Raw genomic sequence first — 113,848 nt, forward strand, 5'->3', positions numbered from 1 at the left:
GATGTAGGTGTACAGGTCGGTGGTCCGTGCCCGGATGGCGCGGCACAGAGCAAGTCCGTCCAGGCCGGGCATCATCCAGTCCGTGACCACCACGTCCGGCTGGTGTTCCAGAAACAGGGCCCAAGCCTCATCGCCGTCACTGGCGGTGAGGCAGCTATGGCCGGAGCGTTCGACGGCGGCCTGGGCCACCAGCAGCGAGCCCGGGTCGTCATCTGCCACCAGGACCATCATGGGGCGACGTCCAGGGCACGATCGAGTTCCATATCCACCTGCTCAAGCTCCGTTTCCAACCTGCGGACCATCTCCGCAGCGTCGTCGTACTGCCCGGCCGATCCCAGAGTTTCCAGGTCGCCGCACAGGGCCGCAGCTGCCGTGGCTCCGATGTTGGCCGCGGCACCCCGGAGGGCGTGTGCGGCCCTGGTCACTGCGGGACCGTCGTGGTCGTTGATTGCTCTGTCCAGCGCGGCAAGCCGGTGCGGGACATCTTTCCGGAACGCTTCTGCCGCGGCGGGCAGCAGCCCCAGCCCGCCCACCGATCCGAGGTCTCGAAGGATGGCCAGACGGCCCTGGTCGAGCCCCGCCCGAGGGGACGCTTGGTCACTGGCTGTCCGGCGGCCGGTGACGGCCAGGGGTTCCCCGGGCACGAACCGTGTTGGCTGATCGGGGACCCACCGGGCCAGGACTGTTTCGAGGTCCGTGGCGGCAACAGGTTTGGAGAGGTAGTCGTCCATGCCGGCGGCGAGGCAGCGTTCCCGGTCCCCGTCGAGGGCCCCGGCGGTCATGGCGATGATGGGCAGCCGGCTGCTCGCGTTCTCGCGGCTCCGGATGATCCTGGTGGCCTCGAACCCGTCCATGACCGGCATATGGCAGTCCATCAGGACGGCGTCATACCGCGTACTTTCGGTGCGGGCCACGGCTTCAACGCCGTTGGCGACGACGTCCGCCGCGTAGCCCAACATCGTCACTGTTGCGCGGGCTACGAGCTGGTTGACTTCGTTGTCCTCGACGATCAGGAGTCGGCCGGGGATATGCCCTGGGCTCGCGGGCCTGGTGGCTGGCCGCTCACGCAAGGCCGCACTTGTCAGGGCCGTGAGCCTCTCGGCGGGGGTGCGTTGTTCGCTGGTGGACATCAGGCGGATCAGGCGGTTGTAGAACTCGGAACTGCGGACAGGTTTCATCAGCCATTCCCGGACCCCGGCTTCGGCAATTGTTGCGCCGCGGATCTGCATGGTGGAGGTGAGCATGATCAGTTCCATGGTTGCCAGGGCGGGGTCGGCCTTGATGGAGCGGGCCAGGTCCAGGCCGTTGGTTTCGGGCATGCAGAGATCCAGTACCGCAAGGTCGAAGGGTTCTCCCCGTTCTGCCGCTTCGCGGGCCCTGGCCAGGGCGGTCCGGGCGTCGGGCGCGGCGTCAGGTTGCAGCCGCCAGCCGCGTAATTGCGATTCCAGTACCAGTCGGTTGGTGGCGTTGTCGTCGACCACCAGTACCCGCAGCCCGGTGAGAATTTCGGCGGTCGGCAGGGGATCGGTCGACGGCGGTGCCACCGGCAGGGGGATACGGAACCAGAAGGTGCTCCCTTGACCGGGGGTGCTTCTCATCCCGATCTCGCCATTCATTGCGTCTGTGATGCGGCTGCAGATTGCCAGACCCAGTCCGGTGCCGCCGTAGCGGCGGGTTGTTGAGGCGTCGGCTTGGGAGAACGATTCGAATAACCGGGCATGGTGTGCGGGTTCGATGCCGATTCCCGTGTCCCGGACTTCGAAGTAGACCATGGCGGCGGACCCGGGCCGGGTATCGCGTGTTTCGGCCTTTATTAGGATGGCCACCTCGCCGGCAGCGGTGAACTTCACAGCATTGGAGGCCAGGTTCAGCAGGACCTGGCGGATCCGACCTGAATCCCCGATCAGTCTGCCGGGCAGGTCAGGCTCGCAATAGGCGATGAGCTCCAACCCTTTGGTTTGTGCCGGCTCTGCCAGCAGCCCCGCGACTTCCTCGACCAGAACCCGGGGATCGAATGGACGCAAGTCCAGATCCACTTTGCCGGCCTCCAGCTTGGAAAAGTCCAGGATGTCATTGATCAAGGCCAACAGGGCGTCACCTGCGCCTTTGACCCCTTGCGCATACTGCTTCTGTGTGTCATCCAGCGGGGTTTCGAGCAAGAGTGCGGTCAATCCCACCACACCGTTCATCGGCGTGCGGATTTCATGGCTCATGGTGGCAAGGAATTCGGATTTGAGCCTGCTGGCTTCCAACGCGGCCGCCCTGGCGGCCTTCAGTTCGTCCTCGGCGGCCCGGCGGAGCGTGACGTCCCGGGCGATGACGGCGATACCGCGAAGGTTCCCGTCTTTATGGATCGGTGAGACGGTCAGGGACACCGGGATGACCGTCCCATCCTTCCTCACATGTTCGGTCTCGAAGTTCACCGCGGCGCCGCTCTCCCTCAGCCGTTCGAATATGTCCTCGGTCCGGTCCACGCTGCCGGGCGCCACGAGGATACGCCCGTCGCGGCCGAGGGCCTCCTCGGCAACGTACCCGTACTGCAGCTGAGCCCCCGGATTCCAACTGGTAATGACGCCCTCCGGGGTAGTGCTGAAGATGGCGTCCGTGGAGGAATTCACGATCGCGCCCAGGCCCTCCAGCTCCGCGGTCCGGACGGCCACTTCCTTTTCGAGGCCGGTGGTCAGGGTGAGGTTCTGAACAACGATCAGCACCTGACGGACCAGGATGAGGACGACCGTTATCCTGGCCACCACCAGCAGGAAGGTATTCATTTCCTGGACGTGCGGGCCGGCCACGACAACCAGCGCGGCCAGGATCGGCGCATAGGGGAGCAATTCCAGGGCCAGGGCGAACGCCTTGCGCTCAGGCTGCGGGTTTTCCGCGTACGGCAGCAATGGTGCAAGCGCGATCAGGAGGAAGGCGCCAATCCACCCCAGGGCAAGGGGCGATCCCGTGACGCCCGTGACGCCGTCGAACGTGAGCCTGACGTAGGTGCTGTCCGTGATGGTCAGGGCGAGCAACCCGCCGCCGAAGCACAACCAGGGAAGCCGTTCGCCCGGTTGCCGGCGCATGGCCAAGACCAAGACCAAGGACGTGATGACCACATCCACGACGGGGTACCCGACGCTGACCAGCACGGTCAGGACGTCGCCTTCAGAGCTCAGGGCCGGCCCGAGCGCCGTGTACCAGCTGATCGCCAAGACCGAGCCGGCAATCACCGAGGCATCGAGTGCCGACCTGACCCAACCCACCTGGGCGGTGTCAGCCGGCCGCTTGAAGCTGAACAACGCTGCGGCGGCAGGGATCGAATACGCAAGGAAGAGTACGTCGGCAACCGAGGGAAACGGATATGTGTTGTTGTTGGTGAGCCCGAAGTAAGTCCAGAGCGCCTGCCCCGCAGCCCAGGTAAACGCTGCCACAGCCAGGAGGGACCACGCCCGTGCATTCTCACCACGCCGGCCTGCCCTGCTGCAACTGATGCCAGCCAACACAGCGGCCGCGAGGATGAGGAAATCGCCGGTCACCCTGGCGGCCGCGGTTCCGTTATTCCAAACGAAATACAATGCCAGCGCAGCCAGCAGTACGACAGCACATCCCGCGAGCCAAGCGAGCCTGGTTCTGCTTCGGCCTACCGGTCGAGGAAGTTCGAGGCGACCGTTCTGAGACACGTTGAGCCCTCCCAATTGGGCGCCTCGCACCCGCAAGAACTCGAGACCCGGGCCGCCCGAACACCCGGACGGAGACGCACACCCAAAATATATCCCTCCGACCTCAACTCCGAGGGCACCATGCCCGTGGCGCGAAGGTAGGGCGGTCTTCTCTTCGGGCAGCGGGTGGCCGCCGCGACGGCCCTGCCAGCCTATGCCTGGGCCGTCCACCACCCTGGGTTATTGGCCGAGCAGGGAGACGGCGTGGGCGATGACCAACGCCAGCAGCACGAAGCCGCCGAAGGCTTCCAACCCCATCAGTCCTTTGGCCCGGGCTGAAAGCGGCATTGTATCCGTGGGGCTGAATGCCATGGAGTTGGACAGCGAAAAGTACAGATAGTCAATGAACGCAGCCGTCCAGCCGGTAGTGACCGAAGATCTGGCCGCAACTTCCTTGACAGCGTCGTGGTCTTCGTCTTGCGGGAAGCGGAAGTCTGCTCTGGGCAGGTGGGGGGCGCGGGGTGTGCCGGCGGGAGACGGGTCCGCCGCGGTCCAGTTCCCAATAGACCAAGGCGAAAGCGATCACGTTCGTTACCCATACCTGAAGTGCGGCGAGCAAAAGGGTGGGTCCGTTGCTGTTGGTTGTCGTCAGGGCAATGACCAGCTGAACCAAGGCAGCCTCGTTGGCCACGACCAGGAGGAGTGCCTGGCCAATGGAAAGAATTCTGGACCAGCGGGTTTCGCGGGTCAGCCGGCGAGGATTCAGGACCACCAGCGGAATCAGCAGACCAAATCCGACCACCACGACGACATAGCGGACGCCCGGCAAGAAAGTCGTCGGCAGCGTCCCGTATAAGCCCAGCGCAGCGAGGAGGCCAATCACGGCCGGCCAGCGATGCTCGGCTCGGCCCTGCATTTCGACTGAGATCATGATCAGGAGTCTAGGCTCGGTTGCCCCGCCAGGGCCGGTCAGGGCATTGAATGTGCGCCGCGTCGGCTTAGCATCAGCACCGCGTCGGGCCATGAACCACCTGTGCTTCAGCCCTCTGCATACGAGTTCCCCGACACAGCGCGGAGGGGCATATCGCGCAGAAAGTCCACGGGTGTGAACCCCCACGAACCTCACGAGGTTGGAGTCGCTCGCTGCGGACTCCACGCTGTCAGCTCGTCCAATTTTTGGCTGACAGCCAGATTCCAGTGGCAGAAGTCGTCACAGGCCCGGCCAGACGCCTTGTACCGTCCACCCTCCACCCTTGGTATAGGCGGCGACAACCGGTCCCAGCCCAACAAGGGAGTGCGGGTAAGTAGTCTGCCGCAACACCGCATGGCTGCACTCCAGACCCCGCAAAGCCTCCACAGCCTTGGCCATGGCGTCCCTGGAGTTCGTGCCCGCAACCGTGAACCAGCCAGCTCCGTGGTCGGTTCCGTACTCAAGAAGGAACGGCATAGACGAAAGCGTTCCGCACCAAAACAGGTTCAGACAGGGCCGATGGTCCCTCTGGGTCGACCGCACGGATACGCTTCCACCAGAGTGGCGAACTGGGGCAGCAGTCCGGCACCTGAAGTAAGCCATCCTGACCCTGGACTTAGTCAACGTTCTCCTGAGAAGCTGGCCGACGTGGCCTGCCTCGGCAGGACGCCGCGAAACCGCCAGTATTGGTGGAATTGCGTGGTCGGTGACGTGCATTCGGTTGTTGGAAGGATAACTATGGCCCACGCAGAAAATCAGATCACCATCGACCGCTCACCTGAGGCGGTGTATGCGTTCCTCGCGGATGGATTGAACAACCCGAAATGGCGCTCGGGTGTTCAGGCCATCAGCCTGCGAAGCGGCGCTGGCGGCAGCGTCGGGGCCATCTACCAGCAGACGCTTACCGGTCCCGGAGGCCGTCCGGTGGCTGGAGACTACGAAATTACGGAAGCCCGGCCTGGGGAATACCTGGCGTTCCATGTCGTAGCCGGCCCGGCGCGTCCCGTCGGGGAATACAGACTGACCCAGGACGCCAGGGGGACCCTCGTGAGATTCACTCTCGATGTGCAGCCCAAGGGCCTCATGAAACTGGCCGGACCCTTGATACAACGCACCATGGGCGCCGAGGTCAGCCAGCTCGCATCGCTCAAAGCCTGCCTTGAATCATCTTGACCGATGCGAAACGGCTGTGCGCCCATGGCTGCCCTGCGCACGCTGACCGTGTTTGTGGCGTCGATGCCTTCCGGACGCGGATCCTTGCCTTTTCTGCGTGCCTAACTTGTCTGACTTCACCCGCGACGGTGGTGGGGAGATAAGGGACCAACGACCCATTGACTGGTGCCTTGGCAGGTCTAGCATGAACCGCGTCAGGACATTTTCAAGGAGGAGATGTGTGATGTCACGCGCTGAAGTTGAGGAGCTTGACGACCGCGGGATGGCGGCCTGGGACCAGCATGACACGGCCGGCTTCGCCGGCCTGCTGGCCGATAATTTTACCTTTTCGGATGTGATGGCCGCGGAGCCCTTCCACACGCGGGATCAGGTCCAGTCCTACATGGACGCGTGGTTCTCGGCCTTCCCGGATATGCACGTGAAGACCACGAGCAGGGTGGTCAGCGATGACGACGTGGCGGCGGAAGTGGAGTTCACCGGAACGAATACCGGTCCGTTGCGGATGGGAGACCAGGAAATTCCCGCGACGGGCAAGTCCGTGGTCGGGACAGGAACCTATTTTGCTTCCATCAGGGACGGCAAGATCGTCTCCTTCCGGGCTCATCCTGACGTCGCGTCGATGATGGGGCAACTGGGCCTGATGCCCGGAATGTAGCGTCAGCCGAAGGTGGCTTGTGGCTGCCAGGGAATAGAATTGCGTACGGCTGGGCCCCGCACCGCGTGGACTCTCCGGCCATAGTTTCCGGGCGTAGAACCTTGGGCTGACAGGGAGTGTCGTAATGCCGCCCAGGGAGGTCGCAGTGGATGAACAACTCCGCTGGATGGATGCAACGGAGCAAGCCGATTTAGTCCGCTCCGGCCAGGTCAGCGCCGGTGAACTGCTTGCGGAAGCGAGGGAACGCATCCGGGTAATGAACCCTGCCCTGAACGCCGTGATCCTCGAGCTGGACCCGGCGCACGACGGTTTGCCCGCCCTGGCCGGAAACACACCTCCTGACAACGGAGATCACTATCCGTTTCCAGGGGTGCCGTTCCTGGTCAAGGATCTCGCCCTGGAAATCGCGGGGACACCGTTTTCGGAAGGTTCGCGTTGGCTTGCGGGGAACGTCTCACGCACGGACCAGGAGCTCGCGCGGCGGTTCCAACGGGCCGGGCTGGCCATCGTCGGGAAGACCAACACCTGTGAGTTCGGACTAAGTCCGCACTGCGAACCAATCCTCCATGGCCCAACGCGCAACCCATGGGACATCGCTCTTTCCACCAGCGGATCAAGCGGCGGGTCGGCGGCCGCCGTTGCGGCCGGCCTCGTCCCGATGGCCCACGGAAACGACCTGGGCGGTTCACTGCGCTATCCAGCAGCGTGGTGCGGACTCTTCGGCCTCAAACCAACCCGCGGCCGGGTTCCGCTCGGACCGGAATATGGCGACATCGCGGGCGGCCTCGCGGCCGAGTTTGCGCTGACCCGCACAGTCCGCGACGCGGCTGCATTGTTGGACGCCGTAGCCGGACCGGCTCCCGGTGACCCATACTGCGCTCCGCCGCAGCAGCGCCCCTACACGGCCGAGATAATGACCGCGCCGGGACGCCTGAGAATCGCGGCCACGGCTTCACCCAACAGGGGCCAGTCAGTCCATCCTGACTACCAGCGGACCTTTGACGCGACGGTGAACTTATTGGTCAGCCTGGGCCACCACGTCGAAGAAGCGCATCCTGAACCGCTGGATCGTGCCGGACACCGAGCTCTCCGCGCCGTATACGCTGCCGCGGCCAGCTGGATCGAAGGGTACTGGACGAACCGGCAAGGGCGCGGGCCCGAACCGGGCGAAATCGAACCCTACACCGAGGTCCTGTTCGAACGCGGCCGCAAGGTCAGTGCCGCGGACTACCTCCAGGGCGTGGAGGAACTGCAGCGCTTTAGCCGGCGGATCGCCGGATTCTTCGATAATTTCGACCTCTGGCTGACGCCGACGGTCGGCTGGCCGCCGTTGCCGCTGGGCGCACTGACGGCGACGGTCGAGGACCCGCTCCGCGGCGAGCGGGAAGCTGGCCGGTTCCTGATGTTTGATGGCGAGTACGCCAACATTACCGGTAACCCGGCCGTGTCGATACCGTCGGGCACCGATTCCGCTGGGCTCCCCGTCGGAATGTCTTTCCTGGCCGCCTTCGGTGCCGAGGCAACCCTTTTCCGGCTTGCCGCGCAGCTGGAACGGGCCAATCCCTGGGCCGCGCGGCGACCAACAACCACGATGCTGTAAATCCGATCCACAGCTATCGAACAAAACAGCGACCCAGCGAGAAACAAGCGAGGCAGAAAAATGTATCTAGGAATGTACATATTCAGGGGGAACCCGGCTGAGCTACTTGCCGGGCACGACCGCATGCTCGCCCTCCTTCCGGAAGGCCAACTGGACCTACACCTCTGCGTGGAAACGAAAGACGGCATCGCTGTCCTCGACACCTGCCCAAACAAGGAAGTCTTTGACCGCTTCAGCAGCGGTCGATCATTCCATGAACTCGTGGCCGCCGCCGGGCTGCCACCGGCGGAAATCCAGCACCTGGGTATCGTTAAGAGCTTCGTCCTGCCATCAGGTCAGAAGGAGGCAGCCAGCGGCACCGACCAACCATAAAAGCACATAAACACACTTTTCCGAGTGGATTGCGCTGTTGCAGGTGCTCATGTGGCCTACGCGCGAACCTAGCTGAATTCCGGCTCTTTGCCAAACATCCAAAGGATGACGTCCATAAGCCGCAACTCCGATATCGCCTGTTCGATTCCGGAGAGCTTATGGATCTCGGCGAGGCGTTCGGGCAGGCCGGTTCCGTCGGTCAAGAGCGCGTGCCAGTCTACCCACTGGGTGTCTGAGCTGCGTTGTCCCGTGACTCTTCCGATGGTGATGTCCCAGACGGGGATGAGGTCGGATCGTTTGCGTGCCATGATTCTGCTGGCCGCGGCGGCTCCGATATCCAACCCGGCTTCCGCATCGCGACGAAGTTCGTCCCGCAAAATCATCGCCGGTCCACTTCCCGTCAGTAGATCGATGGCCTGTTCGCGGGTGAGGCTGCTTAGCGGGACGTGGGTGGGGATCCGTCGCAAGATATCTGTCACGCGAGCTGCTCTGGTGGGTTCTTGCAACGCAATCCATGCTTTCAGAGGGATGGGCGCGCCGAGCATGTTAACAGCGATGGCATCACTGTCCGTGAGGACATCGCGTGTTTCCATGTCGCCCCTGCCGGCCCACCCGTCGAAGTAGCTTCCCGTGCCCGTGCGTCCGTGCTTGTCGGTCCCCGCATAGTAGCGGTGCACCAGTTTCGCTGCCGCGTCGAGGTTCCGTTCGGTGAGGATGGCGGGTACTTCCATTGTCCCTCCCTGTGGCTAATCTGTTTCTTGCCCCAATTGTGCTTGCACCTGGACCAAACACCAGGCCAAGGTGACGAATTGACTGCTTTGTGTCGAGTTTTCCGTGTTAGGAAAAACACGACAATTCTGCAGCTTGGATCAAGGTTCGTACTCCCTCCGCGTCTGCTCGGTGCGATGGGCCAGCTTATTCGCTGGCGGAATGCGGAACACGACTACGGGCCTGGCGAGTCGAGGAGGGTTGCCCCGCCGCCGGTTTCACAAACGTGCAAATCTCTCGGTACTGAGCCGTCGCAGGCGGAGTTCGTTGGTTTCCAGGAGGCTGGACGTCATTCCCAGCTGTGCTTGTATTGGTGGGCCTACAAAGCCCGGCCGCCGGCATGGGAAACAATGGGATTGTAAAGCTGGGTTGTTTGTTTCGGGCAGCTCACGGTCGTGTGGGGGCGAGCAAAGCGCGGAGCGCCTCCAGTGCGACGGTCAGTTCTAGGCCGGGATCCAGGGTGACTTCCCCTTTGGCGACCCACGGCGCCGACCGGACGTAGTCCTCGAGCTCGAAGGAAAGTCGGAGAAGTCCGTCGTGCTAAGCGCACAGCCGGAAATCGCCTTCCACGGAGTCAAACTTCTTTTCACCGTCCCAGCCATGCCTGTTGAGTGCCAGCTCCTCGAAAAACGACAGCAGCCCCGCCCACTTGCTCTGATCATAAACGCTTTTGTTGGCTCGCAGGCCTTTTAATTCCACTGTCACTCTCAGGTATTCTGTCGTCCCGTCGAATTTGCGAGGAGCCCTATCGATGAGAAATAACAGCGTTCCCTGACGCCCCATTCTCGCCTCATTCATGAACACTATTCTCCATCAATCATTGCAACTGAGAACCCTCATCAAAAGCCCACTTGAAGGCGGATCAACGCAGCCCGGGAGGGGGGGCGAAGCGCTGGGCTATGGTGTCCGACGGTGCGAAGTTGAGGCTTCCGGCCCTCCCCGGCCCGTTATGGGGCGGCAGGACGCGCGGAGGCGGTGGCGCCCCGGGTAACCTGCTCCTGCAAGACCACATCAGACCGCGGGCGGCAATGCGCACCAGGGACCCGGATGCGGTTGGTGAACTGTATTTTATTTGGTGACCCTATGGTCACCTGCAAGGTACGATTCCCCGATGCGGGGTGGACAAGGTACTGGTGTCATCGTTCGTGGTGGCAAGGGCGCAGTCGCGTTGCGTCCGGACGGAATTATTCATTTGATGTGGAACCCGAGGGTTCGCATCGAAGTTCAAGACGCACGGGCGGCTATGACGGCGGTCAATACTGTCGCCTGCGGCGCGGAGTACCCCATGCTCGTCGACATGGCGACCACGGAGCACGTTGCCCGAGAAGCGCGCGCCGTGTTCTCCATTCCATGTGCCGCAAACAGGATTGCACTCCTTGGCGCGAGCCCCGTGGACCGTGTGATTGCCAATTTCTTCCTCAACGTCCACATTCCGCCTTGCCCGACCCGGTTCTTCACCTCACGGGATGACGCTCTGACGTGGCTGGCCAGAGATACAGACGGGCCCTCCTAGGGGCCCGGCTGGCAACCGTTGAAAGTAATTCACCTCAGGCCTGTCGTTGGAAGGAGGCCGGACTCCGGGAGGTACATGTCTGAGATCTAATGGACGTCGTCGCGGGCCGCGGTCGCAAGGGTGGCTCTCGGGGGAGCATTCCTACCTGCTGATGGCTGGTTCTTGGTTGTTGCAAGTCGCAGGTGTGCGGCATGTTGTTGGACGGGACTTTATTGGAAGGGGTTGATGGTCAGGCCGGTGGTCAGGGCTGCCAGCCCGAGTTCGAACTGTTCCTGGCCGGCGACCTCTGGAAGTTCGTCGAGGAGGCCGGCGAGAAGGGGAAGGTCGGTTGGAGGCAGGCTGGCAACTTCCCGCCGCCAGCTCGCGGCGTAGGTCGCTGGCGGCTGCCGGTGGGTGCGTGGTACTTCCCATGCCACGAATCCTGTGGCGTAGGTCAGGACCGCGTAGACGGCGTGGACGCTCCGCGAGGGCTGCATTCCGGCGTTGGCCAAGGGCCCGAGGAGGGCTTCGAGTCCGTGCAGGATGCCGGGTCCGATGACCGGGCGGGAGAGGAAGATTAGCGGGAGGCTCGGGTGCTCGAGCAGGTTCAGGCGAAGTGCCCGTCCCCAGGCAAGTAGGATTTCCGCGGCGTCAGCGGGTAGAGGGTGAGGGAGCCGGAGGTCGCGGAGGCCGCGTTGGGCGATGGCTGCGAGCAGCTCATCCTTGCTGACGACGTAGCCGTAGATGGTCATCACCCCGCATTTGAGGCGCTGGGCCAGCATCGGCATGGTGAGGGCCTCGGGGCCTTCTTCGTCGGCTAGCGCCAACGCTGCTTCGACTACCTGCTCCCGGGTCAAAGAACCGCGCGGTCTCCGTTTCCGGGGGGTCTTGACAGATTCCTGCATGGATGTAGCGTACATCTTACGGTAAGACATACGCTCCATGAAGGTGTAAGGATGTCCCCGGATCAGTTTGGGAGCCTCGCGGTCAACGTTGGAATCTACGTGGCTTTGATCGCTTTCGTCCTGTACCGCCAGATGCGTGCCCAACCTCTCAGGGTTCGAAGGCTGGTGCTGTTCCCGGCGGGCCTTGGCCTCATTGGGCTCCAGCAACTGGCGCGCCAACCTCTCGCCATGGACGTGGGAGGCGCAGCCGTTTTTGTGGCCGGTATTGTGATCGGCTTGGCTGCCGGTCTCTGGCGGGGGACAACGTTCCGGGTCTGGGCCGATGCCGGCTACGCGATGGTCAAGGGGACAGCGATGACGCTTGTAGCGTGGGCTGTTCTGATGGGGATGCGGTTGCCGTTCGCACTCTTCGACCCGAGCTCACACCATCCCCAGGGCTTGGTAGTCGGCGAACTGCTCTTGGCCCTGGCCATATCATTTGCCGGGCAGAACGCGGTGGTTTGGGCGCACGCCAAACGGATCCACGTTGACCGGCCGCCGTCTTTCATCCCATCGGGGAGCAGTAGGCCATGAACTCAAAGCACCAGAGCCCGGCAAACCTTGCATTTAACCGGCAACGGGCGAAAACGAAAACCTCTCTAACAGCTCCAGACCCTCTTGGCACGCAGGGAGCGCCGCTCACCCCGATGCCGGCGGCTCGCTTCGGAGCCGCCTGCATCGTGGCCGGATTCCTGCCCGTGGCAGCCGGGTACGTTCCCGGTGATGCCGCTCGCCTCGCCTGCGGCCTGGTCGTCCCGGCGGTGTTGCTTGCCGTCGCCCTTCTGGCGCGGCGCAGTGCCGCCATGCACGCTTACTGGGAAATCCCCCTGGCTTTGTTCGGTATGTCCCTTTTCATCGTGGCCGATCGCTACGTGCCCGGATTCCTTTCAGGCCGGATCCTGCGCAGCCCTCCGGCCGCCGGGAACCCCTTGGCTTCGACGGTTTCGGGCACGGTGATCATCGAGCTCGATGAGCTGCTGCTCACCGTCCTCGCCGTGCTGGTGGTGGTCTGGATCTCAAGGAGTTCGCTGGCCTTAATTTATCTGCGCAGAGGTCGATTCGGGAGGGCGTACGTGATCGGAATCGTCGCGCTCCTTGCGTTCTACGCACTGACTTTCGGCGCCTTGTCGCACTCACGCTTCATGCCCCCTCAAGGCGCCCTCGACGTCGCCCGTTACCTCAGCCTGACGCCCCCGCTTCTGACAACGGCGGCCGCCAATGGATTCCTGGAGGAGCTGATGTTCCGGGGGCTGCTGCTGTCCAAGCTCAACATCGCCTTCGGCCCCTACGGGGCGACCGGTATCCAGGCTGCGATCTTTGCCTCCTGGCACGTCGGCGTGACTTACACGGCCTCCGCACTCATCTTTATTGGGCTGTTCGCATTCCCGCTCGGTCTCATCGGCGGCTACCTCACTCGCAGCTCCGGCAGCATCATCCCCGCACCGCTCTTCCACGCGGGCGCGGAAATACCGATCTACCTGGGATTCCTGTCATACGTCTCCTAGGCTCCCGGAGGCTCTTCATTTGGGGCGTAAGACGCCACGGTGTAATTGCCAAGGATCGCTGACCGTTAGACGGAGCGTCCGTCGCTAAACCCCGCTTCGGGCTGGTCTCCCGTCTTTGTCTGGAAGACAAGATTGGGCAATTCAAGGACTTCGAGGGCGAGCCATCCATCGTCCGCAGATGTGGGCATCCGGTCACGCCCATGTTGTGGTGTGCTCGTTGCGGTTCTGACCAGGGTCGTCGGCAGTCGTCGTTCAGGACGCCACGGCCTGAAGGGATACGGGTGTATACCGCTCTGTTCCAAGCCCCGCGTTTAACCTTTGGCGGTCAGTGTGTGAACCACGTTGCCCGTTCGCCATAGGGTGTTGTCATGACTGAGCGATATTTTTTCTCTGCCGACTCGGACAGGGTTGATCGTGCCCGCGTGCACCTGTGGCTTAGCGAGCAGTCCTACTGGGCGCGAGGTCGGTTTCGTGAAATGCAAGATGCCGCTATTGATGCCTCCCGGAACTATGGAGTGTACGACATCGAGAGTGGAGAGCAAGTAGCGTACGGTCGCGTCGTGACTGATGGAGTTACTTTTGGTTGGCTATGCGACGTGTTCGTTGCGACCGAAGCCCGCGGTCAGGGCATCGGCAAGATGCTCGCCGCAGGTGTAATGGCGGATCTGGAACCCTTGGGCCTGAGGCGGATTTTGCTTTCAACGGCGGATGCTCACGGGCTTTATGCCCAGCATGGCTTCACGGAACTTGCCGAGCCATCAAGAATGATGGCTCGTGTCCGTTCACCTATCACTTACGGGCGGCCCGGCCGCTCTTAGTTCGATCGCGATGTGGCTTGAAACCTCTCGGCCGCGAATCCCCCAAGGGCCGTGAACCGGCCCCTGTTGAAGTCGGGTTGGGTTAGCGGATCTGGTGGTCTGGGTTTTGGTGATCGTAGAGCTCGCGGGATGCGCCGATGGCGTCTTTGTGCTCCGCAGACCAATCCGCGAGTTGTTTGACAAGCATGGTGAGGCTGTTTCCGCGTTCAGTGAGTTCGTAGGTGACCTGGGCCGGCACGGTGGGGTAGACCGTGCGGGAAACCAGCCCGTCGCGTTCAAGACGCCTCACCGTGAGGGTCAGCATGCGCTGCGAAATTCCATCGATAGCCCGCTGGAGCTCTCGAAAACGTCTTACGCCGGAGGCCAGCTCCACGATGACCAGCACCGACCACTTGTCACCGATCCGGTCCAGGACGTCTCGGATCCCGCAATCCGGGTGGGCGGCGTCGCCGCAAGGCTCCAGGACGGGGGTTACTGCCATGTGACTGCCTAACACCAACGTGCCTCCTTGTGGGCCCTTGTTCGGTTCCCGATGATGAGTCTAGTTACCGAAAAGAACCAGTGAAATGAGCCTGCCCATGATTCTCGTTACCGGAGCCTCCGGCCACCTTGCCACAGCTATCCTCGGCCGCCTCAAGAAGGCGGGTGCGCCGGCGACCGGAACAACCCGTAACCCAAACTCCACCAGCCAGCTCCGGGCCCTCGACTTCGACGCTCCCGAAACGATCTCCTTCGAAGGCGTGGAGACACTGGTTTTGGTGTCCGCGGGAGCCCAAGAAGACGACATCGTGATCACCAGGCACAACAACGCCATCACGGCTGCCGAACGAGATGGGGTCAGGCACATCGTTTACACGAGCCTTACTGACGCCGGCGATCACCTGGGATTCGCACTGGCGCACCGCTGGACAGAGCGCCGCCTTTGCAACGGAACGGCGCGGTGGACCATCTTGAGGAACGGTCTTTACGCTGAGCTGATCGGCTAGCTCCTGACTCCGCATGAAGGCGTCATCTCTGCCCCCTTCGGGCAGGGCGGCGTCGCCGCCGTTGCCCGGGACGACCTGGCGGAAGCAGCGGCCATCATCGCCCGGAACCCCGAAAAGCACCAAGACAAGACGTACAACCTCGTTGGGAACGCCGTCATCACGGGCAAGGACTTGGCTTACAGGCTGGGTGCAGAGTATCGGCCGGGTAAACTCACCGAACTGCGGCAGAGCCTAAACTCCGCTGCTCTGCTACCCTTCCAGCCATCTATGCTGCTCTCAATCCATTCCGCCGCAAGTCACGGATTCCTTGCGGGGATAGGCACGGATATTAACGACATCCTTGAACGGGAACCCATAAACGCACTGGAAATCGCGGTTGCTGCCGCGGCCGGGATCTAGCATCCTGGATGGAATTCCAGTTCCTCCCTGCCCGGATTGATTGCTGCGCGGCCTTGACGTCCGACGATACCGGCCATTGTGTTTCCCAGCACTTCTGAGCTCCCGGGCTCTGCCGATCTTCCTATTCCGCAAGCCACCTGCCGCCACGGCGGGGGCTACGGCGTCGTCGAGGTGGGCCCCGAGACTCTTCAGGCTCCGGCTCAGGGTGTCGATGGTGTGCAGCGACAGGGCCCCAGGCAATGCCGGTGCCATACGTCCGGAAACAGAGACGTTGAAAGGCATGGTTGCCCGGTCTGTAGATGTGCGGTTCACCCCGGACCGGGCCGACGGAGCAAGGGCCCCACGGAGTCGGCCGGGCACGGCTTGACGGTTGGCGCGGGTAACTGACGATTCACTTCACCGCCGAGCTGACAGAGCCGCTATGCGTGCAGCGCCAGCCTTCAGGCCTCCGCGCTGGACATCTCAATTGATAGGTTGGTCACGAACGCCCCGAATATCCTTTCGTCCATCCAAGCCCACCCGCATTGTCCTCCTGTCCCCATTTAAGAAGGCCTCTGCGGGAGCGTGTGCAGCGACCATCCTCGGGCCCGGGAACTTCAGGCGACGCAGGGATGGGGGAGGGGCAGAGGGCATTGCAGCGTGATGTTAGCCCTCGATACTGTTGATGGCATTAGTTTGATCACTCCATGCTCCGCCTTGTCACCGTACCTCTGCGCTTCGGTTGCAGGATTTCCTTCGGACACCTATGGTGTCACCACGGACAGGCCGTCACGGCGGCATTTTACTACACGGAGAAGAAGCCATGGGCAAAGCACTCCATGACACAACCGGCAGCGCGGGGAGTCCATCGCCACTGGCTGGCTCCAAAAATTTAGCCCCGCCGCTTGACGGGAGGCTACGAGAACGCGAACTGAACCGCGTTCGTCCCGTTACGGAACTGGCACTTCCAACGAAGGCCGTTAACGCCCTGCTTCGGGTCGGAGTCAATTCCGTCGGCCAGCTAATCAGCCGGTCAAAGGCGGAACTGTTGACCGAGGTCGTTGGGCTCGGAGAGGAAACAGTCAAGGCCATCGAAACAGCTCTTACCAAGGAAAACCTCACGCTCGCCCCGACGGAAGTCCCTTCGTCTGCTTTTACCCAAATATCGATCCGGCAGGCCCTGAGCCGAGGCAAAACCGGCCGCCATATCAAGAACCACGACGCGTGGGCGAATTCCGCCGAGCCGCCCCCTCCTGGTTGACCACACATCGATCAGACATCCCTGCGCCGGAGATTGCGATGATCAGCACAGTGAACAGCTGCCGGACGCTTGTCCTGACAGATGCAGGCAGCTCGGGCAACCCCTGGAACCGGGCCGTCGACCTGACGGTCACCGGCGCCGGCCGGGAAAGGACCGGGGGATTGTTCACCCATCCACGGCCTCTTCATCGTCGTGACCGGGCACTGACAGTCGAGGCCTGACAGGCTGGAGCCCGTCCTGGCTAACGCTTTCCTACTCAGCACGCAACGTTGTCGAATTACCCAAGGACATCCTCCTGGACACCGTCACCTTCGGCGGGATTGAGACCTTTGACCTGCTCGCGGGCCAGAGTCGGCAAACGAACGTCACGCCGCGCCTAAGTATCGCTGTTGAGCTGACGGAGGGCGGCTTGGATGTCTTTCTGCATGGGCAGGCCGCCGACACCGCTGCCGCGGCTATAGAGCCGGCAGGTCAGGGCAGGAGGCGCATTGGAGGGAAACAGGTCACGGCCATCGGCGATGAAGGATGGCGAGCCGTGGAAACCCAGCGCCTGGGCCTGTTCCTCACGAAAAAGTTCGACTACCCGGACTTCTCCATCAATCCCTTCATCCGCCAGCGAGGCACGAAGCAGCGCAAGGGCCGGCGCACTATGTGGGCAATCCGCGATGATCCGTAGTTCAAACTCCATCACGTAATCTTCCTCCTTTTCTTCCCAGGAGCGAACCCGGCCGATCGGCGGCGGCGCGGTGGCTGATGCCGATCCTGCCGGTTTTGGCCTAATGGTCGGTTCCGTCCCATCCCGAGTACGGGTCCTCCTCTTCTTGGGTGTTGATCACACCAGAACGACCGGCTTCGGCCGCCCTGGTCATCGAGTTGGCAAGTAACTCTGCCTGCCCGCGCGGCGATGTGTGGCGCCGTAAAGGATCACAGCCGCGACGGCCCGGCCGACCTCAGCGAGGCCAAGGCAGAGCATCGTCGTACCCGATGTGCTGGAATGACCGCCGAAAAATTCCTGATTGCCGTGTAACGCCGACATCAACCCCTCGCGGTGCCCTCGGAATCCTCGTGCGCCCCGCAACTGAGGGGCCATCGAATTTCATTCTTAGCAAACGGTGGTTTAGACGGGAGTTAGTTGGCGAGCGGACGCCGTGGGCTCCCGGCCTACTTTCGGTTTGCGGAGCATGCGCCGGCGATATGCATGGACCGTGATGTTGCATAGGCTCCGGTAGGCGATGCCTGCGGCGAGGGAGGCCGCTACGGCAAGGGTTGAACTGATGGGGTTCACGAGGGGGTAGATGAGCCAGTGGACGAGATAGATGTGCATGGAGGCGCTGGCCAGGAGGGCGGCTGGTTTGCTGAGGATGCGGGGCACGGGCAGGGTAGGCAGCCAGGTCAGGAGCAGGATCCCGGCGATCATGGTGAGTTCCCGGTTTTGATCGTCGAAGAACCCTGGGATGGTGAGGACCGCGAGCGTTGAGACGAGGATGCGTTGCGGGAGGTGGTGCGACCGCGCGAGTGCCCAGCCCAGTGTGAAAAGCCAAAGGGCGGGGAGGGTATGGGGGATGTCCGGGTTGATGACCTCGTAGCGGGTGAGAAGTCCCGTGCCGAAGAGTGCCAGCGGGAAAAGAAACGGGAACCGGCGTTCGGCCCGGTTGAGCCAGGGGATTGTGAGCAGAGCCGACATCGCTACGAGGATGTAGACGATGACCTCGATGAACCAGAAATGCCATTGTGTGGTGACCTGCTCGGGTCCGATCAGGGCGTTGAGCAGCAATACGTTGGCTACGGTGTACCGGTCCGTGAGGAGGTATGCAACGCCGATGAAGAGCATGCTTGGCACCGCGATGCGGGCCACTGCGGTGAGTTGGCGGCGTAGCCTGGGGAGTCCGTGACCGTTGAGCTGGAATCGGGCGAAGTTGAACCCTGACGCGGCGATCAGGACGTGCGCCATGCCTTGCCATTCGAAGAGGCCGATATGGGTGCTGATGATCAGGATGATGCCTATGGCCCGGAGAACGATGCTGGTATCCATGGCTGAGGTAACGGGTCTACGCTTCTGCCGGGAGGGGCGGGCGCCCTGTCCCGGGTTATTGGGTACAGGATTTTTGGCTTCCAGGTCGGAGACGGTCCTAAGGTGCCAGCCGGGGGGAAGGTTGCCGAGGAGCCGTTCCAACCGGACCGACACCGCTACAAATGACAGGGAGTCGCCGCCGAGTGATACGAAGCTGTCCCCGCCCTTGATTTCTGTGAGCTCAAGCCCCTCTTGGAAGATGCGGCGGATGGTCTCGGTTTCTGCGCCGGGCGGGGCGCCCGGCGCGCGCTGTCCTTCGGGTTGTGCGGTGGTGGGATCGGTGTCGATGCCGTTGCGCCCGGCAAGGGCGGTGATGGCGCTGTAGTCGACTTTCCCGTTGCCCAGGCGCGGCAGTTCGTGGACTGGGCGGAGGTCGACGGCGGCTCGAGGCAGTCCGATGCCTTGGGCCAGAACTTTGGTCAGGAGCTGCATGTCGTGGGTGCCTTCGGCAAGAACGGTCAGGACATCATCGGTGCCTGCGGCTGCCGCTGTGACGCCGAGGCCGGTCAGGAGGCTTTCCACCTGGCCAAGGTCTACCCGGAGGCCGACGATTTTGAGGAACCTGCTGCGCCTCCCGACCACTTCGTAGAGTCCCTTGTCGTTTCTGCGCGCCAGATCACCGGTCCGCAGCTCGGTAACGGTACGGCCCTGGGCCAGATCGTGGGGTGCCTGCGCGTACCCAAGCATGACGTTCGGTCCGCTGTAGATCAGTTCCCCGTCTGCCAAGCCATCGACGGGGTCGATGCGGAAGGTGCCGCCGGGAACAGGTATGCCAATCGCTCCGGGGTTGTCGGCGGCGAGGTGCGGAGGAAGGTATCCCATCCGTGCCGTCGCTTCGGTCTGGCCATACATGATGAAGAGATCCCAGCACTTCTGCTTGCCGATCTCGGCGTAGGCACGGACTTTTTCGGGCGCAAGCCGGCCGCCGGCTTGGGTAATGTAGCGGAGGCTGGGCAGCTCCATTTCCGCGAAACCTACACGTTCGAGCAGTTCGAACGTATAGGGAACCGCGGCGAACGAAGTGGCCTGCGCATTCCGGAACAGGTCCCAGAAGCATGGGTCCACCACCGACAGGCCGGTCAGTACCAGGGTGCCGCCGCGGAGCAGATGGCTGTTGATGACCGAAAGTCCGTAACAGTACGACATCGGAAGCGTGGTGGCGGCGCGGTCGTCCGAGGTGAGGCCTAAATATGTGGCGATGGACTCGGCGTTGGCTTGCAGGTTGCCGTGGGAGAGCCTGACCAGCTTTGGTGAACCTGTGGAACCAGATGTGCTTAGCAGCAGGGCAAGGTCTGGATGAAGTTCGTGTCTGCTTTTCGGCCGTCGTTCGTCGAGGCTGAACCGGCCGTTGGCCGAGCGCAGCACAACGTCAGGATCATAGGCTTCGATCATGGAATCCAGCGCCGCTGGCTTGTCTTCGGGAAGAAGGATCAACGGATTTCCGGACGCAAGAGCGGCGAGATAGGCGACCAAAGATTCGACATCGTTCGATGCGGCCAGTGCAATGAGGCGACGCTCCGTGCCGAGAGCCTTGGCCAGGTCCGCGGTGCGCTCGGCCAGGCCCTGATAGGTCAAGGTGAGCCCGTCGGCGATGATGGCAGGCCTGGTTCCGTAGCTCGAAAGATCGGCAGCGAAAGGTACCCGCGCGAATTCAAGCTGCGTGGTCATCCGAGAAATTTTATTAGCTAAGGCTAGCCTAAGTAAAACCACTGCTTGGACAAACTCATACCCCACGGGCGCGGCGACGCCCCTCCGTACGGGATTGACAGAAAGCAGTGCTTGGCTTGGGCCGGAGCTAGTTGTGCAGGGCCGCTGAGGGCGAGACCTTCACCAGTGCCCTGATGTGGTCCGGCACAGGCGCGGAGCAGCGCGCCTTCTCCACTAGCTGCAATCCTCGGAGAGCCTGCGGAATACTCGCCAAAAGCTTGGATTCGTCACGGGCCCAGGGTGTACCCCGCCGGAGGGTTGGCCCCGCAAATGTCTTTGTCGGAGGCCATAATTGCTGCGACGGGCTCTAGGGTTACCCTTACTGCTTTTGCCTAAACAGGAAGGGTAACGCGTCAAGCGTATATCGCTGCTGGTTTTCAGGTTCGGTTTTGAACGCGGAGATTTCTCAGCGTCGCGAGTGGCGAGGTGGCCGAAGGACGTGCTGTGAATCGTGCTCTCCTGAGAACAAGCCAGGGTCCCGCGCGTAATCGACATTTGCTCTCCTCAGGAGGCCTTGACGTCAGTTCGGGGTGTTGGGCAGCTGACGTCAGCTGGCGGGGATTAGAGGTGTGATTTTCAGCGGTGCATGGCGGCTTTTCGCGCGTATCTGCGATTGGTGTACCCACAAAACGATCCTTCACAGGATGCCGCGGCCGCCGGTGCAGCTGTCGTGTACGACTTGAGATTCGACGCCCAGAAATTGCGGGGGCACAGGTCATGGGGAGGGGCATGCCGCTCATCTTGGAGTGGCATGCCCCTGGGCTTTATGCAGGTGCTCGATTAGGGGGCTGGGGCTTGCTCAGTTGTTGTTGGGCGCAGGAAGAGGGCGACGGCCAGTGCTGTTGCCAGGCAGAGCGCGGCGTTGACCCAGACGGCCAGGGTTACTCCGGTGAGGACTGCCGGGGCGTCTGCTGATCCGATGGCCAGGAGCTGGGAGGTGAAGATGGCGCTCATGATTGGGATGCCCATGGTGATGCCGATTTGTTGGCTCATGGTTGCAAGGCCGGTGGCGAGGCCTGCTTCTTCTTCGGGCAGGCCTGTGGTGGCGGTGACCATGAACCCTACGATGACGACCAGGTTCGCGACGCCCCCGACGAACGTCGCGATCAGCAACAGGATGATCGCTGCGGGGTCGTTGCTGAGTAGAACGAGTGACGCTGTAGCGATGGCCTGGACGATGAACCCGTACACAATGGCGCGTTTGTTGCCAATCTTGCCGATGACCTTTGGTCCCAGGATTCCGCCGAGGACGGTGCCCAAACCCAGGACAGCGAAGGTGAGCCCCGCACCGAGCGGGGTGTAGCCGAGGACCCGCTGCAGGTACAGGGTGAGCAGGAAGACCAACGAGGTTTCGGTAACGAACGCCAGGATCCCGGCCACGTTGCCCCACGCTACGGTGGAGCGTTTCAGGATTGCCAGCGGCACAAGTGGAGCGGTTGCGCGTCGCTCGACGGCGACGAAAGCGACCAGCAGAATGACGGCTGCGGCGAAGGCTCCCACGGTGATGGGATCGGTCCAGGAGGCTTCGGCCGCGTGGGTGAGTCCGAAGACGAGGGCGAGCAGGCCCAGGGTGACCGTGATGGCTCCGGGAACATCCAGCCGGGTCTTTTCTGTGGGGCGGCTTTCGGCTAGAACGATTGGAGCGAGGACCAGCACGGCGGCCGCGACGGGGACGTTGATCAGGAACGCCCACCGCCAGCTGATCAGATCGGTGAGCAGCCCGCCAAGGATGGCCCCGGTGGTGAACCCTGCGGCCATGAGGGCTCCGTTCAGGCCCAGCGCTTTTTCCCGGACCTTTCCTTCCGGGAAGGATGAGAGCAGCAGTGACAGAGCTGCCGGTACGACGATGGCGGTGGCTACACCTTGGGCGACGCGGGCGATGATCAACAGGAGCGGTTCGGTGGCGATGCCGCCGAGGAGGGAGCCGGCGCCGAGCAGGGCCATGCCGATGATGAACATTCGTCGTCGGCCGGCCAGGTCAGCGACCCGGCCGAAGAGCAGTGTCAGCCCGGCCGCGCAGAGGGCGAAGGACGTGGCGATCCACTGCAGGTGTTCGAGGTTGAATTCGACGTCCGCACCAATGGTGGGCAGGGCGACGTTCAGGATGGAGAAGTCCACGGCCAGGGTGAAGCTGGCGGTGAGCAGGACGATCAGGCTGACCCGTTGCCTGCCGCTCATGCCCGGTTCGGGCCGGGCCTGGGCCGCTGTTTGGGGGCGGTCCATGTCATTCGATGTCGTCACGGGTATTCCTTCAAGGGTGATGAGGTCTGAAAAGAGAAGTTGTCGGATTCAGCTTGCGTGGATCGGGGAACGTCAGCCACACCACGTTGTGGGTAGCACTGGCAGGGACAGGACAACCACGTGACCGTCCGGGCAGACTGGGGGGATGAGCAATGGAAGTGAGCTGGGGGAATTCCTGCGAGTCCGGCGTGCAGCGCTGCAGCCCGAGGACGTCGGGCTCCGGAATTATGGTGTCCGCCGGGTCCCCGGGCTGCGCCGTGAAGAGCTGGCGATGCTTGCCGGGGTCAGCAACACCTACTACACCCGCCTCGAGCAGGGTCTAGGCACCAATGCTTCCGAGGCGGTGATAGAGGCGATCGCCCGGGCACTGAACCTGAACAGGGACGAAAGACTGCACCTGTTCAACCTGGCCAGGCCGGTCACCAAGCGCAAGCGCCGCGCTGCTTCACGGCCTGATCGTGCCCGTACAGGGACGGTGCGGCTGATCGACTCCATGGCGAGCACGCCCGCCGTCGTCCTGGGCCGGCGAAGTGAGGTGCTGGCTTGGAACAGTCTTGGGCACAGGCTGGTCGCCGGGCACCTGGCCTTTGATAGCCCTACCGACCCGGTGGAGCGGCCCAACATGACGAAGATGTTGTTCATGGATGAGCACACCCGGGCCCTTTACGTGAACTGGGCGGAAGAAGCCGCCCGGGCAGTGTCCTCACTCCGGCTGCTTGCAGGAGCCGCGTCCAACGACCAGGAGCTGACAGCCCTGGTTGGGGAACTGACAATGAAAAGCCCGGAATTCGCGAAGCTCTGGGCCAAGCACCCCGTGCAGAACTGCATGGCCGGAAAGAAAATGATGCATCACCCTGAGGTCGGCACCCTGGAGCTGAACTTCGAGGTCCTGGCCCAACCCGACGACTCCGGGCACCGGATCCTGATGTACACCGCGGACGCAGGCAGCCCCGCAGCCGCCGCCCTCCTCTTACTAGCCACCACACCTGACCCAGCGACACCGACCATTAAAAACACGGCATCTTTTCCCGTAAACCGATCGGCTAACGCGGTAGCCGCGGATTTTTCGAGCGACCGGGCTGCGGGGCCCTGCAAGTACATCTTTTTGAACTAGAGTTCGCTGCATGATCGTTTGGCTGAACGGCGCCCATGGAGCGGGAAAGACGACTACGAGTGCGCTAGTGGCGGGCATGCTGCCTAGGTCCCGCGTCCTCGATGCCGAAAAGGTCGGCGAGGTGCTCATGGACATTAGGCCGGGACTTCCTGGAACCGACAACTTCCAGCACTGGGCCCTTGGCGGACCCTCGTTGTTGAAACCGCGCGGCGCGTGCTTGAGTTCACCGGAGGCACACTCGTAATGCCAATGACTGTTCTAGTCGAGAGCTACTGGCAGGAAATCAGCGACGGTCTTTCAGAGCACGGCATACCTATCCGGCATTTCGTGCTCCATGCCGATCAAGCCACGCTGCGTGACCGCATACAGAACGACACAGTTCTCGGCCCCTCGACGTTCCGTTTTTCGTATTTGGAACCATACGCCGTCGCAGCCCGCTCCTGGTTGCACAACCAAGCCGAAGTCATCGACACCACCGACCTCACGCCGGACCAGGCTGCGCAACAGGTCGCGGACTCTGTGCTTCGTCGCTGAGATTGCTGAACGCCGAGCCCGGGGTCCGCCGGGGAATCCTTGACGCACTCGCTGCCAGACGGAGTCCAATGCGCTTGCTGAGAGGAACGGGTCTATGGGATCGGTATTCGTGAGTCGAGCAGTCGGAACGGCCACCCTGGCCGATGCGCCGAGCGCGGCTGAAGGCAACTCGCCGTCATTGATCCGGACGCAATTCGAAAGCTGAGGCCGACGCAGGCTTCGGATCGGTTCAACCATGAACTCGAACAGTTTAAGCTCAAATGCCTCGCGGCACCTGCCGGGCAGCGGTGCAAATTGAATCATCGTTGCGAGGCAATCCGGGTGCGCGTCCAGTGGCTCCATGCCGAAACAGCCACCTGACCGATACCGACGGCCTATGGATCTTCGACCCACCGTCGATTGCGGCAAGACCTGGTCCTGGCACTAGATTCTGTGCCCGGGCCCAGCCTTCCTTCCGCCGGAACGCTCCCTCAGTAGGCTGCGGCCAAGGCCGGTGCCAGCCCGGTCAGAGAAGACACCGTGAATTCGGGAGCCGCAAAATAGGCCGGGTAGCTGTCTCCGGTTCTGTTCAGCCACGCGGTTCGGAGCCCGGCCCGGGAGGCGCCGTGGATGTCCCAGGGATGCACGGCCACGAGCAGCATACTGCCTGGATCGGAGCCGGTACTGGCGGCTGCGTAGTCGTAGGAGCTGCGCACCGGCTTCCACGCGGACGCGTTTTCGACCGACAGGACCGCCTCAAATTCATCCCTGATCCCGGCATGACTAAACACTTCCTCGGCGATCTGGGCTGAGCCGTTGCTGAGCGTCACGAGCCGGAACCCTGCGCCCTTGAGAGCTCTGATCCCCGCTGGGACGTCCGGATGCACATCCAGGTCTTTCATACCGCCCATGACGTGCTCGACAACTTCGTCGAGGGGCCGGTCGAGTCTCACATCGCTAAGCAGTCGCCGGAGAACGTCGGCGCCGATGGTGGAAAACGAGCCGTTGTCTCCACTGGCGGCCAGCGCGAACCCGTCCCGCAGCAAGGTCGCGAACCAGGGCTTCGCCATGTCGGCGGGTGCCCCGACCTCGCGGAAGCGATCACTCATAGGGGACATGTCGGACAACGTTTCGTTCACGTCAAAGACTATGACGGAGATGGCGGACGTCATGGTTTCTCCTTGCATCTGCGGTGAATCAGCGGTCCTGCTCTGCAGGGCACTATTCTTCCGGCACCGCGTGGAAGTTCCAGCCATCGAACCGGGTGTCCACAGCTAGGAGCGAACCGTCACCGGATGTGGATCTCGGCAGCAGCGTGCCCTCACGCGGCTCCTGTACAGATAATTCCTGGAAAGGGCGTCCTTCGCGTTGGCTACCGCGTCAGTCACGCTGCGGCCGCCCACCGTGAATCGGCTGGCGCCCTGTTCCGCCACGCATTCAGACAGCAAGGTACAACAAAGATCGGCAAGCGCACGCCAACTGTGGGACGTGCCTATACGCACGCCTGCGAACTTCTGGCCCGGACCGGCCGGGGCGTGGGCTTAGGTGGTGGTGGCCGTTGTTGGGGTGTCGTGGTCGGCGGCTGGGATTGTCAGGGTTGCGGTCGTGCCCTTTCCGGGATTGCTGGAGAGGGTGATGTGGCCGCGGTGGTTTTCGACGATGGATTTGGTGATTGCCAGTCCCAGGCCGGCGCCGGGAATGGTCGAGGAATGTGCGTTCGCGGCGCGGAAGAAGCGGGTGAAGGCCTGGTCGATTTCTTCCTCGTTCATGCCGACACCGGTGTCGGTTACTTCGCAGCGGAGCTCGTGCCCTGTGGCATCGACAGTGACGGTGACCCTGCCACCGCGGGGCGTGTATTTGATGGCGTTGGAGATCAGGTTGTCGATGGCCTGGCGGAGCCGTTCGGGGTCGAAGTAGCCCGTGGCGGTTCCATGGGCGAGTAGGTCCAGGGTGACGTCGTCGGACTTCGCTTTAGGCTCGGCGGCCTCGACGCTCTGACGGACAACTTCGACCAGGTCCGCGTGACGGGGCTCTATGGTCAGGGCTCCGGCAGCAACGGTGAGAAGGTCTCCGACCAGGTGCAGGAGCCGCTGGGCGTTCCGTTTTGCGACGGTCAGGTACATCTCGATGTCGGGGTCAAGATCCTTTTCGTCCAGGGCCAGGTCCATGTAGCCCAGGATCGAGGTCAGTGGGGTCCTCAGTTCGTGGGAGACGCTGGCGACGAACTGGTCTTTGGCCGAGAGCGCGTCGACCAGCGCTGTGACGTCGGTGAACGCCATGACCGCTCCCCGGTGTTCGCCACGGGAGTCACGGATCAGCCGGCACGTTGCGGAGTAGGCCCGCTGGCTGGTTCCGTTGTCTGCCCAGATCAGTTCGTCGGTGAAGGACTCTCCTCGTGCCGCCCGGAACCCGGGGCGTCGCTCCGGCGGAAGCGGTTGCTTCCGGTCGGGACCATAGACGAGGAAGCCCGGTGGTTCATCGGATAGCTGCCTGCCGGTGACGGTGCCGCCGAAATGGCTGCTGAATTGGTGATTGGCAAGTACCGCCTGCCCGTTGGCGTCGACGGCGCACACTCCTACACTCACGGTGTCCATGACGCTGCTCAGCAGCCGCTCACGGTCCTCGCTGGCGACCAGGAGGTCCCTGACCTTGCAGCCCTGGGCTTCCAGCCGTTGCCGCTGCAGCGTGAGGGCGTTGGCGATCGCGTAGGACGTCAGTGCGATCGCTCCGAGGATGACTGGCAGCAGGACGATCCGGATGAAGTCCGGGCCGTCGAAGCCCGTGCCCAGGATGACCGGGGGCAGCACGGCGCTGAGGATGGTGGCGACGACGGCGTAAAGGACGCCGCTGCGGCGCCGGTTCGCTGCCAGCCATACGACGGGAAAGACCAGGAGGAAACCCAAAACGGTGAGGTACTGGTCGGCGGCCTCGCGGGAGATCCCAACGACTATGCAGTCCAGGAAAGGGATGACGAGCACGGCCCGTTCGGGCAATCGACCCCACGGCACCAGGGCGCATGCAGCGAGTAAGAGCACGTGTGCTCCCAGGCTGCGGATGAATGGGCCGGCCACGTCGAGTTGGGGGTGCAGGACCATCGTCAGGAGCACAACCATCAACATGGTCACAGAAAGCGGCAGCTGGAACAGCACCGCCCGGCCCCTGGGCCCCAACGTCCGGTAGTACGCATTTAACGGCTCAAAAAGCATGGTCTCCCCTTGTCCCTGCTCCGAACGCCTTTCACCAAGAACCTACCCCAGAAACCCGCAACCACCACCGCAAAGGTTCCTTGAAACGACATATGGCTGGTGGAGCACGAGACAGCAGACGGTTAGCCGGTGAGTCGGACATTGGCTGCGGCCCGGAGGTGAAGTATCGGGTTGGGCATGGCGGCCCTTGGGACGGGTGAAGACTCGGGCGATCACCACGTAATCCGGTAGGTAATCCACCGGGCCCGGCTACTGGTGACGGGGCGTGTGCCATACCGCATACGTCGACCCCGGGCGGCGTGTTCGCGGCTTGCGGGGCGTCCACCAGCGGACGCCGCTTTGTGTTGATCCGTGTCATATAGTTGCGACTGGCTCGGCGTCTCTTCGTCGACGAAGGAGTCACGTGCCCTGACGGTTTGGGGGATCGGGTGTACCTGGATTGCATCGTACAACATGTGCGATGCCGTGGATCGAGAGTTTGTTCCGGTGCGGGGCCGGGAGAGTTGGCCTGGCGGCGGATCGGTCCGACGTCCGTCGGTTCCGATGGACCCGCCCGCCGCCGGCCAACTCTCCCGTATTGATGGCCTCACCACCCCAGCGGTGTGGCCTCGATCCCGAGGTTAGCGCCTGTGTCTCAATGGAGGCGCAGGCCAACCGCGGGATTTGCTCAAGAAACAGTGAACCGGTGGGCTGCCACCAACTGGACTGATCCTGCCCGTGGGGGTTGTCCTGTGGCGTCGTCAGAGAATCGTTGGGTAGCGGGGTCCGCAAATTGGGTAGCTATGTGAGCCATTGGGGTATCGCGTTCACTGAGCGCACTGGTGGTCGCCGAGTAGATTTAGTCCTGTCGCGGTCCGACTACCGCGACGGACCCAAAGCGTGGGGCTGAATGTGGGCCATTTTTTTACGCCGCCCGCTTTTAGGGCTGGCCAACATATATAGACGTTTCGACAGGAGGCAGCCATGTCTGCACGCCGCGCCTCAGCGGTTGCCGCGCTCTTCCCGGCGCTCTTCCTCACGGCAGGGGCTGCGACAGCCTCTTCCGATACCGACGATAATTCTCTGACCACGTACGTCGACTGCCCGCTCGAACGGATCGGGACCCAGCTCGTGCGGTGCGACAACCTCACAGGTGCGGGGGTGCAGGCACCGGCCTCGATTCCCGAACAGAACTAGCCCCGGTACTGCGCTGGCGCGTTCGGAGGCGTGACCGGCGCGATGAGGTCTCCTTCACCTGGCGCGCGAAAGCATCGAGAAACTTGAAAAACGCGCGCTGAATTGATGAAAATTTGGGCGGCGCGATCTGGGAAACGGGGGCAACGATGCCTCTTTTCCCATTTGGCGGCGACGATGCGGCCGCAGGATCCCGAGGAAGAAAGGCCAGGCCAGAGCCCTTCCGGGGCGGAGAGAGGGTCTCTCCGCCCCTCTCACCGGCAGCCATAAAACGGCATTGGATCGGCCCTGCGTCTTCCTCCGGCAATTGGCCCGAAAAGTCTTGGGCCGGAAACTGCTGCTCCTTGACCGCGTCAACCCGGGGGATCACGCTGGTTGCCTGTTCGTGGTGAGCTCTTGATCGGAAGGCCGACGATGTCCTTGACTAGTTGTGCACCCCACGTCTCGCGTCTCCGATTGCTGTTGGCCGCATCGGCAGCCGCCGTGCTGATGCTCGTTGGTGCTCAAGCGCAGGCAGCCACGACCGCTGGTCCCGGTAACGACGTGTCTTGGCCGCAGTGCGGCCAAACGCTGCCCAAGTCCCAGACTTTCGCCATCGTAGGTGTCAACAATGGTCTGGCGAACAACACCAACCCGTGCTTGGCCGCCGAGCTGTCATGGGCGCGCACTTCGAAGGGCGGGACGGGCCAGCCCTTGGTCGCCTTGTGTGTAAACACCGCCAACCCGGGGGCGGCCGGATCTTGGTGGCCCAGCAGCAACACCTACGGCGGGACGACCGTGCCGAACCCGTACGGGCAGTGCACCAGCGGATCGGTCGGGGCAGTATGCTCCTACATGTACGGGTACGCCAAGGCTTATGACGATGCGAACATCCGTGGGGTTAGCAACCCGGCTTCGTACACCTGGTGGCTGGATGTAGAAACAGGGAACAGCTGGTCGACGGATAGGGTGGCGAACAGGGCTGATCTGGAGGGCATGTCGGCCTACTTCGCGAGCATCGGCGCCGGAGTCGGCCTGTACTCCACGAGCGCCCAGTGGACGCAGATCGTTGGCACCGTGCCTGCCACGAGCAACCTGTTCACCCTGCGCAACTGGCTTCCTGGTGCCAGCTCGTCGGCCGCGGCCAAACGCAGGTGCTCCGACGCCCCCCTCACCGGCGGAGGAAAAGTCGCCCTCACCCAATACACCTCGGGCAGCTTCGACTACGACATTTCCTGCATTTGAAGACAGGCTGGTGGTCAGTCGGCAACCAGCATTCCCCCGCGGGATCCACCCTGGCCTAACGCGGGCGGGGCGATTGTTAGTGTGGCCTGGTGACAACCCTTTCATTTCGTTGGACTACCGAACTCTCCGCGCGTGACTACGCCGATATGGCCGTTCTATTCGATAGTGAATATGAGGACGACTGGGGGCCCTGGAATCCGAAGCGAGGCTACGGTTACGCGCGAGGTGAGCTGCATTGCTTCGCACGTGTCGGTGGAAAACTCGTTGGATACGCTGCCTCAGCACGCCGCTTTGTAGGTGTAGGCAATGATGAGGTTCTCGTCGCAGGCCTGGGTGGTGTCCTGACAGCGGCCGAGGCTCGTGGCCAAGGGGTCGGGCGCGAGGTTCTTTTTGGGCTGCAAGAAGCTATGCGTGGGTTGGCTCCTGCCGATTTCGGTCTGCTCGGATGCCGTGAAGAGGTCGTGCCCTTCTATCAGTCGTGCCGCTTCACGCTTATTGAATGTCGCATTCGAGATGTTTCGCCACGCGATGCCATGAGCGTGATTGAGAGTGCCGGTCCGACCTTGATCTGCGGGGGGACCAAGCCGGTCGAGGCTTGGCCCGACGGAATTGTTGATCTGCGAGGCTTGCCTTGGTAAGCCGTGTGCCAACGACATTGCCGGGCAGTCAGAGTCCTAGTTGATGGTGTTCAAAGGGGCGGTGAGATACTCCGGCAACTGCTGACGCGACACGCCCCGGGGGCTCACTCGGAACCCGCACCCAGCGAATTGTCAGACGCGCTCCAGGATCATCACCTCGCTGGACGGCCCCCGTGGCGCTCACGAGAGTGCGCGGCCGTCGGGCGGATTGGGTGAGGTGACCGCAGCATTGGTCTTCCCCGGTGCGGCGGCGCTTACGACCACTTCTCGAGGTGACGATTCAGATCGGGCGTCAGGATTTGGAGCTGGGTCGACCAGGAATATGGCTAAGAATCGACCTGGAGAAGCCACCGTCGACACAGATGTCTTGGCTGGTGACATAACCGGATAGCGGACTCACAAGGAATTCGATCACGTTGGCGATGTCCATGGGATCGCCAATTCGCCCCAGCGGGATGATATTTTCCCTTGCCTTTTTGATTTGCGGATCAGCGTACATTTTTTCGGTCATCCGCGTGTGAGTCATGCCGGGGGATACCACATTTACTCGGATCCCGTCCGGTGCCCATTCCAACGCGAATGTTTGGGCCAGCATCGTCAATGCAGCCTTGCTCGGGCTGTAGGCCCCGGATCCGGCATGGGGTAGCTGGCCAGACATGGAAGAGGTAAAGCAAGCGGCGCCCTGGCTCTGCTTCAGGTGCGGGTAGCTTGCTTTGGCCAGGAGCCACGGGCCGCGGAGGTTTACGGAGAACATGTTGTCCCAATCCTCAAGGGATACGTCGCAGAGCGCTGCAGGGTTGGCGATTCCGGCGTTTGCTACCAACGCGTCCAGGCCGCCGAATTCAGCTACAGCAGCCTCTACGAGTTGACGTGGCACGTCAGCGTCGCTGAGATCGCCCCCCAGTGCGATGGCAGTACCACCCATGGACTGGATTGAACGAACGACTTCCTCTTGGCTGCTGTTCGATTCGTGTCCAGCCACGGCAATCATCGGCTGCACACCCCGAGCAAGGGCCGCCTCTGCGATTCTCACGCACGTAGCCGCACCTATGCCGCTGCTTCCGCCACTTACCAAAGCTCTCATTGCATACATTCCTTCTACTTGAGGGTTCACATGAATTCGTTTGACTGAAAGAGGGATCTCGGCCTGTACAGCCGGCTGACTTTCCCATAGAAGTGGCAGTGGAATGTCACTATGGATAGACAACATTGACTGGCTGGCCGCAACTTTGGCCTTGGGCTAGGACCCCAGATCCCAGCCTTGATTTTTGAGATCCTGCACGGCCTTATTGAATTCCTGCACGGGGTTTTCTTCGCGAATGATCTCAAGGACGACGTTATTGACGCCGCAGGTTTCTCTTACGGCTTTGCCCAACCCCTTCCAGTCGATCACTCCGGTGCCGATTGGATCGTGACCCCAGGTCTCGGTGCCGGTATCGGAAATGTGCACGAGTCCGATCGATGAATGGTGCGAGAGCAAGCTGTCGACGGGGTCTTCTCCGATGTAGGCGGCGTTGGCGACGTCGTACACAATCTTCACTGCATCGTCGTTGATATTGCTGACAACGCCTGCCAGGTCCTGGATGGTAGGCGTGAAGCAATAGGGCGTATTTTCGAAGAGCAGTCGTGTGCCAGCCTGTCTGGCCAGCGGAATGAGGTTCTCCATACTCTCGTACATCCACCCGTAGGTGTTTTCGAGTGAGGGTGAGATCATGGGGCGTCTTGTGCCGGGGGATATCACGACGTCGGGGACATTCCAGGCCGCAGCGAGGTCAATCACCGATTTGATGTGCTCGATGCTTTTGCGTCGCATGTTGGCGCCCGGGCTGGCCAAGTTGATGTCATATCCACCGGCGTTCAGTGACCTTACCGTTGCGCCGTAGTCATCAAGTCTCGCGCGAGTGGCCGAACGCTCCAGGGCGGTAATTTCATCCGGCCAGCAATGGGGGGAGCTGATCGGAACTTCAAAAGTTCTGTAGCCGTTGTCGGTCAATTCGGCGATGGCATCAATTGCCGTAGCTGACCATAGGTAGGAGAACGTGTTGATGATCATGTGGTTCACGTAAAGGAATCCTCTCTGTTTTTCGCCTGTGGACAACGCGCCGTGAATGTCGAACCCTGCAAAGGGCTCTAAAGCGCGAGCCGGGCGGCTCGACGAGGCTCGGGCGGAAACGCCCCATGTCGCCTCGTCGAGCCGCCATTGCGGCGTGGTACCGGCCTGCTTACCTGGAACGCTTAGCCTCGTGCGTGGCATGAGAAGGAGCCACCAGCAGGTGCTCGCCTTCAAGTACCTCAGCGTCAGCCAGCGCCACGGTGGCACGGCCGGTACGGCTGCCGGTCTCCGGAAGGGTGAAGTAGACGACGAGGCACAGGGCGACGACGACAATCATGTACACCGCGACCAGCATGGGCTGTCCGGCGCCAACGAACGCAGCGGCGATCAGTGGCGCTGTTCCGCCAAAGACGGCGATGACGATCTGGTGTGCAAACCCAATTCCGGATACACGCACTGAAGCCGGAAACAGCTCGGCCTGAATGGTCGGGTAGACTGCCTGCCAGATACCGAGAACCACCCATCCCGAGGCCGATACCAGAACGTAGACACCGAACCCCGGCTGGTTCAGCAGGAGCAGGAGAGGGTAGAAGAGAACGATCATGCCGATGGCACCGACGATCGGGAAGATCTTGCGTCGGCCGAGCCGATCGGACAGCGCGCCGCAGATCGGCACGATAACAACGAGCAATGCAAGCCCAATGACGTTCCCGGTCAGCGTGGAGGCCAGGTCCCGGCCGGTGGTCAGCTTGGCGTAGGTGGGAAGGAAGGTGGCCCAGGTGTAGTAGGCCACGGCCGGAGCAGACAGTGCTGCCGCCTGCAACAGCGCCTTTGGATGTTCCCGAAGCAGGTCCATCAGACGGGCCGCTGCGGACTTCTGATCGACGAGGGCAGTTGCTTCAAACTCGGGAGTCTCTTCGGCCCGGGACCGCAAAATCAGGCCAACGACGCCGAGGATACCGCCTGCAATGAATGGGATGCGCCAACCCCAGGCGGCCAGGTCCGCTGGGGCAAAGGCTGACGTCACCATTGCCGCGGCGCCGGTCGCTGCGAGAGTCGCAAGGCCGCTCGCTGTGTTGGAAAATGAACCGAACAGGCCCCTCCGGTTCGCCGGGGCGTGTTCGACCATGAAGGCAATAGCGCTCTGCGCCTCACTGCCGGCCGAGATGCCCTGGAGGACGCGTGCCACCAGGAAAAGAATCGGTGCGGCATAGCCGATGGTCGCAAATGAAGGTGTGAGGCCGATGATCAGCGCGCCGACCGCCATTCCGGAGATGGACAGAGTCAGGATGCGACGGCGACCGAAACGGTCCGCCAGCGGAGAAATGATGACTCCACTGAGCGGTCGCACAACAAACCCCACGGCATAGGTGAGCAATGCTGCGACCAGCGAGGCGAACGGGGAATCGCCGGGGAATATCTGGGACGAAAACACCGCCGCAAGCAGCCCGTAGATGTACCAGTCGTACCACTCCACGAAGTGGCCAATCGTTCCTGCCACCATATTCACATTGCGGCGAGGACGCTTGGACACTTCGGGAAACTCCGAAGGGGCCGGCCTGCCAACGGCTTCTTTTGAGGTCTTCATTGAACTCTCCATATTTTCACATTTGCTGCGGAGGGGTAATGGGATAAGGGGCGCATGATGCTTGCCCGGCCCTTGCTTTACTGCGGCTCTCCAGCTTGCGACTCGATCATGAGATCGGTTGCTGAGATCGGTTGCAATAACCTTACGAGTGATGAAAGTCGCTTGTCAACGTCTTGCGGAAGGGGTCGTCCGGAAGCTGGGCCCGCCGTCGGCGTCCGGCAGGCGGCCACGCTGCCTGCGCTCTGGAGGCAGGCCTACCGCCTCAGTCGGACAAGAAGTAGGGCAGCAGGCCTGAGGAGGGCCGCTCAGAGGGTCCGTGAAGGCAAGCGGTGCGGTCAGGTCTGGAAGTCACACATCTGCCGGGAGCGGTGTTTCGTTGTTGAAGTCCAGGTACTCCACCCCGGACCACGCACATTCGAGGCTTCCGTAGATGGACCAGTACTCGTCCCAGTGCGAGAGTTTCCATTGGTCTCGTTCCAGGCCGCGGCGGGTAAGCCGTTCCCGCAGAAGATTCTGGGGAACCCTCACCCGCACGACTGTGGTCTGCGAAGGTGGCCAGTGAAATTTCTCTGCCGCGCCGGTCAGGAAGTCGGGTACCTGGAAGTAGGCCCCGAAAGGGGCGTCGATCACTACTGACCGGCCGAGGCGCAGGTTCGCTCCAGCCACGTCCATAAGTGTGTCGTATTCGAGGGGGAGCAGGTGGTCGCGATAGTAGTCGTTGGACTCCCGGTCGGTGGGGTCGTGTCCGGTCACTTTCAGGGCGAACTCGACAAACCGTCCGCATATCCTGTCCTTGTCCAGGTAAGCGGCATCGTTGTCCTTTGCCGTTTTTTGGGCCACCGTCGTTTTTCCTGAGCCGGCCGGGCCAATGACGATGAAGACGCTGGGGACGGTCATCGGCGGGCCTCTGCCACCGCTGACAGGAATTCCTTGGCGGCTTTGGTGACGCGGGTGAAGTCGCCGTCCGGCTGCCACGCTTTTGTCACATAGCTGCCGACGCCGACACCTGCGACGCCAGCGGCAAACCATTCGCCTACGTTCTCAAGGGTCACGCCGCCTGCCGGCATGATCGGCAGGTGCGCGAGCGGTGCGAGGACGGATTTGACGTAGGGGATGCCTCCGGCTTCGGTGGGGAAGAGCTTGAGGATGTCAGCGCCGGCTTCGGCGGAGTTGACGAGTTCGGTCGGCGTGTAAGCCCCGCTGACGGTTGGTATCTGGTACCGGTTCGCGGTACGGATCATCGCGGGGTTCAGTTGAGGGCTGACCAGGAACTCGGCGCCGGCGCGGATGCATTCGTAGGCTGAGTGCTCGTCCAGTACCGTACCGGCGCCGATCGCTACTCCATTGGGTCCGTGCTTGGCGGCGAGCCGGCGGATGACATCCACGGCTCCGGGGATCGAGAGGGTGATTTCAAGGGCTCGGAAGCCTCCGGTGATGGCGGCTTCTGCCACGCGTTCTGCCACCTCAGCGTTCTGGAGGCGGACGATCAGGACGGCGCCGGATTCGTCGATGGTCTGCAGGGTCCGAAGTTTCTTGTACATGGTTGCCTTTTCTGCGCCCGGACGAGTTGATGTAATTGCCCGGGCAGGTTGAAGTGTCGTTGACAAACTTTCCCACCATCCATACTGTTATTGCAACCGATCTCAGCAACCGATCTCATACAAGGGGGTATTGCGGTTGACTCACGTACGCACAATTATTCTGGGCGCTTCCCACTGGCACGTTCCGCTCTGCGCGCCGGCCATTGCCGAGGAACACGAGGTCATCGGAGTCGGTGACGACGACGTATCCCGCATGCAGGTGCAGAACCTGGCGAAAGGATGGGGGGCGCCGCTTGAGGCCGACTGGCGGAAGCTCGTTGATCTCCCTGGCGTTGGACTCGCATATGTCTTCGGCCCGCATGACGGGATGGCCGAAAAGTGTCTTGCCCTGATCAAGCGTGGTATTCCGTTCGTTGTTGAGAAGCCGTTGGGCACGTCCCTTGACGAGCTTTCCGCAGTGCGTGAAGCCGCCGAGGCAGCTGGCGTGCCTGCCACTGTCCCGTTGGTCCAGCGCGGTGGACCTACAGAGCAATGGCTTGCCAAGGCAGGCAGGCCGACTTACCAGCGAACATCGTTCATTGCCGGCCCGCCAGCCCGGTATCGCGACAATGCCAATCCCTGGATGCTCGATCCGGCTAAGGCTGGCGGGGGTTGCCTGGCCAATCTGGGCCCACATTTTGTGGATCTGTTCCTTAGGGGCACGGGTGAGACCATAGCGCGTGTGGACTCCCGGCTCTCATCGGCTCTTCACCACCAGGGCGTTGAGGATCATGCCAGTCTCATCCTCGCGACACCGGAAGGACGCGAAGCCGTTGTGGAGGTTGGCTACGCCTTCCCTGGCTCCCCGCTTAAGCGCTACTGCAGCTTTACCTCCGTCGGTGAGGCGGGATTCGCCTCCGTTGATTCGGACGGCACGGCGACGTTCACTGCACTGGACGGCACCACGGAGGTCGGCAAGATCAATGTGGACAGCGACCCGCTTTACGATCCGTTCGTGCGGAGCGTCGCCCGGACGCTGGATGATGGATTCCGGGGCCTGACGACCCTGGCCCAGCTCGAAAACGTCATGCGCCCCATTTGGGGGGCCTATGACAACCAGCGCGGAGGAAAAGAACATGTCTGACTTGAGTATCGACGTCGTGGCAAAAGCTGCTGGTGTCCATAGGTCTACGGTCTCCCGGGCGTTCTCACGTCCTGAGGCGGTGAAGAGTGAGACACGCGAGCACATCCTTCGAGTCGCCGAGGGACTCGGCTACACGATGAGTCCACTCGCCCAGGCGCTGCGCCGGAAAACCAGCACGTTCGTCCCGCTGATCGTCCCCGACATCACCAACCCGTTTTTCGCCGAACTTGCCAAGACGATGACACAGGCGGCGGACGAGCGCGGCTACCAGCTGCTGCTCTGCGTCACCAACGGGGACCCGGCTAAAACCGATGGCTACTTCACCGCCATGCAGGCCATGTACGCCCCCTTCGGAATTGTGGCCCCGTCCACGAAAGTCGACACGGAGGCCATGAAACGCTTCGACTTCGGACGCAAGGTCGTGGTGATCGACCGGGTTGAAGGGGACGATGCCGTCCCCACGGTCACCGTCGACAGTCGCCGCGGAATCATGCTGGCCTTGGATCACCTTCATTCTTTGGGCCACAGGTCGATCGGTTATGTCTCCGGTATCGCCGGGACGCACACCGCCCAGGACCGGATGGACGCTTATTTGGAGCTGTCCGCCGAGAGCGGGAGCGCACCTGTCGTGCTGGACAGCGGGTCGGATCTGGATGCGGGCACGCGCGGGGCAGAGCATTACCTTGAGATGGTCAGTCCGCCAACGGCAATTATCGCGGCCAATGACATGGTGGCGTTCGCGGTCATCTCGGCGCTCGCCCAACGTGGCGTACGGGTACCGGAGGACGTGTCGGTCATCGGCTTCGACGGCCTCGCTCTCGGTGCCCGGTTCAACCCTCCACTGACGACGGTCCGACAGCCGATCGCCGACATGGGACACCTTGCCATTGAACTGGCTGAGAAGCAGAACCTTGACGGCTCCGTGGACCACATCGTCCTCGAACCTGAGCTCCTGGTTCGTGGCTCCACCACGGGACCACGCAAATGACCCGGGGACAGGACTCAACGCTCCGGCGCCTGCCAGGGCTCCGCCACACGGACCACGTCGGTCTGACGGTTCCGAATCTTGAGGACGGCATCCGGTTTTTCGTCGACGTTCTCGGAGCCGAGGAGCTCTACCGTTCCGAGCGCGGGCCCGATGAAGAATTCATGCCTACGAACTTCGAGGTCCCGGCAGATGCGAAGCTCACGCTCGCCATGCTGCGCCTGCCGCCGAATCTCAACATCGAGCTTTTCGAATGGAGCAGCGCTGAGCGGCGCGATACCCCGCCGCGGCACTGCGACGCCGGCGGGCACCACCTGTGCTTCGTCGTGGACGACGTTGATGAAGCGATCGCGGTGCTGCAGGAAACACCTGGCGTACGCGTGCTCGGAGAGCGCAAGGAAGTCGCGGGCGACAGCCCCCGCGTGGCCGGCAACCGCTGGACCTACTTCATCACCCCCTGGGGACTGCTGATGGAAATCGTGGATCGATCCCGCGTCGCAGCCCCGCCCCGGCTGGTCGGCCCTGCGGACTGGACAGCAGCCCACAACACTTCTGAAAGGACAAAGAATAATGCGGCTAGCGGGTCACACACTAGGCACCCCGGACCACACGGTTCCCCAAGCACTTAAACTCTTTCGAGCCGCCGGGCTCGACGCCGCCGAAGTCATCTACCAGGATGACTACAGCTCCGGATTGCCGTTAGGCGACCGGCGCGCCGCCATGGAGGCTTTGCAGGCAGCCAATGGCGAAGGCCTGCCCATCGTCGGTCTCACACCATACACAACCGCCATCAACTCACTGGACGATGCGGAATGGCGTCAAGCAATCAATGAATTCCGTGGCGCGATTGAGACCGCGCACCTGCTCGGCGCTGACCGGGTCCGCGTCTATGCCGGTTCCTGGCACCCCGGGGACGACGACCACGCGGCACATTGGGGGAAACTGCGCCAGGCATTGGAAACGCTCGCACCTGAAGCTGACCAGGCAGGGGTTCGCCTTTGCGTGGAAAACCACTTTGGCACCATGACCCAGACCGCCGCGGACACCGCCGCACTGGTCCGCGAAATCGCCCACCCGGCCGTCCGCGTTCTCTATGACCAGGCAAACCTGACATTCACGCACGATGAATCGTTCGAACAGGCCTTTGCTGTTCAAGGGGACCTGATCGGCCACGTGCACGTGAAGGACCTCATCTTCACGAATCCCAACGCGGCTTTCCGCGCCACGGAAACGGCCCGGGTCAACGCCTCCGAGCGGGCCGTCCGGTCCCGGGTCGTGGGCAGCGGCGTCGTTCCGTGGCCCCAAATCCTGGCCGCGTTGCTGCAGCATGGCTACGACGACGTACTGAGCATCGAGCTTGAATACCGTTGGCACCCGCAAGACCTGCCTGCACCCGAGGACGGGTTCAGGGAATCCGCCGCCGTGCTGCGCGCAATGATTTCTGACCTGGCCGAAGTGAGGAACTCCTAATGAGCACCAACCGTCTCCGCGTCGGAGTTGTCGGCGCAGGCAACATCGCCACCATCGCCCAGTTGCCCACCCTTGTGCAACGTGCCGACGTCGAATTGGCCGCCTTGGTGTCCCGGCGTGAGGACCCCAGCAACCTGGTCCGGCGCTGGGGCTTCAACGCCGCCTACAAAACGGTGGAGGACATGTTGGATTCGCAGGAGCTGGATGCAGTCTTCGTGCTGACGCCACGCTCTGAGCACGCCCATGCCGTCCAGCTATGCCTCAGCCGTGACGTTGACGTGTTCTGCGAAAAACCGTTGGCTCCGGCAACAGATGAAGCAGAACGCCTGGCAGATCTGGCCGACGAGCGGGGACGAGTGCTGATGGTCGACTTCAACCGCCGTTATGCCCCCGTCTACACGGCCGGTCGTGAAGTTTTTGGTGACAAAGGTGCCACCTTCTGCGTCGCCCAGAAAAACAGGCCTGGATCGGAATACCGTGCGACATTCGAGAATGCCATCCACATGGTCGATCTGCTCCGCTGGTACTGCGGCGGCGAACCGGAGCACGTGGCCGCTCACGCCGCCGGTGACGACCCCTGGGAAGAAGACGGCGTCGCAGCGATGATTCGGTTCAGCACCGGCAACACCGGGGTCCTGATGGCAGCCCGCACAGCGGGAGCGTGGAACGAAAAGCTTGACGCCTACGGTGGCGGCAACACCGTTGAAGTCAGGGCACCTGAAACAGTCTCAACCACCGTCAAGGGAGTCACCACGTCACGCGAACTCAGCGCCGAGGCGTATGGCTGGGCCACCGCGACAGACACTCTCGGATTTTCCGCTGCAGTCCACCACTTCCTGGACCGGGTCGCCGACAGGCAACAGCCACTGACCTCTGGCCGTGAAGCCGTCCACACCCAGCGCCTGCTCGACGTAATCCTCGCCGCATCCGGGCTGCCGACAGAGGAACAAGCCGGTCGGGAATGGGCCAGCCACGCAGTGAACGGAAACTGAACAACTAAGCTCGCCCAATTCCTCGGGTTAGGTCTTGCAGCCATAGGTGAAGAAACCGCGGCTCCACAAGCCGCCGAGCATAAGGAGGCACAAAATAGCTCCAAACCGCCTCCACCCGAGCAACCCGAAAGTCGGGGGAGCGGGACGACAACCGCTGCGCGGACGGCTCACCCCGCTCATTGGCATCCTGCTGGTCGCGTTCAGCGCCAGACAGGCGGTTTCGGCGGTATCGCCACTCATTGGTCCAATAGGCGGGGACCTATCCCTCGACGCCGTGACGACCGGCATCCTTGGAATGCTGCCGACCGCCGGCTTCGCAGCGATGGGCTTCCTGGCTGTTCCACTGATCCGACGTACCCAGCCCGAACACCTGCTGCTGGTGTCAATCCTGCTGACAACACTCGGCCAGGTCGGACGCGCCCTGGGGTGGACTACCCTCGCCTTTTTGGTGTTCACCTGTGTCGCAATGCTGGGGATCGGCGTGGTAAATGTGGTGATTCCGCCGCTGCTGATGAAGTATTTCCCCGATAAAATCGGGGTCCTCCCTGCCCTCCACGTAACTCTCCTCGCCGTCAGCACTGCCGTGGCCGCCCAAGCGGCTATACCCTTGGCGGGTATGTATGGCTGGCGGTTCTCCATCGGCATCTGGGCGGTCATCAGCGCCGCCGCGGCCGTACCTTGGCTGATGGTCCTTTCGGGCAGGCGTACGGCTGCCCGCGTCGGGAAGCCGCCCACCAGCGAAGTGCCGCAGCCCCGCACCAGCGTCGTCAAGCCCTGGAGATCATCTCTTGGCTGGGGAACGGCACTGATCTTCGCGGGTTGCTCGAGCAACACGTTTGCGGCGTTGGCGTGGCTTCCGACTGTTCTTGTAGACAGAGGAATGAGTCCGGGAACGGCCGGATTCATGTTGGCGCTCTATTCCATCCTCGGCCTGCCCGTCGGCCTTATTGTGCCTTTTGCTGTGGTGAGGATGCCTCGCCCGCTTCCTGTCGCAATCCTGTTCGTCGTCACGTTCGCGGTCGGCTATGGAGGCATCATCTTTGCTCCGGTAACTTCTGCCGGGGTGTGGGTAGCCATCGCCGGGCTTGGTCAGGGCGCATACTCCTTCGCGTTTACCATGATCAATAAGCGAGCACGAACACAGACCGGGTCGGGGGTACTGTCCGGGTTCGCCCAGGGGATCGGCTACACCCTGGCAAGCCTTGGCCCATTCCTTTTTGGCCTCCTGCATCAGCCCGGAGACCACTGGCTGCCGTCGTTCGGCATGCTCGGAGCCTGGCTGCTCGTGCTTACCACGGGAGCCCTGATGATCAACAGACCGCGCGTGATTGAAGATGCACTAAGGACTTCGGGGCCCCAAACGCCGCATCTCAATACCGAGATACCTCTCGTCCACGACCGGAACCAGAAGGCTCCGAAAACCTGAGCTGAATAATCCTTGACAGACCCTGCTCCCGACCCTATGTTTATTGCAACCGATCTCAGCAACCGATCTCAGTCGCGCTGGTGAAAATGCAACCGATCTCAAAGGAGAGATGAATTGATCAAAGCTGCAAGTACTTTGACCGCCATTGCCGTCGCCGGGGCGCTGCTCACCGGCTGCTCAGGCAGTTCAGGCGACTCCGGCAACAACAACGACGACGGTCCCGTCACGTTGACGTACTGGGACTTCATGGACCCCAGCCAGAACAACCCACGGGCTGCGGCGCTGAAGCAAAACCTCGAGAACTTCCACAAGGAAAATCCCGACATCACAGTCCAGCTCTCGACGGTTTCCTTCGGTGACATGATCAGCAGGCTCCCGCAGGCAGCAGCAGCGGGACAGACACCGGACGTCGTGAAGATGTTCGCCCCGGTTGTTCCCCAAATTGCTGCCGCGCAGGTCTATCAGCCGCTTCCTGAGGAGGCCAAGCAGATCACTGACTGGTTGCGCCCGGTGGACAAGCTGGCGGACAAGGATGGAAAGCAAGTAGCCGTCCCGTACGACTACCGTACGTGCACGCTCTATTACAACGACAAGATCCTCAAGCAGGTCGGCGCTGCCGTACCCACCACCTGGGACCAGGTCGCCGAGGTTGCTGGGAAAGCGGCGAAGGCCGGATTTACCGGGTTCGGGACGGGGTTCTCCGGGGTCGACAACTCAGCGATCATCTCGACCTTCTTCGATTGCTTCATGAGCGAGGTGGGGCAGGAGATCTCCAACCAGGACGGCAAGGCCAGCTTTAACACTGAAAAGGGTAAAGAATTCGCCGACTTCCTCGTGAAGCTCAAAAAAGCCGGCGGCATGCCACCGAGCGTTGTGGGGGACCAGTACTCAACGGTTGCGGACGGCCTCCAAAACGGCACTGTTGCCATGTCCGCCCTCGGAACGGAACGCCTCCTGACCCTGCAAAAGGCCAACCCGGACATCAAGTCGGCCACCCTGCCCAAAACCTCAAACGGCTCGGACACGGGATCGACGTTTGGCTGGACCCTTGGCATCGGCGCCGGAAGCAAGCATGCCAAGGCGGCTTGGAAGTTCATCCAATACATGACCGGCCCGAAAGCCGGGGCGCTCATGGCAACCGGGGGAGACGTACCCACCCGCTCGTCGACGTTCCAGGAGCCGTACTTCACCACTCCCGAGGCCAAGACCGTGCTGGACGTCAGTAACTTCGTCAAAGATCACAGCGAGCCACACACCTACCCGGACAACTGGATCGCGATTGCCGGTGGACTTGCCAACGCCGGACAGCAGCTGTACCTGAACAACTCGTCCGCCGACGATTTCATGAAAGCTGCCCAGGACGCAGCCAACAAATGAGCCCCCGACCGGACAGGACTAACCAGGTAAACCTGCCCCCAGGAAAGCGAATCCCATGTCAGTGACACAAGAACAACGCGCAGCGCGGAGCACCAAGCCCCGTCTCCGGCCGGCACGGAAGGACCGCGCAGTCTGGCTCTACGTCATCCCGGTCGTTGCTGTCTTCCTTTTCGTCTTCGTTGGGCCCCTCCTCTTCACAGCCTGGACGGCCTTCCACGACACCACGTACTACCAAATCAAGGACTTCTCGGGACTAAAGTCGTTCACCAAGCTTTTCACCGATAAGGACCTTCCCAAACAGATCGGCACCACCCTTGCCTTCTCGCTCGGGGCCCTCGCGATTGCCTTGCCACTCGGCTTTGCCTCAGCGGTGGTCCTGAATAAAATCATTCGCTTCAAGCGGACGGTGCGGAGTCTGTTCCTGCTTCCATGGCTGATGTCACAAGCCACCGTCGGCACCCTCTGGCTGTGGTTCCTCAACCCCACCTACGGCCCGGGGACAGCCATCACAAAAGCCCTTGGTTTCGGGCCCGCCGATGCGTTCTCCACACCGGGTTCTGCGCTGCTGGCACTAACACTCATCACCGCGTGGTGGTCCTATCCCCAGGCAATGGTCCTCTTCCTCGGGGCGCTTCAGACCGTACCAACCGAACTGTATGAGAGCCTGCGCGTTGACGGAGGGAACGTGTGGCAGGGATTCGTGAACATCACACTTCCCTTCCTTCGCAACACCATCGTTTCCGTCGTCGTCGTCCTCCTGATGCTGTATGTACAGATGGTAACCATCATCCTGGTCACCACCCGCGGCGGGCCCCTGGGCGGAACGGAAACGCTCTCCATGCGGGTGTTCAACAAGACGTTCCAGGACTTCGACCTCTCCGGTGCCTCCGCGGCAGCAATTTTGCTCTTCGCCATTAACATCGCCTTGACACTGGTAGCGATCCGCTTCCGACGGAAGGAAACCCTGTGACTGCCACCATTCCCGCACGCCGCCGACCCGGGCATATACTCCGCCGGCTACCCATCTGGGCAGTCGTCGCAGTCACGGCGGCCCTGGTGCTGCCTCCCGTCCTGTGGATCTTATCGACGTCCCTGAAAACCGATGCGAACACGGTCGCTTTCCCGCCCGTGTGGATACCGAACCCGTTCTCGTTCGACAGCTACGGCGGACTCTTCACCTCCACCAACGTCCGCTTCTTCCTGAACTCGCTGATCTACGCCATCGGTTCGATCATCCTCGCCCTGGCCGTCTGCGTTCCCGCAGCCTACGTCGCGACCCGATACCGGGGCCATCGCATGGAAAGCCTCATGACCGCAATCCTTGTGCTGTCCATGGTCCCCGGCGTCGTCGTCTTCATTGCGCTCTACTCCATGTTCGTGAAGACCGCGCTCATCAATACCTACCCTCTGCTGATCGTGGTCTACACCGGCATCATTTGCGGACAGACGATCCTGTTCCTGCGCAACTTCATCGAAAACATCCCAGTTGAGATTGAGGAAGCAGCAGCAATCGATGGATGCAGCCGACGCCAAATCCTTCTGCGCATCGTGCTGCCACTGATCCGCCCAGGCATCGCCGCCGTCGCGATCTTCATCTTCGTCTTCGTCTGGAACGACTTCCTCGTCGGGACCGTCCTGGCAACAACCGAAGACATGAAGACCGTGCAAAACGGCATCGTCCGCTACATCTCCACCGGCTACGGCAACTTCTGGGCCGCCTTCGGCGCCTTCGTCATCGTCGCATTCATACCTGTCCTGGCCATCTTCGCCGCCTTCCAACGCTGGTTCATCGCCGGCCTGACCTCCGGTGGTGTCAAGTCATGACCTCAGCAACACCAGCTCCGCGCGTCGCAGTCGTCGGGGCGGCCGGCTGGGCCGGCTCCCGACACGCACGAGCATTCGCCGCAGCAGGGGGCCCACGTCACGGCTCTTGTAGAAAAGGACGACCGCGCCTACCCCCTCGCCCAGGAACTGGGCGCCGTGCTGGTAGCCAGCACCGAAGCGCTCCGCCCCGAGCACGCAGACCTCGTGGTCGTTGCCCTCCCGACAACCATTCAACCCGCCATCTGCGCTGACCTGCTGAACCGCGGCTTCCATGTGCTGACTGAAAAACCGGTCGCCGCAGACGCAGAAGGCGCGGCCGTCCTTGCCGCCGCGTCCGGTGTCAACGAGCGCCTGATGGTCGGATACACCCTCCACCAGCACCCGGCAGCAGCCCTCCTCTCTCGATGGGTGAGGAACAACGACGTGGTCGCCGTATCCGTACGCTCCGTAGCCCACAAACAGAACGTCGATTCCTGGCGAGCTGACCCAAAGGAGGGCGGCGTCGCCGTTGTAAACGGCATCCACGCCATCGAGTTGGTGTCATCCTGGTTCGACGGTGACCCAAAAGTCCTTGCCACAAGCTCCAGCAGCAGCCTATACGGCTCGCCGGTACCGGAGTACGTAGTCACCGCCCTCGAATTTCCCGCGGGAGCCGTGTTCCAGCTGCAGACCTACTGGTCTCCCTGGCAGGAGCCGCAAGGGCTCAACCAAGGGGACTGGAGTCTCACCATCGATGTACTCGCACGCAACGGCCGGATGCTGTGGTCCAACGACACCGTCCACGTCTGGAACCGGGACGGGAGCCACGACACAACGTCGTTCGCCCCCACCGACCTCTTCCTTCGCCAGGCAGAGGCGGCGCTCAAATTCCGCACCGGCGAAGGCCCCGCCGTTACGTTCAGCCAGGCTCTCCGGGCCACCGCAATCGCCGACGCGGTCCTGGCTGCAGATGCTTCGGACGCGGAGGACGTTGTCGCCCGATAGCATCACCAAACCTGAACAACGCGCGAGCGGCCCAACTGCACTACACCTAAGGAATTGAACATGAAGCGAGCAACTCACGCTTTCACCGCCGGGGACCCGCGGTGCACCTACGCCCATGGCAAGGAGAACAAATGAGCCTCAAAGACCAGGTGGTTCTTGTAACCGGATCCAGCGGCGGGATAGGCGATGCCGCCGTCAACACCCTCACAGCAGAAGGCGCCATCGTCGTAGGCGCTGACCGTTCCCCTAAAGAGGGCCAGAACCTCAAGGCGTTTTACCCCCTCGACATCACCTCCGACCAGCAATGCGCGGCTGCTATCCAAGACATCACAGCCAAATACGGCCGCATCGATGTCCTGATCCACGCAGCCGGGGTGCTCGGCCCCACCCCCGGCATCATGGAGACAACCACCGAGGAATTTGACTCCATCCTGAGGATCAACGCCACCGCCACCTTCACGATGGTGCGGGAGACCGCCAAGTCAATGCTCGAGACCGGCACTGCCGGTGCCATCGTGGTCCTATCGTCAGTTGCGGCCAAGGAATCACGGCTCAACTATCTGCCCTACAACGCGAGCAAGCTCGCTGTACTTCACATCATGTGGTCATTCGCTGAACTGCTCGGGCCCAACGGCATCTCCGTCAACGCCATCGCACCAGGCCCAGTAAATACACCCATGTGGGCACAATTCGCCAAGGATTCCGGACCGGATGCAGCCGCCAACCGCGCGAAGCGGGCAGCGCAACTTCCGATGCGGAGGTTCGCCGAACCCGACGAAGTCGCCCGCGCCATCCTTTTCCTCGCCGATCCCGACAACCGCTACATCACAGGAGTTTCCCTCGATGTGGCAGGCGGAGCACACCTGGGAATCGGAACCTAAGACTACCCTGCGGGGCTTCATACGTGCCGTCGCCCGATGCTCCCGGGCCTGGCTTACCCACCAACATCAACGCCTCAGGGCTGCCCTCATCGCGCGCACAGTATTCAACAATCGGAGACGAGTAGGGAGCCCTGACCCACCAAGGAGACACCTAAATGCGACACCATCACACCGCCCTGCACGTTACGGACATGGAACGCAGCGCGCGATTCTACGAGGACGGCCTCGGACTAACCCGCTTGGATGCATGGACCTCGGGACCATACATCGGCGAACTTTACGGCCGTCCCAACGTAAAGGTCAGAGCCATGCTTCTCACCACCAATGACGGAACCTTCCGGCTCGAACTTGCCCATGCCGAGCCTCTCCTGCCCGCAGTCGACCCATCAGATGCACAGCCAGGCACGGCACACCTTGCCTTCACAGACATTGACGTACGGCAGGTTTACGCCAAGATGACGGCCCTTGGTTACAAGGCCGTATCCGAACCAGTTGCCCCGACCTCAGGCCCCATTGCCGGCGGGTGGCTCGTCTACCTCCTCGACCCAGACGGAAATCGGGTGGAGCTCATTCAAGCACCAGACTGGCAAAGTGCTGACCAGACATAAAATCCTCCTGCTGCAATCGGATTCCTGGCCTGGCACCATATTGTGGCATCAGGGGTCCGATGCTGCTCGCTAAAGTCCCCCGGTCTGTAGAAGGACCTGAGAACCCAAAACGAACATGGGGCCCGACTCCTCCACGGCCCCTGCCCGACGGCGGGAGACTCAGTCCGCGGCCGCGACCCCAAGGTCCGCGGCGTGGCTGCTGATGGCGCGGGCCAGGTCGATGTCGCGGCTGGTGATCCCGCCGACATCGTGGCTCGAGAGCGTGACGCCGACCTCGGGGTAGGTGAGCGTGAGGTCGGGGTGGTGGTTGGCCTCCTCGGCGGAGGCGCCGATGCGGTTCACGAGCTCCAGGCCGGTGGAGAACTTCCGGGTCCTGAATGTGGCGGCGAGGGCCCCACCGGTCACGCGCCAGCCGGTAAGCCCGGCCTCGGCGATCTCGGCGGCGGACAGCTTCCATTGGGGATCAGTCATGGTGCCATCATGGCTCCGGAGGGGCGCCGTGGACTACCCCTGCAGGCACCACGCCTCCCAGTGTGATGGCCGGCTGGCAACTTCGGTAAAGCTCCGCACCGTGTAGGGATGACGCTGTCACGCCCTGGCAGGTGAGGGATTGGCCCGGCGGCGGTGATCAACCGCATGAATTCGCCCCAGGAAACGACGGACCGAGTTCGGGGAATTGCCCCCCAAAGGAGTGTGTGGACAATGTCCACACTTTTCGTAGCAGAGTGCCTCGTACCGCCCACGAACTGCTCCGGATTCTGGATGTTTTCGCCGGTTCCCAATGTTTGCAAGGGTTTGAATATAGTTCGAGTCCCACTTCGGGCACAGTGATTCCGCAGGTCAAAGGCCATCTGTCTTTCATCCGTTGTTCCTAATACCGGGTATGTAATCGAGAGCCCAGGGCAATAAGAATCTCTGCACGGAGCCGAAGCCGGGGCGAAGTTACATCTCATCCGGCTTGTCCTTCGCGGCTTGGACTTTCAATCGGGAGCCGTCCGGTCTCAGGCGCCACCAGAACCACCCCATGACTCCAACAACCACGACCGCCATGGTTGTGCCGGCAGGCGCGCGCCCTTCCTGGAACTCCCAATCCTTCAGTAGGCTCTCACGGGCGACAGCATAACTGCTTGTCTTGAAGTAGTTCCCGTGGGTAGCTACTAGCGCCTGATAGGAGTCAGGCTCAATCTCAAGGGCGGTGGCATCCAGTGCGTTCTTATCTGCAGTGTCGTTTGGATACGAGTAGACAGGGAAGCCGAGGTAGTCCGTTCGGCGCCATAAATTTTGCCAAACTCCTGGGCCGTCTGCTCCTCCACGCAGAAGCCCCACAAGATGGCCTTGAGGCGGATTCTGCGGCAGTAGGGGTGGCGTGGGCAAAAAGCGGTCCTTCCATGGATCGCTTGCGAAGTAGCGTGGTCCCTTTACTCCTGGCGTTCCAAGGACAGCCGGTCCCCACAGGTCGGGGAAGAACCTCCCGAAGTATGGGCGGAGCTGAATCCCGAAAGTAAGCAGCCTGATCCTGGATAGGAGCTCCCTGGTCTTCTGCTCGGCGGCTTCCTTGGCGGCTGCGGTAGCCATATTTTCTCGCGCGTCGAGCTCCTTTTGTTGGACCGTGGCCGCGAGATGATACAGGGCGGCGATGCCTAGGACGGCTCCAAGACTGTGCGTAGCCAGGAGGATGCGACGCGCAGGCTGCACCTGATCGAGCACCTCCGGATCATCTACTTTTTTCTGGTCCGTGAGCCATTGGAGCATCCTGCTTGCCAGTTCGGGAACCGCGCGTTCGGAGTAACAAGCAGGACCAAAAGGATGGCCGGCCCTTGGCAGCCAAGCCACCAAGTCCCAGAGGAGCCCCAGCGGCCTGCCTGTTCCCACTGCCGCACTGGTAATCGCTGCGCCCACTATCAGGGCCCCTGCTGCTGTTAGTGCGCATGTGGTCACCCAGGTGCCGGCAGGTGCGAACGTTTCCCAAAGCCATTGTTGCTGCAGCCACTGGCGGCCTGGACCGTACTCATGGAGGATCGTCAATGCCAGAACCACGATGACGCCAAACATAGTTGCCAGGGCTGCGATCTCTACTACTCGCTCCCCGCGCTGAAGCAAGGCGCTTCTGCGACGGACAGCCAAAATCTCCGATGTATAGGGCTGTTCAACCTCAGCGATGTCAGGATTTGTGACTCCGTTACCACTCCATAGGCTGCTGAGCATTAGCGCGGCCACTAACAGTACGGCGGCCAGGACCAGGAGCACCATGACTCCACCAGCTGCCCAGTAGAGGAAGGGGATTTTGATTGCAGAGGCGTCGTCCTTCAGTAGGTTGCGGAAGAGCGGATGGTTGGTGTCCTGTTGCCAAAGGAGTCCGCCAGCCTGCAGCCAGTTGCCGATTCCGACGACGATTGCGCTGGAGTAGAAGGCAGCGAGCAGGAGGCTGAGGTACATCATCACGGCAGGAGCAAGACCGTGCCACGCTTCAGCCTTCCGGCCAAGTGGCCGCACCGGAGCCCTCTCTCCCTGTTTCATGAGGGAAGCCGCCACAGCGATCAAGCAGATTGCGCACACTCCATAGGCCGCGCTTACGGACATTGGTGCCCTATCCAAGCGGCTGACGATGATGAGGCCGCCGATGAAGCCGCAACACCATAGCAGCGTTCCCCAGAAGACGGCGGCAGCCGGGCTCAGTCGCATGAAACACCCCGACGTCGCAAATATCGCCAGGAGGGCCACCAGCACGATCGGCACGATCTGGGCCACGGTAAAGGGGGCTGTTTCGTTCACAGTAGTAGCGCGGCAGACCACCACGACGGTCAAAAGATAGACGAGGAGACTCGCAAGGAGAAGAGCCACCGCCAAGGCCATTCGCGAGAACCTGACCTTGAAGGGTGCCCGCACGCTCTTTGATCCCCAAACCATGACAGATCCTGCTACAACTGCAAGCAAAAAGCAGGCAATAGCCGCAAAAGTTGTGGCGGCGGCAGCGTCGTCCTTCGAATTTGCCTTGAGGTCAGCAGCGAGCAGGAATGCGACGAGCAGGACAGTCGCGGCAATGTGCGCCACGCCCGTCGGCGAGTTGACCCTGCGAATCCAGAGCCGCGGTGCAGCGAGGACAGGTGCGTCCTTCAACATATTTCTCCGGGTCTTTGGCTTCTCCCCGGGTACTTTCAAATGACTCTGAACCCGTTTCTGATCGGTGAACCGGGTGCGGAAACGAACATCGCTGGACAGGCTAACGGCTGCCAAAAGTGTCACGGCGAGGATCGGAAAAATTGATACGGCGGCAAGGCGCTGACCCCGCTCCAGGTCGCGAAGACCATCGAACCAGTGCGGCAAGGCATCGCACATCTGGCGTTGCCCATTCTCAGTACGAAAGCACTGAACAGCGACAAAGTCCATGGCGGCCGTGGCCACGGCAGTGGCGAACAAGAGCGTCAACAGCAGACTGAAGAGACGCACGAGCGCCGCGCCTGTGCCTGGACCGACATCGCCTTCGCGACGGTTGTCAGCCTTTAGAACACGGGCCCAGTAGGCAGCGTTAGCAAGACCGAATGGTGCGATCAAAAACCACCCGATGTTATATAGTGCCCGGGCAGCCTTGCCTAGAAGTCCAGACGGCGCGAAGCGGTCCAGCTTGCCCCAGCTGTATGCCTCTATCCGTATTCGCGAATCTGGCGCCAACAATGCTTCCGCGGGCGGCTGCTTAGCTTTGTAGAAACCAGCTAGATTGTCGGCGAGTTTGATGCCGTCAGCGTCGGCTGGCACCACATCGCCCGGCTCGACCCCCAACATTTCATGAGGCGGAGTATTACGAACCCCATGGACGCGGAGTTCGAGAATTTCCAGCGCTGAGGACATGGCCCCTCCTTTGCGGCTTCCCCAGCTCGTGCCCGTCAGAGTACGACTGTCGAATGCAGAAGTCCAGAGTATGGAATATCAATGTAACCGAGGCGGCTATACAGGAGTCAGCGGCTTTCAGACCGGTACGCCATATCGACGACGGGACACCTCACCCCGGGCTTAGGCGTCGGGGCTGGCGCAGCGGACCCTGACAGCTTTGTTTCGCGAACCCATGCACGCCAACACCGTCGACGTCGGGGTGGCACGGACTTTTTTTCTCGTCCATCTCTGGGGAAGATGCCGACGCGGACCCGGGATGATGGCGCCCACGATAGTTTCACTGAAGACAATCTATTTTCCCTCCCGTCCGAATTGAGTAAGCATTCTTACCAATGGGTGGCCAATCAGTGTCCTCGAGCTCCTTGAAGTGGCACAGCGCCTGGCCACGCCGTCGCGCTGCGGTGGCGACCCAGACCGCGCCCTTACGGTGATCGTTCCGGCCCTTCCTGGGTTTCCCTTCTCGCCCCAGCGACCAACTTTGGACGAGCAAACGCATTAAACTCTGGCACCACTTGATGACCGTCATCTCGGCCTCCAGCAGTACGCGGCGCATGGTGGTGATCTCGGCGCCGGAATCACCTCGCGGCTCGGGGAGGCGTATCGTGGCGCCGTCGCAGGTACCATCTCTTGGCGGTCGCTGCCCCGCTTCACATTGACGAGGCGACAGTTACCGATGAGGAGCGGGAGCATCTAGACAAGGTTCAGGCGCGGATCGCAGCCGAGGGCGCCTACCAGCATTAGCAGACCCTGCCCCTCACCCTCGCCCCAGCGCTGTCGCCCTCGGCCCGCACGACCTTGCAACCCCACCACGCAGCTGGGCGGAGCGGACGTACGACGTAAGGGGATACACGCTCATGCCCCGTGGAGGACACTTCGCGCCCCACGAAGAACCCAACTGCTCGCCAACGACATCGCCGCATCCCTACAAACCCTATGACTCCTGTGGTTATCTATGGCTGGGACTGGGAGCTTTTGGGGTAGCTCCCGAAAGCAGTAGCGGTAAAAAACCTAACTCGGGGAGCCCGCCCTGTTCCGTGCGGGACTTGGCGGTGTGCTGGTCGCACACGGGTGGCAGAAACACCTCGGGTGGTTCGGCGGTGGCGGTATTGAGGAGACCAGCAAGGGCATGGATGCCATGGGCTTCCGTCCTGCGAAGACCAGTGACCTCCGGTGGACCGGACTCAGCACAGCGCCCCTTGACGACCGAGGACCGTCGGCAGAGAGTGGCACATGTGAAGCGTGTGGCTCTTCGGGAGTATCTGGCGAGCGCACTGTGGGCGATGCCGACATGCGCCGTCGTGCTCGCGCTCATCGCGGGGGCGAGCCTTTCCGCTGTGCAGATCGACAAGACGTCGCCTCTTGCAGTCCTCCTCTTCCAGGGGACATCCGATGACGCCCGGAACCTGCTCGTGAGCATCGCCAGCACGATGGTCACGGTCATCGCCCTCGTCCTGGGACTTACCGTGGTGGCCCTGCAGCTCGCGTCGACGCAGTTCAGCCCTCGGCTCCTGCGGAATTTCCTCCGCGACATCCCCAACCAGCTGACCCTGAGCGCCTTCGTCGCGACCTTCGCGTACAGCACGGCGGGGCTCTACACGGTGGGCATCGCAGGCGGCCAACGCATCGAGGAGTACCCCCGACTCGCCGTTAGCGGCGCGCTGATGCTGCTGTTCGTGAGCATGGTGATGCTCGTGTTCTTCGTCCACCATCTATCGCATTCGATCCAGGTGGACCAAGTCATGAAGGGCGTCGAGACGGCGACGCTGAAGGTGATCGAGCAGTCATACGTCCCCGGCGACCCTGGGATCCCCATGCCGGACGTGCCGCAGGGTGCCACCGCCCTGCCGGCACCGGCATCGGGATACGTCCAGGCTTTCCATGTCGGGCCATTCGTCGGTGCACTCGCGGAGCGGGGCCTGAAGGCACTGATGGTGCCCATGGTGGGCCGGCACGTGGTTGCCGGAGCACCCATCGCCTGGGTATGGGACGTCGCTGACGGCAGCGGGAGACCGTATGTGCCCGAGGCTTCCGCCCCGCTTCGGCGTGCACTAGCGCAGAGTGTACGCATCGGCTACGAACGGACCCTGGAGCAGGACGTCGCGTTCGGGATCCGACAGCTCGCGGACGTCGCGTCCAAGGCGCTCTCGCCAGCTATTAATGACCCATACACGGCGAACCAGGCGGTCGACCATCTGGGCACGATCCTCGCCGCGCTTACACTCAGGCAGCACGGCCCGCGAGCAGTGACAGACGCCCAAGGTACGGTCAGGCTCCACATCCCGGCCCGCGACTTCGCCTACTTCGTCGATCTGGCCCTCGGACAGGTTCGGCGTTACGGATCGAACGAACCCCGCGTCGTCAGGGCGTTGCTGCGGGTGTGCCGTGATCTCGCCTGGTTCGGAGACGCCGCGCACCGCGCCGTCGTTCGGCAGTATGTGCAGACCCTTATGAGCGACGTAACCCGGCTCGTGGCGCAGACAGCCGATCGCGACCCCCTGCTGGAGGAGGGCGCAGCGGTCCTTGACCTCTTCGACATGGCGGACGGCCCTCCGGGCACCTCTTAACTCCATCCTCCTCCCGCCGCAGGGACGGCCGGAGAGCGGAGGCAGCCAGTGGCCTGGTGCCACGCTATTTCAAGTTCAACGCAGGAAGGTCAGAGGGCACGAAGAAGGCGCGCCCCGTTCGCTGAGCGCGCGCCCTTCCCGTATAGAACTGTTACTCCTTGAAGGCATCCTTGACCTTTCAATGCCGGCCAATTTCGCCATGCAAAAACAATTACATGGGACGCAGAAGCCTGCCAGCCATAAGCCACATCGGGGCATGCGGGAACGGCATCGTGGTGCTCTACGCCTCGATCACTCGGCCGGCTCGATATGCTCAGGTCCGTTGTTACGGACGCTGTTTACCCTCGTGCTGACAACTCGGGGTGTCAGGGTTGGCTCCGGCAGAGCCCAGCAGGTGCTCTGCCACTCAAAGTATCCGTCAGCTGGCAGGATTGCCCTTCGTTTGACCGCCGCTTTGCGGAAAGACGGCTTCTCCAGTTCACTGCGGGCATTGATCAGCTTTTTGCCGATCTTGATGTCTTTCGCCCAAGAGGGGACCAGACCCCAGTGGGCCACGAGCAGATGCCGCTCGATGGAGCCCTCGTCCAGGCGCTCAGCCACGATATGCACGCTCTGTGTCGGCGCCACATTCCAGCTCGGAGGAGGCGGGTCACCTTCTACCTCTTTGGCATCAAAGTAGCTCAGAAGGTCGCCGGTGGCCTTGGATATCACGTATCTGCCGCACATGACGCCATTGTGCCTGAAGGCTGTGGTCAGTAGGCGTCGAAGCGAACCAACAATATTTGTGCCACCTTTCAGAAGTGCATACGGGCTCTCCCTGGCCGTTCATGACCGAATCGTTCCGCCTGCTGCGGGCGTACCTGCCGTTCGGTGCGAGTGAGTCCTGATTGGAGCAGTTAGGCCCCAGCGGTTCTGTCCAGGGCCTAACTGATATTCGGATATGTCACGCGTTGAACAGGTCAGGTAGCTGTTTCGCTTACTGGAGGGCACCTCACTTCGCCTATAGGTTCAGCACCAGAAATAACGACTTTTTGAGATTCACAGACACGTTCAGAAAGCACAAAGGAATCGCTCATGTTGTGGCAGACGTGAGAGGGCTAGGTCATGGACGGTGCTTCCAACACAACTCCTGCCGGAAAGCCTGAGGGGCCAAGGATTGCAGGGCCGTCAACAGGAGAACCAAGCCCACGCCGATCGAGTACTACTTGGGTCAGGCGGTGGTGATAGGGTCGGGCCGGTTAGACTCGTTTCATGCGCAGAACCTCGGCACGAGGCCCCGACGCCGCTGGGAGCGAGCGCGTACTCATCCTGTCAGCAGGGGTAGGAGCGGGGCACAACAGCGCCGCGGCGGCGCTGCGGCAGGCGTGTGCCGCGCGCGCCGACATTGATGAGGTGCAGGTGCTCGACGTGCTGCAGGTGAGCAGCGTGCTCTACCGCTCACTGCTGGGCAAGGGTTACTTCGTCCTGGTCAAGGACTTGCCCTGGCTGGTCGAGTGGGGCTACGACATCAACGACCGTCCGTTCCGGCGCCGGGTCCCAGTTGATCCCTGGACACGGGTGAACGCTCTTCCGGTGATCGGTGCGATCAAGCGATTCCGGCCGACCGCAATCCTGTGCACGCACTTCCTGCCAGCCCAACTGCTGGCGTCGCTGCTCCTTCGCGGCGTGATTGACGCGCGGACCGCCGTCGTCATGACGGACTACGACTTCCAGGGCCTATGGCTTACGGGGGCGTTCCATGCGCTCTTCCTGGCCAGGGAAGAGGGCAGGGTGGAGCTGATAGCGCTGGGTTTGCCCCCCGACCGCGTCGCGGCCACGGGCATCCCGATCGCCAGCCAGCTGGATGTAGCGCCTGCGCGCGATGTAAACGAGCCCCCGATGCTGCTGATCTCGGCGGGCGCGACTGGCGGAGACTATGCCGTCTCGGTCGTGCGGCAGACGCTGCACATGCGCTCATCCTTCACGGCCACGGTTCTGTGCGGACGCAACGATGCCCTGCGGCAGCGTATCGAACAGCTAGTGGCGCCCGCTGGCGACCGCTACCGCGTGCTCGGCTTCACGGCGGAGATGCCCGAGTTGCTGCGCCGCGCCGACCTGTTTGTGGGCAAGCCGGGCGGTCTGGCGGCGGCGGAGTGCATGGCTGCAGGGCTGCCCATGGTGCTTGTGAACCCCATTCCGGGGCAGGAGGTTCGCAACGGGGATTACCTGATGGAGCAGGGGGCGGCGGTCCGTTGCAACACTCCCGCGACGATCGGTTGGAAGATCGACGAGCTGCTGCGGGAGCCGGGCCGCCTGCAGCGGATGCAGGCGGCGGCGCGGAGAACGGGCCGCCCTGACGCTGCGGCGGACGTGCTGACCGGGCTGTTGGACGGCCCGTCCCGTCCCCTCGTCGTGACACGCGCAGCGCAAAAGACAATCCTCGCCGAGAGCGAGCGGCGAGTCGTTTCGACCGATCTGACGGGACCTTCGTCGCTTGTCAGCATGATCGACTCGGCGGCGGGCAGCACGGTCGCGCTGCTGCGAGCCGAGGAGCTGGGAGATCTGCAGAAGTGGTACGCCACCCCGAACGGGGGTCTGCTACTGCGGCGCGGTCACGCGCTCAGGTCGCTCAGATGGGAGGAGCGGCGGCTGCTCCGCGCCATTCTGCGCGGGGACAACGAGCTGCACGTCCGTGTCGAAGGGCCCTCGCCACCGCCTCGCATCCGCCCCTCCCGGTCGCCAGCAGCGGCAAAGAGCCAGGCAGTCGACCCCGAATCAAAAAGCTGAACAGCGAACAGCCGGCTTCGTTTCCGGCTGTGTCGGGTTGGTTCGGGATGGCCAGCACCGGTGCATGGGCCGGGGGGAGCGGGCACAACAAGACTTTGCTGATTGTGGTGGGAAACTTCCTCGGACGGCTACTTTCTTCGGCGCGGGAGATGGGGCACCTGTCTGTCCTGCCAAAGTTTGCTCCCATCCGGCGGGGACGAGCCGGTAGAAAGACTGAGGAGCAGCGCTTAGCGCTTCCCGTACTTGCGGTGGACGGCTTGTTTGCTTACGCCCAGGCACAGGGCAATGGCTTCCCAAGAAAGGCCGGCCTGCCGGGCCTTCCTGACCAGGGACGCTTCGGTGCGCCCAACCTCCTTCTGCAGCTCAGCGACCGCGCGCAACGCGTCAGCGGGGCCCTTGCCGTCCATTGATGCAACCAATGTCTTCATCCGGTCCACCTCCATGCGTCAACATTAGTTGACGGAAATCGCCAGCGTCAACATTTATTGACAATTCCTAAGGTCCTGCAGACGGGTGTGAAGTCAGCAGTCCTCCAATACTCACGGGACAGCCACATGCCCCAGCCTCACCAGGACCAGTCTGAAACGGCTGGGGCTCGTCCCCATGAACTCGCGTCCCGCCGGCGATGCCGTCCGGGGGAGTTCCACCCAGGTCTTCATGCGGTCGACGTCGCTCCAGTCCGTTGTCGAGGATGTGCGGGATGACGCCCTGCCACTCCTGCTGACGGCCCTTTCATGAGCCCTGGCGGCGGCGTATCGTCTATTCCGCCGGGAACGGTCGTAGCCGTCAGAGGAGCGGACATGGCTGGATGGAATGCGGACACAGCGGCGGGGCCGGTGGGGGCGGGAACCGTAACGCTGGTGGAAGGTTCATGTTTCTGCATCTCCGCCGCCAACGGCGACATCCATTCGGAACTTCCCCACGGTGTTTTCCACGAGGACACCCGGATCCTTTCCGGGTGGAGCATGACGGTGAACGGCCAGTCGCTCGAGCCGCTGGCCGCGGAAACGAAAGAACCCTACCGGGCACTGTTCATCGGCCGCGTTCCGCGCGGGGACGGATACGCGGACAGCCCTCTGATCGTGGAGCGCCTGCGGGAAGTCGCTGACGGCGTGATAGAGGAAATCACCATTCGCAACTACTCCGGAAACCCTGTGGAGTGCAGCGTCTCCGTTGGCGTCGATTCGGATTTCGCGGACCTGTTCGAGGTGAAGGAGGCGAGGGTCCAGCGGCGCTGGGAGGTCGTCCGTGGAGCCGACGGTGATTCCCTGATTATCAGCGCGGCATGGCAGGACCTGCGGAAGGCTGTCCTGGTGCGGGGACGCGGGGCCGTGGCCACCGTCGGCGCACTCACGTACCAGGCGGTGGTGCCCGCTTCCGGCCACTGGAGAACGCGGCTAAGCGTTGCACCGGCCGGGCAAAAGGACGTTTCACGCCCTGTCCGGCACGGCACCTCACAGAGTGACCGGCGGCACCAGGAATGGGTCGCGAAAATACCCAGGCTGCAGATGACCAACCGGTCCATCGAACGGACGCTGCGGCGCAGCTACGACGACCTCGGCGCACTTCGGATCGAGGACCCTGCGTATCCGGAGCGGATTGTGGTGGCCGCAGGAGCGCCATGGTTCATGACCCTTTTTGGGCGTGATTCGCTGTGGGCTTCAGAAATGGCCCTGCCTGTGGATCCGTCACTGGCTCTTGGCACCCTGCAGACCCTGGCTGACCGCCAGGGCAACGTGGTGGACCCGGTGAGTGAGGAGGAACCCGGGAAGATCCTCCACGAGGTACGGCTTGGGGTATCTTCCGGGCTGGCTCTGGGCGGAAAGTCGGTCTATTACGGCAGCGTGGACGCCACTCCGCAGTTCGTGATGACCTTGGCCTCCGTCAGCCGGTGGGGTTTCGCCAAGGAAACCATCGCAGCCCTCCTGCCCAACGCGGACCGCGCCCTGGACTGGGTCCGGAACTACGGCGATAAGGACGGCGACGGCTTCGTCGAGTACTGCCGCCTCAATGACCACGGCCTGCTAAACCAGGGGTGGAAGGACTCGTGGGACGGCATCAACTTCGCTGACGGCACCCTTGCCGAGCCGCCGATAGCCCTTTGCGAGGTGCAGGCGCTGGTGTACTCCGCGCTGCAGGCACGGGCGTGGATGGCGTACGACGGCGGCGACGCGGGTTTGGCCGCGCAGCTCACCGATGAGGCGGCGGCGCTGAAGAAGAGGTTCAACGAGGCGTTTTGGCTGCCGGAACGCGGCTACTTCGCGGTAGCGCTGGACGGCAGGAAACGCCCGGTGGATGCCTGCGCCTCAAACATGGGCCAGTGCCTGTGGCACGGCATCATTGATGATGACAAGGTGCCGATGGTGGCCGAGCGGCTGATGTCGCCTGAAATGTTCAGTGGATGGGGCGTGCGGACCCTTGCCACAAACATGGGCGCCTACAATCCGGCAAGCTACCACAACGGGTCTGTTTGGCCCCACGACAATGCCATTATCGCGGCGGGCCTGATGCGTTACGGCTTCGTGGAGGAGGCGCAACGGATCGCCACGGCCCTGCTTGAAGCGGCGGACTACTCCGACGGGCGGCTCCCGGAACTGTTCTGCGGTTTCAGCCGGGAACAGGTAACCGAACCGGTACCGTACCCCACGGCCTGCTCACCCCAGGCGTGGGCGGCCACCACACCCATCATGCTGATCACCAGCCTGATGCGGTACGACGCCCACGTGTCGCGGGGCGGCTTCTGGATGGATCCTGCTCTGCCGGCATCGTACGGGGATCTGCACATTACCAATGCGCCCCTGGCCGGGGGCCGGATCACCATTGACATCACCCCCTCTGGCCCATCGGTGCAGGGCCTGCCGGAGGGCATCACTTTCCACCGCGAACACCGTCCGTGGCTGAGCGAGCTCATTTCGCAGGCCGGACTCGACGCCGAAAGCTAAGCGTCCGGCCGGCGTCGTCTTTCAAGCGGCGGTGTCAGCTCCAGCCGAGGCCCGGGCCCCAGATGATTCTTGGCACGCAGGTATCATCGGCGCAGGACCCCTCTCACGCAGATGCCCGGGAAAGGCTGGGCCGGCGGCGGTTAGAGGGCAGCATCCTGTCTCAAAGCTGCCACGGCCGCCGGCCCTGTCCCCATTCAAGGTCCTGCCCCCAACAAGCGGGACCTTGACGTCCGTCTGTGACGCCCACCTCATTCTGGCTTAGAGGGAATACCAGTGCTGGTTTTGGGCTTGTTCCCAGTGAGGCGCCGACGGTTGGCTGCCTCGTTCGAAAGGACCCTCTTGCCCACTGCTTTCATTCCCTTCACTATGCGCGCCTCGGTCCGAGACGACCACCGGCGCACCTTCCGCACCGACATCGAGCGGATGACTGACGGACATCTCCGGTGGACGCCGCTGGACGTTATCAAGTCAACGAACACCCAGGCCCTGTTCCGCGGGGCTGCGCCGAAAGGCCCGCACACCGCGACCGATGCGAGCCTCGCCCAGTACCTTCAGGACCGCCTCATGGCCGAGAACATCCACCTGGATCTCAGCGTCCGCATCGATCGTTAGGCGCATCTGGGGAGCCTCGGACCATTGCTGGTCCGAGGCTTTGTTGTGCCCTTGATTCGACGGTGCCAAGACAGTCAGAATAGGTCTTTGTTCAGTTGTGCAGGGCTGCAGAGCCTGCTCCCACAGTCCGTCGGGGCGAAACCGGGCTGGTCTCCATTTCCCGCAGCATCTCCACCGAAACCGCTTTGCCAGTGAAGAGGCGTGCCATGTATGGCGCACTCCGTTCAGTGTGCGCGCCCTTCCCGTTGCGTTTGTCACTGCTTCGAGCGTCCGAAACGACCCTGCCTGCCCACCGTAACGGCGTGGAGGGTATCCAAGGGCAGGAGCCCTTCCAGGGTGGCACCATGCCCGGGTTTGGCCCCTACGGGCTGGGCCTGTGGGAGCATGCGGACGGATGCTCGAAGGAGTCGCGGCACGAAGGAAGGGGCTCATTCTGGGGATACCGGACCATAGCAGTCAGCAGCGCTGACGGGAGCTACCAGGCGGCGATGACAGTCACAACGCCATCACTGCCCACCGAACTCGAAGACCCGTCCACCGGGAACAGGCGTGACCTCCTGGACAGCCAGATCGAGTCCTCCCTGAACGAGACCCTTGACCGGCTCTGCATGTCAACCAGATGAGAAAGTGCCTGCTGTTCAAGGCTTGGTTTGAACACAGCACAGATGGACGATCCGGCGGAATGCGCCGTCGCGACGGGCGGGACGCCAGGGAATCCCGTGGCTTCGGGAAGGCCCGAAACCAGGTGACTAATGGCTCTGTTCGCCCGTCGGTGACCGCGCAAAGCTGGAATGAACGGCAGGGATTGAAGGGGCGGGTCCGGGGATGATGTACGGAGGGTATGGCGACTGGGGTGTGGGCGGTTGGATTGTCATGGCCCTGATGATGCTGCTGTTCTGGGGTGGTGTGGTGACGGTCGTGATTCTTCTGGTCCGCGGCGGACGCCAGGGGCACGGGGGATACTACGGGTCTGCTCATGATGAGGCTGAGCGGATCCTGAATGAACGTTTCGCGCGGGGGGAAATCGACGCTACCGAGCTGAATGAACGCCGGGCTGCTCTCCGACGCAGGCCGTGAAGACACTCTCCCGCAGCACGCAGATCCTGATCGGGGCTATCGCGACAGTACTGCTGACCGCGTTGTCCATGACGGGGATCGCGCTGCTGGGCGGTGGCCCGAATCCGGGCGGAGCAGGGAATCCCGGCACCACCCGCTGCGCGGCGCCGAGTTTCGCCGGCACCGTCGTGAACGTCACCACCATCGATAGGGGCGGGCCCATGATGGCCGGTCCCAGGATGATGCGCGGCAGCATGCGCCTGACCGCGGACCGGGCCACCGTGGCCCACGGCAAAGTGTCCTTCCTGGTCACCAACGCCGGCACCATTCCTCATGAAATGCTGGTCGTCCCCGTGGCGGGCACCCAGAGCGCAGGAACGCGCCCCGTGGGCCGGGACGGAAGAGCCGACGAGGCCGGCAGCCTGGGCGAGGCCTCCGCTGCCTGCGCCGAAGGTGAAGGAGAGGGGATCCTGCCGTCCACGAGCGGCTGGGTCACGCTTGACCTGCCGCCCGGGCGATATGAACTGTTCTGTAATCTCCCGGGCCACTACTGGGCAGGGATGTACACGGAGCTCACCGTCACTTGAACCGGCCGGAGAACCGCAGGCGGCGGGGGAGCGATACCGGACAGGGGGAGCGGGTCCGCCGGTGACGAACCGGCGGACCTCACACGAGGTAGCCTGCCCAGGCAGCCCGCTTCCTGCCCGGATCTAGTTGCTGAGGTAGCCGTTCGGGTCCAGGACGTACTTTGTGGCCGCTCCGGCATCGAATTCCGCGTACCCCCGCGGTGCATCATCGAGCGCTATGGCTGTGGCGTTGACCGCCTTGGCGATCTGGATCTTGTCATGCAGAATCGCCATCATCAGTTGCCGGTTGTACTTCATCACCGGGCACTGGCCGGTCGCGAAGGAGAGGGACTTTGCCCAGCCAGTGCCCAGGGACAGGGACAGAGAACCCTTCTGGGCCGCCTCGTCCGCGGCGCCCGGGTCTCCGGTGACGTAAAGGCCGGGAATGCCCACGGACCCGCCGGCGGCGGTCAGGTCCATCAACGAATTGAGCACGGTGGCCGGCGCTTCCTTGGCGCCATGCCCGTGCCCGCGGGCCTCGAAACCGACTGCGTCAATACCGGCATCGACCTCCCGAACGCCGAGGATCTGCTCGACCTGGTCGGCCGGGTCGCCGTTGGCCACGTTGACGGTTTCGCAGCCAAAGGACCGGGCCTGGGCGAGACGATCCTCATTGAGGTCCCCTACGATGACCACGGCGGCCCCCAGCAGCTGGGCGCTTGCCGCCGCGGCAAGTCCTACGGGTCCGGCCCCGGCAACATAGACGGTTGACCCGACGCCGACACCTGCCGTGACGGCGCCGTGAAATCCGGTGGGGAGGATGTCGGAGAGCATGGTCAGGTCCAGGATCTTCTCCAGGGCCTGGTCGCGGTCGGGGAACCGCAACAGATTCCAGTCGGCATAAGGGACCAGGACGTACTCCGCCTGCCCTCCGACCCAGCCGCCCATGTCGACGTAGCCGTAAGCGGATCCTGGGCGGTCCGGGTTCACGTTCAGGCAGATCCCGGTCTTGCGCTCCTTACAGTTCCGGCAGCGCCCGCAGGAGATGTTGAACGGGACCGAGACGATGTCCCCGACCTTGATGAACTCGACGTCGGGCCCGGTCTCGATGACTTCCCCGGTGATCTCGTGACCCAGGACCAGGCCGGCTGGGGCGGTCGTGCGGCCGCGAACCATGTGCTGGTCCGACCCGCAGATGTTGGTGCTCACGGTGCGCAGGATGACGCCGTGCGGGACCTTCCGGCCGACGTTGACGGGATTGACTCCGGGGCCGGCCTTCAGTTCAAAGGTGGGGTAGGGGGTATCGATGATTTCGACAATCCCGGGTGCCTTGTACGCAACGGCTTTGTTGGCTGACATGGGCATGGCTCCTATGGTTGGTGTTCGAATTGGCACGGAAGGCCTGACGCCGGCTGCATCAGACCTTCCGTGGGGCAAGAGTTGTCAGTTTTCGTGAAGCAAGGGGCGTGGATTGAGGTGCCGGGCGGGCCGGACCGAGCGGCTAGGCGTCGATAACCATGTCGGTCAGCGCGGTTGAACAGCAGGGAAGGAACTTGCCTGCAGTGATCTCACGTGCCCGGATCCCGCCCTGGTGGTTCATCTCCACCTCGCCGGAAAGCTTGACGACTTTGCAGGAGCCGCACATACCCTCCTTGCAGTTCGCGCCGATCCGGACGCCTGCGCGCTGGGCCACTCCGAGGATGTGTTCGTCCGGGCCGATCCGCACATTGATGCCCGTCCGCATGAAGGACAACGTGAGGCTGCCCGTTCCCACAGTGTCAAAGCTGGAGGCGTCGGGGGACGCGGCCTCCGGTTCCGCATCTGATCCGCCTTCGGCGGCCGCCGGGCCCGGGTCGACCGTTTCCAGTGGCAGCCCCGTGGCCTTCAAGGTTCCCTCGTCGTCGTAGCCGGGCTCGTAGAGCCCGAACGCGCTGGGCTGGCTTTCGAAATAGTCCTCGGCGGAATCGGCGATTTCCTCGGCGATCTCCTCCGCGATGTCCGACGCGAGCGCGATTTCTGCCTGGTATTCAAGGAGCGTCTGGCGATCCCCCGAGAAGAACTCCATGTAAATGGAGGTGTCGTCGACGCCGACCTTCTTAAGCAGCTCGGTGGCGGTGTTCAGGTAACCTTCCGGGCCGCAGGCGTACACCTGGCGGCCGTTGGCATCAGGAGCGACCTCGTCGATCATGGCCGAGGACAGCCTTCCGCTGAAGCCATCCCACTCCTCGGGCCGGCCGCGGTCGCCAAGGGCGTAGAAGACCTTGACGCGCGAGTCCACCGACGCGATGTAGGCCAGTTCCCGGTGGAAGGCAAAGCCGCCGGCTTCCGCTCCGTGGTAGAGCACTACCACATTGGCCGTACCGGGCAGCGAGTGGATGGTCCGCAGCATCGACATGATCGGAGTGATGCCGGCGCCGGCAGCCAGGAAGAGGTACCGTGCGCGCCGGTCGGCATCGGGCAGGTGGAATGCCCCCACGGGTCCCAGCATGTCCAGGACGGTGCCGGGTTTGACGTTGTCATGCACCCACGGTGAAACCAGTCCGCCGGGATCGCGCTTAACAGTGACGCTGAAGGTCCAGGGTTCCGTGGGTGAGCTGGAGATTGAGTAGCTGCGGTCCACGGGTTCCTGGTCCTCGCCGTTCACGGGAAAGGCGATATTCACGTACTGGCCGGCCCTGAATGCCAGGGGTGCGCCGTCGCAGCGGCGGAACACGAAGGTCATCATGCCCCCGGCCTCGGGTACGGTCTCCACACATTCCGCCATGAACTCCTGCGGATGCCAGGGACCCAATGCACGTGCAGCGCGGGCGGGTGCCTCGGCGCTGCCCATTACCCTGTTCCACGGCATCTCAAGGCCACGGATGCGTTGGGGTTCCTGGACTACCGTTTCAGTAAGGAGTTCCGTCATGCCAAGTGCTCCTGAACGCGCTGAACGTACCAGTTGATGAAGGCCTCCACCTGGTATTCGCTCTTCATGTAGGGGCCGGGCTGGTAGGCAGGGCTGCCGGCACCCTTCTGGCACAGTTCCACGAACGCCTTGTCCTGCAGGTTTGTCTGCTTCCAGGTGTAGGTGAGCTTGTCCAGGTCGTAGTCGACGCCTTCTTCCGCGTCGTCCGCCACGAGCCAGGTGGTTCGCACCAGCGACTGGTGTTCGTTGATGGGGAAGACACCGAAGGTGATGACGTGGTCCCCAAGGAAATGGAACCAGCTGTTGGGCTGCAGGTGCATCGAGCAGCGGCCAAGGCGGAAGTCCGGAAGGTCGCCAAGCAGTTTCTTGGAAAGCCTGCGTCCGTCGGGCGAGAACGATTCACCCTCGCCGTCGAGCGATTCCCGTGAGATGCGGATTCCCGCGATGCGCGTGTCGAGCTCCTCGACCACCTCGTAGGGAAGGCCGTAGCGGCGGCAGCGCTCCTCGAGCGATGACTGTGCGTTCTTGTTGCGGTCCCACACTTCCTCAAGGTGCGTCGGGATCAGCCCCTCCGTGAGGCCCCAGGTGGGGAAGAGGGAGCAGGCGAGTTCGGGGTGGCCGTCACAGTGGTAGCACTCCCGGTTGTTCTCCATGACCAGCTTCCAGTTGCCCTCTTCGATGATGTTCTGCTGGTAGGCAATCTTCGTCTTCGACAGATCGTGGGGCGCGAGGTAGGGCTCAAAGATCTTTGCGGTTTCATCGAAGTCCGTCGGCGGCACGTCCGCAATGCAGACGAAGATCAGTCCTGCCACCTCGCGGCCGTGGGCGCGCTTGAGGCCGAAGCAGCTCTTGTCGAACTTCGTTTCCCCCGGGGCCGAGGCGTGGATCAAATCGCCGCTGGGCGAGTAGGTCCAGGAGTGGTAGCCGCAGACCAGGTTTCCCGTTGATCCCGTGGATTCCGTCAGGACGCGGGCGCCGCGGTGCCGGCACACGTTGTGCAGTACGTTCACGCCGCCGTCGTCGTTGCGCAGCACGATCAGGGAATAGGGCCCGTAGTCGACAGTGACGTAGTCGCCCGGTTCCGGCAGTTCGGCAGTGCTGGCGGCAAAGATCCAGTGCTGCCCGAAAATGGCCTCCATGTCGATATTGAAGATCGTCGGGTCCGTGTAGAAGGGGGCATCGAGGGAATATCCCGTGCGCCGGAACTCGAACAGTTCGGTGATTTCCGCCAGTTGCTCGGCAGGCAGGGATGCAGCGAGTTTTCCGCGCTTGAGGGGGACGTTCACTGAAGCAGTCATGTTGGGTTTCCTCCCGGGAGGGCTGGCTGGTGTGCGATTCGTGGCGACCACAGAGTTGGAGGCGGCAACCGGCGTTGCCGCAACTTTGCAGTCATAAAGGTTGGGGAGGATCGACCTGCACCAATGCGTCCGTCGGGGACGTCCCTGTTCGCGCTGTACGCAACATCGATCACCATATGCAACAGTGTGACTCGTGCCACGCAGGGTGTCAATCTATTAATTGACGCCGCCAAAAACTACGAAAAAACGTGCTGACTGGACCCGGGCGCGCATCAGCTAAGGCGTGTGAAATCCGGTTGGACGCTGGCCCGGGGCCGGTTACTCACTGCTTTGGTTGCGCAACGCCGCCCACGCCTGGAAACCGCCGATCAGGTCGGTGGCACGGATCAGCCCCAGCCTCTGCAGGGTGTGCGCAGCGAGGCTGGAACTGTAGCCCTCGTTGCACACAACCACGATGCGGCGGGCGGGGTCGTCAGCGATCGGGAGCCGATGGGCGCTGGAAGGATCGAGCCGCCACTCAAGAACGTTGCGGTCGATCACGACGGCTCCCGGAATTTCGCCGTCCCGGTCCCGCTGATCCACGGGCCGAATGTCAACAACAAGGGCGCCCGCTGCCATTTCCCGCTCAAGATCCGAAGGGTGGACACGCACGAGCCCGCTGCGGCTCTCTTCCAGTAACTGGTCGACCGTAAGGGCCGCGGGGGTGCCGCCCGCATGCGAACCGCGTTCGCCGCCTTCAGCGCCGTCGTCGGAGTTATCAAACTGGTTCAAAATTTTCTCCCTTTACCTTCTGATGCGTCCATCGTTCCACCATGAAGCTGAACGCGGGGACGGTCGGACCGGGGCGAATGTCTTTTTGCGTCCGCCTGGGGGAGGGGGCACCGGCGGAAGGTGCACGACGGCGGTGCGTCCCGTCGTCGTGCTCCTTGACTTTTGTGGGGACTACTTGAATTTCGGCGCCGTAGTTTCTGCGGAAGACACGCGAACGCTGTCCTGTTGCTTTCGCGGCGCTTCGGGATATGCTCCACAAATGGCACCGCGAAGTTTCCTTCAATGGCCGGTCATCCGTCAATTGTCGACGGGGGATCTGCTGGGCCGTGGGCCCGCTGTCACCTCGGCCAAGACCCAGGCCATTGCCCCCCGCACAGCTACTGCTGACCGCGTTGTCCAGAGCGTCTGCCCCTACTGCGCCGTGGGTTGCGGACAGCGTGTCTACGTCAAGGACGAAAAGGTCATCCAGATCGAAGGCGATCCGGACTCACCCATCTCGCGCGGCCGCCTGTGCCCCAAGGGTTCTGCCAGCGAGCAACTGGTCAATTCACCAGGCCGGCAGACCAAGGTGCTTTACCGTGCGCCGCGCTCCAGGGAGTGGGAACACCTGGATTTGGCCACGGCCGTCGAGATGGTGGCGGACCGGTTCATCGAAACGCGCCGCAGGACGTGGCAGCAGGAGGACGACCAGGGCCGGCTGCTTCGCCGCACCATGGGCATTGCTTCGCTGGGCGGCGCAACCCTGGACAACGAAGAAAACTACCTGATCAAGAAGCTCTTCACGGCTGCAGGGGCGGTGCAGACCGAGAACCAGGCCCGCATATGACACTCCGCCACGGTTCCCAGTTTGGGAGCCTCGTTTGGACGCGGTGGTGCAACGCAGTCACTGCAGGACATGGCCAACGCCGATTGCATCGTTATCCAGGGTTCCAACATGGCCGAGTGCCATCCCGTGGGATACCAGTGGGTAGCGGAGGCTAAAGCCCGCGGAGCCAAGGTCATCCACGTTGACCCCAGGTTCACGCGGACGTCGGCAGTGTCGGATAAGCACATTCCCATTCGTGCAGGCTCCGACGTGGTTCTCCTTGGTGCGCTCATCAACTATGTCCTCACCAATGACCTGTGGTTCAAGGAGTACGTCAGCGCGTACACGAACGCCGCCACGCTGGTCCATGAGGATTACCGCGACGCCGAGGACCTGGGTGGGCTGTTCTCCGGCTTTGATCCGGAGAAGCGCGCCTACGACACGTCATCGTGGGCCTATGCGGAAAAAGGGGACGGTGCCATCGATGAGCCCGGGCCAGGTTCGGAACACGGAGCCGATGCCACGGCCCGCGCCGCCGGCCACGCCTTTGGCAGCGGCGGACCACCTTTGGAGCACGCCGAAGTGCAGCGCGACGACACCCTCCAGGACCCGCGGACTGTTTTCCAGGTCGTCAAGCGGCACTACGCCCGCTACACCCCGGAGATGGTCCAGGACATGTGCGGGATCGACGCCGCGGACTTCGAGTACCTGGCGCGCTCCATCACGGAAAACTCCGGGCGCGACCGCACGACGTGTTTCGCCTACGCCGTCGGCTGGACCCAGCACTCCCTTGGGGCTCAGTTCATCCGGGCCGCCGCCATCCTGCAGCTTCTGCTCGGGAACGTCGGACGCCCCGGTGGCGGGATCATGGCCCTGCGTGGCCATGCCAGCATCCAGGGCTCAACGGACATCCCCACCCTTTTCAACCTTCTGCCCGGGTACCTGCCCATGCCCAGCGCCGGACGCCATGACAGCCTTGAGGAGTACCTGTCAGTCATTGGCTCGAAGCAACAGAAGGGTTTTTGGGCTGATGCCGACGCCTACACCATCAGCCTCCTAAAGGCCTGGTGGGGTGAGGCTGCCAACGCGGACAACGACTGGGCTTACGACTATCTCCCGAGACTGACGGGGGCCCACGGAACGTACGAGACAGTAATGGGCATGCTCGAGGATGAAGTTGAGGGCTACTTCCTTCTCGGCCAGAATCCTGCAGTGGGTTCGGCCCACGGCCGGATGCAACGCCTGGCCATGTCGCACCTGAAGTGGCTGGTGGTGCGTGACTTGAACCTCATCGAGTCGGCCACGTGGTGGAAAGACGGTCCGGAAATTGAATCCGGGGAGCTGCGCACCGAGGACATCGAGACCGAAGTGTTCTTCCTGCCTGCCGCAACCCACGTTGAGAAAGCCGGCTCTTTCACCCAGACCCAGCGCCTGCTGCAGTGGCGGCACCAGGCGGTGTCGCCGCCGGGGGAGTGCCAGAGCGAGCTGCAGTTCTTCTTCGAACTGGGCCAGCGGATCCGGGAGAAACTGGCCGGGTCGCAGGACGAACGGGACCGTCCGCTGCTGGACCTCACTTGGGACTACCCCACGGACGGGCATGGCGAACCTGATGGTGAAGCCGTGCTGGCGGAAATCAACGGCCGCCACCTGGACGGCCCGGATGCGGGCAAGCCGCTCTCGGCATACACCGAACTGCGCGCCGACGGATCCACGGCGGCCGGCTGCTGGATCTACACCGGCGTGTACGCTGACGGTGTCAACCATGCCGCCAACCGGAAGCCGGGCAAGGAACAGGGGCCTGCGGCCCCGGAATGGGGCTGGGCATGGCCGGCCAACCGCCGGATCCTCTACAACCGCGCGTCGGCTGATCCGGCCGGCAACCCGTGGAGCGAGCGGAAGAAATACATCTGGTGGGACCAGGAACAGGGTAAGTGGGTCGGAGACGACGTGCCGGACTTCCCGGTTGACCGGGCACCTGGCAGCAAACCCGATCCCTCTGTCGGTGGTCCAGCCGCACTCAGCGGTGATGATCCCTTTATCATGCAGGCAGACGGCAAAGGCTGGTTGTTCGCGCCGAAGGGCCTCATGGATGGACCCCTTCCCACCCATTACGAGGCGCAGGAATCACCGGTGGCGAACGCGCTTTATCCGCAGCAGCAAAGTCCCGCGCGGCTGGTGTTCCCCCGCGCGGACAACCTCAGCGCACCGAGCGCCGGCACCAGCGGGGCAGACGTCTACCCGTTCGTCTTCACCACATATCGGCTCACGGAGCACCATACGGCGGGTGGGATGAGCCGCTGGCTCCCATACCTGTCGGAGCTCCAGCCGGAGATGTTCTGCGAGGTCTCGCCTGAACTGGCCGCCGAGCGCGGACTTGAGCCGTACGGGTGGGCCACGATCATTTCGCCGCGCTCCGCCATCGAGGCGAAGGTTCTTGTCACGGACCGGATGAGGCCCCTGGCTGTTGGCGGCCACACCGTGCATCAAATTGGGCTGCCCTACCACTGGGGCGTCGGCAGCAATGCCGTGGTCAGTGGTGACGCGGCCAACGACCTGCTGGGTGTGACCCTGGACCCCAACGTCCAGATCCAGGAGTCCAAGGTGGCTTCGTGCGATATCCGTCCGGGCCGCCGTCCGCGGGGGAAGGAACTGCTTGCCCTGGTTGCGGAGTACCAAGCCCGGGCAGGAGTGACCATCGAGACGGGGAACAGCGCCGTCACCAATCCGACGGCGGAAGGCAACAAACCCGCCCCGCATACCGATCCCACAACGGAGGACTAGATGGGCCAGCTGTCCGGACCGACCGACCCCACCGCCGATGCCCACTGGGAACACAACCATCCGCGCAAGGGATTCTTCACCGACACCTCGATCTGCATCGGCTGCAAGGCCTGCGAAGTTGCCTGCAAGGAATGGAACCACAACCCGCAGGACGGAAACCTCGAGTTGCTGGGGTCTTCCTACGACAACACCGGATCCCTGGGCGCCAGCACCTGGCGGCATGTGGCGTTCATTGAGCAAGGCCAGGAACGCATTACCGAGGCCCGGGAATCCGGGCGGGCCCTGGTCAATTTGGGCATGCCCCGCATTGGTCCTCCCGCCACGGCAGGGTCCGCAGCGACCGACCTGGCAGAGGCCGACACGACGCCCCCGGACACGGCAGACTTCCGGTGGCTGATGTCCTCCGACGTCTGCAAGCACTGCACCCACGCCGGATGCCTTGACGTCTGTCCCACGGGGGCCCTTTTTCGTACCGAATTCGGCACCGTGGTGGTCCAGGACGACGTCTGCAACGGCTGCGGAACCTGCGTGGCCGGGTGCCCCTTCGGCGTGATCGAACGCCGCAGCAATGGCACGGTGAAGGTGGCCGGCCAGCGGGACGAGCAGCACGAAAAGCATCCCGCCGACCCCAACGTGGGCGTGGCCCAGAAGTGCACGTTGTGCTACGACAGGCTGGTGGCCGATGAGACGCCCGCGTGCGCCAAGGCATGCCCGACGACGTCCATCAAGTTCGGCGACCACGACGACATGGTGGAAACAGCCCGGGAGCGGGTGGCCCACCTGCACGCGCAAGGCCTCACCGAAGCGCGGCTCTACGGTGCGAACGAGAACGACGGCGTCGGTGGAACGGGATCGGTCTTCCTGCTGCTGGATGAGCCCGAGGTGTACGGGCTCCCGCCGGACCCGCGCGTCCCCACAGCCGACCTGCCGCAGATGTACCGGCGGGCAGGCATGGCTGTAGCGGGCATGGCCGCGGCTGCAGCATTGGCTTTCCTGGGAGGACGGGCGTGACCCTTTCGGAATTCGACAGCTTCCGGCCGGCGGAGCGTGCCCGGCGCCGCCGGCAGGACGGCAAACCCGGCCTGCGCCGCCGCAGGGACAACGGGGACGGTTCCCGCGAAGTGCCCATGGTCCCGGAGCCTGAATTCACCTCTTACTACGGCCGCCCCGTCGTAAAGCCCGCGCCGTGGGGCGATGACGTTGCCATCTACCTGTTCCTGGGCGGCGTGGCAGCAGGCTCGGCGCTGCTTGGCCTCGGCGGCCAGTTGACCGGACGGCCGATACTTCGCCGGAATGCCCGGCTGGGTGCCTTGGCCGCCGTGAGTGCCGGCGCCGTCGCGTTGGTGAAGGACCTGGGCAGGCCGGAGCGTTTCCTGCATATGCTGCGGACCTTCAAAGTGACCTCGCCGATGAGCGTGGGCTCCTGGATCCTCAGCGCCTTCAGCGCAGGTGCAGGCGTTGCCGCAGTGGCCGAAATCGACCGGATGAGCGGAAACCGGCTGCCGCTGGGACCCTTGCGCAGGGTGCTGCAGGCCGTGGAAGGACCGGCGGGCGTCGAGGCTGCGGTGTTCGCCGGACCATTGGCGGCATACACAGCTGTGCTGCTTGGCGACACCGCCACCCCCACCTGGAACGCTGCGCACGAGGAACTGCCGTTCGTCTTCGTCAGTTCGGCGTGCCTCGCTTCTGCCGGGCTCGCCATGGTCACCACGCCGGCCCGCGAGACCGGTCCCGCCCGCAAACTCGCGGTGCTTGGCGTCGTGGGCGACGTGCTTGCCATGAAGATCATGGAGCGCCGGATGGATCCGGTGGCAGCCGAGCCCCTTCATCAGGGCAAGGCAGGCACCATGCTGAAGTGGAGCGAGCGGTTGGCAGTCGCCGGCGGCCTGGGAGCCGTGCTGGGTGGCCGCAACCGCGTCGCAGCTGCCGCTTCGGGGGTGGCGTTGCTGGCCGCTTCTGCACTGACCCGGTTTGGCATCTTCGAAGCGGGGCTGGCCTCTGCCAAGGACCCGCGGTACACCATCGAACCGCAGAAGGCCCGGCTCGCAGCCCGCCGCGCAGCCGGCGTAACCGGCGACGCGATCACGACCGCCAGCTGACCTGGCCGCCAGGCATCAGCGGATCCTGATGCCCCGGCCGGCAGTGGTGTGGCCGATGACGGGGTGCCCTGGCAGCTCGCCGACCACCAGCAGCCCGCCGGAAGTCTGGGCATCGGCAAGCAGCAGCAGGTCGTCTTCGGTGATGCCCGGTGCGGTCTGCAGGTGCGGCCGCACCCAGTCGAGGTTGCGCCGGGTCCCGCCGGAGACAAAGCCGTCGCGCAGTGCCTCGCGGGCTCCATCAATCAGCGGTACCGCATTCAGGTCGATCACTGCGCCCACCTCCGATGCCCGGACCATCTTGTGAAGATGGCCAAGCAGGCCAAAACCCGTGACGTCCGTTGCTGCCCGGACGCCGGCGGCCACCGCTGCCTCGGACGCGTCGCGATTGAGGCCCACCATGGTCGCTATCGCCTCGGCAAACACTTCACCGGTCGCTTTGTGCCGGTTGTTGAGAAGCCCGACGCCGATCGGCTTGGTCAGCGTGATGGGCAGGCCCGGCCGGGCGGCGTCGTTGCGCAGCAGCCGGTCCGGGTGCGCGACGCCGGTGACGGCCATGCCGTACTTGGGTTCCGGATCGTCAATGGAGTGTCCGCCAAGCACCGGGCAACCGGCCTCCGACGCCACACTAAGCCCGCCGCGGAGGACCTCCGTCATCAGCTCCATTGGCAGGACGCCGCGGGGCCAGCCCACCAGGTTGATGGCCGTGACCGGCCGGCCGCCCATTGCGTAGATATCCGAGAGCGCATTGGCGGCGGCGATCCGGCCCCAGTCAAAGGCATCGTTGACAACGGGAGTGAAGAAATCCGCCGTGGTAAGAACCGCGAGGTCGTCCCGCACCAGGACGGCCGCCGCGTCGTCGCCACTGTCCAGGCCAACCAGCACCTCTGCGCCCGGCTGGCCGATGAGGCCACGGACGGCATCTTCGAGCTCACCCGGCGGGATCTTGCAGGCACAGCCTCCTCCGTGGGCGTAGTCGGTGAGCCGAAGGGCGCCCACGGCGCCCTCATCAAGTTGCTGGACTGACGTCTGGGCCTCATTCACCCGCCTAGCGTACCCCCGTGAATCGACCTGCTATATTGAGGCGCGGTGGCGTCCGGGTCCTGGTGGGCCCCCCGGTCTTCAAAACCGGTGCGGCTGAGCATCTCGGCCTGGCGGGTTCGATTCCCGTCCGCCACCGCCAACTTTCGGCAGTGAATGCCGCGATATGAGGAGGGCTGTGGACCACGTCGATCCCCGCCGCCTGATTCCCCGCACGGACGACCTGCTGGCACTGCCGCCCGTCCGCGAAGCCCGGTCACGGCTGAGTGAGCGTGTGATCCGCGAACTCGTCCGGGACATCCAGGACCAGGCCCGGCGCGGTGACCTTCCTCCCGGCCAGGTGGAGCCAGTCCTGCTGGCCGCCGTCGCTGACCGCAAGGCAACAACCCTCCGCCCGGTGCTGAACGCCACCGGGGTCATCGTCCACACCAACCTGGGGCGGGCACCCCTTTCCGCGGCCGCGGTCGAAGCTGTTATCGCAGCCAGCGGCTACGTTGACGTGGAACTCGACCTGGCTGACGGAAACCGCTCCCGCCGTGGCGCCGGGGCCCGGGCGGTACTGCTCGCCGCCTGTCCCGCCGCTGAGGACGCACTGGTGGTCAACAACGGAGCAGCGGCGCTGGTACTGGCCACTACAGCCCTGGCCGCCGGCCGGGACGTGGTGGTGAGCCGCGGCGAACTCGTTGAGATCGGTGCAGGCTTCAGGCTCACCGACCTGATGGAATCGACAGGGGCAAGGCTTCGCGAGGTGGGCACCACCAACCGGACCCACCTGCACGACTACGCCGCGGCCCTCGGCGCCGATACGGGCTGCGTGCTGAAGGTCCATCCGAGCAACTTCCGGGTAGACGGTTTCACTTCCGCTGTTCCGCTGCATGAACTGGCCCCGCTGACGCAGGCACACGGAGTACCGCTCGTGGCCGACCTTGGCAGTGGACTGCTGGCACCCGACCCGCACCTCCCTGATGAACCTGATGTTGCCTCCGCTTTGGCGGCCGGGGCCGACGTCGTCATCGCCAGTGGCGACAAACTTCTCGGCGGACCCCAGGCGGGCCTGCTGCTGGGCCGCAAGGAGGTCATCACCCGGTTGGCCCGCCACCCGCTTGCCCGGGCCGTCCGGGCCGACAAACTTGCCCTCGCTGCCTTGGAGGCGACCGTGGCCGGCGGAATGCCGCCCGTCGTACAGGCGCTGCACGCCGACGTCGGGCAATTGCGGCGCCGCACGGAACGGCTGGCCCAGGAACTCGGGGCAGCCGTGGTGCCGCATGACGGCAGGGTAGGCGGCGGGGGCGCCCCCGGTTTTGCCTTGCCCGGGTGGGCGCTCCGGCTCCCCGAAGGACTGGCGCGGTTCCTGCGTACCGGCGATCCCGCCGTGCTTCCGCGCGTCCACGACGGTTCCTGCCTGATCGATCTGCGGTGCGTGCCCGCCGCGGACGACGACCGGATTCTCGAGGCCATTCGGCAGGCGCTGGCGGCCCTCGAGGCTGCGGATGCAGGCAGGGCGGGCTGAACCGTGCACGTCGTTGCCACGGCCGGTCACGTCGATTCCGGCAAGAGCACCCTTGTCCGCGCCCTTACCGGCATGGAGCCGGACCGCTGGGAAGAAGAACGGCGCCGCGGGCTGACCATCGACCTGGGTTACGCCTGGACCACGTTGCCGTCCGGGCAGGACGTTACGTTCGTCGACGTCCCCGGCCACGAGCGTTTCCTGGGCAACATGCTTGCCGGCATCGGACCCGCGCCGGTGGTGTGTTTCGTCGTCGCCGCCGACGAAGGCTGGCAGGCCCAGTCGAGTGACCACCGGGACGCCGTGGCGGCGCTGGGCATCGAGCACGGTGTGGTGGTCCTCAGCCGCGCGGACCGGGCGTCCAGCCAGCGGGTGGCGGACGTCCTGGCACGCACCCGGGTGGAGCTGGCCGGGACTGGTCTGAGGGATGCCCCGGCCGTTGCCGTGTCCGCCATCGACGGCACCGGCCTGGCTGAGCTGCGTTCAGCGCTCGACGGCGTCCTGGCCAGTGTGCCCCAACCCGCCACAGATGGGCGGGTCCGGCTGTGGGTGGACCGGTCGTTCACGATCACCGGTTCCGGCACCGTGGTGACCGGAACGCTGGCCGCAGGAACGATCGTCCAGGGGGACCGGCTGGGCCTCTTTGGTCACCTTGGTTCCCGGTCCGTCGTCGTCCGTGGCCTGCAAAGCCGCGACACCTCGTACACCTCGGTGGCGCCAGTCAGCCGTGTGGCCCTCAACCTGCGCGACGTTTCCGCCACGGACATCCGGCGCGGTGATGCGCTGCTCACCCCCGATGCCTGGCCCACCACCGGCGTCGTGGGCATCCAACGGACCACCGGTGTGGCGTATACGGATGTGCCGGAGCAGCTCATGGTCCATGTTGGCACCGCGTCCGTGCCGGCCAGGCTGCGTCCTTTCGGCGCCGACCACGCCAGGCTCGTCCTTGACAGGCACCTGCCTCTCGTCCTGGGCGACCGGCTGGTGCTGCGCGACCCCGGAAGCCGCTCTGTGCTGGGCGGGGCACGCATCCTCGACGCCGATCCACCGGCCTTGCGGCGGCGCGGAGACAGCGCCCACTGGGCCCAGCGGCTTGCAGGCATGGACCCGGCGGGTGACGTGCTGGGGGAGGTGGCAGCCCGCAAAGCCGTGCGGGTGGAGCATCTGCGCCGGCTCGGGCTGTTGTCCGGGCAGGACCCGGAAGGGCCGTCCGGCGTGCAGGTCATTGACGACTGGTGGGTGCACGCTCCTGTCTTTGAGGCCTGGCAGCACCAGCTTCGCAACGCAGTCCAGGCGCTGCAGGAATCCGATCCCTTGGCGCCGGGCCTTTCCATGGGGGCAGCCCGCAACCTGCTTCGCCTGCCCGACGAGAAGCTGCTTTCCCATGTCATCCGTGGGGCCGCCCTGGAACAGGACGCAGGCCACATCCGGCTGCCCGGCAGCCGGGGCCACCTTGGCCCCATCGAACCGGCAATTGCCGAGCTGGAGCGCAGGCTCACCACGCATACGTTCCAGGCCCCGGAATCCGAGGAGCTGGCCGCGCTGGGTTTGGGCACGCGGGAGCTGGCTGCTGCAGAACGCTCGGGCCGCCTGCTGAGGCTGCGTGACGGCGTGGTGCTGCTGCCAACGGCGCCGGCCCTTGCGATGCGAACCCTAGCCGGCCTGGAGCAGCCCTTTACCACCAGCCAGGCGCGCCAAGCCCTCGGAACGACGCGCCGGATAGCGGTTCCACTGCTGGAACACCTCGATTCGCGGGGGTGGACCCAGCGGTTGGACGCAGGCCACCGCAAGGTGGTGCGCTAAGGGTTTGCGTCCCGAAGTCGACGGGCTTTGACGAGGAAGACAACCGCAACAATCGTCCAGAATGCAGCACCCCAAAGCAGTGCCGGCATCAGGACCGCCATTCCGGTCGCCGTACCTGATGCCATGAAAGAGTTGATGAACGCCCCTGCCGAAAGCGGCGCGTGCATGAGCATCGCCAGCGGGAGGCTCCCTGTCCGGTCGTAGACCCACACCATCAGCACCCGGAATGGGGGCAGCCAGGCAAACAGGAACACCGCCACGATAACCGCGTTTGGCATAGCTCCTGAAGGGTCAGTGCTGTCCGCGAACATCGGGTAGTGCCAGGTTCCCCACAGCAGGGCCATGATGAGGCCAGTCAAAAGAATGCCGTAACGCCTACGGAGCCTGGGCAGGGCAAAGCCCGTCCAGCCAAGCTCTTCCAGGATGCCGACCGCGAGCCCGACCAGGAGGCCGCCCAGGATAATGGCCGCTGTCCCCTCCAGTGTGGTCGTGCCCGCGTAGTAACCCGGAAACATCATCGAGACCAAGGCCGCCGTCGTAGCCATGACGATCGGGCCAGTAAGAAGGGCGAAAAGGTACCACCGGGGGCCCACCCGCCATTGGCGCAGCCGGGTCCCGAGTTCCCGAAGCCCTGTTCGGCCGTATAGAAGGGCGGTAAGGGAAACGCCGGCTGCGGCGGGCCCTGCCGGGAGCGCCGCCGCGGCCCAGGTTACGGTTAGGTGCCCTGCTCTGAGAATGGCAGCCATTCCGCCCCAGGAGATGAAAAATGCGAGGAGGTAGAAAACAGGCAAGGGATGGCGCCTCGTGAACGAGGAGAACCCCTTGCCGGCGGCGCCCGAAACGAGCGGCACTCCGGGCTGTGGTTGCGTTGTCATGGGGACCCTCCTGCCTGACCAAACGCGCGCCAGCCGGTGACCCGGGAGCTGCTACCCCCAACTCCCAGCGTGATAGCGCAGGCAATGGCGGAGTAGGGGCTTTGGTCATGGCACCCTGTACCTCTGGAGCGCCGGGACGTCCCGGATACCTGTCTTGGTTCCAAAGACCCTGTTTGGGCACTTCTCCGCGCCCTAGTCTGTCGTCATCCATTACATCAAGGAGGCATCCATGCGCAGAGCAGCAATGACTGAAACCGAGCGGGTCCATCATCTCTCCGAGAACCTCATGGGCCAGCTGGCCAGAGGCAGGGAATGGGCCACGCCTGGTGTGCAGGCTGCGCTTCAGCGGGCGGTGGCCGGGCTGGATGCAGGCATCGAGACCGCTTCTCCCCGCCTCCAGGCGCTGTTGCGCCGGTTGGCCGATGAGCTTGCCGGGGGTGTGGAGACACTGACGCCACGGGTCCAGGGACAGCTTAAGCGCGTTGGCCCGAAACCGGCCGCACGAGCCAAGAGACGCGGCCCGGTGAGGTCCCGGCAGCCGGCCTTCCGGATGTGGTGGTGGATCGCAGGGCTCGTAGCGTTGGCAGCCGGGGCAGCAGTCTGGCGCTCAATGCAGGCGTCCAAAGAAGAGACGGTGCGTTCGGACAGTTCGCAGGACATGAGCGGTGCGGATGCGAATGTCGACGCAGATCTTGCCTCAGGACGGATGTAGGAGGGCGTTCAGCGGCGGCAAGAAAGCATCGTTCTACAAAGGCGCCGGCCACCGATGGATTATCCCCCGAAAGGCCAGCGTCTCAGAGGAAGCGTCTGAGCAGTTCCGGGACCCGGGGCAGGACCAGTTCAGGGGGACCGGAAAGCCGGGACTCGAGGGCCACTGTTCCCTGGTACCCCATGGCCTTGAGGGCGGCGCCGATCGGAGCCCAGTCGATGTGGCCGGCGCCCGGTTCCAGTCGATTGGAGTCGCTGGCCTGGACGTGGCCGACGAAAGCGCCCGCTGCCTCCAGTGCCGCTGCGGGATCTGCTTCTTCAATGTTCATGTGATAGGTGTCTGCGGCAAGCTTGACCGAACCGAGTCCGACTTTCCGCAGCAGTTCCACGCCCTGGGCGAGTGTGTTGACCATGTGGTCTTCGTACCGGTTCAAGGGTTCCAGATAGAGTTCTACGCCTTCGCGCTCGGCGTGCCCGCCAAGTTGACCGAGAACATCAACAAGCACGGCCGTGTCCTCCTCCTGGGTTCGCGGCGGAATGAACGGGGGAAGGCGTTTTGAAAACATGCCGTACGAGGCCGGGGTTACGGCGCCCCGGCCCCCCAGCTCGGCCATGACACTTAGCTGGGATCGAAGTTGAACCACGGCGTCCCGACGGAGGGCCTCGTCAAAGTCTCCGATGAAGTGAAGCATGTCCACGCATACGGTGGGCATGACCACTCCGTTCTGCCGTGCGCGCCGAAGCTCGGACAGACGGTTCTGGAAACCCAGGTCGCCTTGGGCGCGGAGCTCAATTCCGTCGAAGCCCCAGGCAACGGCTCTCTCAAATTTCTCCTCCAGGCAGCTACCGGGCAGGTGCTGCTCTTGTACGGTGAGCGGGATCATCGGAACTCCAAAACTGTCTGAAGGGCAGACTCGGGATTGTTATCCAACAGCTCGTAGGCCTTGGCAGCATCTGCGATGTCGAACCGGTGGGTCACCAGGGAGGCTGCATCCAGGGCGCCGGACGCGATCGAAGCGATCACTGTCTGTTCCAGGCGGGGAACGCTCCACCGGGTGCGCAGCCGGTTTGGGACCGAACCGATTTGCGAGGCGAGTATCTGGACCCGGTTGTGGTGGAACTCTTCTCCCAGGCGGAGAGGTGCCGCGCCGCCCTGGTAAAAGCCGGCAGCAACCACTGTGCCATCGGCACCCACGGCCCGTGTGGCCTCGTGGAGGGCGCGGTAGTTCCCGCTGAGTTCAATGGCGCAATCGCACCCCATGCCGCCGGTAAGTTCGCGAATCCGGGCTGCGGGATCCGGGTCCGGCGCCAAGGCTTCCTCCGCACCCCAAGCGAGTGCCTTGTTTTGGCGCACCCTGATTCCGTCCACTGCGATCACCGTCGCGCCGTTCAAAACGGCGAAGCGGGTGGCCAGCAGGCCGATGACGCCCTGGCCAAAAATGGCAACCGTCGAACCCACCCCCAGGTCAGCTGCCAGGACGGCGTTCAGGGCTATCGCTCCCACCCGCACAAATACGGCAGCGAGCGGGTCCATGCCCTCGGGCAGTTGGTGACCGGCCACGGTTTTTGCCAGCAGGATAGCCTCGGACTGGTGCCCCCAAATGCCCCAGACGGTGTCTCCGACTTTGACAGGCCGGCCGGCGTCCTTCCCCTCATCGACCGGGTCGGGCACGGCAGCAACCTCCACGACCTCTCCGACCTCCGAGTATCCCCACCCGTCCAGGGGGTAGCCAAGCCGCGGTTCACGTAGATCCTGCTGGAACAGGCGGATCCCGGGATTCCATACGGAGGTCAGGTAGGGATTAGTGCCCCGGTACGCGGTCATCTCGGTCCCGGCCGAGATACCCGAAAACAGGGTGCGGACCCGAACCTCTCCGGGCTGGAGGGCAACGCTCTGGCTCTCGATGATCTCTACTTTGCCGGGGCCTGCAAAGCGAAGAAGGCGGTACACGGCTTAGCTTCCTTGAGGCGATTTGGTGCCTGGGACCATGGCGGTGCTTTCAGTATGCAAGGGTCCAGCGCGGCGCTGCTTTCGAGACAGTGATCAGATGTGGGGGGAATTGCCTCGGCCCCGTGCCCGCCGCAGGCTTACCCTCCGGGGGTGTGGAGCGGCACGGTTTCGGCGCATGCGGCTGTGCCATGGCCTTGCATGAAGGTGGACCGTGGTAGACGGCGCTGATGCCACCAGGGTGGATCCGTTCCTTCGGCGGCGAAGATGGACGATCACGAGGACGGTCAGGCCGATCCAGGCGAACGCAACGCCGATGACAAGGAGCACTGTCGGAATCGTGTCCACTTCGGCACTTCCTCAGGAAGCAGGGGTTTGCTGGTTCACGTAAAGAACGGGGTCATTGGCGTGGTGCCTCTGTACCCGGACGCACCACGGGCGGTCCCATGCCATGGTGGGGTCCGGGGTGGCTGCTGACGCGCAGGATCCTGCAGCGGGTGGGGGATAGGGGTGATGTCACAGCGGCCTCCGGCTGAGCTGAAGCGGGGCCTGCTGCTGGACTTAGTTGAGGTATAGCGCGGTGCCACACCATAGTCAATAGACGTGGGCGAAGCCCCCGGCTCAGGCCACCACCACGCCGTGCCGGGAACACTCCGCTGTCCAGCCAAGCGGCGTCACCTGTACTTTCATCCGGCGCCCGCAGGCGGCGCAGTACCGCGGCGGTTCCATTGCCATGCGTTCGCCGCAGCGTTGGTGGGCGTTCGACGGCGGGTGGTTGCCGCCGTCGAACGCCTCGCCGCAGTGCCCGCAAAAGTTCCCGGCGGCTGAATGCATGGAGGGAAAAGCTCTCTTCACAGCGTTTTCTGAAGTTCCTTGATGGGCATGTTGAGGTCCACGAGCAGGTTCAGGTCTGCGGTGGCAGGACGGCCGAGGGTGGTGAGGTAGTTGCCCACGATGACGGCGTTGATGCCCCCGAGCAGGCCATCGCGGGTGCCGAGGTCGCCGAGGGTGAGTTCGCGGCCGCCGGCGTACCGAAGAACGGTGCGGGGCATGGCCAGGCGGAAGGCGGCGATGGCGCGGAGGGCGTCCTTGCCGTCCATGATGCCTTGGTTCTCCAGCGGAGTTCCAGGCCGGGGATTGAGGAAGTTGAGCGGCACTTCGTGGGGTTCCAGGGCTGCGAGCTGGGCGGCCAGTTCAGCCCTCTGCTCCAGGCTTTCACCCATTCCGATAAGGGCGCCGCAGCACAGTTCCATGCCGGCGTCCTTGACCATGGCGCAGGTCTGCAGCCGTTCCTCATAGGTGTGGGTGGTGACGACTTCGGGGAAGTAGCTGCGTGCCGTTTCCAGGTTGTGGTTGTAGCGGTGCACCCCCCACTCCTTGAGCTGGTCCACTTGGCGCTGCGTCAGCATGCCCAGCGAGCAGGCGATGTTGATGTCCACTTCCTGGGTGATGCGGTCGATGGCGAACTTGATCTGGTTCATCAACTTGATGTCGGGCCCCCGGACGGCAGCGACGATGCAGAACTCCGTGGCCCCGGTGGCGGCTGTCTCCTTGGCGGCCTTGACCAGTTCCGGGATATCCAGCCACACGCCACGGACGGGGGAGTCAAAGAGACCGGACTGGCTGCAGAAATGGCAGTCCTCCGGGCAGCCGCCGGTCTTGATGGAGATAATGCCCTCTACCTCCACTTCCTCCCCGCAGTGGCGGAGCCGTACCTGGTGGGCCAATTCAAGGGCGCTTGGAAGTGCCTCATCCGGGAGCCGGAGGACCTCTTCGAGCTGGGCCTGGTTCAGGCCGATGCCGTCCCCGAGAACCTGCCGGCGGGCGGTTTCCAGGATTGCGCAGCCTCCGCCCGCGGTGGTCCCGGTGCTGCCGGCGCTGGGAAGGTTTGCCTGGATGGTCATTAATTGGTCCTTTGCGTCTACATGGAATATGCCTCACAGCAGACGCTAGTTCTCCCTGGGCGACTCGATTTTGGAGGAGTCCAACAAAGAATCCGGTGACGGGCCCAACGATGACGCGCCGGGACCGGTGACACGTACTCCGCCCACGGCCCCTGTCCACGGCGTATCGCCCGGAACGGGCAGCACCAGATGCGCAAAAACGTACCCCTGCTCAAGTGGGAGGACCCTGGACGTGGCCCCTGCGCACTTCAGGCACAGCTCCACCGGCTGAAAGGGGGCGCCGGGATGCTCCTGCCCCACGGAGACCACAGCGCCGGAACCACCCACGCAGGCTACGGTGACGGTGTACAGCCCAGCCGCCGGCACCTTCGCCATCGTGCCAAACCCCCTGACGGGGCCATCCAGGGGTCCCTCCTCGAAAAGGAGCGCAGGCCCGGGTACTGCCTTAAGAAGCCGGTCCAGCTCAGCATAGTTTCCCACCTCGCGCTCCAGGACGAGCGGGTCAACGTAGGGGGCAGGGGAATCAGCGACTGGGGACGGGCTCGCCATGGGACTCTGCACAGTCTCTTTGTACTCATACGCGCAGCCGGCGGTTCCCCAGGCCACAATCGGCAAGCAAAGGGTGAAAGCAAGACCACGCTGCCTGTCCTTCATTCCCACCTTTCCATGGTCGCCATGCCCGCGTTTCAAGGCAATGGTCCGGTCAGTGGCAGCACCTTCGCGGCGGGAGGCCGTGGGGGTTCTTGGTCGACAGCCGACAATGAAGCCAAGCTCAAGATTGAAACAATAAATCCCTGTAGTGGACAAAATGTCTTCCCCGTGGCCGCAGGGCTTCCTAAAGTGGCCGTACAGCTACGACTTGGGGGACAGTCCCCCAATTGACCAGGCCAAGGGGCGCCGCATGAGCACAAGCAATCCGCTGGCCGCCAAGGACGAACATACGGTGACGCCACCGGTGCCCGCTCCACCTGTGGGGCCCTTGGCAAGACCCAGCACGGTTCAACAGACCTCGCGTTCCAGCAGGCGGGAACATGAGGTACAGCGCCTGATCCGCGACCTTGCCGTCCTTGCAGACAACCATCGCGCGCAGGTTTCGTAAACCGCCTGCTTAGCTCCCGGAACCTGTTCCGGTCCTGCGGAGGATGTCATCCACCACGCTCTGGAGTGGTGCAGTAGCGTCGATCGCAATGGCACCGGACGGGATTTCTTCCCGTGTTCCGTGAAGGCGTTCTATGAGCTTCCGTTCAGCCTGGCGCCCTCCCCACTCGTCCTTTGGGCGCGCATCAAGCCGCCGGCGAAGCGTTTCGAGGTCCACCTCAAGAACGAACACCGCGTCAAAAAGCTCAATGAACTTTGAGAGATTCCTGGATCCGCCGCAGAAGAACGTCACCGCCTCCCGCCGGTCTTCGGTGAGGGCCTTCACGTCGTCCACCCTCCAGAGATGGTGATGGTGCATGGAGACGCCGGTGATGCCGGCGAGCGGTTCACCGGTCTCAGGATCACCTTGATAGGCCAGTTCGCGGTCACCGTTGATTGCGTGATAACCGCGCCGGCGCAACTCGTCGCAGACAGCGGTCTTGCCGGTTCCTGAGCCGCCTTCGATGAGGTAGTTCTTCCTGCCCATGCCTGATGGTACCGATACTGCGTGCTGAAGAAGATGGATCCGACGATGTTCCCGGGCGCTGCATGGCCGGTTGGGAACCGGCTCGTCATTCAGCCCTCGCGATTGATGGTTTGATTAGTCAGTGCTCCGTGTAAAACGCTTTGTTGTTTTCAGCCTGTTTGTCGTTTGCATCAGCACTGCTGTCTCCTTCTGGCTCATCCGGCAGCCAGGCGCGGACGCCCGGGTGGCCTTTTCCGCACCGCCGCGGGCAGGGGCAACTTTCGCACTCGGCCCCGCCGGCATCGACACCGCCGTCAACGTAACACGCAGCCCGGACGCCCAGTGGCTGCTGGAGGCTTCCACCCAGACCGGTATCCCTGCCCGGGCCCTGCGGGCCTACGTTGGTGCCGCCGCCACGGCCAATGACGCCACCCCGATGTGTCGAATCGGCTGGAATACTCTGGCTGCTGTCGGCTTCGTCGAATCAGCCCATGGAACCTATGGCGGCGGCCGCCTGGACAGCAATGGCCATGCGAGCGGGCCCATCGTGGGACCAAGCCTTAACGGCGATGGATTCGCCGCCATCGCAGATACGGATGGCGGCGCCCTTGACGACGACGCCCGGTGGGACCACGCGGTGGGGCCGATGCAGTTCATTCCCTCCACGTGGCGGCTTGCAGGAAGGGACGGGAACGGGGACGGAACAGCGGACCCGTCCAACATCGACGACGCCGCCCTCAGCGCGGCCACATATTTGTGCGCCCACGGCCGGGACCTCACAACCCCGCAGGGGTGGGCAGACGCCATCCACTCCTACAACCAGTCCGATGCCTACATCCGTCAGGTGCGGGCCCAGGCGACCGCTTACGCCGCAGAAACGGGCATCCCCGAATGATGCCGGGCGGCTGGCGGTCGCAGTGCCGGCTTCAGGTGCATACGGGGTCTCCCCGTGGACTCGGCCGTCCGTGCGTCAGGCAGGCTGCCACCTGACGGGAAGTGCCTTCAGTCCGTAAACGATGGTGCTTTCCATCCGCTCCAGTTGCGCTTCATGAGCCAAGGAGAGCCCAGGCAAGCGGGCCAGCAGTGCCTCCAGCGCAATCCTGGCCTCCAGCCGGGCAAGGGGCGCGCCGAGGCAAAAGTGGATGCCGTGGCCGAACGCCAGATGACGGTTGGGGTGGCGGTCAATGTCGAACTCGGCCGGCCGCTCGAATTGCTGCCCGTCGCGGTTGGCGGACCCGATCCAGGCAACAACCGGTGCCCCGGCCGGGATTCGCTGATCGCCCAAAATCGTCTCCGCCACCGTCACCCGGTACATGGACTGGACCGGCGACCGGAACCGCAGTACCTCTTCGAGGGTTTGGGGAAGCAGGGCCGGCTCCTTAAGGACACGCTCGAGAGAGCCCGGCGACTCAGACAAACATAGAACGGCGTTGCCGATCAGGTTGGTGGTGGTCTCATTGCCGGCGACGAGCAGCAGGCTGCAGAAGCCGAGCAGTTCAGGGACCGTGAGCTTTTGGCCGTCAATCTCGGCAGACAGCAGGCTGCTGATCAGGTCCCTGCCGGGGCGGCTCCTGCGTTGGTCGATGAGGGCCAGGAAGTATTCGATCATCTCTGAGGCGGTTGCGTCCTGCCCGTCGCTGGCCGGGCCAGTGCGGGTTTGGCTGACAATCACGTCGGACCATTGCTTGAAACGCTCGCGGTCCTCCGCCGGGATGCCCATGAGCTCGGAAATCACGATGACCGGCAGCGGGTACGCCAATTCCTTGATCAGGTCGCCGCTCCCGCGGGCCGCGATCCCCTCCAGGAGTTCGTCCGTGAGGCCGGCGATACGTGGAGCCAGCGCGTCAACGGCCTTTGGCGTGAAAGCCTGTGTCACCAGGGAGCGCAGCTGCCGGTGCCTCGGGGGATCGGCGGTGATGAGGCTTGAGGCGAAGAGCTGGCCGGAGCCGGACGGATTTTCACCGCCCATGCGGGATGAGAACGTAGCGTGCTCGGACAGCACCCGCTGAACATCGTCATACCGGAACACGTGCCAGCTCCCCGATTGGCCGTCCTGGAAGACAGGAGCGGCTGCACGCATTTGTTCGTAGCGGGGAAAGGGATCGAGCGGATATTCAGCAGCCTGTGTGACGTCCATGGTGGCCTCTCTGCCTCCTTGGCGCTCCCGGGGGCACGGCGGGCGCCAAGGCCTCAAACGACTGAGCGTGGAACCTTGATCCTAACCAAAGCCTGCGCCTGGGTCATCAGTCCCGCCGTCGAAATCCCTGGCCGCTATTGAAGTCTGGCTGTCAGCGGGCCCCGCCGCCGTCTGTGGGATTGCCGGAACCGCAACAGACACCTACCCCAGGCGTAAGGCGACGGCGAGGTCCGGTCCCAGTGACTTCGCGAAGGTATTGGTCATGTGGTTGTCCCGATAGACCAAGACGTTCCCGATGACAGCCGGGCAAAGGCCGTCCCGGCAAAAGAGCCTGGAGAGGTCGACAATTTCAATGCCTCCAACCCGGCGGGCCGCCCCAACAAGCGCGTCATCCCCGCTCGCAAGGGCCTCCGAGGCAGGCGTGCCGCAAGCGCCGTGGTCGGCATACTTTTGAATGCATTCCACCGGGTTGCCCTGTGGATACGGCAGGTCCGCGACGACCGCGACCCGCAGTCCCGCAGCACGCAGCCGGGAAAGGGTCTGAACATAACCCTCGACAAGCGGGGCATCCGGCGCCCAGGACCACCCAAGAGCCTTTCTGTAACCGGACTCGCGCATCCCGGCAACCAGGACGAGGTCCGGTTTTCCTGCCGCGATTCTTTCGGCAGTTATGGAATTTTGGTTCGAACAGTTGGCGTAGAGGGTGGTCTCGGACCGCGGCGGAGTCAAGGCAAACGGGCAGCCGTTCCGCACCAGGGCGTGGATTCTCAGCGGGATCTTCCGGGATACGGCAATGAGGGGGTCAACAAACTGGCCGGCGTGTGAATCCCCGACAACCACAACAACAGGCGCGTCCTGCTGTGCCACCGAACCGAACCAGCAATCAGTGTCAGGCACCACGGCGGGGTCGTAAACGCCGCAGGCGCCGGCGCTGGTGGCAGGTACATCCTGCATGGCGACCGAGGGATCAGGGCGGATGGGGAGGCCGGCAGGTACCGGCGCGGGGCGGGTGGACCACGCCTGGGCGCCGGGGTAATCGTGGTCCGACAGTTCGGTCGACAGTTGTGCGCGCTTAATCTCAATTACCTGCCACGGCGCCCACGCTGCAACGGACACCACCATCGCGCCGCACAGCGCCATCGCGTAAGTCCGGCGGTACACGCTCCAGCCAGCATTCCCTGAGCGGTGCCGGAAGCGCTGTTCCACCAGGTGGTAGGAGGCTACCGCGAGGACAAGACTGAGCAGGGCGAGGAGCAGCGCTTCCCTGATGCGTGGCGTGCGGCCCAACAGCGCGACAGCGAAAACGATGACGGGCCAGTGCCACAGATACAGGGAATACGACACGTCTCCGACGAGCGTCATGGGCCGGATGGCAAGGAACCTGGAGGCGGACCACGGAACGGCTGCTGCTGGAGGGCCAGTGCGCAAGAGGATGGCGGTCCCGAGTACTGGAATGGCGGCGATGCTGCCGGGGAAGGCAATGTCAGTACTGAAGAGAAAAGCGGGGACGACGATGGCAGAGACGCCCAGCCACCCGCTGACCGCTGCAAGCCGGCCGGACGGTTTCGGCAGTGCCGGCAGGAGAGCGGCAAGCCCGCCGACGGCGAGTTCCCAGATCCTCGTCGTCGTGGCAAAGTACGCGATGGTGTGTTCATGGTCGCTCAGGTAGATGCTGTAGACGAACGACGCCAGGGCAGTCACGGACAACGCCGGGACGATGAAGCGGCCGGGCGGCTTGCCTGTGGCGAGCGCCGCGGAGATCAGGCCAAGGAAGAAGAACGGGATGACGAGGTAGAACTGCTCCTCGACGGCAAGGGACCAGAAGTGCTGAAGGGGAGATACTTCCTGCGTTGCGCCGGCGTATGAGACTGCGGACAGGGCCTGATGCCAGTTTTGTACCTGGAGCAGCGAGAACAGGACATCGGAGGAGATGTTCTGCCAGCGGCTTTGGGCAAGCAGCAGCATTGCCCCGGCCAGGACTGCAACCAAAACAACGGCCGACGCCGGAAAGAGGCGGCGGATGCGCCGTGCGTAGAACTCGGGAACGGAGATTGACGCGTTCTTTGACGCTTCCCTGGCAAGGGAGCCGATGATGAGGAAGCCCGAGACGACGAAGAACACGTCGACTCCTACGAACCCGCCCGGGAGGGCTTCAGGCCGAAGGTGGTAGATGACGACGATCCCAACGGCCAGTGCGCGGAGGCCCTGGATGTCCCGTCTGGCCCCGGAGCCGTTGGTGCCGTGCGCCCGGACCTTAGCCGCGGCATGCCTCATTGCTTCCCCTTGTATTCTGCTGTCAACCTCCGCCCTTTAGCGGGTATCGAGGCGAGTGGGACTCGCCGAGAGGGGATTCTATCCGACACCAATGCCATGGTTGTGGCACTCGAACGCCGTTTTCGTTTTGACCGGCCAAAGTGGTGCCCGCCTTTGCCGGCGCCGGGGTGGAATGGTGACGGCCCGCCCCTGGATTTCCACCCCGCCGTTGGCCAGGGGCCGGGGGCCCGCGTTTTGTGGTAGCCAATCCGGGTCCCCTAAGGTTGATGCTCGATGAAAGCCCCTGAGAAGACTTCCGATCAGCTGCCCGCAGGTTCCCCGCGCGGACCCGTTTTTGTTGATGCCTCAGGACGGCGCCTCCGGCGGGTCCAGCTGATTGGCCTGGGGGTTCTCGGGCTGGTGGCCGGATACGTCGTCCTGGTGCTTGCCGCGTTCATTGGCGGCTCCGGGGTCTCCGCGCCCTTCCTGCCCCTTCCCGCCGCGGCAGGCCCCCACGACCAGCCGTCAATTCCGCCGTCTTCACCAGCGGCTGATTCCCACACTGCCGCAGCCTTGTCCGGCCCCGCCGCTCCGCCCGTTGAGCAGTCCCCGGCGGCAGTGCCGGTGGCCCTGGCCGCCGCACCGGCCGCACCCCCGGTGGGCGGTACCGCCGTCGCGACTTCCGCCCCTGTTGCTGCTCCGGTTCCTGCTGCGTCCACTCAACCCGGACTGGGCGGGACGGCTCCCGGTGCCGCTGGAACCGCCCCGGGCTCCAGCGGGACGGCCCCGGGTACCAGCGGTGTTGCGCCGGGGTCCAGCGGTGTTGCGCCGGGCCAGGCAACGCGGCCGTCGGCCCCTTCCCGCCAGTAACATGACCCTCCGGAACAAGGGCACCAGAAACGCAAAGAGCAATGTGCCCGCGAATGTCAGGGCCCATTGGTTCGTCCTCCTGGCCACCTTGATGGCGCTGGGGCTGGCTTTGGCGGTGCAGGGATACCTGCACCACTCGGGCGGTGCCGGCGTGGACCAGGTGCCCGTGGACCAGGCCGCCGGGAATGTCCCGGATGCCGTTTCCCACGGTGGCCCGGTGCTGGATTCCCGTGGCGGGACCGTAACGTCCGTCAGGCCGCCGGACCGGACGGTCGCCCTGACGTTCGACGATGGCCCTGACGCCCTGTGGACGCCCCGCATCCTCGACGTCCTCCGGGAACACCATGTCCATGCGACCTTCTTCGTCGTGGGCTCCGCAGCGGTGGACAACCCGGATCTTTTGCGCCGCATCGTGGCCGAAGGCCATGAAGTGGGGGTCCACACGCTGACGCACACAGACCTCGGCGCAGCTCCAGATTGGCGCCGGGAACTTGAGGTGCAGGGCGGACAGGACGCGATTGTGGGGATCACCGGCCAGGCCGCGTCCCTGCTGCGGCCGCCCTACACCGCCGGCAACGGGGCCATTACGGACAGCATGTGGTCCGCGCTGCGGGGGCTGGCGGATGAGGGATACCTCACCGTGCTGAGCAGCATGGACAGCAAGGACTGGCAAATGCCGGGCGCCGGAGCGATCGAGGACAATCTCGCGCCGTCCGGGCCGCAGGGGCAGGTGGTTCTCATGCATGACGGGGGCGGTGACAGGGAACAGACCGTCGCCGCGCTGGACTCCGCCCTCTCACGTTTCTCCGGGCAGGGGTACCGCGTCACCACGGTGGGGGATGCGGTGGGCGTTGACAGCATGCGCCCCGCCTCCGGCATGGAACAGGTTCGCGGCTCTGCGTTCGTGTGGGGCATCCGCCTCAGTGACTTCGTTGTCACCGCCATCTCGTGGGGACTCGTTGCCGCTGGTGCCGTGACTCTTGTGCGCGCCGTCCTGGTGATGTTCTTCGCTGCCCGCCATAGCCGCGCAGCGCGGCGCCTCCCCAGGGCTGGGCGGGGCAGGCGCCGCGTCGACGTGATGGTGGGGCCGGCAGTTACCGAACCGGCCACGGTGGTTGTCCCCGCCTACAACGAGTCCGCCGGAATTGAAGCCGCGGTCCGGTCCATCCTTGCCTCCACGCATCCGGTGGAAGTCATTGTGGTGGACGACGGCTCCACCGACGGGACCGCCGACATCGTGGAGGCTCTCGGCCTGCCCGGCGTGACCGTCATCCGCAAGGAGAACGGCGGCAAACCGTCCGCCCTGAACGCCGGAATCCAGGCCGCGGGCCACGACCTTGTTGTCATGGTGGACGGTGACACCGTTTTCGAACCGAATACAGTCCGCGCCCTCATCCAGCCCTTCGCGGACCCCCGCGTGGGCGCGATCTCCGGCAACACCAAGGTGGCCAACCGGGGAGGCATCCTGGGTGCGTGGCAGCACATCGAGTATGTTGTCGGGTTCAACCTCGACCGCAGGCTGTTCGACGTCGCCGAATGCATGCCCACCGTTCCCGGGGCAATTGGGGCCTTCCGGATCGAGGCCCTCCGCAACGTCGGCGGTGTCAGCGATGACACGCTCGCTGAGGACACCGACCTGACCATGGCACTGTGCCGGGACGGCTGGCGCGTGGTGTACCAGGAGGATGCCAGGGCCTGGACGGAGGCGCCCGCAACCCTCGGCGCCCTGTGGCGCCAGCGGTACCGCTGGTGCTACGGCACCCTGCAGGCTATGTGGAAGCACCGGGGGGCTGTGCTGCAAAAAGGCGCGGCCGGGAAGCTCGGCCGGCGCGGGCTCGGCTACCTGTTTGTCCTCCAGGTACTGCTTCCCCTCTTCGCGCCCGTCGTTGATGTCTTTGCCCTGTACGGCCTGATCTTCCTTGACCCCCTGCGGATCGGGGTGCTGTGGCTCCTGTTCCTGGCGGTTCAATTCCTTATGGCTGCTTACGCGTTCCGGCTCGACAGGGAACGGCTCGGCCCGCTCTGGACGCTTCCCCTGCAGCAGTTCGTCTACCGGCAGCTCATGTACCTGGTGGTCATCCAGGCCGTCGTCACAGCAGTGGCCGGAGTGCACCTTCGGTGGCACCGGATGGAAAGGTACGGCAGCCTGCGCGTCCCGCAGACCCAACGACAGGGCTAGGGTAAGTTCGGGCCTGTGGGATCCCTGGCCCCCGGGCCGGGACGCCGTCCCCTTGCCGGCAAGCCGGCGGCAGGTACCTGGAACGCAAAGGAGCTCCATTGGCTGACGAACTAACCACGGGCTGGCTCGAGTGCCTTTTCACGGGTTCGGTCTGGGCAGAGGGCCCCGTGTGGGTGCCGTCCTCGAAAACCGTGCGGTGGAGCGACATCCCGAACAACCGCATCCTCGAGTTCAATCCCGCCACCGGGGCCACCCGGGACTACGCGGTGGGCGTCGAGTTCACCAACGGCCGCACCCTCGACGCCGACGGCAGCGTGGTCCAGTGCAGCCACGGGCAGCGCCGGGTGGAGCGCGACCGCGAAGGCATAGTGACGGGCCTGGTGGATTCCTTCGAGGGTCACCGGCTGAACTCACCCAATGACGTGGTCATCGCCCGCGATGGAAGCATCTGGTTCACGGACCCGCCCTATGGAATTCTGCCGGGGACAAGGGAAGGCCACGAGGGTGAGCAGGAATATGGTGGCTGCAATGTCTTCCGCTTCGAGCCGGATTCCGGATCGATGACGGCCGAAATCACCGACCTGGTGCACCCCAACGGGCTTGCCTTCTCGCCCGACGAGTCCGTTCTTTACGTCGCGGATACGGCCGGTTCCCTCTATGGCGTTCCGCTGCGGATCGCAACGTACAACGTCCATGAGGGACGCTGCAGCGCCAGGACGGGGACGCTTGAGCTTGAGGACGGCCACCCGGCCGACGGCCTCAGGGTGGACGTCGAAGGCAGGATCTGGACCTCCGCCGGCCCGTCCATAAGGGTCTACTCACCGTCCTTCGAACTCCTGGACACCCTCCCAGTGCCCGAGACGGTCTCGAACCTGTGCTTTGGCGGTTCCGACGGCCAGGACCTCTACATCACGGCAACCACAAGCCTGTACCGGATCCGTACCACCACCAGGGACGCGGCTGCCCGCCACTTTCCGCCCCATAACCACTGAATACGAGGAGAAGCCATGCAGCATCGAACCCTTGGCCACAGCGGCGCCGTGGTCACCAGTTACGCGCTGGGAACCATGACCTTCGGCGCGGAGGCGACGGAGGAGACATCCCATGCCATCCTTGACAGCTATTTCGACGCGGGCGGCAACTTCATCGACACCGCGGACGTCTACAGTGCGGGAGTGTCGGAAGAAGTCATCGGCCGCTGGCTGGCCAAGCGCCCCGACGTGAGGGACAGGGCGGTGATCGCCACGAAGGGGCGCTTTCCCATGGGGACGGCACCAAACGACGTCGGAACCTCACGGCGTCGCCTGACCCGCGCCCTTGATGATTCCCTCCGCCGGTTGGGCGTGGAGCAGATCGACCTGTACCAGATGCATGCTTGGGACCCGATCACCCCGCTGGAGGAAACCCTCCGCTTCCTGGACGACGCTGTGAGCCGCGGCAAAATCGCCTACTACGGTTTCTCGAACTTCCTTGGCTGGCAACTGACCAAGGCTGTGCACGTTGCACGCAACCAGGGATGGAACCCGCCCGTCAGCCTGCAACCCCAGTACAGTCTGCTGGTCCGCGACATCGAATTCGAGATCGTTCCGGCAGCCCTCGACGCAGGAATCGGCCTGCTGCCGTGGTCGCCCCTGGGCGGAGGCTGGCTCTCGGGCAAGTACAAGCGCGACCAGCAGCCTACCGGTGCAACCCGCCTCGGGGAAAACCCCAAACGCGGCATGGAGGCGTGGCAGGCGCGCAACGAGAACCCGCGCACGTGGGCTGTCATCGACACCGTCCAGGACATCGCCGACGCCCACGGCGTGAGCCCGTCCCAGGTGGCCCTGGCCTGGCTGGCGGACCGCCCGGCTGTTACCTCGGTGATTCTGGGGGCGCGGACCACGGAACAGCTCGCTGACAACCTCGCCGCCGCCGAACTGCAGCTCAGTGCCGATGAAGTGGACCGGCTTACCCAGGCCAGCCAGCCAGAGGCCGGCGTTTATCCCTACGGACCCATGGCTGAGGAACAGCGCAGCCGGAAAATGGAGGGCGGGCGGTAGCTACACCGCGAACGAGGGCACGGTGAAAGGACCTACTCCGCGTGCTTCAGCACGTCCGGCAGCTCGTCCACATACACCGTTTGCGGCGGCTCGTAGTAGATCACCAGCACCTCGCTGCCCACCGGGAAGTCGCTGGTTTTGTCGAACGGGTGGGCGTGGAACGCCATGATGCCGCCGAGGTAGGGCAGCATGACTTCCCCGATGGTGCCCGGGCCGATGCGCCCGGTCACCCGGCCGATCTTCCCCGTCAGGCTCCGGTCAACGTCCTTGCGCATGGGCGGGCCTATGCACCGGGAGCCTTCGGCGGACGCTTGGTGTCTTCGCCCTTCCGGAGCGCTGATGCGAGGGCAGGCAGGTAGTCGCCCGCCTGTGCCAGGATGCCGCCCAGCATCTTGTTGACGCCTTCGCCGCCGTTGAGGACGGTCATGTTGCCCACGTGGGAGAAAGGCTCGGCTGCAGCGGCGATGATGGCGGGCATGTTTTCGGCAAGCTGCTGGGAGATGACCGCGTCCTGGTTGGTGCCCAGCGCTTCGGCCCGGGCCTTGATGCCGTCCGCTTCGGCCAGTGCCTTGGCCTTGATGGCGGACGCCGCGGCGTCGCCTTTGGCCCTGGTGGCGGCGGCTTCAGCCTCGCCGGTGACCTTGGTTGCTCCTGCTGCGGCGGCGGCTGCGGTGGCATTCGCCTGGGCCTGGAGTTCCGTGCGCCGCGCGTTCGCCTGCGCCTCGAGCTCGGTGCGGCGTGCCAGCGCCTCCGCAGCGCTGATATCCGCCGCCTTCTGGCCTTCAGCATCGGTGCGTTTGGCGTAGGCCTTCGCATCAGCGGGTTTGCGGATACTCGTCTGCAGCTTCTGCTCCTCACGGTCCGCCTCAAGCTTGGCGACTTCGGTTTCCTGGACCACCACCTGCTGCCGGGCCGTGGCCTCGGCGAGCGGGCCGGCCTGGGCTGCATTGGCCCTGGCGCGTTCCGCGTTGGCCTGCGCCACGGACTGCCGGATCGCCGAAACGCTCTGCGCGTCCGCGATCAGGGCCGCAGCCTCCGCCTCCTTCTCCGCCGCTTCCCGGTTGCGGGTGGCCTCGGCAATCCGGGCCTCCATCTTTACCTGCGCAATATGCGGCTTGGCGATGTTCTGGATGTAGCCGGTTGGGTCCTGCAGGTCCTTGATCTGCAGCGAGTCCACCACCAGGCCCAGCTTCTCCATCTCCACTCCGCTGGCGCTGCGGACCTGGGACCCAAGCTTGTCCCGCTCGCGGATGATCTCCTCCATGGTCATGCTGCCGATAATGGAGCGGAGGTGGCCCTCAAAGACGTTGTAGACCTGGCTTTCCATTTTGGGTTGCTGGCCCAGGAAACGGCGGGCCGCATTTGCAATGAACGGCGGTGCGTCACCTATTTTGTAAATGACGACGCCCTCCACAATGACCTGGATACCCTGTGACGTCACGCAGGAAACCTTGAGCTCGGTTTCGTTCAGTGTCAGCGACAGGGTCCGCACCGTCTGGAGGCCGGGAAGGACCAGGGCGCCTTTGCCGGTCACAATCTTGAAGTCCATTCCGGCCCGGGTCTCAAGGGTTCCCCGGGTCAGTCCGGAGATGATCAGGGCCTCGTTGGGTTCAGCCACCTTCCACATGAGCTTCGTCGCCACCCAAATGAAGGCAATGGCAACAAGTACGCCCAAAACAGTGGAAATTAACGGGAAGAACGGTGCAAAGTCCGGCATGGCCAGGTCCTTTCAATGCCGCGAAAATCGCTTCACGGTAAAACCCCAATGAATGCAGCCGGCCATTTGTCCGACCCTTCGGAATCTGCGCCTGGCCAGCTGTTGTAGCCAGTCTCGTTGGGCCCCGGTCAAGAGTCCAGAGCCGGGCCGATATTTGCCTGCAGCAACGATGAAGGGCGTACGACGGCGGCGCCTGGCAGATGCCGGAAGGGTGCGGCCAGGCGTCCGGCAGGAGAGTGCCGGTCCGTGGGTGCCGCTGCGACCGGTCAGCGGCGGTTCGGGGACTCCGAACCCGTGGCCAGGAGGGTTCCGACTTCCGCGGACCGGTGGGCCTCGAAGACGAGGTCGGCATTGGCCCGTGTGCTGGAAAGGTACGGTATTGGCAGGCTGGCTCCGCACCCCCGGCAGCGGATTTCGTCGGTCCAGACCCAGTTGTAGGCTGCGTGACGTTCCAGGACGCTTTGCATGGCGGTGGCAACGGCTGTGGTGATGGCATTCGCTGCCGCGGTGACCAGCGCTGCATCCCCGGTGCTGTGGATGGACCCAACCTCAGTGTCGATGCTCATGGTGCCTCTTCCCGCGATCCCGATGGTGCTGTCGAGCATAGTGTGTTCCGCGTCACAAGCCTGTATTGGCAAGGTCTCGGTTCCCTAACGGCGCGCGGGCGCGGAACGGGGAGGGGGAGCGGCCCTGTCACGGCTCCCGGTCTGTGTCCACCACGGTGACCTCCAGGGGCATCCTGTTTGTCCGCCGCAGGCGGCCGGCCAGGATGTTGTGCAGCCCGTGGGTCACCAGCCGCCTCCTGGTCAGGAACCGGTATTCCGCTTTGTCGGACGTCACAAGGTCCAGGATTGGCTGTGCGGCCTGGTCGGCGCTCTGCCCCCACAGGCCAACCACCACCTGCAGTGCCCCGAGACGGTGTTCGTACCCGGCCTGCGACGTGACCTTTCCCAGGAGGGCCGTCTCCACAAGGCCGGGATTCATGCCGTGCACCCGGACCCCCGTACCTTTGGTTTCCAGCCTCAGCGTCTCCGTGAACTGGCGGACCCACCGTTTGCTCGACGCGTAGGCGTTCTGCATCGCCACGGGTCCGCGGTCACCCTGGCCGTAGAGGTTCACCAGGTCACCATGGCCTTGCTCCAGGAACACCGGCAGGGCCGCCCTGGCGCCGTGGAACGTGCCCAGGATGTTGGTCCGCACCACCCGTGTGAAGTCATCCACGGGCGTCGATGCCGTCGGTCCGTAGACCCCTGGCGTGCCGGCGTTGTTGACCCAGATGTCCAGCGTTCCACGGCTGAGGGCCATGTCCCGGAGTGCTTCCACGTCCGCCGGCTCGCCGGTGTCGCAGCGCCTTCCGTCCGCCGCGATGCCTTCCAGGCGCAGACGCCCGACGGCGGCAGCAACGCCGTCGTCCGTTCTGGATGCCAGCACCACCGCCGCGCCATGCAGGCCCAGCACCCGGGCCATGGCAAACCCCAGCCCGCGGCTGGAGCCGGTCACCACCGCCACCCTGCCTTGGAGCACAGTGTGAGGGGGCATGGCCGGCCGGGAACGCATTCCTCCGTCCTACGCCTCTGCGCGGTCCGGGGCAAGGGCGTTGCCCGCTACCGTTCCGTCCCCGGCCTTCCGGTCCCGGAGGGCGGCTGCCAGGTAGGGCGCTGTGCGGCTGTTGGCTGAACGTGCGACGGCGGCGGGGTGGCCGGCGGCGACGAGCTTCCCGCCGGCGTCGCCTCCGGACGGTCCCAGGTCCATTACCCAGTCCGCGGACGCAACCACATCCATGGCGTGTTCCACCACGATCACGGTGTTGCCGGCGTCCACCAGGCGGTTGAGCTGCGCCATCAGGAGTTCGACATCGGCCGGATGCAGTCCCGTGGTGGGCTCGTCCAGCAGGTACAGCGTGTGGCCGCGGCGGGCGCGCTGCAGCTCGGTGGCCAGCTTGATGCGCTGCGCCTCACCCCCGGACAGCTCGGTGGCGGGCTGGCCCAGGCGAAGGTAGCCCAGGCCTACTTCCTGGAGTGTCTGCAGGGACCGCGCGGCGGCGGGAACCCCCACCAGGAAACCGGCGGCGGCATTGACCGTCATTCCCAGCACGTCCGCAATGGTCCTGCCCTGGTAGGTGACCTCCAGGGTTTCGGGGTTGTAGCGCGAGCCGTTGCATTCGGGGCACGGACCGTAGCTGCCGGGGAGGAAGAGCAGCTCCACCGCGACGAAGCCCTCGCCCTGGCATGTTTCACACCGTCCGCCGGCCACGTTGAAGGAAAAACGTCCGGGCCCGAAACCCCGGCTCCTGGCAGCGCCGGTGGCAGCGAACTCCTTGCGGACGGCATCGAAGAGGCCTGTATATGTTGCCAGGTTGGAGCGGGGCGTGCGGCCGATCGGCTTCTGGTCCACCTTTACCGTGCGGTCGATCCGCTCCAGCCCGGACACCCGCCCCACACTGCCCACACCCTCTTCGTCACGGTCCGCGCCGGGCTCGTCACCTGGTTCAAGGTTGTCGTCGCCGGCTTGCCCGGACGTGCCGGCGACGTCCGCCAGGACCTTGCTGACCAGGGTGGACTTTCCCGAGCCGGATACGCCGGTGACGGCTGTCAGGACACCAAGCGGAAAGGCCACGTCCAGGTTCCGCAGGTTGTGCCGGTTGATGCCGCGCAGGTCCAGCCACCCGGAGGGTTTCCGCGGCGCACCCCTGGCGGCGCCGCCGTCGTCCATTGACCCTGCTGAACCGTTTGGGAACAGGAACGGCCGGGTCACCGACCCTGCCACGGCGTCGAGGCCCTCAACGGGCCCGCTGTAGAGCACCTGCCCGCCGTCTTCTCCGGCCCGGGGACCAACATCCACCAGCCAGTCGGCACGCCGGACCACATCCATGTTGTGTTCCACCACGAACACGGAGTTTCCGGACGATTTCAACCGGTCCAGGACAGCCAGGAGCGGTTCGGCGTCGGCGGGGTGCAGGCCGGCCGACGGTTCGTCCAGCACATAGATCACCCCGAACAGCCCGGACCGGAGCTGGGTGGCAATCCGGAGCCGCTGCATCTCGCCCGGCGAGAGCGTTGGCGTGGCCCGGCCCAGCGCCAGGTAGCCCAGGCCAAGATCCAACAGCACGCTGATGCGCTGCAGCAGGTCCCGGGTGATGGCCACGGCCACTTCGTTGGATTCGGATGACTGCTTCCGCGATGCCGTCCCTGCCGTGGCCAGCAGGGTGGTGGGGCGGATGATCTCCGCCAGTTCGGTCATGGGCACGGCATTGAGCCCGGCGATGGTGTGCCCGGCGAAGGTCACCGCAAGGGCCTCGGGCCGAAGCCCCGTTCCGCCGCACCGCGGGCACGGTCCGGTTTCCATGAAGCGCAGCACCTTCTCCCGCATGGCGGGGCTCTTGGAATCGAGCAGTGTGTGCATCACGTAGCTCCGGGCGCTCCAGAACCGGCCCTTGTACGGCTTGGCCACGCGGTCCCGCTGCGGCGTCACTTCCACCACGGGCTGTTCCTCGGTGAACAGGATCCAGTCGCGGTCCTTTTTCGGCAGTTCCCGCCAGGGGGTGTCGACGTCGTAGCCCAGGTGGGCCAGGATGTCCCGCAGGTTCTTGCCCTGCCAGGCGCCGGGCCAGGCGGCGATCGCGCCGTCGCGGATGCTCAGCGACGGATCCGGAACCAGTGATGCTTCAGTGACGGTGTGGGCGGTGCCAAGACCATGGCATTCCGGGCAGGCGCCTGCCGCGGTGTTGGGGGAGAAAGCGTCCGAGTCCAACGGGGGAGCTCCGGCGGGATAGCTGCCGGCGCGGGAGAACAGCATGCGCAGCGAATTGGAGAGCGTGGTGACGGTCCCTGCCGTGGACCGGGAAGTGGCGGTGCCCCGGCGCTGTTGGAGGGCGACGGCGGGCGGCAGCCCGGTGATCTGCTCCACCTTGGGGTTGTGGCCCTGCTGGATGAGCCGGCGGGCATATGGCGCGACGGACTCGAAGAACCGGCGCTGTGCCTCGGCGTAGATCGTGCCAAAGGCCAGGGACGACTTGCCGGAGCCCGATACTCCGGTGAACGCCACAATGGCATCCCGCGGCACATCCACGCTGACGTTGCGCAGGTTGTTCTCCCGGGCGCCCCGCACCCGGACGAAGCCGTCTTCGGCCTGGTCGGCCGTAAAACCCGGGAGGTCCAGCGAGGTCAGTTGCTCAGCGTTCTGTTTGGCATGCACCGCTTCGACTGTAGTGGCCAACCGTGCCTGGCCGGAACTTGAGGGGACCTGTCGGGACAGCGCGGACGGATTTACACTAAAGCATTCCGTGACGCAGGCAGGCGGGGGACGCCGACCGGGGACAGAAGACCAACTACATATTGAGGAAGGGCCGGCCATGGGCAACGCGTCGCAGGGAGCGAACAAGGCAGTATCCGAGGCCGCGTCGGCGAGCCGCAGCCCCGCGGTCCGTATTCTGGCCCGTGCCGGATTTGTCTTCATCGGTTTGGTCCACATCCTGATCGGAGCCATCGCCTTGCAGGTGGACCGGGGCCAGGGTGGTGAAGCCGACCAGTCCGGGGCGATCGGATCCCTGGCTTCCAAGCCCGGCGGCGGCATCCTGCTGTGGGTCGGGGCGGTGGCCTGCGCTGCGCTTGCCCTGTGGATGCTCAGTGAGGCGTTTATTGGGGCGCGCTCCGAGACAGACTCCAAGAAGAAGCTGAAGGCTGCCGCCAGCGCCGGGGGAAAGGCCGTGGTCTTCGGTTTCCTGGCCTTCACCTTCGCCGTCTTCGCCTCCGGGGGCAGCAAGAACTCCAGCCAGTCGGCCAGTGACTTCACGGCAAAGCTCATGGGAGCGCCCGCAGGCGTGGTTCTTGTGATCGCGGTGGGGCTGGCAATCATCGGCGCCGGCGTCTATTACGCCTACCGGGGCATCACCCGGAAGTTCATGAAGGACCTGCAGGACCCGGGCAACGCCCGGACTGCCGTCAAGTGGCTCGGAACAGTCGGTTACGCAGCCAAAGGCGTGGTGCTCGCCGTCGTTGGCGTGCTGATCATCGTGGCGGCCGCAACTGCCGACCCTTCCAAGTCCTCCGGCCTGGACGGCGGGCTGAAGACCCTGGGCTCGCAGCCTTATGGGGTGTTCCTGCTGGGCGCCATCGCCGCAGGGCTCATCTGTTACGGGGTGTACTCCATGGCCCGGGCACGGTACGGAAAGTTCTAGCTTGTGCCCCTGGGCCCCTTCCGGGACCGGGATGCCCGGATGCGGCCTTACTTACGGCGCCTGCCCGGACTTGCCGGGCCGGCCTGGCTGACCAGGCCGGCTACCGCTTCGTCCAGCTGGATGCGAAGGGCCGGCCCGTGGCCGGGCAGGACAACCGGGGCGTCAACGCCGGCCAGGGTCCGCACGGAGGCCAGCGCCGCGGCCCGGTCTGAGTGATACATCGCGTGCAGCATCTGCGGACCGGACGTCCGGCTGATCGGGTGGCCGCTGACAAACGAATCTCCAACGGCGATGGCACCCGCAGCCGGAAGAAGGATTGCTGCATTGCCGGGCGTATGCCCGGGCACGGAGATGGCAACAGGGCTGCCCGGCAGGGCTTTGAGTGTGGCGTCGTCCCAGGCCTCCGCCTGCGTCGCGGGCCTGGCCGCCAGCGCGCCTGCCCTGATGGCGTGCACCATCCAGCGGAACACACGCGGCCGCCACGCTCGCCTGAGGACCTGGCCCAGGGTGACTTGGTGCTTCTCCTTCCCCTGCACATGCGCCAACTCCGCGGGAGCGCACAGGACAGGGGTCCCGAAGGACTCGGAAAAGAATGCCGCGGAGCCGGTATGGTCCACGTGGCCGTGCGTGACCAGCAGGGCAAGGGCGTCCGCAGGTTCCAGGCCCAGGTGGCGCAGCGACGCGATGACGTGGCGGCGGTCATCGGGATATCCGCTGTCAATGAGGATGAATCCCGTGCCGTCCCGCACCACTATCCAGTTGGACGCCGGCCCTTCAGCGAAATACACGCCGGGTGCCTGCTCGGAAAGGCTGGTTGCGGGGTCCCACCCCGCGGTTTGCTGCTGCACGGGTAAAAGAGTAGCCGCAGGCAGCCGCATATGGCGGATGCGGCCCAAGCCCAGGGATACCTAAGGCCCCTAAAGTTCCTGTGCAGTCGCTGTGCATCCTTTGATCCTGGTCACCTTGGCCCTACAGTATTCCCACCATTGCCTACGATGGGATACGGACAGGGGACGGATTGGCGGCGCGCAGCCGCCTCCGGCCCGCGACGATTTGCTGGCAGGAGGTGGACCGATGCACCACGGCGTGCTGCTTCAGGGACATCCTGTGTACCGGCATCCCGGCCGCGTGATAGCGGCGGGAGCAGTTGGCCTGGTCCTGGCCATAACCTCAGGGAGTACGGCCCCCACCCAGCCCCCGGCCGCCGCGGCGCCGGTCCGCGTAGTGGTTGTGGGGGACTCGCTGAGCACCGGTCACGGCACTTCGCCGCAGCAGGCGTGGCCGGCATTGATGCGCAAGGACCCGCTGGGCGCCGGCCTGGAGGTTGTCAACGCCGCCGAGAATGGCAGCGGCTACCTCAGCACAGGTGATCTTGACGGAACTTTCGGCACCGAGGTCGAAGACTTCGTGACACCGGACACCGGCATCGTGGTCTTTTTCGGTTCAGAGAATGACCTTGGCTTTGCGCCCGCAGACGTTGGCGGCGCCGCCTTGGCCGCGATGGACCGTGCGGAAGCCCTTGCCCCGGAAGCGAAGATCATCGTGGTGGGGCCGCCGTCGTACTCTGCAACCCCGGACCCCGCCCTCGTGGACATCAGCGACCAGCTCAGGGCCGCTGCCCGGCAGGCAGGCGGGGAGTTCGTGGACCCCATCGCCGAGGGCTGGATCAGCGACGATTTTGACGACCTCATCGGCCCGGACGGCGACCACCCCACGGTGCTGGGACAGCACTACCTGCTGGAGCACATCGGCGCCTACCTGGAGCAGGCGGCCCCGGCGGCGGCCGCAGCGCAAGGCCGTCCGGAGGCCCAGTGAGCGCCGGCCGGACCGGGATTTCCCGGCGCAGCTGACTCAGATCAAGGGCCACGGGTAGCGCATGCCCGTGTGGTCAACGGGAAGTACCTTGTCCTGAAGCACGCGCTGGACGCGCCGCCGGAGGGCTGCCACTTCGGCGTGGTCGAGGAGCCCGGCCACATCGGCAGGCACCGTGGTGGCCAGGGGACTGATGTCCTCAAGCAGGTCGTCCGGAATGGGGTCGCCGGCGAAGTCCCAGATCACGGTGCGCAGCTTGAACGCGGCAGAGAAACACAGGCCGTGGTCGATTCCCCAGATGCGGCCGTCAGTGCTGCGCAGTACGTGCCCACTCTTCCGGTCCGTATTGTTTGCCACGTAGTCGAACAGGGCGATCCGGGCCAACGCGGCGTGGGTCCCGGGCGAGTCGGCGTAGAGGGTGAAGTAGTGCTCCTTGAGGTCCCCTTCGACGAACCACTGCAGGGAGCCCACCCCAAGCGGCGCGTCCGATCGGACAACTGTTGGCGGAACGATGCCCCACCCCAGTGCTTCGCTGAGCAGATAGGCTGCGCGTTCCCGACGGTACAGGCCGGCGTCGAAATCCGCGAGCGGCCGTTCCCCGGCTTCGGGCTTGTAGACCGCCCAGGCGGACTCATCCGCGCAGGAAACCTCCACCAGGAAGGTGGCGTTGCTGCCGCTCATGATGCGGCCCAGCAGTTCCACGCGGCCCTCGTTAAGGAGGGTCAGTTCCCGGCCGGACACCGCATGCCCCGTGCGGCCGCGTCCCGCGGCCATCCATCCGATGACACTCCGCACGGCATCACGGCGACCTCAGCCCGCTCAGGGGTTCCGACGTCGAATTCACCGTGAGCACGGCCGGCGCCCGGCCGTCCACGTAGGAAATCGCGGAGACCGACGCCGGGCTGATCATGATCCGCTGGAAAAGGTCCAGATGGGTGCCCAAGGCGTGGGCCACGGCCGCCTTGATGGGGTCCGCGTGGGAGAAGCACACCACCACGCCGCCCCGGTGGGCTGCGCGAAGGTTCTCCAGGGTGCCGACCATCCGGGCCTGCATCCCGGAAAAGCCCTCTCCGTTGGGGAACCGGAAGGCCGACGGATTGTGCTGGACGGTCTGCCACTCCGGCAGGCCCGCAAGGCCGGCGAGCGCGGCGCCGGTCCAGTCACCGAAGTCGCACTCCAGAAGTCCGGGTTCTTCCGTCACCGCCATGCTTGTCCGTGCCGCCGCAGGTTCCGCGGTTTCCTTTGCACGCTCCAGGGGCGAGGAGTAGATGGCCTGGATGGGCAGGCCGGAAAGGCGTTCGGCAACAGCGTCCGCCTGGGCACGGCCGCGCTCGGAAAGGTGCAGTCCCGGGGCCCTGCCGGGCAGGACAGTACCCGTGGTGGGTGTTTCGCCGTGCCGCACCAGGAGGATCAACGTACTCTCAGCAGTCATCAGCAACCAGCCTAACGCCCCGCTGCCTGCCTGCGCCCCGCCGGCACGGGCCGGGACGCCGGCTGGCTCCCTTGGCCGGCCACGCGGCATCGTCACGCTGCTTCGAGGAATCTGGAGGAAACTCTCGATTAGCCGCAGGGCGGGGACTACCGTAGAGGGGTGACTGATCGCCCCGATATCTTTACCGTTGGTGAACTGCGTGCGGCAGGCCATGTCCACAAGGACCTGCGCCACGAGATCCGCGACAATCTCCTCGCATCCCTGGCTGCGGGGCGCGACCCCTGGCCGGGTTTGTACGGCTTCGGCCGGACCGTGATTCCGCAGCTGGAGCGGGCCCTGATTGCGGGGCATGACATTGTCCTGCTGGGTGAACGGGGGCAGGGCAAGACCCGCCTGCTCCGTACCCTGGCCGGGTTGCTGGACGAGTGGTCGCCGGTGATCGAGGATTCGGAGCTGAACGAACACCCCTTTGAACCGATTACCGAACAGTCCCGCGCCCGGGCCCTGACCGAAGGGGACCGGCTCCGGATCGCCTGGCGTCACCGGTCCGAGCGCTACGTGGAAAAGCTCGCGACGCCGGATACCTCGGTGGCCGACCTGGTTGGCGACGTGGACCCGATGCGCGTCGCCGAAGGCCGCCGCCTGGGAGACCCCGAGACCATCCACTACGGGCTCATTCCCCGCTCGAACCGCGGCATCATCGCCATCAACGAACTGCCGGACCTGGCCGAGCGCATCCAGGTGGCGATGCTCAACGTCATGGAGGAACGCGACATCCAGATCCGCGGCTACGTCCTGCGGCTGCCGCTGGACGTGCTGGTGGTCGCGTCCGCCAACCCGGAGGATTACACCAACCGGGGCCGGATCATCACCCCTTTGAAGGACCGCTTCGGCGCCGAGATCCGGACCCATTACCCAATTGAACTGGAGGACGAGGTCTCGGTCATCCGGCAGGAGGGCCGGCTGGTGGCGGACGTTCCTCCCTTCATCCTGGAGATCCTGGCCCGCTATACCCGGGCGCTGCGGCAGTCTCCGGCCATCAACCAAACATCCGGCGTCTCCGCCCGGTTCGCCATCGCGGGGGCAGAGACGGTGGCCGCGGCCGCGCTGCGGAGGTCAAGCCTGCGGGGCGAGGACCAGGCCGTGGCCCGGATCATTGACCTGGAGCCCGCCGTGGAAGTCCTGACCGGCAAGCTTGAGTTCGAATCGGGCGAGGAAGGACGCGAACAGGGCGTCCTGGACCACCTCCTGCGCACGGCCACCGCCGAAGCTGTCAGGGCGCACTTCCAGGGCCTGGACATGGGTCCGCTCGTGGCTGCCCTGGACGGCCACCGGACCGTCACCACCGGGGAGCAGGTCACGGCGAAGGAGTTCCTCGGCAACCTCCCGGCCCTGAACGGATCAGGCCTGTATGACGAAATCGGCCGGCGCCTGGGTGCGACGAATGACGGGCAGCGGGCAGCCGCCGTCGAACTGGCGCTTGAAGGCCTGTACCTCGGACGGCGGATCTCCAAGGAATCCGACGACGAGGAAACCATTTACGGCTAGGCACGGGAGGCACCATGGCCATCCACAAGCGGTCCGCAAGGTACGGCCGGTACACCGGCGGTCCGGACCCGCTGGCCCCGCCGGTTGACCTGGCGGAGGCGCTCGAAGCCGTCGCCCAGGACGTGATGGAAGGCTACTCGCCCCGCCATGCCCTGCAGGAGTTCCTGCGGCGCGGCGGCCGGAACCGCGACGGACTGGACGATCTCGCCCGGCGCGTCCAGCAGCGGCGCCGTGATCTGCTCGGCCGCCACCGGCTGGACGGCACCCTGGATGAAGTGAAGAAACTCCTGGACACCGCCATCCTGGAGGAGCGCAAGCAGCTGGCACGGGACGCCATGATGGACAACACCGACCGCGCCTTCCGCGAGATGCAGCTGCAGAACCTGCCGCCCTCCACAGCGGCGGCCGTCAACGAGCTTGCGTCCTACGACTGGCAGTCAAGCGCGGCCAGGGAAGCGTACGACCGGATCAAGGACCTGCTGGGCCGGGAGGTCCTGGAACAGCGGTTCGCCGGCATGAAGCAGGCTCTGGAAAGCGCCACTGATGAGGACCGCGAGGCAGTCAACGAAATGCTCCGGGACCTCAATGTGCTGCTGGGCAAACACCGGCGGGGCGAGGACACGGAAGCCGATTTCCAGGAGTTCATGGCCAGGCACGGCCAGTTCTTTCCGGAGAATCCGCAATCGGTCGAGGAACTGGTGGATGCCCTGGCACAACGGGCCGCCGCAGCCCAGCGGCTCCTGCAGTCCACGTCCCCGGAACAGCGTGAGGAGCTGATGCGGTTGTCGGCGCAGGCCTTCGGCTCTCCTGAGCTGATGGCCCAGCTCAGCGAGCTCGACGCCACCCTGCAGGCGCTGCGTCCCGGGGAGGACTGGACGGGATCGGAACGCTTCGAAGGACAGGAAGGCCTGGGGCTGGGTGACGGGACAGGTGTCCTGCAGGACATCGCCGAGCTTGACGAACTGTCTGAGCAACTGTCCCAGTCCTACAACGGCTCCCGGCTTGATGACCTGGACCTTGATGCCCTTGCCCGCCAGCTGGGCGAGAACGCAGCCGTGAGTGCGCGCACGCTTGCCGAGATCGAGCGCGCCATGCAGGACGGCGGCTACCTGCGGCGCGGTGCCGACGGCGACCTGCGGCTGTCACCGCAGGCAATGCGCAGGCTGGGGAAATCACTGCTGCGGGACACCGCCAGGCAGCTCTCCGGGCGCCAGGGGAACCGTGACACCAGGGTGGCCGGGGCCGCCGGGGAACAAACGGGTTCCAGCCGCCAATGGGAGTTCGGGGACGCCGAGCCCTGGGACGTTACCCGCACCATGACCAACGCCATCCGGCGCACCATGGCCGACGGCGGCGATCCGGCCCGCGGACTGCGGCTCGCCGTCGGCGACATCGAAGTGAGCGAGACCGAGGCCCGTACCCAGGCCGCCGTTGTCCTGCTGGTGGATGTTTCCTTCTCCATGGCTGCCGAGGGGCGGTGGGTTCCCATGAAGCGGACCGCGCTGGCACTGCACCACCTGGTCTCCACCCGGTTCCGCGGCGACAGGCTGCAGCTGATCACGTTCGGCCGCTACGCGCAGTCAATGGACATCGGGGAACTCACGGCCCTGCCGGCCCTCCGCGAACAGGGCACCAACCTGCACCACGGCCTGCTGCTGGCGGGGCGCTTTTTCCGCCGGCACCCCTCCATGCAGCCCGTGCTGCTGGTGGTCACCGACGGCGAACCGACGGCGCACCTGCTGCCGGACGGGGACTCCTGGTTCAACTGGCCGCCGGACGCCGGGACCATCCGCGCCACCGTTGCCGAACTGGACCGGCTTGGCCGTTCGGGCGTCCAGACCACGTTCTTCCGCCTGGGCAACGACCCCGGCCTGGAGCGCTTCATCCGGCGGATGGCGCAGCGCGTTGACGGCAGGGTCGTGGCGCCGGAGGTGGGGGACCTGGGTGCCGCGGTGGTGGGGGAGTACCTCCGGGCGCACGTCCGCAGCGCCTACGCCGACGGCGACTGGTTCTGACCGGTTCTGCGGTCCGGGCTGGTCCGTGAGTCCGGGTCACTGGTCCCTTGCCGGGCTTCGCGGGCGGGAATACCATGGCCGCCATGAGCCAGTTGATGGTGGACATGATCATCACCTTGGACGGCTTCGCCTCGGGCGAGGGATGGCCTGGCTGGTGGGGCCTGGAAGGTCCTGAATATCTGGCCTGGCTGCAGCAGGAGGCCGGAGGGGACCGTACCTACCTGATGGGGGCCAACACCTACCGCCTCATGTCGGGGATGTCGGAAGATGCTGCCGCCGGGGGCACGGGATATTCGCAGGACGAAAGCACCTCCCTGACGGGTCTTGCCGCCGTTCCCAAAGTGGTGTTCTCCTCCAGCCTGGCCGCACCCCTCCGCTGGCCGAACTCCGAACTGGTGGCCGGGGACGCGGTCGAGGCCGTCCGGCAGATGAAGCGGACCCACGACGAACTCTTAAGCACCCTCGGCAGCCTCAGCCTCTGCCGTTCCCTGGTGGCAGCGGGTCTAGTGGACCGGTTCCGGCTGGTCGTCTTCCCCCTGATCACCGGGCGTACCGGACGTGAACGCATCTATGACGGCTATCCGGACGTCGCCCTGGAGATGGTGGACAGCAGGATTTTCGACGGACGCCTGCAGCTGCTCGAGTACATCCCCCGCGTCATCGACCGCCCGCCGCTCACCGGCGAACCGTAACACCCTCGGCAACAGCCAGCGGCTGCTGCCCAGGCGGCCGATTCCGTGTCAGGATCAAGGTATGCCCCGGCGACTCATGCTGCTCGATACTGCCTCCCTGTACTTCCGCGCCTTTTACGGCCTGCCGGACAGCATCCGCCGCCCGGACGGAACGCCGGTCAACGCGGTCCGCGGGTTGCTGGACATGATCGCCAGGCTCAGCACCGAGTATCACGCCACCCACCTCGTGGCCTGCTGGGACGACGACTGGCGGCCGCAGTGGCGGGTGGACCTGATCCCCACCTACAAGGCCCACCGGGTGGCCGAGGCAGTTTCCGGCGGCGCCGACATCGAGGTGGTTCCGGAGGGCCTCCAGGCGCAGCTGCCGATGATCCGCCGCGTGCTGGAGCTGGCCGGCATCGCCATTGTGGGCGCGGCACACCACGAGGCCGACGACGTCGTTGGCACCTATGCGAGCCATGCCGGCTTCCCGGTGGACGTGGTCACGGGTGACCGCGACCTCTTCCAGGTGTGCGACGACGAACGGGCTGTCCGGGTGATTTACACCGCCCGCGGCATGAAGAACCTCGAAGTCATCACGGAAGAAACCGTGGTGGCCAAATACAAGGTGCTGCCCCAGCAGTATGCCGACTACGCCACACTCCGCGGAGACGCCTCCGACGGCCTGCCCGGAGTGGCGGGCATCGGCGAGAAGACGGCAGCGTCGCTGCTGCTGAAGTACGGAACCCTCGAAGGGTTGCTGGCGGCTGCTGACGAGCCGGGCACGGGCGTGTCGGCACCTGTCCGGGCCAAGCTCTCCGCTGCCTCCGCGTACCTGGAAGCAGCCCCTGCCGTCGTACGCCTGGTGCGGAACCTGGAGCTTCCCACCCTGGACCAGGCGGGCGCCCGCCTGCAGCCCGTCACGGGCGACCGGCGCGCGGAACTGGAGCAGCTGGGCGTCGAGTGGAACCTGGGCGGCTCGGTCCGCCGGCTGCTGGCCGCGCTGGACCTGCGGCCTTAACCGGGGCCGTCCCGACCGGCCAGTGCTGGTTACGTCCTTCTGTTGCGTCAAACAACGACACGTCAGCGTCCCTGAAGCCACGCGCCGATGACGCCGGAAGTACGGGCATGACAATTCGTTTCGCCGCGGGTCGGTGCGTTTCAGGCGGCTTGAATGAGCCGATTTGCTGATGGTTTGGTGAGGTAACGATCCAGATGAGAGGCCATTTCCATGACAGTCACTTCAGATCTTGCTCCGCGCCGGCTCCGGGACATTTTCGGCACGTTTGCCAGCGGCCTGACCATCATTACGGGTTCCACCCCCGATGGGCCCACCGGGTTCACCTGCCAGTCCTTCGCATCCCTTTCGTTGGAGCCGGCGCTGGTCACCTTCAGCCCGGCGCGGACATCGACCACCTGGCCTGCACTGAGAAGGGCCGGGTCCTTCACCATCAACATCCTTCCGGCCGAACACCAGCACCTCGCGGGCCAGTTCGCGCGCTCGGGGACGGACAAGTTCGCCGGCGTCAGCCACGCATCCTCGCCCCTGGGGAACCCGGTGCTGGATGACGCGCTCGCCTGGCTGGACTGCGAACTCCATGCAGAATACGACGGCGGCGACCACACCATTGCGGTGGCTGCCGTGCGGCACCTCAGTGCCCGGAACGACGCCGAACCCCTGCTGTTCTTCAAGGGCCGGTATGCAGGACTCGCCCCCGCGGAGCGCCTGCTCGAAGCGGCCGGCTGACTGGCGCGCCCAATCCACCGGGCATTGCCGATGCCCCCCGGGACCCCGCCTCCCTGCCCTTGCTTTAGCTCCATCCAGTAGTAAGCTTGCTGAGCATTACTAGTAAGCTTGCTGATTAAATGGGATGGGAGCAGGAGCTATGGGCGCAATTTTCGGTACGGCCCTGTCACTGGTGCTGACCGTTGGCGGTGCGGCGGTGGCGGCAGAACGCGGCCCGGGAGCCGCACAGCACTATCTGGCCGGGCACGTGCTCCTCGGAGTGGGGATCGGCCTGTTGTTCGCCACCGCACTGCGCTTCGGCATCCGGTATCTCCTGGCCCGGCCAGGATCCCAGCGGCGGAGCGCTCCCGTGGCACCCCCGGCAGCGGAGCTCGCCTCCGTGACTGTACTCCCCGTCCGGACCGCCTCCTCAGTCCCGCTGCGGGGCAGGCATGCCGCTTGAGGCGCAGGCACCGGCGGACCCGGTGCTGACTCCTGAGCAACGCGCACCGCATCCCGCACCCCGGCGTCGCCGCGGAGTCCGTGCCCTGATGCTCCTGTGCTGCGCCGTCGTTGCGGCGGCGCTGGTTGCCGGCGCCTCCGGCATCCGTTCCGGGGATGCAGACGAAAACGTCCTGCGCGGTTTCCAGATCCGGGTGCTGAGTATCAGCCAGGCCGCCGCCGAGAACAGGATGGATGGGGCGCTGGCTGCCCTGCAGGCCCTCGAGAAGGACCTGGGCGATGCGGCAGCAAATGGCCGGCTTTCGGCATCGCGGTACCGGAGCATCGAGAATGCACTGTCGGTGGTCCGGACAGATCTCGCCACGCAGGTGGCAGCAGCCTCCGCGGCAGCATCCCCTGACACAGCGCCGGGCGCCGTTTCGCCAGACCCTGCCCTTGCCGGCACCGGGCAGAACCAAGCCGCTCCCGTGGAACCCGCCGTTCCGGCCGTCGCTCCGGCGCCGGTCCCGGAAGACTCCGCTCCGCAGGCCCCCGGGCCGGAGCATCAGGACACCGCGAAGGAAGCCAAAGGCAAGGGCAAAGGCCAGGGCAAGCCCTGACCGCAGCGGCAAACAGCTCCCCGGCCAAGGGAGAATGGATGGATGAATCCTCCTGAGGGCCGCCCCGCCGCCGACGCCTTCGACCTCCGGGCGCTCGGTGCCGGACTCGCCTTCGAAGGATCCCTTTCCGCTTTGCGGGAGGCACTGGGAAGTGATGGTATCCCGGGTGCCGCCGTTGTGCAGGCACCGCCGGGAACGGGAAAGACCACCCTCGTACCGCCCCTGCTGGCGAACCTTCACGGCCGGCGGGGCCGCGTTGTCGTCACCCAGCCGCGGCGGGTTGCCGCCCGTGCCGCCGCCCGGCGCCTTTCTGCGCTCGACCGCAGCCGGATGGCTGGCCGCGTGGGCTACACCGTCCGCGGGGAACGCCAGGCGGGCCCGGACACCCTGATTGAGTTCGTCACCCCGGGCATCCTGTTGCGACGCCTGCTGGCAGATCCCGGGCTGGAGGGCACTGCCGCCGTCGTCCTGGATGAAGTGCACGAGCGGGGACTGGAAACAGACCTCCTGGTCGGCATGCTCGCTGAGGTCCGTGCGCTGCGCGGCGACCTCGCCGTCGTCGCCATGTCCGCAACCCTGGACGCGCCCCGGTTCGCAGCCCTGCTGGGGGATGACGAGGGCGCCGGGCCCGCACCCGTCGTCGACTGCCCCTCCGTCAACCATCCACTGGACGTGCAGTGGCTCCCGGCGCCCGCCGCCCGGCTGGACGCGAGGGGAGTGGCGCGCACCTTCCTGGATTATGTGGCCACGTCAGCCGCGGACGCCCATGAACGTGCCGTTGCGGCCGACGGGTCCGTGGACGCGCTCGTGTTCCTGCCAGGGGCCAGGGAGGTCTCGCACGTTGCAGCGGTCCTGCGCAGCCGGCTGGGCAGCAGTGTTGACGTGCTGGAACTTCACGGCCAGGTGGGGACAGCCGAGCAGGACAGGGCAGTGGCGGGGCGTGGTCCCGGGGACCTCCCGCGGATCATCGTCTCGACCGATCTTGCCGAGTCCTCCCTGACAGTGCCCGGCGTCCGGCTGGTCATAGACTCCGGACTGGCCCGGGAACCGCGGCGGGACGCAGGCCGCGGCATGAGCGGGCTGGTTACCGTGTCCTGTTCCAGGGCGTCAGCCGACCAGCGGGCCGGGCGTGCCGCACGGCAAGGCCCGGGGACGGTGGTCCGCTGCTACTCGCAGCACGCATATGGTGCCGCTCCCGCCCACGTGACGCCGGAAATCAAGGTGGCGGACCTGACCGGCGCCGCCCTGACCCTTGCCTGCTGGGGCGCGCCCCGGGGGAAGGGGATTGCCTTGCCGGACGCACCGCCCGGCCAGGCAATGGATGACGCCGTCGAGGTGCTCCGGGAGTTGGGCGCAGTGTCCGGTGACGGCAACGTGACTGCAACGGGCCGCGCCCTTGCCGGCATCCCCGCCGATCCACGGCTTGCCCGGGCATTGCTCGACGGCGGCACCTCCACCGGACACCGGTTCGCCGCCGGGGTGGTAGCCGCGCTCTCCGGGGACCACCGCGCACCCGGAGCGGACCTGACCCGCCTGCTGGCCCAGCTCAAAGCCGACACAGGCCCGGCCGGAAGGCGCTGGGCGGACGAGTCCAGGCGGCTGGGCGCCCTGGCGGGTCGGCAACAGGACGGCGCCACGGCCCCTCCCGCCATCCTTGCCGCTGGAAACGAAGCTGCGGGCGCCGTCGTCGCGCTCGCCTTTCCCGACCGCGTGGCCCGCCGCGTGCCCGGCAGCGACGGCGCCGGACAGTACCTGCTGACGTCCGGGACCAGGGCAGGGCTGCCGGCAGGCAGCACGTTGTCAGGCCACGAGTGGCTGGCCGTGGCCGACGTGTCCCGCGCCGAGGGAAGGGACGCGGCCGGTACGGGCGCCGTGATCCGCGCCGCAGCCCCCATCACCCTTGGCATTGCCGAAGCGGCGGCGTCCCACCTGCTGTCCGACAGTGTGGACGCGGAATTCAGCGGCGGCCGGCTGAGCGCGCGCAGGACCAGGCGGCTGGGAGCGGTCGTACTCTCCGTAACCCCCGTGCGCCCCACCGCCGAACAGGGCAGGAGGGCCGTGCAAGCCGCGCTGCGGTCAAGCGGCCTTGGCGCCCTGTCGTGGTCGACGGCGGCGGCCTCCTTGCGGCGCCGCCTCGCCTTCCTGCACCGCGAGGTGGGGGCGCCGTGGCCTGATGTGTCGGACGGGGCGTTGCTTGGGCGGCTGGAAGAGTGGCTGGGGCCCGAGCTGGAAGACCTGGCGGCCGGGAAACCGGTCACCTCAATCGACCTGGCCCACCCCCTGCGCCGGCTGCTGCCCTGGCCCGAAGCGGCCCGGCTGGACGAGCTTGCGCCGGAAAACCTGGAGGTCCCCAGCGGCTCCCGCGTCAGGATCGACTACCCGGAACCAGGTGGGGACTCCGCCGCGCCCGTGGTGGCGGTGAAACTGCAGGAGTGTTTCGGGCTGGTTGAATCCCCGCGCCTGGCGGGCGGCCGTGTCCCGGTCCTGTTCCACCTGCTGTCCCCGGCCCGCAGGCCGCTGGCGGTCACCGGCGACCTCACATCGTTCTGGTCCGGCCCGTACACCCAGGTGCGCGCCGAAATGCGGGGCCGCTACCCCAGGCATCCCTGGCCGGAGGACCCCTGGTCGGCTCCCGCCACGGCACGGACCAACAAGCGGAACTGAAACCACGTCCGATTCTTTCCGGCCGGGGAAGGCTGCGTGAGAACTCCGATACACAGCCGAAACGTCGCGTCGACGTGCTGAAACATGCCTTCCCTACGCTCTTAAGTACGCGGACAACGTGGTCCGCATTCCCCTACGGAAGGACACACCATGTTTCTCTTGAACAGCCTCAACCTCCTGCTGGACGGCCGACGCAGTGAGGCCGGCGGGTCCCGCAACACCGACACCGGCACGTTCCCGGAAGGCCGGCTCACCTCCGCCGCCTGGGAAGGCTGGTGGCACGAGGACGCTGCCTAGCAGCGTCAGCCGTGCCCGGCGATGAACTCCGCCACCGGAAGCGCCAGCGACGCACCCACCTCATCGGCGGGGCGCTTGTTTCCCGCCACGGCAAAGGAGTGGTCACCGCCCTCCACCCACTGCAGGACCGCGTTGGATCCAATCCGGGCCACGACGCCCGCCAGGATGTCGGGCGTGGCAAACGTGTCGCGCGTTCCCTGCAGGAACAGCATCGGCGCCGTGATCCCGTACAGGTGCTCATCCCGGAGTTTCTCCTGCTTGCCGGGGGCATGCAGCGGGTAGCCGAGGTACACCAGGCCTGTGGCCTCCATGCCGTCGGCAACGGCCATGGACGCCATCCTGCCGCCGAACGACTTGCCCGCCGCCCAGACGGGGCCGCTGTCGCCGTTGGCCTCCGCCTGGGCGCGGGCTGTGTCCATGGCGGCCCGCCAGGCGGCGATGGCAGCCGGAGGGCGGTCGGGGAACTTCCGCCCTGCCTCCAGGTACGGGAAATTGAAGCGC

The 113,848-nt window shown here is 64.4% G+C and carries 102 protein-coding genes, 1 tRNA gene and 1 pseudogene (2 of these 104 running past the window's edge); 60 read left to right on the forward strand and 44 right to left on the reverse strand.

Annotation, left to right across the window (positions count from 1 at the left end; genetic code table 11):
- The 3 genes from LDO14_RS08995 to LDO14_RS09005 all read right to left on the reverse strand — a co-directional run.
- Positions 1-228 carry the start of a diguanylate cyclase gene (locus tag LDO14_RS08995; RefSeq protein ID WP_346656254.1) on the reverse strand. Its footprint begins 675 nt before the window's first position, so only the first 228 of its 903 coding nucleotides appear in the window; the start codon lies at positions 226-228; its stop codon lies off the left edge, out of view.
- Positions 228-3,419 (reverse strand): response regulator, encoded by a 3,192-nt coding sequence (locus LDO14_RS09000; protein ID WP_223994904.1) that lies wholly within the window; start codon positions 3,417-3,419, stop codon positions 228-230. The genes LDO14_RS08995 and LDO14_RS09000 overlap by 1 nt, the downstream gene beginning before the upstream one ends.
- Positions 3,420-4,047: 628 nt before the next feature.
- Positions 4,048-4,578, reverse strand: a complete 531-nt coding sequence (locus LDO14_RS09005) for a hypothetical protein (protein ID WP_223994906.1) — start codon at positions 4,576-4,578, stop codon at positions 4,048-4,050.
- 777 nt (positions 4,579-5,355) lie between these two features.
- On the opposite strand from LDO14_RS09005, the gene LDO14_RS09010 reads away from it, so the two are divergent.
- The 4 genes from LDO14_RS09010 (at position 5,356) to LDO14_RS09025 (ending at position 8,417) form a co-directional block, all read left to right on the forward strand.
- Positions 5,356-5,790, forward strand: a complete 435-nt coding sequence (locus LDO14_RS09010; protein ID WP_223994907.1) for an SRPBCC family protein — start codon at positions 5,356-5,358, stop codon at positions 5,788-5,790.
- A gap of 223 nt (positions 5,791-6,013) precedes the next feature.
- On the forward strand, positions 6,014-6,445 hold the full coding sequence (locus LDO14_RS09015) for an ester cyclase (RefSeq protein ID WP_223994909.1): 432 nt from the start codon (positions 6,014-6,016) through the stop codon (positions 6,443-6,445).
- A 145-nt stretch (positions 6,446-6,590) separates the two neighbouring features.
- Positions 6,591-8,045, forward strand: coding sequence for an amidase (locus LDO14_RS09020; RefSeq protein WP_223994911.1), 1,455 nt, complete (start codon positions 6,591-6,593; stop codon positions 8,043-8,045).
- 123 nt (positions 8,046-8,168) lie between these two features.
- On the forward strand, positions 8,169-8,417 hold the full coding sequence (locus LDO14_RS09025; RefSeq protein ID WP_223994914.1) for a hypothetical protein: 249 nt from the start codon (positions 8,169-8,171) through the stop codon (positions 8,415-8,417).
- Positions 8,418-8,485: 68 nt separating this feature from the next.
- Here the strand turns inward: LDO14_RS09025 and LDO14_RS09030 are convergent, their stop codons facing one another.
- Both LDO14_RS09030 and LDO14_RS09035 read right to left on the reverse strand, forming a co-directional pair.
- Complete coding sequence (locus LDO14_RS09030; protein ID WP_223994916.1) at positions 8,486-9,148, reverse strand: DUF6308 family protein; 663 nt, start codon at positions 9,146-9,148, stop codon at positions 8,486-8,488.
- A 577-nt stretch (positions 9,149-9,725) separates the two neighbouring features.
- Entirely contained in the window at positions 9,726-9,983 is a 258-nt protein-coding gene (locus tag LDO14_RS09035; protein ID WP_223994918.1) for a DUF6228 family protein, read from the reverse strand.
- A 397-nt stretch (positions 9,984-10,380) separates the two neighbouring features.
- Here LDO14_RS09035 and LDO14_RS09040 point away from each other — a divergent pair, with 397 nt between their 5' ends.
- Entirely contained in the window at positions 10,381-10,698 is a 318-nt protein-coding gene (locus LDO14_RS09040; RefSeq protein ID WP_223995166.1) for an STAS/SEC14 domain-containing protein, read from the forward strand.
- 209 nt (positions 10,699-10,907) lie between these two features.
- Here the strand turns inward: LDO14_RS09040 and LDO14_RS09045 are convergent, their stop codons facing one another.
- Positions 10,908-11,582, reverse strand: a complete 675-nt coding sequence (locus tag LDO14_RS09045) for a TetR/AcrR family transcriptional regulator (protein WP_223994920.1) — start codon at positions 11,580-11,582, stop codon at positions 10,908-10,910.
- A gap of 51 nt (positions 11,583-11,633) precedes the next feature.
- On the opposite strand from LDO14_RS09045, the gene LDO14_RS09050 reads away from it, so the two are divergent.
- From LDO14_RS09050 to LDO14_RS09060, 3 genes are all read left to right on the forward strand, one after another.
- Positions 11,634-12,155 carry a hypothetical protein gene (locus LDO14_RS09050; protein WP_223994922.1) on the forward strand — a complete coding sequence of 174 codons (522 nt, stop codon included), beginning with the start codon at positions 11,634-11,636 and terminating at the stop codon, positions 12,153-12,155.
- Positions 12,152-13,126, forward strand: a complete 975-nt coding sequence (locus tag LDO14_RS09055; protein ID WP_223994924.1) for a CPBP family intramembrane glutamic endopeptidase — start codon at positions 12,152-12,154, stop codon at positions 13,124-13,126. The genes LDO14_RS09050 and LDO14_RS09055 overlap by 4 nt, the downstream gene beginning before the upstream one ends.
- A 368-nt stretch (positions 13,127-13,494) precedes the next feature.
- A complete protein-coding gene (locus LDO14_RS09060; protein ID WP_223994926.1) occupies positions 13,495-13,944 on the forward strand; it encodes a GNAT family N-acetyltransferase in 450 nt (149 codons plus the stop codon).
- 82 nt (positions 13,945-14,026) lie between these two features.
- Here the strand turns inward: LDO14_RS09060 and LDO14_RS09065 are convergent, their stop codons facing one another.
- Positions 14,027-14,425: a helix-turn-helix domain-containing protein gene (locus tag LDO14_RS09065; RefSeq protein WP_223994928.1), complete on the reverse strand. Its 399-nt coding sequence runs from the start codon at positions 14,423-14,425 to the stop codon at positions 14,027-14,029.
- Positions 14,426-14,522: 97 nt separating this feature from the next.
- On the opposite strand from LDO14_RS09065, the gene LDO14_RS09070 reads away from it, so the two are divergent.
- Both LDO14_RS09070 and LDO14_RS09075 read left to right on the forward strand, forming a co-directional pair.
- Positions 14,523-14,930 carry an NAD(P)H-binding protein gene (locus tag LDO14_RS09070; RefSeq protein ID WP_223994930.1) on the forward strand — a complete coding sequence of 136 codons (408 nt, stop codon included), beginning with the start codon at positions 14,523-14,525 and terminating at the stop codon, positions 14,928-14,930.
- Positions 14,931-16,131: 1,201 nt separating this feature from the next.
- A complete protein-coding gene (locus LDO14_RS09075; RefSeq protein ID WP_223994931.1) occupies positions 16,132-16,569 on the forward strand; it encodes a DNA-directed RNA polymerase subunit alpha C-terminal domain-containing protein in 438 nt (145 codons plus the stop codon).
- Positions 16,570-16,945: 376 nt separating this feature from the next.
- Here the strand turns inward: LDO14_RS09075 and LDO14_RS09080 are convergent, their stop codons facing one another.
- The 3 genes from LDO14_RS09080 to LDO14_RS09090 form a co-directional block, all read right to left on the reverse strand.
- Positions 16,946-17,257: a hypothetical protein gene (locus tag LDO14_RS09080; RefSeq protein WP_223995168.1), complete on the reverse strand. Its 312-nt coding sequence runs from the start codon at positions 17,255-17,257 to the stop codon at positions 16,946-16,948.
- Positions 17,258-17,686: 429 nt separating this feature from the next.
- Positions 17,687-20,308, reverse strand: coding sequence for an AMP-binding protein (locus LDO14_RS09085; protein WP_223994933.1), 2,622 nt, complete (start codon positions 20,306-20,308; stop codon positions 17,687-17,689).
- Between the two features lie 819 nt (positions 20,309-21,127).
- Positions 21,128-22,525, reverse strand: a complete 1,398-nt coding sequence (locus tag LDO14_RS09090) for an MFS transporter (protein WP_223995170.1) — start codon at positions 22,523-22,525, stop codon at positions 21,128-21,130.
- 208 nt (positions 22,526-22,733) lie between these two features.
- On the opposite strand from LDO14_RS09090, the gene LDO14_RS09095 reads away from it, so the two are divergent.
- Positions 22,734-23,702 carry a helix-turn-helix transcriptional regulator gene (locus tag LDO14_RS09095; protein ID WP_223994941.1) on the forward strand — a complete coding sequence of 323 codons (969 nt, stop codon included), beginning with the start codon at positions 22,734-22,736 and terminating at the stop codon, positions 23,700-23,702.
- 249 nt (positions 23,703-23,951) lie between these two features.
- Positions 23,952-24,236 (forward strand): hypothetical protein, encoded by a 285-nt coding sequence (locus LDO14_RS09100; RefSeq protein ID WP_223994942.1) that lies wholly within the window; start codon positions 23,952-23,954, stop codon positions 24,234-24,236.
- A 470-nt stretch (positions 24,237-24,706) separates the two neighbouring features.
- On the opposite strand, the gene LDO14_RS09105 is transcribed toward LDO14_RS09100, so the two are convergent.
- Entirely contained in the window at positions 24,707-25,387 is a 681-nt protein-coding gene (locus LDO14_RS09105) for a haloacid dehalogenase type II (RefSeq protein WP_223994944.1), read from the reverse strand.
- Positions 25,388-25,756: 369 nt separating this feature from the next.
- A complete protein-coding gene (locus LDO14_RS09110) occupies positions 25,757-27,334 on the reverse strand; it encodes a PAS domain-containing sensor histidine kinase (protein ID WP_223994946.1) in 1,578 nt (525 codons plus the stop codon).
- 1,050 nt (positions 27,335-28,384) lie between these two features.
- Between LDO14_RS09110 and LDO14_RS09115 the strand changes: the two genes are divergently transcribed.
- The 3 genes from LDO14_RS09115 (at position 28,385) to LDO14_RS09125 (ending at position 30,456) form a co-directional block, all read left to right on the forward strand.
- Entirely contained in the window at positions 28,385-28,597 is a 213-nt protein-coding gene (locus LDO14_RS09115) for a hypothetical protein (RefSeq protein ID WP_223994948.1), read from the forward strand.
- Between the two features lie 486 nt (positions 28,598-29,083).
- Positions 29,084-29,818 carry a hypothetical protein gene (locus LDO14_RS09120; protein ID WP_223995172.1) on the forward strand — a complete coding sequence of 245 codons (735 nt, stop codon included), beginning with the start codon at positions 29,084-29,086 and terminating at the stop codon, positions 29,816-29,818.
- A gap of 89 nt (positions 29,819-29,907) precedes the next feature.
- Positions 29,908-30,456, forward strand: a complete 549-nt coding sequence (locus LDO14_RS09125; RefSeq protein ID WP_223994949.1) for a GNAT family N-acetyltransferase — start codon at positions 29,908-29,910, stop codon at positions 30,454-30,456.
- 292 nt (positions 30,457-30,748) lie between these two features.
- Here the strand turns inward: LDO14_RS09125 and LDO14_RS09130 are convergent, their stop codons facing one another.
- From LDO14_RS09130 to eda, 5 genes are all read right to left on the reverse strand, one after another.
- A complete protein-coding gene (locus LDO14_RS09130; RefSeq protein WP_263422497.1) occupies positions 30,749-31,489 on the reverse strand; it encodes an SDR family oxidoreductase in 741 nt (246 codons plus the stop codon).
- A 207-nt stretch (positions 31,490-31,696) separates the two neighbouring features.
- On the reverse strand, positions 31,697-32,509 hold the full coding sequence (locus tag LDO14_RS09135) for a sugar phosphate isomerase/epimerase family protein (protein WP_223995174.1): 813 nt from the start codon (positions 32,507-32,509) through the stop codon (positions 31,697-31,699).
- Positions 32,510-32,678: 169 nt separating this feature from the next.
- Positions 32,679-34,097, reverse strand: coding sequence for an MFS transporter (locus LDO14_RS09140; RefSeq protein ID WP_223994953.1), 1,419 nt, complete (start codon positions 34,095-34,097; stop codon positions 32,679-32,681).
- A 348-nt stretch (positions 34,098-34,445) separates the two neighbouring features.
- The gene (locus tag LDO14_RS09145; protein WP_223994955.1) at positions 34,446-34,994 is read right to left on the reverse strand and encodes an AAA family ATPase; all 549 of its coding nucleotides are present in this window, start codon (positions 34,992-34,994) and stop codon (positions 34,446-34,448) included.
- Complete coding sequence (eda, locus tag LDO14_RS09150; RefSeq protein WP_223994957.1) at positions 34,991-35,638, reverse strand: bifunctional 4-hydroxy-2-oxoglutarate aldolase/2-dehydro-3-deoxy-phosphogluconate aldolase; 648 nt, start codon at positions 35,636-35,638, stop codon at positions 34,991-34,993. The genes LDO14_RS09145 and eda overlap by 4 nt, the downstream gene beginning before the upstream one ends.
- Before the next feature lie 136 nt (positions 35,639-35,774).
- Between eda and LDO14_RS09155 the strand changes: the two genes are divergently transcribed.
- From LDO14_RS09155 to LDO14_RS09215, 13 genes and pseudogenes are all read left to right on the forward strand, one after another.
- A complete protein-coding gene (locus tag LDO14_RS09155) occupies positions 35,775-36,761 on the forward strand; it encodes a Gfo/Idh/MocA family oxidoreductase (protein WP_223994959.1) in 987 nt (328 codons plus the stop codon).
- Positions 36,754-37,749 (forward strand): LacI family DNA-binding transcriptional regulator, encoded by a 996-nt coding sequence (locus tag LDO14_RS09160; RefSeq protein WP_223994961.1) that lies wholly within the window; start codon positions 36,754-36,756, stop codon positions 37,747-37,749. The genes LDO14_RS09155 and LDO14_RS09160 overlap by 8 nt, the downstream gene beginning before the upstream one ends.
- Positions 37,746-38,375: a VOC family protein gene (locus LDO14_RS09165; protein WP_223994962.1), complete on the forward strand. Its 630-nt coding sequence runs from the start codon at positions 37,746-37,748 to the stop codon at positions 38,373-38,375. Before LDO14_RS09160 ends, LDO14_RS09165 begins: the two co-directional genes overlap by 4 nt.
- Complete coding sequence (locus tag LDO14_RS09170) at positions 38,317-39,216, forward strand: sugar phosphate isomerase/epimerase family protein (protein WP_223994965.1); 900 nt, start codon at positions 38,317-38,319, stop codon at positions 39,214-39,216. Before LDO14_RS09165 ends, LDO14_RS09170 begins: the two co-directional genes overlap by 59 nt.
- On the forward strand, positions 39,216-40,208 hold the full coding sequence (locus LDO14_RS09175; protein WP_223994967.1) for a Gfo/Idh/MocA family oxidoreductase: 993 nt from the start codon (positions 39,216-39,218) through the stop codon (positions 40,206-40,208). Before LDO14_RS09170 ends, LDO14_RS09175 begins: the two co-directional genes overlap by 1 nt.
- A 190-nt stretch (positions 40,209-40,398) precedes the next feature.
- On the forward strand, positions 40,399-41,634 hold the full coding sequence (locus LDO14_RS09180; RefSeq protein WP_223995176.1) for an MFS transporter: 1,236 nt from the start codon (positions 40,399-40,401) through the stop codon (positions 41,632-41,634).
- A 114-nt stretch (positions 41,635-41,748) separates the two neighbouring features.
- Positions 41,749-43,011, forward strand: a complete 1,263-nt coding sequence (locus tag LDO14_RS09185) for a sugar ABC transporter substrate-binding protein (RefSeq protein ID WP_223994969.1) — start codon at positions 41,749-41,751, stop codon at positions 43,009-43,011.
- A 55-nt stretch (positions 43,012-43,066) separates the two neighbouring features.
- Entirely contained in the window at positions 43,067-43,981 is a 915-nt protein-coding gene (locus LDO14_RS09190) for a sugar ABC transporter permease (RefSeq protein ID WP_223994971.1), read from the forward strand.
- Positions 43,978-44,835 (forward strand): carbohydrate ABC transporter permease, encoded by an 858-nt coding sequence (locus LDO14_RS09195; RefSeq protein WP_223994973.1) that lies wholly within the window; start codon positions 43,978-43,980, stop codon positions 44,833-44,835. Before LDO14_RS09190 ends, LDO14_RS09195 begins: the two co-directional genes overlap by 4 nt.
- 138 nt (positions 44,836-44,973) lie before the next feature.
- Positions 44,974-45,141 (forward strand): annotated as a pseudogene (locus tag LDO14_RS21570) (Gfo/Idh/MocA family oxidoreductase); the annotation flags it as partial.
- 48 nt (positions 45,142-45,189) lie between these two features.
- Positions 45,190-45,819 (forward strand): Gfo/Idh/MocA family oxidoreductase, encoded by a 630-nt coding sequence (locus LDO14_RS09205; RefSeq protein WP_223995178.1) that lies wholly within the window; start codon positions 45,190-45,192, stop codon positions 45,817-45,819.
- A 131-nt stretch (positions 45,820-45,950) separates the two neighbouring features.
- Entirely contained in the window at positions 45,951-46,700 is a 750-nt protein-coding gene (locus LDO14_RS09210; RefSeq protein ID WP_223994975.1) for an SDR family oxidoreductase, read from the forward strand.
- A gap of 191 nt (positions 46,701-46,891) precedes the next feature.
- Positions 46,892-47,308: a VOC family protein gene (locus LDO14_RS09215; RefSeq protein ID WP_263422498.1), complete on the forward strand. Its 417-nt coding sequence runs from the start codon at positions 46,892-46,894 to the stop codon at positions 47,306-47,308.
- A 159-nt stretch (positions 47,309-47,467) separates the two neighbouring features.
- Here LDO14_RS09215 and LDO14_RS09220 read toward each other — a convergent pair whose 3' ends face one another.
- Both LDO14_RS09220 and LDO14_RS09225 read right to left on the reverse strand, forming a co-directional pair.
- Positions 47,468-47,779 (reverse strand): 4a-hydroxytetrahydrobiopterin dehydratase, encoded by a 312-nt coding sequence (locus LDO14_RS09220; protein ID WP_223994978.1) that lies wholly within the window; start codon positions 47,777-47,779, stop codon positions 47,468-47,470.
- A 471-nt stretch (positions 47,780-48,250) separates the two neighbouring features.
- Positions 48,251-51,154 carry a hypothetical protein gene (locus LDO14_RS09225; RefSeq protein WP_223994980.1) on the reverse strand — a complete coding sequence of 968 codons (2,904 nt, stop codon included), beginning with the start codon at positions 51,152-51,154 and terminating at the stop codon, positions 48,251-48,253.
- A 1,322-nt stretch (positions 51,155-52,476) separates the two neighbouring features.
- On the opposite strand from LDO14_RS09225, the gene LDO14_RS09230 reads away from it, so the two are divergent.
- Positions 52,477-53,760: a DUF2254 domain-containing protein gene (locus tag LDO14_RS09230; protein ID WP_223994982.1), complete on the forward strand. Its 1,284-nt coding sequence runs from the start codon at positions 52,477-52,479 to the stop codon at positions 53,758-53,760.
- 291 nt (positions 53,761-54,051) lie between these two features.
- On the opposite strand, the gene LDO14_RS09235 is transcribed toward LDO14_RS09230, so the two are convergent.
- Positions 54,052-54,486 carry an SOS response-associated peptidase gene (locus LDO14_RS09235; RefSeq protein WP_223994984.1) on the reverse strand — a complete coding sequence of 145 codons (435 nt, stop codon included), beginning with the start codon at positions 54,484-54,486 and terminating at the stop codon, positions 54,052-54,054.
- A 525-nt stretch (positions 54,487-55,011) separates the two neighbouring features.
- On the opposite strand from LDO14_RS09235, the gene LDO14_RS09240 reads away from it, so the two are divergent.
- Positions 55,012-56,526, forward strand: coding sequence for a glycosyltransferase (locus LDO14_RS09240; protein ID WP_223994986.1), 1,515 nt, complete (start codon positions 55,012-55,014; stop codon positions 56,524-56,526).
- 227 nt (positions 56,527-56,753) lie between these two features.
- Here the strand turns inward: LDO14_RS09240 and LDO14_RS09245 are convergent, their stop codons facing one another.
- Positions 56,754-56,969, reverse strand: a complete 216-nt coding sequence (locus LDO14_RS09245; RefSeq protein ID WP_018771053.1) for a hypothetical protein — start codon at positions 56,967-56,969, stop codon at positions 56,754-56,756.
- A 160-nt stretch (positions 56,970-57,129) separates the two neighbouring features.
- On the opposite strand from LDO14_RS09245, the gene LDO14_RS21575 reads away from it, so the two are divergent.
- From LDO14_RS21575 to LDO14_RS09270, 6 genes are all read left to right on the forward strand, one after another.
- Positions 57,130-57,264, forward strand: coding sequence for a hypothetical protein (locus LDO14_RS21575; RefSeq protein WP_018771052.1), 135 nt, complete (start codon positions 57,130-57,132; stop codon positions 57,262-57,264).
- Positions 57,265-57,326: 62 nt separating this feature from the next.
- The gene (locus LDO14_RS09250; RefSeq protein ID WP_223994988.1) at positions 57,327-59,468 is read left to right on the forward strand and encodes a glycogen debranching N-terminal domain-containing protein; all 2,142 of its coding nucleotides are present in this window, start codon (positions 57,327-57,329) and stop codon (positions 59,466-59,468) included.
- Positions 59,469-59,807: 339 nt separating this feature from the next.
- The gene (locus tag LDO14_RS09255; RefSeq protein ID WP_026266036.1) at positions 59,808-60,080 is read left to right on the forward strand and encodes a hypothetical protein; all 273 of its coding nucleotides are present in this window, start codon (positions 59,808-59,810) and stop codon (positions 60,078-60,080) included.
- 302 nt (positions 60,081-60,382) lie between these two features.
- Positions 60,383-60,703: a hypothetical protein gene (locus LDO14_RS09260; RefSeq protein WP_223994990.1), complete on the forward strand. Its 321-nt coding sequence runs from the start codon at positions 60,383-60,385 to the stop codon at positions 60,701-60,703.
- Between the two features lie 250 nt (positions 60,704-60,953).
- Positions 60,954-61,157 (forward strand): SHOCT domain-containing protein, encoded by a 204-nt coding sequence (locus LDO14_RS09265; RefSeq protein ID WP_223994992.1) that lies wholly within the window; start codon positions 60,954-60,956, stop codon positions 61,155-61,157.
- Positions 61,154-61,723, forward strand: a complete 570-nt coding sequence (locus tag LDO14_RS09270) for a sulfocyanin-like copper-binding protein (RefSeq protein WP_223994994.1) — start codon at positions 61,154-61,156, stop codon at positions 61,721-61,723. Before LDO14_RS09265 ends, LDO14_RS09270 begins: the two co-directional genes overlap by 4 nt.
- A gap of 123 nt (positions 61,724-61,846) precedes the next feature.
- Here the strand turns inward: LDO14_RS09270 and fdhA are convergent, their stop codons facing one another.
- The 4 genes from fdhA to LDO14_RS09290 form a co-directional block, all read right to left on the reverse strand.
- Positions 61,847-63,061: a formaldehyde dehydrogenase, glutathione-independent gene (gene fdhA, locus LDO14_RS09275; RefSeq protein ID WP_018771030.1), complete on the reverse strand. Its 1,215-nt coding sequence runs from the start codon at positions 63,059-63,061 to the stop codon at positions 61,847-61,849.
- Positions 63,062-63,203: 142 nt separating this feature from the next.
- Positions 63,204-64,610: a ferredoxin reductase gene (locus LDO14_RS09280; protein WP_018771029.1), complete on the reverse strand. Its 1,407-nt coding sequence runs from the start codon at positions 64,608-64,610 to the stop codon at positions 63,204-63,206.
- The gene (locus LDO14_RS09285; RefSeq protein WP_018771028.1) at positions 64,607-65,908 is read right to left on the reverse strand and encodes an aromatic ring-hydroxylating dioxygenase subunit alpha; all 1,302 of its coding nucleotides are present in this window, start codon (positions 65,906-65,908) and stop codon (positions 64,607-64,609) included. The genes LDO14_RS09280 and LDO14_RS09285 overlap by 4 nt, the downstream gene beginning before the upstream one ends.
- 318 nt (positions 65,909-66,226) lie before the next feature.
- Entirely contained in the window at positions 66,227-66,679 is a 453-nt protein-coding gene (locus LDO14_RS09290) for a rhodanese-like domain-containing protein (protein WP_056390116.1), read from the reverse strand.
- A gap of 259 nt (positions 66,680-66,938) precedes the next feature.
- Here LDO14_RS09290 and fdh point away from each other — a divergent pair, with 259 nt between their 5' ends.
- The 3 genes from fdh to nrfD are packed head-to-tail and all read left to right on the forward strand — an operon-like array spanning position 66,939 to position 72,364.
- The gene (fdh, locus tag LDO14_RS09295) at positions 66,939-70,265 is read left to right on the forward strand and encodes a formate dehydrogenase (protein WP_223994996.1); all 3,327 of its coding nucleotides are present in this window, start codon (positions 66,939-66,941) and stop codon (positions 70,263-70,265) included.
- Positions 70,266-71,276, forward strand: coding sequence for a 4Fe-4S dicluster domain-containing protein (locus LDO14_RS09300; protein ID WP_018771024.1), 1,011 nt, complete (start codon positions 70,266-70,268; stop codon positions 71,274-71,276). It abuts the gene before it with no gap.
- A complete protein-coding gene (gene nrfD, locus LDO14_RS09305; protein WP_134165405.1) occupies positions 71,273-72,364 on the forward strand; it encodes an NrfD/PsrC family molybdoenzyme membrane anchor subunit in 1,092 nt (363 codons plus the stop codon). Before LDO14_RS09300 ends, nrfD begins: the two co-directional genes overlap by 4 nt.
- Positions 72,365-72,379: 15 nt before the next feature.
- Here nrfD and selD read toward each other — a convergent pair whose 3' ends face one another.
- Complete coding sequence (gene selD, locus LDO14_RS09310) at positions 72,380-73,405, reverse strand: selenide, water dikinase SelD (protein ID WP_208324281.1); 1,026 nt, start codon at positions 73,403-73,405, stop codon at positions 72,380-72,382.
- Positions 73,406-73,449: 44 nt separating this feature from the next.
- On the opposite strand from selD, the gene LDO14_RS09315 reads away from it, so the two are divergent.
- From LDO14_RS09315 to selB, 3 genes are all read left to right on the forward strand, one after another.
- Positions 73,450-73,544 (forward strand) — tRNA-Sec (locus tag LDO14_RS09315).
- A 36-nt stretch (positions 73,545-73,580) separates the two neighbouring features.
- Positions 73,581-74,912, forward strand: a complete 1,332-nt coding sequence (gene selA / locus LDO14_RS09320) for an L-seryl-tRNA(Sec) selenium transferase (RefSeq protein ID WP_223994998.1) — start codon at positions 73,581-73,583, stop codon at positions 74,910-74,912.
- Between the two features lie 3 nt (positions 74,913-74,915).
- A complete protein-coding gene (gene selB, locus LDO14_RS09325) occupies positions 74,916-76,712 on the forward strand; it encodes a selenocysteine-specific translation elongation factor (protein WP_223995000.1) in 1,797 nt (598 codons plus the stop codon).
- On the opposite strand, the gene LDO14_RS09330 is transcribed toward selB, so the two are convergent.
- The gene (locus tag LDO14_RS09330; RefSeq protein WP_223995002.1) at positions 76,709-77,587 is read right to left on the reverse strand and encodes a type II CAAX endopeptidase family protein; all 879 of its coding nucleotides are present in this window, start codon (positions 77,585-77,587) and stop codon (positions 76,709-76,711) included. The two genes, selB and LDO14_RS09330, sit on opposite strands and share 4 nt — an antisense overlap.
- A gap of 229 nt (positions 77,588-77,816) precedes the next feature.
- Here LDO14_RS09330 and LDO14_RS09335 point away from each other — a divergent pair, with 229 nt between their 5' ends.
- Positions 77,817-78,299 (forward strand): hypothetical protein, encoded by a 483-nt coding sequence (locus tag LDO14_RS09335; protein ID WP_134165401.1) that lies wholly within the window; start codon positions 77,817-77,819, stop codon positions 78,297-78,299.
- 82 nt (positions 78,300-78,381) lie between these two features.
- On the opposite strand, the gene LDO14_RS09340 is transcribed toward LDO14_RS09335, so the two are convergent.
- The 5 genes from LDO14_RS09340 to LDO14_RS09360 form a co-directional block, all read right to left on the reverse strand.
- On the reverse strand, positions 78,382-79,179 hold the full coding sequence (locus LDO14_RS09340; RefSeq protein ID WP_134165400.1) for a sugar phosphate isomerase/epimerase family protein: 798 nt from the start codon (positions 79,177-79,179) through the stop codon (positions 78,382-78,384).
- On the reverse strand, positions 79,176-80,246 hold the full coding sequence (locus tag LDO14_RS09345) for a zinc-binding alcohol dehydrogenase (protein ID WP_056390138.1): 1,071 nt from the start codon (positions 80,244-80,246) through the stop codon (positions 79,176-79,178). The genes LDO14_RS09340 and LDO14_RS09345 overlap by 4 nt, the downstream gene beginning before the upstream one ends.
- A 618-nt stretch (positions 80,247-80,864) precedes the next feature.
- Positions 80,865-81,098, reverse strand: coding sequence for a hypothetical protein (locus LDO14_RS09350; protein WP_223995005.1), 234 nt, complete (start codon positions 81,096-81,098; stop codon positions 80,865-80,867).
- The gene (gene bioB, locus LDO14_RS09355; RefSeq protein WP_223995007.1) at positions 81,095-82,147 is read right to left on the reverse strand and encodes a biotin synthase BioB; all 1,053 of its coding nucleotides are present in this window, start codon (positions 82,145-82,147) and stop codon (positions 81,095-81,097) included. Before bioB ends, LDO14_RS09350 begins: the two co-directional genes overlap by 4 nt.
- Before the next feature lie 45 nt (positions 82,148-82,192).
- Positions 82,193-82,696 carry a hypothetical protein gene (locus tag LDO14_RS09360; RefSeq protein ID WP_223995009.1) on the reverse strand — a complete coding sequence of 168 codons (504 nt, stop codon included), beginning with the start codon at positions 82,694-82,696 and terminating at the stop codon, positions 82,193-82,195.
- Positions 82,697-83,048: 352 nt separating this feature from the next.
- Between LDO14_RS09360 and LDO14_RS09365 the strand changes: the two genes are divergently transcribed.
- Positions 83,049-83,246, forward strand: a complete 198-nt coding sequence (locus tag LDO14_RS09365; RefSeq protein ID WP_223995011.1) for a hypothetical protein — start codon at positions 83,049-83,051, stop codon at positions 83,244-83,246.
- Between the two features lie 9 nt (positions 83,247-83,255).
- On the opposite strand, the gene LDO14_RS09370 is transcribed toward LDO14_RS09365, so the two are convergent.
- Positions 83,256-83,771, reverse strand: coding sequence for a nucleoside kinase (locus tag LDO14_RS09370; RefSeq protein WP_223995013.1), 516 nt, complete (start codon positions 83,769-83,771; stop codon positions 83,256-83,258).
- Positions 83,772-83,892: 121 nt separating this feature from the next.
- On the opposite strand from LDO14_RS09370, the gene LDO14_RS09375 reads away from it, so the two are divergent.
- Complete coding sequence (locus tag LDO14_RS09375) at positions 83,893-84,645, forward strand: lytic murein transglycosylase (protein WP_223995015.1); 753 nt, start codon at positions 83,893-83,895, stop codon at positions 84,643-84,645.
- A 75-nt stretch (positions 84,646-84,720) separates the two neighbouring features.
- On the opposite strand, the gene LDO14_RS09380 is transcribed toward LDO14_RS09375, so the two are convergent.
- Positions 84,721-85,887 carry a cytochrome P450 gene (locus LDO14_RS09380; protein ID WP_223995017.1) on the reverse strand — a complete coding sequence of 389 codons (1,167 nt, stop codon included), beginning with the start codon at positions 85,885-85,887 and terminating at the stop codon, positions 84,721-84,723.
- Between the two features lie 201 nt (positions 85,888-86,088).
- On the reverse strand, positions 86,089-88,161 hold the full coding sequence (locus tag LDO14_RS09385; protein WP_223995019.1) for an acyltransferase family protein: 2,073 nt from the start codon (positions 88,159-88,161) through the stop codon (positions 86,089-86,091).
- 273 nt (positions 88,162-88,434) lie between these two features.
- Here LDO14_RS09385 and LDO14_RS09390 point away from each other — a divergent pair, with 273 nt between their 5' ends.
- The 4 genes from LDO14_RS09390 (at position 88,435) to LDO14_RS09405 (ending at position 93,228) form a co-directional block, all read left to right on the forward strand.
- The gene (locus LDO14_RS09390) at positions 88,435-89,010 is read left to right on the forward strand and encodes a hypothetical protein (protein ID WP_223995021.1); all 576 of its coding nucleotides are present in this window, start codon (positions 88,435-88,437) and stop codon (positions 89,008-89,010) included.
- Positions 89,011-89,053: 43 nt separating this feature from the next.
- Positions 89,054-91,189, forward strand: a complete 2,136-nt coding sequence (locus LDO14_RS09395) for a bifunctional polysaccharide deacetylase/glycosyltransferase family 2 protein (RefSeq protein ID WP_223995023.1) — start codon at positions 89,054-89,056, stop codon at positions 91,187-91,189.
- A 98-nt stretch (positions 91,190-91,287) separates the two neighbouring features.
- A complete protein-coding gene (locus tag LDO14_RS09400) occupies positions 91,288-92,181 on the forward strand; it encodes an SMP-30/gluconolactonase/LRE family protein (RefSeq protein ID WP_223995025.1) in 894 nt (297 codons plus the stop codon).
- A gap of 15 nt (positions 92,182-92,196) precedes the next feature.
- Positions 92,197-93,228 carry an aldo/keto reductase gene (locus LDO14_RS09405; protein ID WP_223995027.1) on the forward strand — a complete coding sequence of 344 codons (1,032 nt, stop codon included), beginning with the start codon at positions 92,197-92,199 and terminating at the stop codon, positions 93,226-93,228.
- Between the two features lie 32 nt (positions 93,229-93,260).
- Here the strand turns inward: LDO14_RS09405 and LDO14_RS09410 are convergent, their stop codons facing one another.
- The 5 genes from LDO14_RS09410 to LDO14_RS09430 all read right to left on the reverse strand — a co-directional run bounded on the left by LDO14_RS09410 (position 93,261) and on the right by LDO14_RS09430 (position 99,112).
- The gene (locus LDO14_RS09410; RefSeq protein ID WP_056390165.1) at positions 93,261-93,503 is read right to left on the reverse strand and encodes a hypothetical protein; all 243 of its coding nucleotides are present in this window, start codon (positions 93,501-93,503) and stop codon (positions 93,261-93,263) included.
- A gap of 8 nt (positions 93,504-93,511) precedes the next feature.
- Positions 93,512-94,945 (reverse strand): flotillin family protein, encoded by a 1,434-nt coding sequence (locus tag LDO14_RS09415; RefSeq protein ID WP_223995029.1) that lies wholly within the window; start codon positions 94,943-94,945, stop codon positions 93,512-93,514.
- 266 nt (positions 94,946-95,211) lie between these two features.
- The gene (locus tag LDO14_RS09420; protein ID WP_043425306.1) at positions 95,212-95,511 is read right to left on the reverse strand and encodes a hypothetical protein; all 300 of its coding nucleotides are present in this window, start codon (positions 95,509-95,511) and stop codon (positions 95,212-95,214) included.
- Positions 95,512-95,638: 127 nt separating this feature from the next.
- On the reverse strand, positions 95,639-96,484 hold the full coding sequence (locus LDO14_RS09425) for an SDR family oxidoreductase (protein WP_155845619.1): 846 nt from the start codon (positions 96,482-96,484) through the stop codon (positions 95,639-95,641).
- Between the two features lie 27 nt (positions 96,485-96,511).
- Positions 96,512-99,112: an excinuclease ABC subunit UvrA gene (locus LDO14_RS09430; protein WP_223995180.1), complete on the reverse strand. Its 2,601-nt coding sequence runs from the start codon at positions 99,110-99,112 to the stop codon at positions 96,512-96,514.
- A gap of 184 nt (positions 99,113-99,296) precedes the next feature.
- On the opposite strand from LDO14_RS09430, the gene LDO14_RS09435 reads away from it, so the two are divergent.
- Positions 99,297-100,121 carry a DUF1206 domain-containing protein gene (locus tag LDO14_RS09435; protein WP_018771000.1) on the forward strand — a complete coding sequence of 275 codons (825 nt, stop codon included), beginning with the start codon at positions 99,297-99,299 and terminating at the stop codon, positions 100,119-100,121.
- A gap of 47 nt (positions 100,122-100,168) precedes the next feature.
- Here LDO14_RS09435 and LDO14_RS09440 read toward each other — a convergent pair whose 3' ends face one another.
- Positions 100,169-100,969, reverse strand: coding sequence for an MBL fold metallo-hydrolase (locus LDO14_RS09440; RefSeq protein ID WP_051081423.1), 801 nt, complete (start codon positions 100,967-100,969; stop codon positions 100,169-100,171).
- A 226-nt stretch (positions 100,970-101,195) separates the two neighbouring features.
- Here LDO14_RS09440 and LDO14_RS09445 point away from each other — a divergent pair, with 226 nt between their 5' ends.
- Positions 101,196-101,936: an SGNH/GDSL hydrolase family protein gene (locus tag LDO14_RS09445; protein WP_018770998.1), complete on the forward strand. Its 741-nt coding sequence runs from the start codon at positions 101,196-101,198 to the stop codon at positions 101,934-101,936.
- 36 nt (positions 101,937-101,972) lie between these two features.
- Here LDO14_RS09445 and LDO14_RS09450 read toward each other — a convergent pair whose 3' ends face one another.
- Both LDO14_RS09450 and LDO14_RS09455 read right to left on the reverse strand, forming a co-directional pair.
- Entirely contained in the window at positions 101,973-102,707 is a 735-nt protein-coding gene (locus tag LDO14_RS09450; RefSeq protein WP_223995032.1) for an SCO1664 family protein, read from the reverse strand.
- Between the two features lie 25 nt (positions 102,708-102,732).
- Positions 102,733-103,365, reverse strand: coding sequence for an MSMEG_4193 family putative phosphomutase (locus tag LDO14_RS09455; protein WP_018770996.1), 633 nt, complete (start codon positions 103,363-103,365; stop codon positions 102,733-102,735).
- Between the two features lie 159 nt (positions 103,366-103,524).
- On the opposite strand from LDO14_RS09455, the gene LDO14_RS09460 reads away from it, so the two are divergent.
- The 9 genes from LDO14_RS09460 to LDO14_RS09500 all read left to right on the forward strand — a co-directional run bounded on the left by LDO14_RS09460 (position 103,525) and on the right by LDO14_RS09500 (position 113,347).
- Entirely contained in the window at positions 103,525-104,913 is a 1,389-nt protein-coding gene (locus LDO14_RS09460) for a sigma 54-interacting transcriptional regulator (RefSeq protein ID WP_018770995.1), read from the forward strand.
- Positions 104,914-104,927: 14 nt separating this feature from the next.
- Entirely contained in the window at positions 104,928-106,928 is a 2,001-nt protein-coding gene (locus LDO14_RS09465) for a VWA domain-containing protein (RefSeq protein ID WP_223995034.1), read from the forward strand.
- An 83-nt stretch (positions 106,929-107,011) separates the two neighbouring features.
- On the forward strand, positions 107,012-107,620 hold the full coding sequence (locus LDO14_RS09470; RefSeq protein ID WP_056390802.1) for a dihydrofolate reductase family protein: 609 nt from the start codon (positions 107,012-107,014) through the stop codon (positions 107,618-107,620).
- Positions 107,621-107,681: 61 nt separating this feature from the next.
- Positions 107,682-108,620, forward strand: a complete 939-nt coding sequence (locus LDO14_RS09475) for a 5'-3' exonuclease (RefSeq protein WP_223995036.1) — start codon at positions 107,682-107,684, stop codon at positions 108,618-108,620.
- A 210-nt stretch (positions 108,621-108,830) separates the two neighbouring features.
- Entirely contained in the window at positions 108,831-109,346 is a 516-nt protein-coding gene (locus tag LDO14_RS09480) for a flavin reductase family protein (RefSeq protein WP_018770991.1), read from the forward strand.
- 139 nt (positions 109,347-109,485) lie between these two features.
- On the forward strand, positions 109,486-109,788 hold the full coding sequence (locus LDO14_RS09485; protein ID WP_223995038.1) for a hypothetical protein: 303 nt from the start codon (positions 109,486-109,488) through the stop codon (positions 109,786-109,788).
- Positions 109,778-110,386: a hypothetical protein gene (locus tag LDO14_RS09490; RefSeq protein WP_223995040.1), complete on the forward strand. Its 609-nt coding sequence runs from the start codon at positions 109,778-109,780 to the stop codon at positions 110,384-110,386. Before LDO14_RS09485 ends, LDO14_RS09490 begins: the two co-directional genes overlap by 11 nt.
- 42 nt (positions 110,387-110,428) lie before the next feature.
- Positions 110,429-113,050 carry an ATP-dependent helicase HrpB gene (gene hrpB, locus LDO14_RS09495; protein ID WP_223995042.1) on the forward strand — a complete coding sequence of 874 codons (2,622 nt, stop codon included), beginning with the start codon at positions 110,429-110,431 and terminating at the stop codon, positions 113,048-113,050.
- A gap of 150 nt (positions 113,051-113,200) precedes the next feature.
- Positions 113,201-113,347: a hypothetical protein gene (locus LDO14_RS09500; RefSeq protein ID WP_018770987.1), complete on the forward strand. Its 147-nt coding sequence runs from the start codon at positions 113,201-113,203 to the stop codon at positions 113,345-113,347.
- A gap of 5 nt (positions 113,348-113,352) precedes the next feature.
- Here the strand turns inward: LDO14_RS09500 and LDO14_RS09505 are convergent, their stop codons facing one another.
- A protein-coding gene (locus LDO14_RS09505) for an alpha/beta family hydrolase (protein WP_018770986.1) crosses the window boundary here: on the reverse strand, positions 113,353-113,848 show its 3' portion. 182 nt of this gene lie beyond the right edge of the window; the window shows 496 of its 678 coding nt (coding positions 183-678); its start codon lies beyond the right edge, outside the window; the stop codon is at positions 113,353-113,355.

Source organism: Arthrobacter sp. NicSoilB11, from assembly GCF_019977375.1.
Classification (GTDB): Bacteria; Actinomycetota; Actinomycetes; order Actinomycetales; family Micrococcaceae; genus Arthrobacter.

Excerpts from the sequence above, each read along its gene's own strand:
- LDO14_RS09265 (WP_223994992.1), top strand. The coding sequence starts at position 60,954 with ATGGCCCTGATGATGCTGCTGTTCTGGGGTGGTGTGGTGACGGTCGTG.
- LDO14_RS09230 (WP_223994982.1), top strand. The coding sequence starts at position 52,477 with ATGCCGACATGCGCCGTCGTGCTCGCGCTCATCGCGGGGGCGAGCCTT.
- LDO14_RS09065 (WP_223994928.1), bottom strand. The coding sequence starts at position 14,425 with ATGGCAGTAACCCCCGTCCTGGAGCCTTGCGGCGACGCCGCCCACCCG.
- LDO14_RS09105 (WP_223994944.1), bottom strand. The coding sequence starts at position 25,387 with ATGACGTCCGCCATCTCCGTCATAGTCTTTGACGTGAACGAAACGTTG.
- LDO14_RS09360 (WP_223995009.1), bottom strand. The coding sequence starts at position 82,696 with ATGGCGAGCCCGTCCCCAGTCGCTGATTCCCCTGCCCCCTACGTTGAC.
- LDO14_RS09010 (WP_223994907.1), top strand. The coding sequence starts at position 5,356 with ATGGCCCACGCAGAAAATCAGATCACCATCGACCGCTCACCTGAGGCG.
- LDO14_RS09080 (WP_223995168.1), bottom strand. The coding sequence starts at position 17,257 with ATGGAGTTTGAACTACGGATCATCGCGGATTGCCCACATAGTGCGCCG.
- LDO14_RS09070 (WP_223994930.1), top strand. The coding sequence starts at position 14,523 with ATGATTCTCGTTACCGGAGCCTCCGGCCACCTTGCCACAGCTATCCTC.
- LDO14_RS09170 (WP_223994965.1), top strand. The coding sequence starts at position 38,317 with ATGCGGCTAGCGGGTCACACACTAGGCACCCCGGACCACACGGTTCCC.
- LDO14_RS09165 (WP_223994962.1), top strand. The coding sequence starts at position 37,746 with ATGACCCGGGGACAGGACTCAACGCTCCGGCGCCTGCCAGGGCTCCGC.
- LDO14_RS09040 (WP_223995166.1), top strand. The coding sequence starts at position 10,381 with ATGTGGAACCCGAGGGTTCGCATCGAAGTTCAAGACGCACGGGCGGCT.
- LDO14_RS09280 (WP_018771029.1), bottom strand. The coding sequence starts at position 64,610 with ATGACGGAACTCCTTACTGAAACGGTAGTCCAGGAACCCCAACGCATC.
- LDO14_RS09335 (WP_134165401.1), top strand. The coding sequence starts at position 77,817 with ATGCGCAGAGCAGCAATGACTGAAACCGAGCGGGTCCATCATCTCTCC.
- LDO14_RS09285 (WP_018771028.1), bottom strand. The coding sequence starts at position 65,908 with ATGACTGCTTCAGTGAACGTCCCCCTCAAGCGCGGAAAACTCGCTGCA.
- LDO14_RS09190 (WP_223994971.1), top strand. The coding sequence starts at position 43,067 with ATGTCAGTGACACAAGAACAACGCGCAGCGCGGAGCACCAAGCCCCGT.
- LDO14_RS09340 (WP_134165400.1), bottom strand. The coding sequence starts at position 79,179 with ATGATCCCGCTCACCGTACAAGAGCAGCACCTGCCCGGTAGCTGCCTG.
- LDO14_RS09160 (WP_223994961.1), top strand. The coding sequence starts at position 36,754 with ATGTCTGACTTGAGTATCGACGTCGTGGCAAAAGCTGCTGGTGTCCAT.
- LDO14_RS09120 (WP_223995172.1), top strand. The coding sequence starts at position 29,084 with ATGCTCGTTGGTGCTCAAGCGCAGGCAGCCACGACCGCTGGTCCCGGT.
- LDO14_RS09050 (WP_223994922.1), top strand. The coding sequence starts at position 11,634 with ATGTCCCCGGATCAGTTTGGGAGCCTCGCGGTCAACGTTGGAATCTAC.
- LDO14_RS09100 (WP_223994942.1), top strand. The coding sequence starts at position 23,952 with ATGACTGTTCTAGTCGAGAGCTACTGGCAGGAAATCAGCGACGGTCTT.
- eda (WP_223994957.1), bottom strand. The coding sequence starts at position 35,638 with ATGTACAAGAAACTTCGGACCCTGCAGACCATCGACGAATCCGGCGCC.
- LDO14_RS09385 (WP_223995019.1), bottom strand. The coding sequence starts at position 88,161 with ATGAGGCATGCCGCGGCTAAGGTCCGGGCGCACGGCACCAACGGCTCC.
- LDO14_RS09225 (WP_223994980.1), bottom strand. The coding sequence starts at position 51,154 with ATGTCCTCAGCGCTGGAAATTCTCGAACTCCGCGTCCATGGGGTTCGT.
- LDO14_RS09095 (WP_223994941.1), top strand. The coding sequence starts at position 22,734 with ATGAGCAATGGAAGTGAGCTGGGGGAATTCCTGCGAGTCCGGCGTGCA.
- LDO14_RS09490 (WP_223995040.1), top strand. The coding sequence starts at position 109,778 with ATGCCGCTTGAGGCGCAGGCACCGGCGGACCCGGTGCTGACTCCTGAG.
- LDO14_RS09060 (WP_223994926.1), top strand. The coding sequence starts at position 13,495 with ATGACTGAGCGATATTTTTTCTCTGCCGACTCGGACAGGGTTGATCGT.
- LDO14_RS09090 (WP_223995170.1), bottom strand. The coding sequence starts at position 22,525 with ATGAGCGGCAGGCAACGGGTCAGCCTGATCGTCCTGCTCACCGCCAGC.
- LDO14_RS09405 (WP_223995027.1), top strand. The coding sequence starts at position 92,197 with ATGCAGCATCGAACCCTTGGCCACAGCGGCGCCGTGGTCACCAGTTAC.
- LDO14_RS09220 (WP_223994978.1), bottom strand. The coding sequence starts at position 47,779 with ATGACTGATCCCCAATGGAAGCTGTCCGCCGCCGAGATCGCCGAGGCC.
- LDO14_RS09485 (WP_223995038.1), top strand. The coding sequence starts at position 109,486 with ATGGGCGCAATTTTCGGTACGGCCCTGTCACTGGTGCTGACCGTTGGC.
- LDO14_RS09380 (WP_223995017.1), bottom strand. The coding sequence starts at position 85,887 with ATGGACGTCACACAGGCTGCTGAATATCCGCTCGATCCCTTTCCCCGC.
- LDO14_RS09420 (WP_043425306.1), bottom strand. The coding sequence starts at position 95,511 with ATGAGCATCGACACTGAGGTTGGGTCCATCCACAGCACCGGGGATGCA.
- LDO14_RS09450 (WP_223995032.1), bottom strand. The coding sequence starts at position 102,707 with ATGGCCGCGGGACGCGGCCGCACGGGGCATGCGGTGTCCGGCCGGGAA.
- LDO14_RS09240 (WP_223994986.1), top strand. The coding sequence starts at position 55,012 with ATGCGCAGAACCTCGGCACGAGGCCCCGACGCCGCTGGGAGCGAGCGC.
- LDO14_RS09175 (WP_223994967.1), top strand. The coding sequence starts at position 39,216 with ATGAGCACCAACCGTCTCCGCGTCGGAGTTGTCGGCGCAGGCAACATC.
- LDO14_RS09415 (WP_223995029.1), bottom strand. The coding sequence starts at position 94,945 with ATGCCGGACTTTGCACCGTTCTTCCCGTTAATTTCCACTGTTTTGGGC.
- LDO14_RS09145 (WP_223994955.1), bottom strand. The coding sequence starts at position 34,994 with ATGACCGTCCCCAGCGTCTTCATCGTCATTGGCCCGGCCGGCTCAGGA.
- LDO14_RS09245 (WP_018771053.1), bottom strand. The coding sequence starts at position 56,969 with ATGGAGGTGGACCGGATGAAGACATTGGTTGCATCAATGGACGGCAAG.
- LDO14_RS09465 (WP_223995034.1), top strand. The coding sequence starts at position 104,928 with ATGGCCATCCACAAGCGGTCCGCAAGGTACGGCCGGTACACCGGCGGT.
- LDO14_RS09015 (WP_223994909.1), top strand. The coding sequence starts at position 6,014 with ATGTCACGCGCTGAAGTTGAGGAGCTTGACGACCGCGGGATGGCGGCC.
- LDO14_RS09500 (WP_018770987.1), top strand. The coding sequence starts at position 113,201 with ATGTTTCTCTTGAACAGCCTCAACCTCCTGCTGGACGGCCGACGCAGT.
- LDO14_RS09480 (WP_018770991.1), top strand. The coding sequence starts at position 108,831 with ATGACAGTCACTTCAGATCTTGCTCCGCGCCGGCTCCGGGACATTTTC.
- LDO14_RS09005 (WP_223994906.1), bottom strand. The coding sequence starts at position 4,578 with ATGATCTCAGTCGAAATGCAGGGCCGAGCCGAGCATCGCTGGCCGGCC.
- LDO14_RS09455 (WP_018770996.1), bottom strand. The coding sequence starts at position 103,365 with ATGACTGCTGAGAGTACGTTGATCCTCCTGGTGCGGCACGGCGAAACA.
- LDO14_RS09140 (WP_223994953.1), bottom strand. The coding sequence starts at position 34,097 with ATGAAGACCTCAAAAGAAGCCGTTGGCAGGCCGGCCCCTTCGGAGTTT.
- LDO14_RS09115 (WP_223994948.1), top strand. The coding sequence starts at position 28,385 with ATGTCTGCACGCCGCGCCTCAGCGGTTGCCGCGCTCTTCCCGGCGCTC.
- LDO14_RS09300 (WP_018771024.1), top strand. The coding sequence starts at position 70,266 with ATGGGCCAGCTGTCCGGACCGACCGACCCCACCGCCGATGCCCACTGG.
- LDO14_RS09135 (WP_223995174.1), bottom strand. The coding sequence starts at position 32,509 with ATGATCATCAACACGTTCTCCTACCTATGGTCAGCTACGGCAATTGAT.
- LDO14_RS09035 (WP_223994918.1), bottom strand. The coding sequence starts at position 9,983 with ATGAATGAGGCGAGAATGGGGCGTCAGGGAACGCTGTTATTTCTCATC.
- LDO14_RS09475 (WP_223995036.1), top strand. The coding sequence starts at position 107,682 with ATGCCCCGGCGACTCATGCTGCTCGATACTGCCTCCCTGTACTTCCGC.
- LDO14_RS09110 (WP_223994946.1), bottom strand. The coding sequence starts at position 27,334 with ATGTTGATGGTTGTGCTCCTGACGATGGTCCTGCACCCCCAACTCGAC.
- hrpB (WP_223995042.1), top strand. The coding sequence starts at position 110,429 with ATGAATCCTCCTGAGGGCCGCCCCGCCGCCGACGCCTTCGACCTCCGG.
- LDO14_RS09030 (WP_223994916.1), bottom strand. The coding sequence starts at position 9,148 with ATGGAAGTACCCGCCATCCTCACCGAACGGAACCTCGACGCGGCAGCG.
- LDO14_RS09215 (WP_263422498.1), top strand. The coding sequence starts at position 46,892 with ATGGAACGCAGCGCGCGATTCTACGAGGACGGCCTCGGACTAACCCGC.
- LDO14_RS09025 (WP_223994914.1), top strand. The coding sequence starts at position 8,169 with ATGCTCGCCCTCCTTCCGGAAGGCCAACTGGACCTACACCTCTGCGTG.
- LDO14_RS09425 (WP_155845619.1), bottom strand. The coding sequence starts at position 96,484 with ATGCCCCCTCACACTGTGCTCCAAGGCAGGGTGGCGGTGGTGACCGGC.
- LDO14_RS09435 (WP_018771000.1), top strand. The coding sequence starts at position 99,297 with ATGGGCAACGCGTCGCAGGGAGCGAACAAGGCAGTATCCGAGGCCGCG.
- LDO14_RS09410 (WP_056390165.1), bottom strand. The coding sequence starts at position 93,503 with ATGCGCAAGGACGTTGACCGGAGCCTGACGGGGAAGATCGGCCGGGTG.
- fdhA (WP_018771030.1), bottom strand. The coding sequence starts at position 63,061 with ATGTCAGCCAACAAAGCCGTTGCGTACAAGGCACCCGGGATTGTCGAA.
- LDO14_RS09045 (WP_223994920.1), bottom strand. The coding sequence starts at position 11,582 with ATGCAGGAATCTGTCAAGACCCCCCGGAAACGGAGACCGCGCGGTTCT.
- bioB (WP_223995007.1), bottom strand. The coding sequence starts at position 82,147 with ATGACCATCCAGGCAAACCTTCCCAGCGCCGGCAGCACCGGGACCACC.
- LDO14_RS09330 (WP_223995002.1), bottom strand. The coding sequence starts at position 77,587 with ATGACAACGCAACCACAGCCCGGAGTGCCGCTCGTTTCGGGCGCCGCC.
- LDO14_RS09370 (WP_223995013.1), bottom strand. The coding sequence starts at position 83,771 with ATGGGCAGGAAGAACTACCTCATCGAAGGCGGCTCAGGAACCGGCAAG.
- LDO14_RS21575 (WP_018771052.1), top strand. The coding sequence starts at position 57,130 with ATGAACTCGCGTCCCGCCGGCGATGCCGTCCGGGGGAGTTCCACCCAG.
- LDO14_RS09365 (WP_223995011.1), top strand. The coding sequence starts at position 83,049 with ATGAGCACAAGCAATCCGCTGGCCGCCAAGGACGAACATACGGTGACG.
- LDO14_RS09085 (WP_223994933.1), bottom strand. The coding sequence starts at position 20,308 with ATGACCACGCAGCTTGAATTCGCGCGGGTACCTTTCGCTGCCGATCTT.
- LDO14_RS09055 (WP_223994924.1), top strand. The coding sequence starts at position 12,152 with ATGAACTCAAAGCACCAGAGCCCGGCAAACCTTGCATTTAACCGGCAA.
- LDO14_RS09210 (WP_223994975.1), top strand. The coding sequence starts at position 45,951 with ATGAGCCTCAAAGACCAGGTGGTTCTTGTAACCGGATCCAGCGGCGGG.
- LDO14_RS09445 (WP_018770998.1), top strand. The coding sequence starts at position 101,196 with ATGCACCACGGCGTGCTGCTTCAGGGACATCCTGTGTACCGGCATCCC.
- LDO14_RS09205 (WP_223995178.1), top strand. The coding sequence starts at position 45,190 with ATGGTCGGATACACCCTCCACCAGCACCCGGCAGCAGCCCTCCTCTCT.
- LDO14_RS09250 (WP_223994988.1), top strand. The coding sequence starts at position 57,327 with ATGGCTGGATGGAATGCGGACACAGCGGCGGGGCCGGTGGGGGCGGGA.
- LDO14_RS09390 (WP_223995021.1), top strand. The coding sequence starts at position 88,435 with ATGAAAGCCCCTGAGAAGACTTCCGATCAGCTGCCCGCAGGTTCCCCG.
- LDO14_RS09075 (WP_223994931.1), top strand. The coding sequence starts at position 16,132 with ATGGGCAAAGCACTCCATGACACAACCGGCAGCGCGGGGAGTCCATCG.
- LDO14_RS09470 (WP_056390802.1), top strand. The coding sequence starts at position 107,012 with ATGAGCCAGTTGATGGTGGACATGATCATCACCTTGGACGGCTTCGCC.
- LDO14_RS09235 (WP_223994984.1), bottom strand. The coding sequence starts at position 54,486 with ATGTGCGGCAGATACGTGATATCCAAGGCCACCGGCGACCTTCTGAGC.